The organism is Psychroflexus planctonicus (genome assembly GCF_014640195.1).
Taxonomy (GTDB): Bacteria; Bacteroidota; Bacteroidia; order Flavobacteriales; family Flavobacteriaceae; genus Psychroflexus; species Psychroflexus planctonicus.
The window spans coordinates 1-115,343 of the sequence record NZ_BMGM01000011.1 but is presented as its reverse complement, the minus strand read 5'-3'; the positions used below and the strand labels follow the sequence as shown (position 1 = coordinate 115,343).

93 protein-coding genes, 3 tRNA genes and 1 pseudogene (1 of these 97 running past the window's edge) are annotated in these 115,343 nt (G+C 34.0%); 50 read left to right on the top strand and 47 right to left on the bottom strand.

Annotated elements, in window-relative coordinates; genetic code table 11:
• Both IEV72_RS11970 and IEV72_RS11965 read left to right on the top strand, forming a co-directional pair.
• Nucleotides 1–77, top strand: partial view of a type II toxin-antitoxin system ParD family antitoxin gene (locus IEV72_RS11970; protein ID WP_188459350.1) — the 3' end only. It extends 172 nt beyond the left edge of the window; the window shows 77 of its 249 coding nt (coding positions 173–249); the start codon falls outside the window, past its left edge; it ends in the stop codon at nucleotides 75–77.
• Complete coding sequence (locus IEV72_RS11965) at nucleotides 70–375, top strand: type II toxin-antitoxin system RelE/ParE family toxin (protein ID WP_188459371.1); 306 nt, start codon at nucleotides 70–72, stop codon at nucleotides 373–375. The genes IEV72_RS11970 and IEV72_RS11965 overlap by 8 nt, the downstream gene beginning before the upstream one ends.
• A gap of 150 nt (nucleotides 376–525) precedes the next feature.
• On the opposite strand, the gene clpB is transcribed toward IEV72_RS11965, so the two are convergent.
• Nucleotides 526–3,135, bottom strand: a complete 2,610-nt coding sequence (gene clpB / locus IEV72_RS11960) for an ATP-dependent chaperone ClpB (protein WP_188459349.1) — start codon at nucleotides 3,133–3,135, stop codon at nucleotides 526–528.
• A 157-nt stretch (nucleotides 3,136–3,292) separates the two neighbouring features.
• Between clpB and ytxJ the strand changes: the two genes are divergently transcribed.
• Nucleotides 3,293–3,700, top strand: a complete 408-nt coding sequence (gene ytxJ / locus IEV72_RS11955) for a bacillithiol system redox-active protein YtxJ (RefSeq protein WP_188459348.1) — start codon at nucleotides 3,293–3,295, stop codon at nucleotides 3,698–3,700.
• Nucleotides 3,701–3,768: 68 nt separating this feature from the next.
• Nucleotides 3,769–5,307, top strand: a complete 1,539-nt coding sequence (locus IEV72_RS11950) for a YifB family Mg chelatase-like AAA ATPase (RefSeq protein ID WP_188459347.1) — start codon at nucleotides 3,769–3,771, stop codon at nucleotides 5,305–5,307.
• A 318-nt stretch (nucleotides 5,308–5,625) separates the two neighbouring features.
• Here IEV72_RS11950 and yidC read toward each other — a convergent pair whose 3' ends face one another.
• The 9 genes from yidC to IEV72_RS11905 all read right to left on the bottom strand — a co-directional run bounded on the left by yidC (nucleotide 5,626) and on the right by IEV72_RS11905 (nucleotide 15,493).
• Nucleotides 5,626–7,524, bottom strand: a complete 1,899-nt coding sequence (gene yidC, locus IEV72_RS11945) for a membrane protein insertase YidC (RefSeq protein ID WP_188459346.1) — start codon at nucleotides 7,522–7,524, stop codon at nucleotides 5,626–5,628.
• 117 nt (nucleotides 7,525–7,641) lie between these two features.
• On the bottom strand, nucleotides 7,642–9,255 hold the full coding sequence (pyrG, locus tag IEV72_RS11940; protein WP_188459345.1) for a CTP synthase: 1,614 nt from the start codon (nucleotides 9,253–9,255) through the stop codon (nucleotides 7,642–7,644).
• A 532-nt stretch (nucleotides 9,256–9,787) separates the two neighbouring features.
• Complete coding sequence (locus IEV72_RS11935) at nucleotides 9,788–10,999, bottom strand: RsmB/NOP family class I SAM-dependent RNA methyltransferase (RefSeq protein ID WP_188459344.1); 1,212 nt, start codon at nucleotides 10,997–10,999, stop codon at nucleotides 9,788–9,790.
• Between the two features lie 30 nt (nucleotides 11,000–11,029).
• Nucleotides 11,030–11,566: a hypothetical protein gene (locus IEV72_RS11930; protein ID WP_188459343.1), complete on the bottom strand. Its 537-nt coding sequence runs from the start codon at nucleotides 11,564–11,566 to the stop codon at nucleotides 11,030–11,032.
• A gap of 3 nt (nucleotides 11,567–11,569) precedes the next feature.
• Entirely contained in the window at nucleotides 11,570–12,100 is a 531-nt protein-coding gene (locus IEV72_RS11925; protein ID WP_188459342.1) for a hypothetical protein, read from the bottom strand.
• 30 nt (nucleotides 12,101–12,130) lie between these two features.
• A complete protein-coding gene (locus IEV72_RS11920; protein ID WP_188459341.1) occupies nucleotides 12,131–12,670 on the bottom strand; it encodes an RNA polymerase sigma factor in 540 nt (179 codons plus the stop codon).
• 85 nt (nucleotides 12,671–12,755) lie between these two features.
• Complete coding sequence (locus IEV72_RS11915; protein ID WP_188459340.1) at nucleotides 12,756–13,292, bottom strand: DUF4136 domain-containing protein; 537 nt, start codon at nucleotides 13,290–13,292, stop codon at nucleotides 12,756–12,758.
• Nucleotides 13,293–13,297: 5 nt separating this feature from the next.
• Nucleotides 13,298–15,331: a urocanate hydratase gene (gene hutU / locus IEV72_RS11910; RefSeq protein WP_188459339.1), complete on the bottom strand. Its 2,034-nt coding sequence runs from the start codon at nucleotides 15,329–15,331 to the stop codon at nucleotides 13,298–13,300.
• A complete protein-coding gene (locus IEV72_RS11905) occupies nucleotides 15,332–15,493 on the bottom strand; it encodes a C1orf53 family protein (protein ID WP_188405391.1) in 162 nt (53 codons plus the stop codon).
• 198 nt (nucleotides 15,494–15,691) lie between these two features.
• Here IEV72_RS11905 and guaD point away from each other — a divergent pair, with 198 nt between their 5' ends.
• The 5 genes from guaD to IEV72_RS11880 are packed head-to-tail and all read left to right on the top strand — an operon-like array spanning nucleotide 15,692 to nucleotide 21,601.
• Nucleotides 15,692–17,020, top strand: coding sequence for a guanine deaminase (gene guaD / locus IEV72_RS11900; RefSeq protein ID WP_188459338.1), 1,329 nt, complete (start codon nucleotides 15,692–15,694; stop codon nucleotides 17,018–17,020).
• 3 nt (nucleotides 17,021–17,023) lie between these two features.
• Nucleotides 17,024–17,968, top strand: coding sequence for a 1-aminocyclopropane-1-carboxylate deaminase/D-cysteine desulfhydrase (locus IEV72_RS11895; RefSeq protein ID WP_188459337.1), 945 nt, complete (start codon nucleotides 17,024–17,026; stop codon nucleotides 17,966–17,968).
• Between the two features lie 59 nt (nucleotides 17,969–18,027).
• Nucleotides 18,028–18,861 carry a glucosaminidase domain-containing protein gene (locus IEV72_RS11890; protein WP_188459336.1) on the top strand — a complete coding sequence of 278 codons (834 nt, stop codon included), beginning with the start codon at nucleotides 18,028–18,030 and terminating at the stop codon, nucleotides 18,859–18,861.
• Complete coding sequence (gene hemL, locus IEV72_RS11885; protein ID WP_188459335.1) at nucleotides 18,858–20,147, top strand: glutamate-1-semialdehyde 2,1-aminomutase; 1,290 nt, start codon at nucleotides 18,858–18,860, stop codon at nucleotides 20,145–20,147. The genes IEV72_RS11890 and hemL overlap by 4 nt, the downstream gene beginning before the upstream one ends.
• A gap of 38 nt (nucleotides 20,148–20,185) precedes the next feature.
• Entirely contained in the window at nucleotides 20,186–21,601 is a 1,416-nt protein-coding gene (locus tag IEV72_RS11880) for a T9SS type A sorting domain-containing protein (RefSeq protein WP_188459334.1), read from the top strand.
• Between the two features lie 43 nt (nucleotides 21,602–21,644).
• Here the strand turns inward: IEV72_RS11880 and IEV72_RS11875 are convergent, their stop codons facing one another.
• From IEV72_RS11875 to IEV72_RS11860, 4 genes are all read right to left on the bottom strand, one after another.
• Nucleotides 21,645–22,208, bottom strand: a complete 564-nt coding sequence (locus IEV72_RS11875) for a hypothetical protein (protein ID WP_188459333.1) — start codon at nucleotides 22,206–22,208, stop codon at nucleotides 21,645–21,647.
• A 41-nt stretch (nucleotides 22,209–22,249) separates the two neighbouring features.
• Nucleotides 22,250–22,333 (bottom strand) — tRNA-Leu (locus IEV72_RS11870).
• Nucleotides 22,334–22,396: 63 nt separating this feature from the next.
• Nucleotides 22,397–22,469, bottom strand: a tRNA-Lys gene (locus IEV72_RS11865).
• Between the two features lie 132 nt (nucleotides 22,470–22,601).
• Nucleotides 22,602–22,674: transfer RNA gene (locus IEV72_RS11860), tRNA-Lys, on the bottom strand.
• A gap of 119 nt (nucleotides 22,675–22,793) precedes the next feature.
• On the opposite strand from IEV72_RS11860, the gene IEV72_RS11855 reads away from it, so the two are divergent.
• Together IEV72_RS11855 and IEV72_RS11850 are read left to right on the top strand one after the other, a co-directional pair.
• Nucleotides 22,794–23,327: a shikimate kinase gene (locus IEV72_RS11855; protein WP_188459332.1), complete on the top strand. Its 534-nt coding sequence runs from the start codon at nucleotides 22,794–22,796 to the stop codon at nucleotides 23,325–23,327.
• Nucleotides 23,324–24,031, top strand: coding sequence for a DUF4197 domain-containing protein (locus IEV72_RS11850; protein ID WP_188459331.1), 708 nt, complete (start codon nucleotides 23,324–23,326; stop codon nucleotides 24,029–24,031). Before IEV72_RS11855 ends, IEV72_RS11850 begins: the two co-directional genes overlap by 4 nt.
• On the opposite strand, the gene IEV72_RS11845 is transcribed toward IEV72_RS11850, so the two are convergent.
• Nucleotides 24,028–24,810 (bottom strand): alpha/beta fold hydrolase, encoded by a 783-nt coding sequence (locus IEV72_RS11845; protein WP_188459330.1) that lies wholly within the window; start codon nucleotides 24,808–24,810, stop codon nucleotides 24,028–24,030. The two genes, IEV72_RS11850 and IEV72_RS11845, sit on opposite strands and share 4 nt — an antisense overlap.
• A gap of 196 nt (nucleotides 24,811–25,006) precedes the next feature.
• Here IEV72_RS11845 and IEV72_RS11840 point away from each other — a divergent pair, with 196 nt between their 5' ends.
• The 4 genes from IEV72_RS11840 (at nucleotide 25,007) to IEV72_RS11825 (ending at nucleotide 27,865) form a co-directional block, all read left to right on the top strand.
• Nucleotides 25,007–25,450, top strand: a complete 444-nt coding sequence (locus IEV72_RS11840; protein WP_188459329.1) for a FixH family protein — start codon at nucleotides 25,007–25,009, stop codon at nucleotides 25,448–25,450.
• Nucleotides 25,450–26,151, top strand: a complete 702-nt coding sequence (locus IEV72_RS11835) for a sulfite exporter TauE/SafE family protein (protein ID WP_188459328.1) — start codon at nucleotides 25,450–25,452, stop codon at nucleotides 26,149–26,151. Before IEV72_RS11840 ends, IEV72_RS11835 begins: the two co-directional genes overlap by 1 nt.
• 74 nt (nucleotides 26,152–26,225) lie before the next feature.
• Nucleotides 26,226–27,254 carry a quinone-dependent dihydroorotate dehydrogenase gene (locus IEV72_RS11830; protein WP_188459327.1) on the top strand — a complete coding sequence of 343 codons (1,029 nt, stop codon included), beginning with the start codon at nucleotides 26,226–26,228 and terminating at the stop codon, nucleotides 27,252–27,254.
• The gene (locus IEV72_RS11825) at nucleotides 27,254–27,865 is read left to right on the top strand and encodes a LysE family translocator (RefSeq protein WP_188459326.1); all 612 of its coding nucleotides are present in this window, start codon (nucleotides 27,254–27,256) and stop codon (nucleotides 27,863–27,865) included. Before IEV72_RS11830 ends, IEV72_RS11825 begins: the two co-directional genes overlap by 1 nt.
• A 306-nt stretch (nucleotides 27,866–28,171) precedes the next feature.
• Here IEV72_RS11825 and IEV72_RS11820 read toward each other — a convergent pair whose 3' ends face one another.
• The 3 genes and pseudogenes from IEV72_RS11820 to IEV72_RS13765 form a co-directional block, all read right to left on the bottom strand.
• Nucleotides 28,172–28,468: a type II toxin-antitoxin system RelE/ParE family toxin gene (locus IEV72_RS11820; RefSeq protein WP_188459325.1), complete on the bottom strand. Its 297-nt coding sequence runs from the start codon at nucleotides 28,466–28,468 to the stop codon at nucleotides 28,172–28,174.
• Nucleotides 28,456–28,638, bottom strand: coding sequence for a hypothetical protein (locus IEV72_RS11815; RefSeq protein WP_188459324.1), 183 nt, complete (start codon nucleotides 28,636–28,638; stop codon nucleotides 28,456–28,458). Before IEV72_RS11815 ends, IEV72_RS11820 begins: the two co-directional genes overlap by 13 nt.
• A 133-nt stretch (nucleotides 28,639–28,771) precedes the next feature.
• Nucleotides 28,772–28,897 (bottom strand): annotated as a pseudogene (locus IEV72_RS13765) (PDDEXK nuclease domain-containing protein); the annotation flags it as partial.
• A 483-nt stretch (nucleotides 28,898–29,380) separates the two neighbouring features.
• Between IEV72_RS13765 and IEV72_RS11805 the strand changes: the two are divergent.
• From IEV72_RS11805 to IEV72_RS11795, 3 genes are all read left to right on the top strand, one after another.
• A complete protein-coding gene (locus IEV72_RS11805; RefSeq protein ID WP_188459323.1) occupies nucleotides 29,381–30,244 on the top strand; it encodes a hydroxymethylglutaryl-CoA lyase in 864 nt (287 codons plus the stop codon).
• A gap of 131 nt (nucleotides 30,245–30,375) precedes the next feature.
• On the top strand, nucleotides 30,376–37,467 hold the full coding sequence (locus IEV72_RS11800; protein ID WP_188459322.1) for a PKD-like domain-containing protein: 7,092 nt from the start codon (nucleotides 30,376–30,378) through the stop codon (nucleotides 37,465–37,467).
• A gap of 2 nt (nucleotides 37,468–37,469) precedes the next feature.
• Nucleotides 37,470–38,396, top strand: a complete 927-nt coding sequence (locus IEV72_RS11795; protein ID WP_188459321.1) for a PorP/SprF family type IX secretion system membrane protein — start codon at nucleotides 37,470–37,472, stop codon at nucleotides 38,394–38,396.
• Nucleotides 38,397–38,551: 155 nt separating this feature from the next.
• Here the strand turns inward: IEV72_RS11795 and IEV72_RS11790 are convergent, their stop codons facing one another.
• From IEV72_RS11790 to IEV72_RS11755, 8 genes are all read right to left on the bottom strand, one after another.
• Nucleotides 38,552–42,196: an ABC transporter permease/M1 family aminopeptidase gene (locus tag IEV72_RS11790; protein ID WP_188459320.1), complete on the bottom strand. Its 3,645-nt coding sequence runs from the start codon at nucleotides 42,194–42,196 to the stop codon at nucleotides 38,552–38,554.
• 3 nt (nucleotides 42,197–42,199) lie between these two features.
• Nucleotides 42,200–43,096, bottom strand: a complete 897-nt coding sequence (locus tag IEV72_RS11785) for an ABC transporter ATP-binding protein (protein ID WP_229731905.1) — start codon at nucleotides 43,094–43,096, stop codon at nucleotides 42,200–42,202.
• Between the two features lie 64 nt (nucleotides 43,097–43,160).
• A complete protein-coding gene (locus IEV72_RS11780) occupies nucleotides 43,161–43,772 on the bottom strand; it encodes a Maf family nucleotide pyrophosphatase (RefSeq protein ID WP_308420178.1) in 612 nt (203 codons plus the stop codon).
• Nucleotides 43,660–43,932 carry a DUF5615 family PIN-like protein gene (locus IEV72_RS13760; protein WP_188459318.1) on the bottom strand — a complete coding sequence of 91 codons (273 nt, stop codon included), beginning with the start codon at nucleotides 43,930–43,932 and terminating at the stop codon, nucleotides 43,660–43,662. Before IEV72_RS13760 ends, IEV72_RS11780 begins: the two co-directional genes overlap by 113 nt.
• Nucleotides 43,929–44,156 (bottom strand): DUF433 domain-containing protein, encoded by a 228-nt coding sequence (locus IEV72_RS11770; protein WP_188459317.1) that lies wholly within the window; start codon nucleotides 44,154–44,156, stop codon nucleotides 43,929–43,931. The genes IEV72_RS13760 and IEV72_RS11770 overlap by 4 nt, the downstream gene beginning before the upstream one ends.
• 546 nt (nucleotides 44,157–44,702) lie before the next feature.
• Entirely contained in the window at nucleotides 44,703–45,611 is a 909-nt protein-coding gene (locus IEV72_RS11765; protein ID WP_188459316.1) for a geranylgeranylglycerol-phosphate geranylgeranyltransferase, read from the bottom strand.
• Nucleotides 45,612–45,808: 197 nt separating this feature from the next.
• On the bottom strand, nucleotides 45,809–46,315 hold the full coding sequence (locus IEV72_RS11760; protein ID WP_188459315.1) for a KdsC family phosphatase: 507 nt from the start codon (nucleotides 46,313–46,315) through the stop codon (nucleotides 45,809–45,811).
• Nucleotides 46,299–47,060 carry a Rossmann-like and DUF2520 domain-containing protein gene (locus IEV72_RS11755; RefSeq protein WP_188459314.1) on the bottom strand — a complete coding sequence of 254 codons (762 nt, stop codon included), beginning with the start codon at nucleotides 47,058–47,060 and terminating at the stop codon, nucleotides 46,299–46,301. The genes IEV72_RS11760 and IEV72_RS11755 overlap by 17 nt, the downstream gene beginning before the upstream one ends.
• A gap of 165 nt (nucleotides 47,061–47,225) precedes the next feature.
• Here IEV72_RS11755 and bshC point away from each other — a divergent pair, with 165 nt between their 5' ends.
• The 3 genes from bshC to IEV72_RS11740 all read left to right on the top strand — a co-directional run bounded on the left by bshC (nucleotide 47,226) and on the right by IEV72_RS11740 (nucleotide 50,543).
• Nucleotides 47,226–48,824, top strand: coding sequence for a bacillithiol biosynthesis cysteine-adding enzyme BshC (gene bshC / locus IEV72_RS11750; RefSeq protein WP_188459313.1), 1,599 nt, complete (start codon nucleotides 47,226–47,228; stop codon nucleotides 48,822–48,824).
• A 138-nt stretch (nucleotides 48,825–48,962) separates the two neighbouring features.
• A complete protein-coding gene (locus tag IEV72_RS11745; protein ID WP_188459368.1) occupies nucleotides 48,963–50,351 on the top strand; it encodes a pyridoxal phosphate-dependent decarboxylase family protein in 1,389 nt (462 codons plus the stop codon).
• Nucleotides 50,352–50,543, top strand: coding sequence for a hypothetical protein (locus tag IEV72_RS11740; protein WP_188459312.1), 192 nt, complete (start codon nucleotides 50,352–50,354; stop codon nucleotides 50,541–50,543). It begins immediately after the preceding gene.
• On the opposite strand, the gene IEV72_RS11735 is transcribed toward IEV72_RS11740, so the two are convergent.
• Nucleotides 50,540–51,190: a DUF2911 domain-containing protein gene (locus IEV72_RS11735; RefSeq protein ID WP_188459311.1), complete on the bottom strand. Its 651-nt coding sequence runs from the start codon at nucleotides 51,188–51,190 to the stop codon at nucleotides 50,540–50,542. The two genes, IEV72_RS11740 and IEV72_RS11735, sit on opposite strands and share 4 nt — an antisense overlap.
• A 192-nt stretch (nucleotides 51,191–51,382) precedes the next feature.
• Here IEV72_RS11735 and gyrB point away from each other — a divergent pair, with 192 nt between their 5' ends.
• The 4 genes from gyrB to secDF all read left to right on the top strand — a co-directional run bounded on the left by gyrB (nucleotide 51,383) and on the right by secDF (nucleotide 58,626).
• Nucleotides 51,383–53,326 (top strand): DNA topoisomerase (ATP-hydrolyzing) subunit B, encoded by a 1,944-nt coding sequence (gene gyrB, locus IEV72_RS11730; protein WP_188459310.1) that lies wholly within the window; start codon nucleotides 51,383–51,385, stop codon nucleotides 53,324–53,326.
• A gap of 96 nt (nucleotides 53,327–53,422) precedes the next feature.
• Nucleotides 53,423–54,436 (top strand): DUF6588 family protein, encoded by a 1,014-nt coding sequence (locus IEV72_RS11725; RefSeq protein WP_188459309.1) that lies wholly within the window; start codon nucleotides 53,423–53,425, stop codon nucleotides 54,434–54,436.
• 41 nt (nucleotides 54,437–54,477) lie between these two features.
• Nucleotides 54,478–55,401 (top strand): malate dehydrogenase, encoded by a 924-nt coding sequence (gene mdh / locus IEV72_RS11720; RefSeq protein WP_188459308.1) that lies wholly within the window; start codon nucleotides 54,478–54,480, stop codon nucleotides 55,399–55,401.
• A 177-nt stretch (nucleotides 55,402–55,578) separates the two neighbouring features.
• Nucleotides 55,579–58,626 carry a protein translocase subunit SecDF gene (gene secDF / locus IEV72_RS11715; RefSeq protein WP_188459307.1) on the top strand — a complete coding sequence of 1,016 codons (3,048 nt, stop codon included), beginning with the start codon at nucleotides 55,579–55,581 and terminating at the stop codon, nucleotides 58,624–58,626.
• Between the two features lie 387 nt (nucleotides 58,627–59,013).
• Here the strand turns inward: secDF and IEV72_RS11710 are convergent, their stop codons facing one another.
• The gene (locus IEV72_RS11710; protein WP_188459306.1) at nucleotides 59,014–59,691 is read right to left on the bottom strand and encodes a ZIP family metal transporter; all 678 of its coding nucleotides are present in this window, start codon (nucleotides 59,689–59,691) and stop codon (nucleotides 59,014–59,016) included.
• A 115-nt stretch (nucleotides 59,692–59,806) separates the two neighbouring features.
• On the opposite strand from IEV72_RS11710, the gene IEV72_RS11705 reads away from it, so the two are divergent.
• From IEV72_RS11705 to IEV72_RS11695, 3 genes are all read left to right on the top strand, one after another.
• Nucleotides 59,807–60,955 (top strand): THUMP domain-containing class I SAM-dependent RNA methyltransferase, encoded by a 1,149-nt coding sequence (locus IEV72_RS11705; RefSeq protein ID WP_188459305.1) that lies wholly within the window; start codon nucleotides 59,807–59,809, stop codon nucleotides 60,953–60,955.
• Nucleotides 60,956–61,165: 210 nt separating this feature from the next.
• Complete coding sequence (locus IEV72_RS11700; protein WP_229731902.1) at nucleotides 61,166–64,408, top strand: cytochrome c biogenesis protein; 3,243 nt, start codon at nucleotides 61,166–61,168, stop codon at nucleotides 64,406–64,408.
• Between the two features lie 148 nt (nucleotides 64,409–64,556).
• Nucleotides 64,557–66,998, top strand: coding sequence for a TonB-dependent receptor domain-containing protein (locus IEV72_RS11695; protein WP_229731901.1), 2,442 nt, complete (start codon nucleotides 64,557–64,559; stop codon nucleotides 66,996–66,998).
• A 116-nt stretch (nucleotides 66,999–67,114) separates the two neighbouring features.
• Here IEV72_RS11695 and IEV72_RS11690 read toward each other — a convergent pair whose 3' ends face one another.
• On the bottom strand, nucleotides 67,115–67,285 hold the full coding sequence (locus IEV72_RS11690; RefSeq protein ID WP_188459304.1) for a hypothetical protein: 171 nt from the start codon (nucleotides 67,283–67,285) through the stop codon (nucleotides 67,115–67,117).
• A 159-nt stretch (nucleotides 67,286–67,444) separates the two neighbouring features.
• Here IEV72_RS11690 and fumC point away from each other — a divergent pair, with 159 nt between their 5' ends.
• Nucleotides 67,445–68,839: a class II fumarate hydratase gene (fumC, locus tag IEV72_RS11685; protein ID WP_188459303.1), complete on the top strand. Its 1,395-nt coding sequence runs from the start codon at nucleotides 67,445–67,447 to the stop codon at nucleotides 68,837–68,839.
• Nucleotides 68,840–69,040: 201 nt separating this feature from the next.
• On the opposite strand, the gene IEV72_RS11680 is transcribed toward fumC, so the two are convergent.
• Nucleotides 69,041–69,676, bottom strand: a complete 636-nt coding sequence (locus IEV72_RS11680; RefSeq protein WP_188459302.1) for an SDR family oxidoreductase — start codon at nucleotides 69,674–69,676, stop codon at nucleotides 69,041–69,043.
• 130 nt (nucleotides 69,677–69,806) lie between these two features.
• On the opposite strand from IEV72_RS11680, the gene IEV72_RS11675 reads away from it, so the two are divergent.
• Nucleotides 69,807–70,190 carry a DoxX family protein gene (locus tag IEV72_RS11675; protein WP_229731900.1) on the top strand — a complete coding sequence of 128 codons (384 nt, stop codon included), beginning with the start codon at nucleotides 69,807–69,809 and terminating at the stop codon, nucleotides 70,188–70,190.
• Between the two features lie 3 nt (nucleotides 70,191–70,193).
• On the opposite strand, the gene IEV72_RS11670 is transcribed toward IEV72_RS11675, so the two are convergent.
• Nucleotides 70,194–71,771 carry a SulP family inorganic anion transporter gene (locus IEV72_RS11670; RefSeq protein ID WP_188459301.1) on the bottom strand — a complete coding sequence of 526 codons (1,578 nt, stop codon included), beginning with the start codon at nucleotides 71,769–71,771 and terminating at the stop codon, nucleotides 70,194–70,196.
• Nucleotides 71,772–71,773: 2 nt separating this feature from the next.
• The gene (gene glmM, locus IEV72_RS11665; protein WP_188459300.1) at nucleotides 71,774–73,165 is read right to left on the bottom strand and encodes a phosphoglucosamine mutase; all 1,392 of its coding nucleotides are present in this window, start codon (nucleotides 73,163–73,165) and stop codon (nucleotides 71,774–71,776) included.
• Between the two features lie 89 nt (nucleotides 73,166–73,254).
• On the opposite strand from glmM, the gene IEV72_RS11660 reads away from it, so the two are divergent.
• A complete protein-coding gene (locus IEV72_RS11660; protein WP_188459299.1) occupies nucleotides 73,255–73,845 on the top strand; it encodes an acyl carrier protein phosphodiesterase in 591 nt (196 codons plus the stop codon).
• 51 nt (nucleotides 73,846–73,896) lie between these two features.
• Here the strand turns inward: IEV72_RS11660 and IEV72_RS11655 are convergent, their stop codons facing one another.
• The gene (locus tag IEV72_RS11655) at nucleotides 73,897–74,418 is read right to left on the bottom strand and encodes an OmpH/Skp family outer membrane protein (RefSeq protein WP_188459298.1); all 522 of its coding nucleotides are present in this window, start codon (nucleotides 74,416–74,418) and stop codon (nucleotides 73,897–73,899) included.
• A gap of 126 nt (nucleotides 74,419–74,544) precedes the next feature.
• Nucleotides 74,545–74,997, bottom strand: coding sequence for an SRPBCC family protein (locus IEV72_RS11650; RefSeq protein ID WP_188459297.1), 453 nt, complete (start codon nucleotides 74,995–74,997; stop codon nucleotides 74,545–74,547).
• Nucleotides 74,998–75,137: 140 nt separating this feature from the next.
• Between IEV72_RS11650 and IEV72_RS11645 the strand changes: the two genes are divergently transcribed.
• The 6 genes from IEV72_RS11645 (at nucleotide 75,138) to IEV72_RS11620 (ending at nucleotide 84,152) form a co-directional block, all read left to right on the top strand.
• On the top strand, nucleotides 75,138–77,081 hold the full coding sequence (locus IEV72_RS11645) for a peptidylprolyl isomerase (RefSeq protein ID WP_188459296.1): 1,944 nt from the start codon (nucleotides 75,138–75,140) through the stop codon (nucleotides 77,079–77,081).
• Nucleotides 77,074–77,934 (top strand): peptidyl-prolyl cis-trans isomerase, encoded by an 861-nt coding sequence (locus tag IEV72_RS11640; RefSeq protein WP_188459295.1) that lies wholly within the window; start codon nucleotides 77,074–77,076, stop codon nucleotides 77,932–77,934. The genes IEV72_RS11645 and IEV72_RS11640 overlap by 8 nt, the downstream gene beginning before the upstream one ends.
• Nucleotides 77,879–79,366: a peptidylprolyl isomerase gene (locus IEV72_RS11635; RefSeq protein ID WP_229731899.1), complete on the top strand. Its 1,488-nt coding sequence runs from the start codon at nucleotides 77,879–77,881 to the stop codon at nucleotides 79,364–79,366. The genes IEV72_RS11640 and IEV72_RS11635 overlap by 56 nt, the downstream gene beginning before the upstream one ends.
• 8 nt (nucleotides 79,367–79,374) lie before the next feature.
• Nucleotides 79,375–80,328: an AAA family ATPase gene (locus IEV72_RS11630; RefSeq protein ID WP_188459294.1), complete on the top strand. Its 954-nt coding sequence runs from the start codon at nucleotides 79,375–79,377 to the stop codon at nucleotides 80,326–80,328.
• Nucleotides 80,329–80,355: 27 nt separating this feature from the next.
• Entirely contained in the window at nucleotides 80,356–81,516 is a 1,161-nt protein-coding gene (locus tag IEV72_RS11625; RefSeq protein WP_188459293.1) for a hypothetical protein, read from the top strand.
• A 371-nt stretch (nucleotides 81,517–81,887) separates the two neighbouring features.
• On the top strand, nucleotides 81,888–84,152 hold the full coding sequence (locus tag IEV72_RS11620) for an aconitate hydratase (protein ID WP_188459292.1): 2,265 nt from the start codon (nucleotides 81,888–81,890) through the stop codon (nucleotides 84,150–84,152).
• Nucleotides 84,153–84,217: 65 nt separating this feature from the next.
• On the opposite strand, the gene IEV72_RS11615 is transcribed toward IEV72_RS11620, so the two are convergent.
• Both IEV72_RS11615 and IEV72_RS11610 read right to left on the bottom strand, forming a co-directional pair.
• The gene (locus tag IEV72_RS11615; protein WP_188459291.1) at nucleotides 84,218–84,976 is read right to left on the bottom strand and encodes a TIGR02757 family protein; all 759 of its coding nucleotides are present in this window, start codon (nucleotides 84,974–84,976) and stop codon (nucleotides 84,218–84,220) included.
• Nucleotides 84,966–85,649: an ABC transporter ATP-binding protein gene (locus IEV72_RS11610; RefSeq protein ID WP_188459290.1), complete on the bottom strand. Its 684-nt coding sequence runs from the start codon at nucleotides 85,647–85,649 to the stop codon at nucleotides 84,966–84,968. The genes IEV72_RS11615 and IEV72_RS11610 overlap by 11 nt, the downstream gene beginning before the upstream one ends.
• A 128-nt stretch (nucleotides 85,650–85,777) precedes the next feature.
• Here IEV72_RS11610 and msrA point away from each other — a divergent pair, with 128 nt between their 5' ends.
• The 6 genes from msrA to IEV72_RS11580 all read left to right on the top strand — a co-directional run bounded on the left by msrA (nucleotide 85,778) and on the right by IEV72_RS11580 (nucleotide 91,875).
• Nucleotides 85,778–86,320, top strand: coding sequence for a peptide-methionine (S)-S-oxide reductase MsrA (msrA, locus tag IEV72_RS11605; RefSeq protein ID WP_188459289.1), 543 nt, complete (start codon nucleotides 85,778–85,780; stop codon nucleotides 86,318–86,320).
• Between the two features lies 1 nt (nucleotide 86,321).
• On the top strand, nucleotides 86,322–86,909 hold the full coding sequence (gene folE / locus IEV72_RS11600) for a GTP cyclohydrolase I FolE (protein WP_188459288.1): 588 nt from the start codon (nucleotides 86,322–86,324) through the stop codon (nucleotides 86,907–86,909).
• 105 nt (nucleotides 86,910–87,014) lie between these two features.
• Nucleotides 87,015–87,449 (top strand): DUF2141 domain-containing protein, encoded by a 435-nt coding sequence (locus IEV72_RS11595; RefSeq protein WP_194428403.1) that lies wholly within the window; start codon nucleotides 87,015–87,017, stop codon nucleotides 87,447–87,449.
• A gap of 69 nt (nucleotides 87,450–87,518) precedes the next feature.
• Nucleotides 87,519–89,354: a CocE/NonD family hydrolase gene (locus IEV72_RS11590; RefSeq protein WP_188459286.1), complete on the top strand. Its 1,836-nt coding sequence runs from the start codon at nucleotides 87,519–87,521 to the stop codon at nucleotides 89,352–89,354.
• A 94-nt stretch (nucleotides 89,355–89,448) separates the two neighbouring features.
• A complete protein-coding gene (locus IEV72_RS11585; protein ID WP_188459285.1) occupies nucleotides 89,449–90,597 on the top strand; it encodes a T9SS type A sorting domain-containing protein in 1,149 nt (382 codons plus the stop codon).
• Between the two features lie 102 nt (nucleotides 90,598–90,699).
• Complete coding sequence (locus tag IEV72_RS11580) at nucleotides 90,700–91,875, top strand: T9SS type A sorting domain-containing protein (protein ID WP_188459284.1); 1,176 nt, start codon at nucleotides 90,700–90,702, stop codon at nucleotides 91,873–91,875.
• 78 nt (nucleotides 91,876–91,953) lie between these two features.
• On the opposite strand, the gene IEV72_RS11575 is transcribed toward IEV72_RS11580, so the two are convergent.
• From IEV72_RS11575 to IEV72_RS11565, 3 genes are read right to left on the bottom strand one after another with little or no spacing between them, the layout of a single operon-like run.
• Complete coding sequence (locus IEV72_RS11575) at nucleotides 91,954–92,517, bottom strand: YceI family protein (protein WP_308420177.1); 564 nt, start codon at nucleotides 92,515–92,517, stop codon at nucleotides 91,954–91,956.
• A gap of 40 nt (nucleotides 92,518–92,557) precedes the next feature.
• Entirely contained in the window at nucleotides 92,558–93,196 is a 639-nt protein-coding gene (locus IEV72_RS11570; protein WP_188459282.1) for an NAD(P)H-dependent oxidoreductase, read from the bottom strand.
• 2 nt (nucleotides 93,197–93,198) lie between these two features.
• Nucleotides 93,199–93,651 (bottom strand): MarR family winged helix-turn-helix transcriptional regulator, encoded by a 453-nt coding sequence (locus IEV72_RS11565; protein ID WP_188459281.1) that lies wholly within the window; start codon nucleotides 93,649–93,651, stop codon nucleotides 93,199–93,201.
• A gap of 127 nt (nucleotides 93,652–93,778) precedes the next feature.
• On the opposite strand from IEV72_RS11565, the gene IEV72_RS11560 reads away from it, so the two are divergent.
• Complete coding sequence (locus IEV72_RS11560) at nucleotides 93,779–94,090, top strand: rhodanese-like domain-containing protein (RefSeq protein ID WP_188459280.1); 312 nt, start codon at nucleotides 93,779–93,781, stop codon at nucleotides 94,088–94,090.
• On the top strand, nucleotides 94,071–94,493 hold the full coding sequence (locus IEV72_RS11555) for a rhodanese-like domain-containing protein (protein ID WP_188459279.1): 423 nt from the start codon (nucleotides 94,071–94,073) through the stop codon (nucleotides 94,491–94,493). The genes IEV72_RS11560 and IEV72_RS11555 overlap by 20 nt, the downstream gene beginning before the upstream one ends.
• Before the next feature lie 73 nt (nucleotides 94,494–94,566).
• On the opposite strand, the gene IEV72_RS11550 is transcribed toward IEV72_RS11555, so the two are convergent.
• From IEV72_RS11550 to IEV72_RS11540, 3 genes are all read right to left on the bottom strand, one after another.
• A complete protein-coding gene (locus IEV72_RS11550) occupies nucleotides 94,567–99,693 on the bottom strand; it encodes an FIDD domain-containing protein (protein ID WP_188459278.1) in 5,127 nt (1,708 codons plus the stop codon).
• A 139-nt stretch (nucleotides 99,694–99,832) separates the two neighbouring features.
• Complete coding sequence (locus IEV72_RS11545) at nucleotides 99,833–102,169, bottom strand: T9SS type A sorting domain-containing protein (protein ID WP_188459277.1); 2,337 nt, start codon at nucleotides 102,167–102,169, stop codon at nucleotides 99,833–99,835.
• Nucleotides 102,170–102,351: 182 nt separating this feature from the next.
• A complete protein-coding gene (locus IEV72_RS11540) occupies nucleotides 102,352–103,425 on the bottom strand; it encodes an acyl-CoA reductase (RefSeq protein ID WP_188459276.1) in 1,074 nt (357 codons plus the stop codon).
• Nucleotides 103,426–103,473: 48 nt separating this feature from the next.
• Here IEV72_RS11540 and IEV72_RS11535 point away from each other — a divergent pair, with 48 nt between their 5' ends.
• Nucleotides 103,474–103,824 (top strand): 4Fe-4S dicluster domain-containing protein, encoded by a 351-nt coding sequence (locus tag IEV72_RS11535; protein ID WP_188459275.1) that lies wholly within the window; start codon nucleotides 103,474–103,476, stop codon nucleotides 103,822–103,824.
• 199 nt (nucleotides 103,825–104,023) lie between these two features.
• Here the strand turns inward: IEV72_RS11535 and IEV72_RS11530 are convergent, their stop codons facing one another.
• From IEV72_RS11530 to IEV72_RS11520, 3 genes are all read right to left on the bottom strand, one after another.
• Nucleotides 104,024–104,371: a type II toxin-antitoxin system PemK/MazF family toxin gene (locus tag IEV72_RS11530; protein WP_188459274.1), complete on the bottom strand. Its 348-nt coding sequence runs from the start codon at nucleotides 104,369–104,371 to the stop codon at nucleotides 104,024–104,026.
• Complete coding sequence (locus IEV72_RS11525) at nucleotides 104,361–104,591, bottom strand: hypothetical protein (RefSeq protein ID WP_188459273.1); 231 nt, start codon at nucleotides 104,589–104,591, stop codon at nucleotides 104,361–104,363. Before IEV72_RS11525 ends, IEV72_RS11530 begins: the two co-directional genes overlap by 11 nt.
• Before the next feature lie 138 nt (nucleotides 104,592–104,729).
• Nucleotides 104,730–109,160, bottom strand: a complete 4,431-nt coding sequence (locus IEV72_RS11520) for a translocation/assembly module TamB (RefSeq protein ID WP_188459272.1) — start codon at nucleotides 109,158–109,160, stop codon at nucleotides 104,730–104,732.
• 174 nt (nucleotides 109,161–109,334) lie between these two features.
• Here IEV72_RS11520 and tsaD point away from each other — a divergent pair, with 174 nt between their 5' ends.
• Genes tsaD through IEV72_RS11500 form a run of 4 tightly spaced genes read left to right on the top strand, consistent with a single transcriptional unit; the run spans nucleotide 109,335 to nucleotide 112,365 of the window.
• Nucleotides 109,335–110,357 carry a tRNA (adenosine(37)-N6)-threonylcarbamoyltransferase complex transferase subunit TsaD gene (gene tsaD, locus IEV72_RS11515; protein ID WP_188459271.1) on the top strand — a complete coding sequence of 341 codons (1,023 nt, stop codon included), beginning with the start codon at nucleotides 109,335–109,337 and terminating at the stop codon, nucleotides 110,355–110,357.
• A 25-nt stretch (nucleotides 110,358–110,382) separates the two neighbouring features.
• Nucleotides 110,383–111,006: a peptidylprolyl isomerase gene (locus IEV72_RS11510; protein WP_188459270.1), complete on the top strand. Its 624-nt coding sequence runs from the start codon at nucleotides 110,383–110,385 to the stop codon at nucleotides 111,004–111,006.
• A 2-nt stretch (nucleotides 111,007–111,008) separates the two neighbouring features.
• A complete protein-coding gene (locus IEV72_RS11505; RefSeq protein ID WP_188459269.1) occupies nucleotides 111,009–111,728 on the top strand; it encodes a 16S rRNA (uracil(1498)-N(3))-methyltransferase in 720 nt (239 codons plus the stop codon).
• Nucleotides 111,721–112,365 carry a DUF4159 domain-containing protein gene (locus IEV72_RS11500; protein WP_188459268.1) on the top strand — a complete coding sequence of 215 codons (645 nt, stop codon included), beginning with the start codon at nucleotides 111,721–111,723 and terminating at the stop codon, nucleotides 112,363–112,365. The genes IEV72_RS11505 and IEV72_RS11500 overlap by 8 nt, the downstream gene beginning before the upstream one ends.
• An 82-nt stretch (nucleotides 112,366–112,447) precedes the next feature.
• Here the strand turns inward: IEV72_RS11500 and IEV72_RS11495 are convergent, their stop codons facing one another.
• Complete coding sequence (locus tag IEV72_RS11495) at nucleotides 112,448–112,876, bottom strand: thiol-disulfide oxidoreductase DCC family protein (protein ID WP_188459267.1); 429 nt, start codon at nucleotides 112,874–112,876, stop codon at nucleotides 112,448–112,450.
• Nucleotides 112,876–115,056, bottom strand: coding sequence for an endonuclease MutS2 (locus IEV72_RS11490; RefSeq protein WP_188459266.1), 2,181 nt, complete (start codon nucleotides 115,054–115,056; stop codon nucleotides 112,876–112,878). Before IEV72_RS11490 ends, IEV72_RS11495 begins: the two co-directional genes overlap by 1 nt.
• Between the last annotated feature and the right edge of the window lie 287 nt (nucleotides 115,057–115,343).

Sequence of the window (115,343 nt, the reverse complement as noted above, 5' to 3'; positions counted from 1 at the left end):
AAGATTCAGGATTTGTAGAAAACTTCGATCGTAAAAAACTTTTAAAAGAACTTCACCAAAAACATCTGACTGAATAATGAATACAAAATCAGTCAAGAAGCAAATCGAGATATCGAAAACATTTGGGTTTATACATTTGAAAACTGGTCTCTAGAACAAGCGGACAGATATTTAGACTTAATAATAGATGAAATTGAATATTTGACTAAAAACCCGCATTCTGGAAAAGGTTATAGTCCAATAAGAAAAGGATATTTCCGTACTCAGGTAAAATCACATTTCATTTTCTATAAAATCAATCTTAAAGAAGAACAAATTGAAGTGATAAGAATTTTGCACCAAAAAATGGATATTGAAGCTCAATTGAATGAATAAAATGCCAGTTTACAAACTCTCCATAATAAAATCCTGCCTTCGCCATTTGTGTTAGGCAAGAGACTACGAAAGCTATTAACTTTTAAAAAAAATCGGCTTTACTTGCTATGAAGTAAAGCCGATTTACAAATCAAATTAACTAATCAAAATTTATTTTTTGTCTAAAGCGATTTCATTTTGGTTTCTAAACACCAATTCGCCATCAAATTGATCCAACAAAATAATACTGTCGGAACTCACTTTTTGGGCTAATATTTCTTTCGAAAGCTTGTTCAACACTTCTCGTTGAATCGTACGTTTTACAGGTCTTGCTCCATATTGTGGATCGAATCCCAAGTGGGCTAAATGCGTAATGGCTTCTTCAGTAGCATCTAAGGTAATGCCTTGTTTGCTCAACATGTTTTTTAAGCCTTTCAACTGAATTTTTACAATGGCTTTAATGTCCATTTGATTTAAAGGCGTAAACATCACCACATCGTCAATTCGGTTTAAAAACTCTGGTCGAACGCTTTTCTTCAATAAAGCTAATACTTCACTTTTTGCGGCTTCAGTAGCGGTTTCGGCATCTTGCAAGCTATCGAACTTCTCCTGTATAATATGGCTACCAATATTCGATGTCATTACAATAATGGTATTTTTGAAATCGGCTACACGACCTTTGTTGTCGGTTAGTCTGCCTTCATCCAATACTTGCAACAGAATATTAAACGTATCTGGATGCGCTTTTTCAATTTCGTCTAACAAAACAACAGAATAGGGTCTTCTTCTTACGGATTCCGTAAGTTGTCCGCCTTCGTCGTAACCCACGTATCCCGGAGGTGCACCAACCAATCTGGAAACGGCATGCCGTTCTTGGTATTCGCTCATATCGATTCTAGTCATGGCGCTTTCATCATCGAATAAAAATTCGGCTAAGGCTTTGGCTAATTCAGTTTTACCTACCCCCGTTGTTCCTAAAAACAAGAAGGATCCAGTAGGTTTGTTTTGGTCTTGCAATCCAGCTCGACTTCTACGTACTGCATCGCTAACTGCAATGATGGCTTCATCTTGCCCGACTACACGTTTGTGCAATTGGTCTTCCAGTTTAAGCAGTTTTTCGCGTTCGGTTTGAAGCATTTTGGTTACAGGGATTCCAGTCCATTTGGCTACAACTTCTGCAATGTCTTCATAGTTTACTTCTTCTTTAATCAAGTTGTTTTCGCCTTTTTGAGCATCGACGGTTTCTTGAAATTTGGCTAGCTTTTCTTCTGCTTCTTTAATTTTTCCGTAACGGATTTCCGCTACTTTCCCGTAATCTCCATCGCGTTCGGCACGTTCCGCTTCTAAGCGGTAATTTTCAATATCGGTTTTGGCTTGCTGAATTTGATCTACGACATCTTTTTCATTTTTCCATTTGGCATTCAACTCGTTTCGATCTTCTTTTAAATCGGCTAACTCCGCTCGAAGCGTTTTTAATTTGTCTTCATCTTTTTCGCGTTTAATGGCTTCAATTTCAATTTCCAATTGCATGATTTTTCTGTCCAATACATCTAATTCTTCTGGTTTCGAATTGATTTCCATGCGAAGTTTGGATGCTGCTTCATCCATTAAATCAATGGCTTTATCTGGCAAAAAACGATTGGTAATATAGCGTTGTGAAAGTTCTACCGCACCGATAATGGCATCATCTTTAATGCGTACTTTATGGTGAGTTTCGTACTTTTCTTTTATTCCACGTAAAATGGAAATCGCTGCTTCGGTATCGGGTTCATTCACCATCACTTTTTGAAAGCGACGTTCTAAGGCTTTGTCTTTTTCAAAATATTTTTGAAATTCGTCTAAAGTCGTTGCACCAATTGCACGCAATTCGCCACGAGCCAAAGCTGGTTTTAAAATATTGGCTGCATCCATTGCGCCTTCACCACCGCCAGCACCGACTAAGGTGTGAATTTCATCGATGAACAAAACAATGTCGCCATCGCTAGAAGTCACTTCCTTAATGACAGCTTTTAATCGTTCTTCAAACTCACCTTTGTATTTAGCACCGGCAATTAATGCACCCATGTCTAAAGCATAAATCTTTTTAGATTTTAAGTTTTCAGGAATATCGCCCGCGATAATTCGGTGAGCTAAACCTTCTGCAATGGCGGTTTTTCCCGTACCGGGTTCACCGACCAACATGGGGTTGTTTTTGGTTCTTCTAGATAGGATTTGTAAAATTCTTCTAATTTCTTCATCTCGACCAATCACCGGATCCAACTTTCCTTCTTCCGCCATCTTGTTGAGGTTGTTGGCGTATTTGTCTAAAGAATTGTAGGTTTCTTCCGCGCTTTTGGAAGTGACTTTATCTCCTTTTCGAAGTTCATCAATCGCTGCTTGAAGTCCTTTTTCGGTTGCACCTTGGTCTTTTAAAATCTGAGCAATTTTAGAATTGCTTTTAAAAATAGCCATGATCAAATGTTCGATAGAAACATATTCGTCTTCGCCTTTTTTCGCAATAATGGAAGCTTCATTTAGGGTTTTCCCTGTTTCTCTAGAAAGCATGATGTCTCCACCTTCCACTTTTGAAAAACTGGCTAAGCTTTTGTCCACTATTTGGGTCAACAAACTAGGATTGATGTTCAGCTTTTTCATTAAGAAAGGAGTAACATTTTCATCTACAATTGAAATGGCTTTAAACAAATGTTCGTTTTCAATTTGTTGATGCTTCAATTCTTGAGCAAGTTGCTGCGCTTGTTGAACAGCTTCTTGCGATTTTATGGTATAATTGTTAAAGTTCATTTTCGTAATTTTAATAGAATTAAAGCAATTAATGTGCCTTGATAAAATCATGTCAATTTGACAAATACCCTTGTTAAAATAATGTCAAAATGACATTGTGTGGAAATTCAATATATACCGACATATTCCATAACTTTGAACAAAAAAGAAAAACAAGATGGGATTATTCAAAAATCTATTTTCATCGAATAACGAATCGAAAGAGCAACCACAAAACAAACCGAATTTAGATTGGTATAAATTAACTAAAGTGGAGCAACTTGATAATTTGAAGCAGATTTCTAACGAAAAGTTGGTGGTTATTTTTAAGCATTCTACTCGATGTGGAATCAGCCGTATGGTTTGGAATCAGTTTCAAGCTGGTGCCGATTTTCCAAAAGAGCAAGTTGAATTGTTTTATTTAGACTTATTGTCTTACCGAGATGTTTCAGATGCAATTACACAGGACTTTCAGGTTTTGCATCAGTCGCCACAATTGATCCTTCTTCAACATGAAGAAGTAGTGCATCATGCTTCGCATTCGGCGATTGTACCATCTTCAGTGAATTCATTTTTAAGCACTTAAATAAAATTCCATTTTCAATTTTAAAAAATAGTAGTAAATTAGTTGACTGATAACTAATTATTCATCCTATGCTTGTAAAAATCTACGGAAGTGCTGTTTTTGGGGTTGAAGCGCAAACCATTACCATTGAAGTCAATACTGCCAAAGGAATTGGTTATCATCTGGTTGGACTTCCTGATAAAGCCATACAAGAAAGTAGCTTTCGAATACAAGCTGCTTTAAAAAACACAGGTTATAATTTCCCCGGGAAAAAAATCACCATAAACATGGCGCCAGCCGATTTACGCAAAGAAGGTTCGGCATACGATTTAAGTTTGGCGATTGGTGTGTTGGCTGCTTCTTCACAAATTATTTCTGAAGATTTACATAAATACATCATCATGGGCGAACTTTCACTTGATGGAAGTTTGCAACCCATCAAAGGGGCTTTGCCTATCGCTATAAAAGCCAAAGAAGAAGGTTTTGATGGTTTTATCTTGCCGAAACAAAATGAAAAAGAAGCAGCTATTGTCGATGGTTTGAAGGTGTATGGAGTGGACAATATAGAGCAAGTCATCGATTTTTTTCATGAGGGAAAAGCGCTTGAACAATGCATTGTAGACACCCAACAAACCTTTTATGATTGCTTAAGCAAACCCGAATTTGATTTTGCAGACGTCAAAGGTCAAGAATCTATTAAGCGCTGTATGGAAATTGCTGCAGCTGGTGGACATAACATTATTATGATTGGGCCGCCAGGTTCGGGTAAAACCATGTTGGCTAAACGTTTACCTAGCATCTTGCCACCCATGTCGCTGCAAGAAGCTTTAGAAACTACTAAAATTCATTCTATTGTTGGGCGCATTAAAGACAATCAAGGATTAATTGCAGAACGACCGTTTAGAAGTCCGCACCACACGATCTCGGATGTAGCTTTGGTTGGTGGCGGTAGTTATCCGCAACCCGGTGAAATTTCGCTTTCGCATAATGGCGTGTTATTTTTAGATGAATTACCCGAATTCAAACGAACGGTTTTAGAAGTAATGCGTCAACCTTTAGAAGATCGAGAAGTCACTATTTCTCGAGCACGATTTACCATTACGTATCCATCCAGTTTTATGTTGGTGGCTAGTATGAATCCAAGTCCAGGCGGATATTTTAACGATCCAGATGCGCCCGTAAGTTCTTCACCTGCAGAGATGCAACGTTATTTAAGTAAAATCTCGGGTCCATTGCTCGACCGAATCGATATTCACATTGAAGTAACTCCCGTTCCATTTGATAAATTAAGTGAAGAACGTCGCGGCGAAAGCAGTGTAGACATCAGAAAACGCGTAACGGAAGCTAGAAATATTCAAACCGAACGTTTTTCTAGTTTTGAAAACATTCACTACAACGCCCAAATGGGAGTGAAGCAAATCAGGGAATTTTGTGCATTAGATCAAACTTCCAAAACCTTATTGAAAACCGCTATGGAGCGATTGAATCTTTCTGCTCGTGCGTACGATCGTATTTTAAAAGTGGCAAGAACCATAGCCGATTTAGAAAAACAGGAGCAAATTCAACCAAGCCATATCACGGAAGCTATTCAGTATAGAAGTTTGGATCGAGATGGTTGGTTGGGGTAAGGTTTATGGAGTTTAAAACTCACAGGCTACGCGAAGTTTAGAACTTCGCAATTTATTGTAACTATTTTAAAAGATGCTCATTTTGTATGAAACGAAGTCTCAGACTTCGTTTAGCTAAGAACAGAAAATCACTTTTTCATTTGAAGAGTAACATTCTTCACTTCGCTTTGAATGACAAGTTAAAATAATGCTGTCATTTCGATTTCGATTTTTCAGGAGAGAAATCTCACTTTTAAAATTAACTTGAAGTTGATCTTAGAGCATAAAAAAATAGCCTTGAAATTTTCAAGGCTATTTTTTTATGCATTTAGAAGTTTACTACTTCTGGTTTTTTCGTTTTTGCTCTTCAGCTTGTTCCATGATTTGCTGCATTTTGCGTGCAAACTTGCCTTTTTTCTTAGGCTTTTTCTTGTTCATTTCAATCTTCGCCAAAATCTTGTCTTCATCGATAATTACTTTCTTAATGACTAACATAATACCAATGGTAATTAAGTTAGAAATAAAGTAGTACAACGAAAGTCCACTTGCGTAATTATTGAAGAAAACCAACATGACCAATGGCGAAATATACATGATTACTTTCATGTTTGGCATGCCTGGTTGACTCATTTGTTGCATGTTTTGTCCTGTAGTCATTCGCATGTAAAAGAATATAGCCACCGATGCCAAAATCGGAAATAAACTTACGTGATTTCCGTAAACCCAAGAAATTAATGGAATATAAGCATCCCATTCAAAAATAACATCATAACTCGATAAATCGTCTGCCCATAAAAATCCTTTTTGGCGCAAATCGAATGCACTTGGGAAGAATCTAAACAAGGCGTAGAATACAGGAATTTGCAATAAAGCAGGAATACAACCACTCAATGGACTTACTCCCGTTTTGCTATACAGTTTCATGGTTTCTTGCTGCTTTTTCATTGCATTGTCCTTGTACTTTTTATTCAATTCGTCTATTTCAGGACGCAAGACTTTCATCTTCGCTTGAGACAAATACGATTTATAAGTAATAGGAGAAAGTACTATTCTAACTACTATGGTCATGATGATAATGGCTAAACCGTAACTCGGTAAAACACCACTTAAAAAGCCAAAAAATGGAATAAATAAATACTTATTGATCCATCCAAAAATCCCCCATCCTAGAGGTACAGCAATGTCTAAATCTCGTTCGTACTCTCTAAGAATTTTGATATCAGTTGGGCCGTAGTAAAAATTCATCCCTTTGGTGAATTCTCCTGCTTCTAATTGTAAAGCTAATTCGGCTTTGTAGTTTTTGGTAAAAACGGTGTCTACTTGTTCATCCTGTACCAAATTCTCCGAAATAAACTTTCCACGTTGAAATGGTGAATCGGCTAACAAAATCGAACTAAAAAAGTGCTGTCTAAAAGCAACCCAGTCTACATCTTTTCCTTCTTCTTCAGTCTGTTCACGTTGGTTTGTATAATCATCTTTGTTTCCTTCATATTTAAAGATGATTTCAGAATATTGATTCTCATACGAAATACTTTTAGCTAAACGATAGGCCTTGATTTGCCAATGCAACATAGGTTCTTCAGAAGTATTTAAAACTTGATTTAAACCTTGTGAACGGATGTTGAAATCCATCATGTAGTCATCGGGTTTCAATCGGTATTCAAAAGCCAAATAGTTTTCTTCAGAAGCTTTCAACTTCATTTGCAAAACTTGGTCTTCACCTTCCTGTGAAAGTGAAGGCTCGAAATATAAATCTTTAGTAGCTAGTTTTTTCCCGTCTTTGGTGTGCAAATCGATTGAAAAATTGGCATTTCCATCTTTAATTAAATAAATGGGTTTTCCATCGTAGGTTTCGTATTCTAAAATTTCCGCTTCAATAATTTGTCCACCGCGGTTGCTTACTTTTAAACGTAAAACATCATTGCTAATTTCGGTAACTCCATCTTTATTAGAAGCAGCCATTTCAGCATAAGCGAAAGCACCCAATTGCTGTTGAGCTATCAGTTGCGCAATAGAATCATTTTCTGTGCTGCTTGCTTCTTCAGTAGGAGTAGCTAAATTATTGGTTTGGCTGTTTTGTTGTAAAGTATCGGTTTTATTTTCTTCAACTTGTTCTGTGGTAGTTTGTTCTTGCTCGCTTTCTGGGTCTTGGTTCATGTATAGCATCCAGAATAAAATAATTCCGATTAATACAAAGCCTATTAACGAGTTAACATCAAATTTTTTATTTTCTTCCATTCAGCTCTATTTGCTTCAAAAATGTTTTAAGTCAGTTTGCAAAAGTGGTTAATTTATCTCAATTTTTCTTTAATTCCACTTGAAAATTGCGTTCTATTCCTTTTCAATCAAGACTTTTTAATTAGTGCCTTGCTTTTTCGCTTTGGCAGCACCGATAAACGAAACAAAAAGCGGATGCGGCTCAGCGACTGTACTTTTGTATTCTGGATGGTATTGTACACCAATGAACCACGGGTGATTTGGCAATTCGACAACTTCTACTAAGCCAGTTTCAGGATTTTTACCTACACACATAAATCCTGCTTTTTCTAAATCAGCTACATAGGAATTATTTAATTCATAACGATGTCTGTGGCGTTCACTGATGTTGGTTTTGCCATAGACTTTGGCAATTAGGCTATCTTTTTTTAATTCACATTTCCATGCACCCAGACGCATGGTGCCACCTTTGTTTTCAATATTTTTTTGATCATCCATGATGTCGATCACTGGATTTTTAGTTTTTTCGTCCATTTCTGTAGAATTGGCATCTTGTAAGCCGAGTACATTTCTGGCAAATTCAATTACTGCCATTTGCATGCCTAAACAAATCCCAAAAAAGGGAATCTTGTTTTCACGCGCAAATTTAACCGCCGTAATTTTCCCTTCAATTCCACGTTCTCCAAAACCAGGAGCCACCAAAATTCCATCTAATTCTTTCTCAGCTGCTTTATGGGTTTCAAAATATTCTGAATGCAAACTTTTTACGTTCACCACTACATCGTTCATCGCACCAGCATGGATGAAAGATTCTAAAATCGATTTGTAGGAATCTTGCAATTCTACATATTTTCCTACCAGTCCAATAGTAACTACTTCAGTAGCATTTTTATGTCGTTGTAAAAATTCATTCCATCTACTTAAATCAGGCAAAACTTCTTGAGACAGATTCAGTTTTTGAAGTGTAATTAAATCCAAGCCTTCTTCCATCATTAAATTGGGAACATCGTAAATAGTTGATGCGTCTATAGATTGTATGACTGCTTCGCGTTTCACATTACAAAACAAAGCCAACTTATGGCGTAAGTCTTCACCCAATTCATGTTCCGTACGGCAGACCAAAATATCAGCTGCAATTCCGCTTTCCATCAAGGTTTTTACACTATGTTGAGTAGGTTTGGTTTTCAGTTCTTTTGCCGCAGACAAGTAGGGGACAAGCGTTAAATGAATAACCAAAGAATTGTAATCTCCCAATTCCCATTTCAATTGTCTAACCGCTTCAATGTAAGGAAGCGACTCAATATCACCAACGGTTCCGCCAATTTCGGTAATCACAATATCAAATTCTCCCGTATTTCCTAAAATTTGGATACGTTCTTTAATTTCATTGGTGATGTGTGGTACTACTTGCACGGTTTTTCCTAAGTAATCCCCACGACGTTCTTTGTCGATTACGCTTTGGTAAATTCTACCCGTAGTAACATTGTTGGCTTGCGAAGTATTCACATTTAAAAAACGTTCGTAATGGCCTAAATCTAGATCGGTTTCGGCACCATCTTCCGTAACGTAACATTCGCCGTGTTCGTATGGATTTAAAGTTCCAGGATCTACATTGATGTATGGATCTAATTTTTGAATGGTGGTTTTGTAACCGCGTGCTTGGAGTAATTTTGCTAAAGATGCTGCAATGATTCCTTTCCCGAGAGACGAAGAAACACCGCCAGTTACAAAAATATATTTTGTGTGGGCCATGGGTGTAGGTTTGTTGTCTATACGGGACGCAAAAGTAAGCGTTTCATTTAAAATACACTTCCGTTTTTATAGAAAATAACGACGCTTTTTTGGTTTTTGAAATTAGTGGATTGTTCACTTTAATTTCAAGATTAGCTTTTAAATAGTCTGTTGTTTGCTAGCTTATTAAAGCTAAAAATTGTTTTTGATAGTGCGTAAATTAAAGTATAAGGTTGAATCTTGTTTGCACATGCTTGGATTGCAAATCCAATCCATCGGAATCTCGTGATGTTGAACTCGGATTGCAAATCTGAGTTATCGGTGATTCTTACTAACCTAGCAATTTATTGAAGCCTAAAGTTGAATCTATTTAGCGTGTGCTCGGATTGCAAATCCGAGTTAACTGCCGTATTGCTGTGAACGAGATTATTCTTAAACTTTTACTCGGATTGCAAATCCGATTTATCTGATTATAAAAAAGTCTTAATTCTTTTTTCCAACAGCGACTTGTACTGAGCTTTACCGAAGTAAGCGGTCTCTTATCTTTTCATTATTACTTCTTCAGCAATTTTGCCATATAAAAACCATCGTGTCCTGTTTCGCTAACTAATATTTTTTCTTCCTTAGCCAACTGAAATTGCGTTCCTTCTTCACTTTCAAGAAAGCGCTTCACTTGATCTTGATTTTCCAAGGGTAAGATGGAACAAGTGGCATACACTAAGGTTCCACCTGTTTTCAACATTTTACTGTAATCTTTTAATAAATCTTGCTGTTTGGTGGTGATTTCTTCAATAAAATCAGGTTTCAATTTCCACTTGGCATCAGGATTTCTGCGTAAAACACCAAGTCCTGTACAAGGTGCATCAATTAAAACCGCATCTGCTGAATCGTGCAGCTTTTTGATTACCTTGGTAGAATCAATCAATCGGGTTTCAATGTTGTGTGCGCCTGCTCGTTTGGCTCTTCGCTTTAATTCTCTTAATTTTTGTTGAAAAATGTCCAAGGCAATCAGCTGACCTTTGTTTTCCATGATGGAAGCCAAATGCAAGGTTTTTCCACCAGCGCCAGCACAAGCATCTACAACACGCATTCCTGCTTTGGGAGCCAAATATTTACTTACTTTTTGTGAAGATGCATCTTGCACTTCAAACCAGCCTTTTTCAAAACATTTCGTACTGAAAACATTTGCACGGTTAATGAGCTGTAGTGCATCAGGATGATTTTCTAAAAACAAGGTTTCAATTCCTTCTTTTTCCAATTCAATTTGCAGCTTGGCTTTGTTAGTTTGTAGCGTGTTTACACGTAAAATTACGGGTGCTTGTTCGTTAAGTGCAGCAATTTCTTTTTCCCAAACTTCAGTGCCAAGTTGTTCTTCTCCTAATTGATCTAGCCAATCGGGAATGGATTCTCTGTATTTTCTAATACTGCTTAACTCGTCAAATTTTCCTTTGATACGTCGGGTAGGTGTGTCTTCAAATTGTTTCCAATCTGGAATTTCAATTCCGCGTAAAGTAGCCCAAACGGTAAATAATCTGAATAAATTTGTTCGAGAATAATGTTGATTGATGTCTGCAATCTCGCTGTATAAACGCTTCCATCGCACAATGTCGTAGGTGGTTTCAGCTATAAAACTTCGGTCTCTGGAACCCCAACGCGCATCGCGTTTTAAAGTTTTGGAAATTTCTTTATCGGCATAAGCTCCTTCGTTAAAAATGGAGTCTAAGGTATCTATGACTGCAAATACCAAATTACGGTGTAAACGCATACTTTTGAATTAATTTGCAAAAATACGCAATTACTTTGTAGTAGCTTCTCCTGAACGGTATTGTTTGAGTAGTTTCTTATTGAAGTTGTATTCAGCATGCTTCAGAAGCATGATTTTTTTTGGAGAAATCACGCTTTCCAGCTCGTCTATAAAGCTTATTCGATTAGCTAAACGTTGATTTAAATATTTTTTGTAGCGAAGCAGTAGTTGTTCGGCTTCTTCGTCGCTATAGGTATCCACTTCTCGTAATCCTTTTTTAATGGCATCCCATTCGGTATCACCTAAATCTTTATAAATTTGGTTGTGCTTATTGTAAATAGGCCAAAACTTTTCTGCTTCTTTTGTAGTCAAGTTCAGTTCCTTCGTAAAATAAGCCACCTTTAAAGATTGAATTTTGTCATCACTCAATTCTTTTTGTTCGTTTTCGTTTCCCTTATCTTCTGCCGAATTTTCTTTATCATTTTGTTCTACTGTGTTTTTTTCAGCAGGCGCTTTAACTTGATCTGCTTTAGGATTGCAGCTCCAAAGCAAAAGGCTAATCAAAAATAAATTCAATAGTGTTTTCATTTTTTATTCATCTAATAAATCTAAATCGTCTAATTCATTATCGAAGTATTTTAAAATCACTTCTCGATTGAGTTCGTTGATATTGGTTTCAGCAACGTCAAATTCATTATCCGTATCCAATAAACTTCGCATTTCTGAATAGGGTAAAATGTTGTTCTCTATGTATAATTCTAAATCTTCTTTGCTAATGTTAGAAAAGGTATCTCCCTTTTCTGTTACTCGATGATTCAGGTTTAAAATTCCGTAGCCTGTTATTAAAATTAATAATATAGCTGCAACTTTAGCAATTCTATTATACCATAATTTAATTACTTTTCCTTTTCTGTGGTTAACAGTTTGATCTAAAACCGATTTTTCAAGGGTGCTAAAGTAAGCTTCAGGAACTTCAAAACCGGTGTTTTTTGGTAAGTGCTTTTGAGTAGTTTCTTTTGTTTTTGAAATTTTCTTCAACATACGGGTTTCAAAGATTTCAAAATAAGCTTTAGGGATTACAAACCCTGTGGATTTTTTTGCTATGTCGTTATTCAATTTCATATACTTATGACCTTTTTTTCCGTAAAAGGTTTAATACTTTTTCAAGTAACTTTCAATTTTTTTTACTGCATGATGGTAGTTTGATTTTAATGCTCCAACGCTGGTTTCTAATATTTCTGACATTTCTTTGTACTTCAATTCTTGAAAATATTTCATATTGAAAACCAACTGTTGTTTTTCGGGTAATTTGGCTATAGCTTTTTGCAGCTTCAACTGAATTTCATCTCCTTCAAAATAGACATCACTTTGCAAATTATCGAGAATATAATCTTGAATTTCTTCATTTGAAATTTGAAGCTTTTTGGCTTTTTTGTTCAAAAAAGTAATACTCTCGTTACTGGCAATTCTGTACATCCAAGAATACAACTTGCTTTCGCCTTTAAATTTATGAATATTTCGGTATACTTTTATGAATACATTCTGCAAAACATCGTCTGCATCTTCGTGAATTTTTACAAAGTTTCGGATATGCCAATACAACCGAACCTTGTATTCTTTTACAAGTAAACTGAAGGCTTCATCCTTTTTGTCTGGATTTTGAAGTAATTGAATTAATTCTTCTTCTTGCAATGCAGGTTGATTTTCTACAAAGCTAACCGATTATTGAAAAGGCTAGATGTTTTTGTTTTTTTTTAGAAAATAATGCTTTGTTTTTTTACTTTTTATCAGCTTCAGGAGGGTATTTTTTCAAAATTTCACTTACTATTTCTTTGATGCGTTCTTCCTTTCTTTCCATATCTAAACTTAAAACACCTGTTCCTAAACCTTGCCATACCAATTGGTTATTGTTTCTATCAATAAAATCTATAAATAAAGAGCCTTCAACGCTTCTATTAACTTGAGACATTGGCATTCCCCAACCGTAACCCCAGCCAGGACCCCAGCCCCAACCAAAATTATTTTGGTAAATGTTTATGTTTTCTTGCTCTTCAGTAAAAATGTTGATTAACACATCGGGGTTTTCAGACTTAACCATTCCAATTGCCGTTAATTCTTGATCTATGGCTTTTAGTATTCTACGTTTATCTAAATCTGAGATTTCAACTTTATCAATTCCCGGCTTGTAAAATGCAAAGGTTTTGTAATTTTCAAAATTAGCTTCTTTGTCATAATCTACTGCAACATTAATAGACGAACAGGAAGTAAAAGCAATTAATAATGCTAAAACAGGTAATAATTTAAATATTTTCATTTTGTTTAGTTTTCTAAAAGCGCATCGTCTACTAAATTTGGGAGTGTAACTTTTAAATTAGGTTCCATTTGCATAGCTCTTTTTATGGCAAAAATAGCTTCTTTGTTTCTTGCCCAAGATCGCCTTGCAATTCCGTTATTTACATCCCAGTGCAGCATAGCGTGCAACTTTTGATTTGCATTTTTACTACCATCAAGAAGCATACCAAACCCACCATTGATTACTTCTCCCCAACCAACTCCACCGCCATTGTGAATGCTAACCCAAGTAGCTCCGCGGAATGAATCGCCAATTACATTTTGTATGGCCATGTCTGCTGTAAATTTACTTCCATCGTAAATGTTGGATGTTTCTCTAAATGGCGAATCTGTTCCAGAAACATCGTGGTGATCTCTACCTAAAACCACAGGCCCAATTTCACCTTTTTCAATAGCTTTGTTGAAAGCGGCTGCAATTTTCATTCTACCTTCTGCATCGGCATATAAAATTCGAGCTTGCGATCCAACAACCAATTTATTTTCTTTCGCACCTTTAATCCATTTGATGTTATCCGCCATTTGCTGTTGAACTTCAGCTGGTGCTTCTGCTTTTAATTCTTCAAGAACCTTTGTGGCAATAGCATCGGTTTTAGCTAAATCTTCAGGTTTACCAGAAGCGCAAACCCAACGGAAGGGACCAAAACCATAATCGAAACACATTGGTCCCATGATGTCTTGTACATAGCTTTTGTAAGCAAAATCTGCATTGGGATTGGTGAGTTGTCCAGCATTGATTAAGTTGCCATTCTCATCTTTAAATACCTTTGCTCCAGCTCGGGAAGCTTCTAGTAAAAAGGCATTTCCGTAGTCAAAAAAGTAAGTGCCTTTTTGGGTGTGTTTGTTTACAGAATCTACATGTCTACGTAGGCTTTCTTGAACAACAGCTTTGAATTTTTCAGGTTCTGCCGACATCATTTTGTTAGATTCTTCGTAAGAATACCCAGCTGGATAATAACCACCAGCCCACGGATTGTGTAATGAAGTTTGGTCGCTTCCTAAATCGATATGAATGTTTTCTTCATCAAATTTCTCCCACACATCAATAACGTTTCCATCGTAAGCAATAGAAACCGCTTCTTTGTTGGCTTTGGCTTGTTTAACGCGTGCTGCCAATTCATCTAAATTAGCAATTACTACGTCTACCCAGCCTTGTTCATGTCTAGTTTTTGTAGCTTTTGGATTTACTTCTGCACAAACGGTAACACAACCTGCAATATTTCCAGCTTTGGGCTGAGCGCCACTCATACCGCCTAAACCAGCGGTAACAAACAAACCACCTTCGGGACTTTTATTGATTTTTCTGAATCCGTTTAAAACTGTAATGGTAGTGCCGTGAACAATTCCTTGTGGACCGATGTACATAAAACTTCCCGCTGTCATTTGTCCGAATTGAGAAACTCCCAGCGCATTAAATTTTTCCCAATCGTCAGGTTTAGAATAATTGGGAATCACCATTCCGTTAGTTACCACCACGCGTGGTGCGTTTTTATGCGAAGGAAACAGTCCCATAGGATGTCCAGAATACATGACCAAGGTTTGTTCGTCGGTCATTTCAGATAAATACTGCATGGTAAGTAAATATTGCGCCCAATTTTGAAAAACGCCACCATTTCCACCATAAGTAATCAATTCATGTGGATGTTGCGCAACAGCAGGATCTAAGTTATTTTGAATCATTAACATTAGCGCTTTGGCTTCTTGGCTTTTGCCTGGATACTCTTCAATTGGGCGAGCGTACATTTTGTAATCAGGCATTAAGCGATACATGTAAATTCTACCGTATCTATCCAATTCATCTTTAAATTCAGGAAGTAATTCGGCATGATGTTTTTTATCGAAATAGCGCAAAGCGTTTCGAAGTGCTAATTTTTCTTCATCAGCGCTTAGAATTTTTTTCCGAATAGGAGCGTGATTTACATTCGCATCATATGCTTTTTTCGGTGGTAACTTTGTTGGAATTCCTTGTTGTATTTCTACTTCAAAAGTTGTGGTGTTGTTCATTTATTCTGTTTTTTTATCAAATCCGTATGGGCAATGTCGGCATCCGCTTTTGCAGCAATAACCACGCTTTAAGTGGTATTGTTCAGTAAAACATCGGTAGCCTTCTGGAGTTAAATAATAGTCTCCATCTTCCAACGGAATGTGTTTTTTCTTAAAAGTCATTTCACAAAAATAAGGATTCTTCAATCTTATGTCATCATACTGGCTAAATTTTAGTAATTCTTCATTGAGTATTTTTTAAAATATTATTTTTTCAACCCTGCAAAGTTTCTGAAACCTTGCAGGGATTTTTAATATCATCAAGCATTTGTGTATTTTCGCTTGATGAAACGGATATTTCAACTCATTTTAGTATTCTTTATGTCAACAACCTTCGCTCAAGAAAAACACATACGCGCTTCCTTTTTTCATTTTATGGAAGACCCAAATATAGAATCCGAAGCCTATCAATTTATTGAACACGGAATCTTAACTGTTGAAAACGGAAAAGTAAAATCGCTAACTACTTTTGAAGCTTTTCAAACTTCACATCCTGATGCCACTTTCGAAGATTATTCAGGTAAATTAATTATGCCTGGTTTTGTAGATACGCACATTCATTATCCACAAACCGAAATGATTGCCGCTCATGGCGAAGAGCTTTTAGAATGGTTGAATACGTATACATTTCCAACTGAAATCAAATTTAAGGATAAAAACCATGCCAGTGAAGTAGCCGATTTCTTTTTGAAGCAACTCTTAAAAAATGGAACCACCACCGCATTGGTTTTTGGCACGGTGCATCCCCAGTCGGTTGATGCTTTTTTTGAAAAAGCAAAACAGTTCAACTTACGCATGATTTGCGGGAAAGTAATGATGGACCGCAATGCGCCAGATGAACTTTTAGATACAGCAAAGTCCAGTTATGAAGATTCTAAAAAACTCATTGAAAAATGGCATAAAAAAGAACGTTTGCTGTACGCAGTAACACCCCGTTTTGCCATTACTTCAAGCCCAGAACAACTTCAAGAAGCCGGCAGATTATTAAAGGAATTTCCTGATGTCTATTTGCATACGCATCTATCTGAAAATAAAGCAGAAGTAGAATTTACAAAAGCCTTATTTCCCGAAAGCAATGGCTATTTAGATGTTTATCAACAAGCCAACTTACTACAAAAACGCGCTGTTTTTGCGCATGCTATTCATTTAGAAGAAGACGAATGGGAGCAATTGAAGCAACACGATTGTAGTCTTGCTTTTTGTCCTACATCCAACTTATTTTTAGGTAGCGGATTATTCAATTTGCAAAAAGCAGAAGAATTAAATATTCGCGTAGGCGTAGGAACCGATGTGGGCGCTGGCACGAGTTTTAGTATTTTACAAACCTTAAATGAAGCCTATAAAGTAACTCAATTAAGAAAAGCCTATGCTAAAAATCCTTCAGATATAAAGCCACTATCTGCGTTGAAGTCGTTTTACTTAGCTACCTTGGGTGGTGCAAAAGCGCTTCATTTAGACCATGCAATTGGCAATTTTGAAACAGGTAAAGAAGCGGATTTTATAGTTATAGATTGGAAAGCTACCGATTTATTAAAGCTCAGAATAGAAAACAGTTTTACCTTAGAAGAAAAATTATTCGCCTTACAAATTTTAGGAGACGATCGAGTGATAGAAGAAACCTTTATTATGGGAAATCCTGTAAAATTATAAATCTTGAAAACGGCATCTTTTTTTTCTGAAATACACAAAAGTAGAAATCAGTTGGTTTGTAAAGATGAAGCTAATGGAATAGAACTGTGGTTGAAACGCGAAGATGAAATTCATCCCGTTATCTCCGGAAATAAATTCAGAAAATTAAAATACAGTCTTCTAAAAGCCCAAAAAGAAGGAAAAACCAAGCTGCTCACTTTTGGCGGTGCTTTTTCCAACCATATTGCAGCAACAGCTGAAGCGGCTCGTTTGTGTGGATTAGAGAGCATTGGCATTATTCGCGGAGACGAATTGGCTAAAAATTTCCCTGAAATTTTAAAAGAAAATGCAACTTTAGCATATGCGCATCAAAACGGAATGCAGTTTTATTTTGAAACACGAGAAAATTACCGAAAAAAAGATTCACCCGAACAGTTAGCGAATTACCAAACTATGTTTGGTGAAGTATATGTTATTCCTGAAGGTGGAACCAATGCTTTAGCCATACAAGGCTGTAAAGAAATTATTAATGAAGAAGATGCATCCTTCGATGTAATTTGTTGTTCTTCTGGAACAGGTGGAACGGTAGCTGGACTCATTGAAGCTTCAACTAAGCAGCAACAAGTTTTGGCTTTTTCGGCTTTAAAAGGAGATTTTTTAAATCAGGAAATCAGTAAATGGACAAAAAAGGAAAACTGGAAGTTGAATATCGACTTTCATTTTGGGGGTTATGCTAAAGTTTCCGCAGATTTAATTCGGTTTATCAATTCCTTTTATGCTTCCTATCAAATTCCTTTAGATCCCATTTATACGGGTAAAATGCTTTTTGGAGTGTTTCAACTCATAAAATCGGGTTTTTTTTCAGAAAATACTCGTATTTTAGCAATTCATACAGGTGGACTCCAAGGAGTTGAAAGTATGAATAAAAAATTAGCAAATTCGAATTCTCAACTTATCAAAATCAAGTGAAAATCAACTCAATATTTAAAGTCTTTAAAGCGTGTATAATCGCACTTCTTTTAGTTTCAATGATTATTTCATGTGGTACAAAGAAGAAAGTTTCTAGCCATAGAAATTCTTCAAAAACAACGCAGACTACTTCTAATGAAATTGAAAAAGTAGACCCAAAAACTAAAGACGAAAGTCAAGTAGAAAATCAAACAAAGCAAGAAAAAACACCTAAAACAACAGATGATAAACCCGCCTTTAGCAATCCAGTTGAAGCCTATATCTGGCAATATTCTGGAATTGCTCAAGAAGAAATGCGTTTGTATGGAATTCCAGCGAGCATAACTATTGCGCAGGGAATTTTAGAATCAGGCTCAGGTCAAGGCAATTTAACTACACGTTCTAACAATCATTTTGGTATAAAATGCAATGGATGGGAAGGCGAAAAAGTATATCATGATGATGACGAATTGCAAGAATGTTTCAGAAAATACAAAGATCCTAAATATTCGTTTAGAGACCATTCTTTGTTTTTGTACGAAAGACCGCGATATGCATTTTTGTTCGATTATAAAATAACCGATTACAAAGCTTGGGCAAAAGGACTTAGAAGAGCAGGTTATGCTACCGACAGAAAGTATCCGGATAAGTTAATTAGTTTAATCGAGCGTTTTCATTTACATGAATTAGACGCAGAAGTGGTAAACGGTACGCCGCCACCTAATTTTCCTAAGCCCAAAAACAAAGTAGACACCACAACTAGTGTATATTATGTAAAAGCAGGTGATACCTTATATAAAATTTCAACACAATTTAATTTGACCGTAGATGAGTTAAAACAACTCAATCAATTAGAAAGTGATAATTTAAACATCGGTCAAAAATTATATTTAAAACCCCTTAACAAGAAATGATTTACAAAAGAAGTAGTGCATTATTCAATGAAGCTAAAAAATATATTCCTGGTGGCGTAAACTCACCTGTTCGTGCTTTTAACTCGGTAGGCGGTGATCCTATTTTTGTGAAAAGAGCCAAAGGAGCCTATTTATACGATGAAGACGGAAACCGATTAATCGATTATATTTCATCTTGGGGACCTATGATTTTGGGTCATGCCCACCAACCTGTAATTGAAGCGGTAATCGAAAAAGCCAAAGACGGGACTTCTTTTGGAATTCCTACTGAGTTAGAAACCAAAATAGCAAAATTAGCTGTTGAAATGGTTCCCGGGATAGATAAAATTCGTTTTGTAAATAGCGGGACAGAAGCCTGTATGAGTGCAGTTCGCTTAGCCCGTGGTTACACAGGTAAAGATAAAATCATCAAATTTGCGGGATGTTATCACGGTCATTCCGATTCATTTTTAATCCAAGCGGGTAGTGGAGCGGTAACTTTTGGTGCACCCAACAGTCCGGGCGTAACCAAAGGAACAGCAAAAGATACTTTACTAGCTAATTACAATGATTTAGCTCAAGTTGAAAAAATTATAAAAGCCAACCAAAATGACATTGCCTGTATTATTGTAGAACCCGTTCCTGGAAACATGGGCTGTATCATTCCAAATAAAGGATTTTTAGAAGGTTTACGAAAATTATGCGATGAACATCAAATCTTATTAGTTTTTGACGAAGTGATGACCGGTTTTAGGCTAGCAAAAGGTGGAGTACAAGAACGTTTAGGCGTTTTGGCAGATATAGTGACTTTTGGGAAAGTTGTTGGTGGCGGTTTGCCTGTTGGTGCTTTTGCAGCTCGAAAAGAAATCATGTCGCATCTAGCACCAGAAGGACCAGTTTATCAAGCTGGAACTTTAAGTGGAAATCCTTTAGCCATGGCTGCGGGTTTTGCTATGTTAGATGAATTGAATAAACATCCAGAGATTTTTGAAGAACTCGAGAAAAAATGTGCTTATTTATATAAAGGTTTATCTGAAGTTTTAGAAAAACACGAAATTCCACATACCATTAACCGAATGGGCTCAATGTTATCAGTTCATTTTGAAAAAGAAGCTGTAGTTGATTTTGAAAGTGCTGCTAAAGCGAATAACGAAACCTTTAAAAAATACTTCCATGGCATGTTGAAGCGTGGAGTTTATTTACCACCAAGTGCTTTTGAAAGTTATTTTTTGAATAATGCTTTGAGTTATGAAGATATTGATTTTACGGTTTCAGCTTTAGAAGATTTAGCTCCCGAATTGAAATAATTGTTTTAATAGATTATAGATCAACCTAATTTTTAAAGATGAGAAAAAGTAATTGCATACATATCTTCATGTTGCTTTTTATTCTGCATAGTTTTGGACAAACTACAATACCAGATAATACAACTATAAGTGGAAATTGGACCCTTGAAAATTCGCCTTATATAATTGAAGGCAGAGCTATTGTCTTAAATGGAGAAACTTTAACCATAGAAGAAGGCGTAGAAATTAGATTTAATTCAAGTTCTGCTTCAGCTTCTCCATCTTGGTTTGACTATAATGCTGGAAACGTTGGTGTATTAAGAGTACAAGGTACAATTACAGCAAATGCTTCAGCTTCTAATCCTATATTATTTACGCGTAATGGTTCATCAGGATATTGGGGAAGTGTTCTTATTGATGAAAATGCAAATAACAATTCATCTTTTGAAAATTGTATAATAGAATACGCCAAAGAAACTAGAAATGTACCAGGAATTAATTCGGTTGTTTCTTTCAATGGTGCAATAAGTCTTTTTCAGACAGGTATTACTATTGAATCTAATGAGTTTAGAAATAATTATATCAACGGTTTACTTGTTCGCGATGTAACTACTTCATTTGAAATCCCTAACAATACATTTTTTGATAATGGAACTAATGGATTAGTAATTTTTGATTCTACGCTTAATGCGATCAATAACATATTTTATAACAATTCAATTATTTCTTCTGGGGCAGTATCTGCGATTCGTTCATCTAACTCAAATGTCTATTTGGTTGGAAATTTAATCTACAATAATGATAATTTTGGTGTGTATACCACTAGTGCTGGTAATCATTACATTATAAATAACACCATTGTAGGAAATTCCCAAGGAATAAGAGTTGAAAGTGGTGCCAATACCTATATTTTTAATTCCATTATTCAAAATAATAATTTGAACTTCGCAACCAGTAATCCTGTAGGTGCAATTATTGAAATGCAGAATAGTATTACTGATGATGCTACATTTCCTGATAATGTTAACGATTTAGTTGGAAATATTTTAGGTTCAAATGCTTTATTTTCAGATTTGAACTCTGATGATTTTTCTTTGCAAAACACTTCTCCTTGTATAGATTCAGGAATCCCTGATACTTCCGGCTTAAATATTCCAGATTTAGACATCGTTGGCAACCCCAGAATTGACAACAATATAATTGACATGGGTGCATTTGAATTTCAACAACCACTTAGTGTTAATGAAGTAAACTTACAACAAAGCCTTAGCATTTATCCTAACCCAGCAAGTAACAAGTTGAATATTATTTTAGATGATTTTGATTTTGCACGAATTTATACTCTAAATGGAAGGTTAATTAGCACGCATAAATCAAAAACCATCGATTTAACCGAATTTGAAAAAGGAATTTACCTTTTGAAGATTGTAACTGAAAATGGTAATACAATAGCTCAAAAAATTATTAAAAACTAAAATATAAACTTATCTAGCTCAGAATTGAAATTAAAAATTTCACTTAATCAATTACAGTTGCTTTGGGTTTGCCAGTATAAAATTTTTCGTAAAGTCGATCGTAAAAAATAATTTCCCGTTCTATTCTTTGGTTGTTGAAGCCAAAAATAAGAGCACTTTCGTTTTTACTGATGTCAAATATTAAGTTATCGTCGTTTCCCATAAAAATACGTTTGCCATTGTTCCATTGCAACCAAACTAATGGTGGCACACCCAAAGCTCCCCAAGTTTTATGTAAATAGAAACCACCTTGTTTGTGCTTTCCTTTAATTTGCTTGATGTAAGTTTTCCCTGCATGTTCATAGCTTATTTGCAGTGTTTTTTTGTCGATAAACTCCAATTGAATGAAATTTACTTGCTGAGGTATTTCCATCTCAAAAACTTCATCCAACGGAATTCCTTCAAAACTATATGCACTTTCATATGGATTAATTTCGTAATACCCATTCATTAAATGCAATTGGTCTTTGTATAATGGAACCGCTTGGCTTGGAGTAGGAAGTTTCCCGCAAGAAACTAAGCTAGAGATAATTAAAATGAAAAAAGTAAGAAGTTTTAAGAGTTTCATAAAATTTTAAAACTCAAATATAAACTATTTTGTGAATAAAGTGCCCAGAGCGGGACTTGAACCCGCACGCCCTAATGGACACATGGCCCTCAACCATGCCTGTCTACCAATTCCAGCACCTGGGCATATATTTCCCAGATAAACTGGGGATTTATAACTAAAAACCCCCAATTATTAACGGAGGTTTGTGATCTGGCTGGGGCTCGAACCCAGGACCCTCTCCTTAAAAGGGAGATGCTCTACCAACTGAGCTACCAGATCTTGTAAATAAAAAAAATTGAATAATCAACTTTAGAACATAAATTTGTGATCTGGCTGGGGCTTACTTCGGCTCAACCCAAAGGTTTCGCTCAGCATAGACTTCTCGCCCAACAAAATCAGAACATAAATTTGTGATCTGGCTGGGGCTCGAACCCAGGACCCTCTCCTTAAAAGGGAGATGCTCTACCAACTGAGCTACCAGATCATGAAAAAAGTATCCACTTTTTGCGGGTGCAAATATAGTATGTATTTTCGTATTATCAAGTAAAAAATGCTTTAAATTTGATGCTTTTTATAAGTTGTTTCATATTAAAAATTTAAGCTTTGAAAATTGTTCTATTAGGTTATATGTCGTCAGGAAAATCAAGTGTTGGTAAGGAGTTAGCCAAGCATCTTCAAATTCAATTTGTTGACTTAGATCATTACATTGAAACTAAATTACAGATGAACATTTCCGAAATATTTCAGCAGAAAGGAGAAATCTTTTTTCGAAAAATAGAAAATGAATGCTTAAAAGAAGTTTTAGATAATTCAGAACATGAAAATCTTGTTCTCGCTCTTGGTGGAGGAACTCCATGTTATTACAATAATATGGAATTGATTAATCAACAAGAGAATACAACATCATTTTACTTGAAACAAAATATACAAACTCTTTTAGAAAGATTATGGGAAGAGAAAGAAAGCCGACCGCTTATTTCGCATTATCAAGATTTATTTGGTTTAGAAGAATTCATTAGAAAACATCTATTTGAACGTCAGTTTTTTTATTTACAAGCAAAACATATTGTAGAGGTTTCAAATCTAAATATGACACAAATTATAGAAACTATTAATCTTAAAATGAATAACAAATGAAAAGAATTATTTTATGTATGTGTATAATTTTTGCCAGTTCTTGTGCAGAATTACAACAGATTGCTGATGAAGCAATGCAAGATCAAACCCTTACTAATGCTGATATTTCTTCTGGACTAAAGCAAGCTTTGCGTCAAGGAGTTCAAGACCGTGTGAGTGATTTGGCCAATGAAAATGGCTTTTTGAATAATGATTTGGTAAAAATCACTCTTCCCGACGAACTTAAAAGATTAGATAATACATTACGAAATGTTGGGTTGGGAAATTTAGCAGACGAAGGAATTAAAATGCTGAATCGTGCAGCTGAGGATGCAGTTTCAGAAGCAACTCCCATATTTTTAAATGCCATTCGAGATTTAAGCATTACCGATGCAAGAGATATTTTATTGGGTAAGGATGTGGCTGCAACAAATTATCTAAAAACACAAACGCAAAATGAATTGTACCAACGCTTTCAACCTATAATTGAAAATAGCTTTGCTAAAGTAGGAGCAGACCAAGTTTGGACTAATATGATTAACCGCTATAATCAAATTCCATTAACACAAAATGTAAATCCAGATTTAACCGATTATGTTACACAAGAAGCACTAAAAGGTGTTTTTGTAATGCTAGAAATTGAAGAAAAACAAATAAGAGAAAGCATCGGCATGCGAAAAACAGATCTCATGCGAAAAGTATTTGCTTTACAAGACAGAAATTAAGCAATCGATTTGATAAATTGAATGCTCAAATTATTAAAGTCGTTTGGGCGTTCTACATTTACCACGTGTCCACAATTTTGGATAATTTGTAAAGTCGCTTTGGTATGATCTTCTACAATTTTTTTAATAGAAGGCAAAAACAAATGATCTTGTTCCCCCATAACATACAACGAAGGAATATTTATATCTTTTTGTCTAAAAAGCTTCAATAAGGGTTTGATTTCTGAAGTTAACTTAAACCATTTTATAAATTCTTTCTGGTAGAGTTTTTTAGCTTCATTTACAAATAACAAGCGTGACTTTTTATGGTTTTTGCGCGGCATAATGATGAAGGCAAATAACTTATACAGTAACATATACGGTATAACCGATTTAAAAATATTACCTACACGCATTAAAAAACGGGAACGGATATTCATTTTCATGATGGCGCCGCCCATGACCATACTTTCTACCCGTTCAGGATATTTTTCAGCTAAATTTCGAATTAAAATAGTACCTAACGAAATGCCTACAAAATGAGATTTCTCAATCTTTTCTACATTCAAAACTTCTAAAATATCATTCGTGATAATATCAAAAGTATAATCTTCTTTAAAGCTATCCGCTAATTTGGGCTTGGAGTTTCCGTGTCCTCGAAGGTCTAATAGCAATACATTAAATTCCTTTTTATAAGCACGAATTTGCTTAAACCAAATACTCGAACTCCCGCCAGCACCGTGGACAAAAGTTACCCATGTTTGGGAAGATGAATGAATGTAAGTTTGGTAACTAAGCAATTTTAATTTTTTACAATATTCAAACAATTTTTCTGAATCGCATCTCTTTTTAACCAATTATTTGTAATCAAATGTATTTTAATAAGTTGAATGTTAGTAGATTAATTTTACATAAAACAGATGCATTTAACTGATTTTCATCATAGTTTGAATTTCATTTGAAAGTTATTTTTGTACAAAACTAAAATATTTTGCAATGAAATTAAATTGGGGTGCTTCTATTGTTTTGGCCATAGGTTGTTTTATTGGCTTTATTATGTTTTTTGTGGTACAGATGCTATCTTCTAGCAATAATCAGGATTTGGTTACTGAAAATTATTACCATAAAGAATTATTGGTACAAGATGAAATTGATAAAGTAAACAATAGTGCCGATTTGGTCGGTGATTTTCATCTTGAAAAAACAAAAGAAGGTTTGTTAATTCACTTTCCAACTTCTATTGAAGCCGATAAAGTTGAAGGAGAAGTTTTGATGTACAGACCATCAGATAAACAAAAAGATTTTCGTTTCCCAATTCAGTTGAAAAATCATCAGTTGTTAATTCCTGCTCAATTTTTGGAACAAGGTAGGTGGAACGTGATGGTAGATTTTAAAATTGATGAAAAAGCCTTTGCTTATAAAAAAGAAATGACTTGGTGATGTTGTGGTCTGCTTTTATATTGGGTTTGCTAGGAAGTCTGCATTGCGTTGGCATGTGTGGACCAATTGCATTTATGCTACCCGTTGGTAAGAGCAATTCTCTACAAAAATTTACTCAAGTTAGCTTATACCATATTGGTAGATTAATGGCTTATGCTTCAATCGGTTTAGTATTTGGAATAATTGGTCACAGTTTTGCTACTTTTGGTGTGCAGCAGCAACTTTCAATTGGCATTGGTATAGTTATGATTTTGTTGGTGGTTTTACCACAAAAACAATTACAGCGTTTCAAAATTACACAACCCATTTACCGCTTCATTGGTAAAGTAAAAACCGAATTGGGTCTAGCTTTCAAAAAAGATTCTTATTTCAATTTTTTTCAGCTTGGATTTTTAAACGGACTTTTGCCTTGTGGCTTAGTCTATATGGCGGTATTTGCTTCGGTTGCCACAGCCAATTTAACCAATAGCATGTTTTATATGTTGCTTTTTGGACTCGGAACGGTACCAATGATGACGGGCGTAATTTACTTTAAAGGTTTTATTCAAAAAGCTACCCAATTCAATTTTAGAAAAGTAATTCCGTATGCGGTGGTCATTATAGGAATTCTCTTCATTTTACGTGGCATGGGTTTAGGAATTCCGTATGTTTCTCCAAAACCTGCTGTTGAAGAAGTTTCTTCTTCAATGGAATGTCATTAAATTTTTCTGAAATTCTTCTCGTTTATCATTTTACATCTTTTTAGATGACTTATTTTTGTTGAAACTTTTTCTGTATGTACAAAACACTTTTACGCCCCTTACTTTTTAAATTTGATCCAGAAAAAGTACATCATTTCAGTTTTTCTAGTTTACAAAAAGCTTCAAGATTACCTGGCTACAAAAGTTTTGCAAAAGCTAATTTTCAATTAGAAAATCTTAAATTAGAACGAGAAGTTTTTGGGTTGAAATTTAAAAATCCAGTTGGTTTAGCAGCGGGTTTCGACAAAGATGCAAAACTCTATAAAGAACTTTCTCAATTGGGTTTTGGTTTTATTGAAATTGGCACACTTACCCCAAAACCACAAGAAGGAAACCCAAAAAAGAGACTTTTTCGCTTAAAAGAAGACCAAGCCATTATTAACCGAATGGGTTTCAATAACCAAGGTGTTGATGAAGCTGTAAAGCGTTTGCAATCTAATCCGGGTGTATTAATTGGCGGAAATATTGGTAAAAATAAAATCACCCCCAACGAAAATGCTTTTGATGATTACCGAATTTGTTTTGAAAAGTTGTTTCCAGTGGTCGACTATTTTGTAGTGAATGTAAGTTCTCCTAACACTCCAAATTTACGAGACTTACAAGAGAAAGAACCCTTGACCCATCTGCTTTTAAAATTACAAGAACTCAATTCCAGCAAACCCAAACCCAAACCCAAACCCATTTTGTTGAAAATTGCCCCCGATTTAACCAATTCGCAATTAGATGATATTATTGAAATTGTAGAACAAACTAAAATCGCTGGAGTAATTGCCACCAATACTACAATTGATAGGCAAGGATTACAATCTGAACACAAAGAAGAAATGGGCGGCTTAAGTGGAAAACCCTTAACAAAAAGAGCAACCCAAGTTATTGCGTATTTGCACCAAAAAGGAAAAGCCAAGTTTCCTATTATTGGTGTAGGTGGAATTTTTACTCCAGAAGATGCTATCGAAAAATTGAAAGCTGGCGCAAGTTTAATTCAGTTGTATACTGGTTTCGTGTACGAAGGTCCAAGCTTGATCAAAAAAATAAACCAGGCTATTCTTAAAGAAATGGATTAATGCCAGCTGAAATCATTTCATTTTTAATTGCGTCTATTGCGTTAACCATTTCACCTGGACCTGACATTATTTATGTGTTGGTACAAAGTATGTCGACAAACAAAAAAGATGGTATTGCTGTTAGTTTAGGTTTGGTAAGCGGAATTATTATTCATACAAGTTTGGTTGCTTTTGGCGTTTCGGCTATTATTAAAGCTTCAGAAAATCTTTTTTTCATCATAAAAGTTGCAGGTGCAGCCTATTTACTTTTCTTAGCTTATAAAGTGTGGAAGTCTAATGAAAACTTGGACTTCTCAGGAAAATCGAATGTAAGTGGGTTCAAGAAAATGTTTTCACGCGGATTTTTAATGAATGTGCTCAATCCCAAAGTAACTATTTTCTTTTTAGCTTTCTTTCCAAGTTTCATTTGGAGTCCAGATGAAAACCTGATTTATCAATTTTATATATTGGGCTTTTTATTTATGCTACAAGCCATCTTGATTTTTGGGATTGTTGCTTTTCTAGCTGAAAAAATAACTCGTTTCTTAAACAAAAATAAGCAGACGCAATTGTTCTTTAAATATTTACAGATAATTGTTTTTCTAGGAATTGCGATTTTGATTTTTGTGTAACTTTAATAAATACAAAGACAGGAAGTGCGCAAGCTTAATTAATTTGAGTTCAAAACATTAACCTTCTTTTAATTTGCTACATTATTTGCATGTATCTTTTTACTGAACAAAGAAAAAAAGAAAGATTTCAATATCACCATTTTATTCTTTTTAACAATTAATTTTTACTTTGCTAATCTGAAGGCCGGCAAAGGCAGGCTAAACTTTTACTTTTATAAAATTACACTCCCGAAGCTTCGGGATCGTTTCAACAATATATTCGCCATTTTTGTTATGTGCTGTTACCTTGCGTATTTTTCGGCTTTGTTATATTTTTCGTTTTCGTAAATCTCGTGAGGAATGATGAACAGTCAAAATATCAACTCGGTTTTCATTCACAACTCGGTATATTATTCGATAGTTTCCTTCAAAAATTTCTCTAATGTTTTCATCTTGAATTTCAGTAACCATACGACCAGAGTAACTCTGAGATTTCAATATATCAGTTCGACTTCGGATTTTTAAAAATTGTCGTTTCGCATAAAGTTTAGAGTCTTTAGAAATATAATCAGCAATATCTTTTAAGTCATTTTTTGCTTGAAAAGTCCAGTTTATTCGAACCATTTATCAATCTCTTTGTCAAATTCACTTTCGCTTAAGACTTCACCATTTTCAGATTGGATTTTTCCGTTCTCAATTTTTTCCACTAAAATTAGTCTTTCAATTAAATCGTCAATCGAAAATTGTTCTGGAAAACTATCAATTTGTTCTTTCAATTTCGCTTTTGTTATCATAGTGAAATTTTTTTCTAAAGATACGAAAGATTTTATTTCAACGGAAATTTCGTTTTATATGCGAAGGTAACTTTCTCTCAACAGTATTGAGAGTTTTGAAAAACCCCTATACTTTTCGTGTATTTCATTTTTTTCAAATATTCTTGTCGGAAAAACCTTTTATTTTAGGCTCATTTTGTAGAATATATTTTGCTAATTCAGGTACAATCGAGTCTCCCCATTCAGATTGTTCATTTTTTTTACTGATATATTCTCCAACATTCCAATTGAGTTAAATCAATTCAGTGTAAACTAATTTTATAGCATTTGCTCTAGATTTTTTAATTTATACAACAATATTGTTCAGTCAGACAGGTTCGAGTCTTAGTAAATTTTGTAATTTCATTTAATAGGAAGTGATAATTAAAACAAATTTTTTCATTTAAACTATGCATCAGCTTCTTCCCTTCCATTAAGGGAAGGGTAAGGGATGGGTGCAAACTAAAACATAAAAACACCCTTTGCCTTTCGGCATTTCCCTTTAGGGAAAAATTTTAATCAATCTTATTCACTAAAGATAAAACCAGTAAAGCTTTTTGAAAGCGAATTTCAAATATTACTGCTAACTTGATTTTATCTTTTCTATTGTCTGTACAAAGCCTAATCAAATCATAGAAAGATTTGGAGTGACAGTCGTCAATTTTATATAATTTAAAATTATCCGCTTTCTTTTGCGAAAATGATAAAATTGTATATTTGAAGCATGGAGAAAGTAAAAATAATTGAATGTCCTAGAGATGCTATGCAAGGCATCAAAACCTTTATACCAACAGATGAAAAGCTGAAATACATCCAAGCTTTGTTGAATTGTGGTTTTGAAACTTTAGATTTTGGCAGTTTTGTTTCTCCTAAAGCCATTCCGCAGATGCAAGATACTGCTCGTGTTTTAGATCAATTGGATTTATCAAGAACACAAACTAAACTATTAGCTATTGTAGCTAATTTACGCGGGGCAGAAGATGCCTGCCAGTTTACTGAAATTGATTATTTGGGTTATCCATTTTCTATTTCAGAAAATTTCCAGATGCGAAACACGCATAAAACCATAGCGGAATCTATTGAAGTTTTGTCCGATATTTTAAATATAGCTAACAAACACAATAAAAAAGTAGTGGCTTACCTTTCCATGGGGTTTGGAAATCCGTATGGAGATCCTTGGAATGTAGAGATTGTTTCAGAATGGACAGAAAAATTAGCCAACATGGGCGTAGAAATTTTGTCTTTGTCTGATACCGTAGGAACTTCAGATTCAGAAACCATTTCCTATTTATTTGAAAATTTAATTCCAGCTTATCCAAAAATTGAGTTCGGTGCACATTTACACACCACGCCAGATAAATGGCACGAAAAAGTGCATGCTGCTTACCAAAGCGGTTGCCGTAGATTCGATGGAGCTATTCAAGGTTTTGGTGGTTGCCCAATGGCAAAAGATAAATTAACAGGAAACATGCCAACGGAAAGATTGATTTCTTATTTTAATGAACACAAAGCAGAAGCCCAAGTAAAAATGGGAAGTTTCGAAGCTGCTTACAATCAGGCAAGCAGATTGTTTTCTAAATATGCATAGCATTAAACATTGAAAAATATGATTTTAAGCAGTTTATAGGATGAAAAAATTATGAAAACTTTAATCATGTAGAATAAATTGTACATTTGTAGAATTAATACGACGAGTTGTTTTGTCGGATTCTATAAAAAATGAAAACAAAATTATTCTATTCTTTCCTGTTTTTTGGAGTTTATCTATTTGGGTTTGCTATCGAAAATATGCCAAAAGTTGATTTTTCTGCTTTCGCTATTTTAGAAGTAGAATTCACAACCAATCCAACTACATCAAATACAGATGTAGTAACTACTTGCATTGGGCAAACCATTACTTTTACAGATGCTTCACAAAACTTAGGAGATAATCCTGATTATATATGGTCATTTGAAGGCGGTTCAATTGCTCAGGCTTCAACTGAGGGTCCACATGAAATTCAGTACAATTCAGAGGGAACATTTTCAGCAAGTTTGACATTGAATGGAACGACCAAAAGCATCACCGTTGAAGTTTTGCCTGCACCCAATTCACCTTCATTAGAAATCGATAATTCATCATCTTCAGGTTATTCTTCAGAAGTAGATAGCGGTCAAATTCAGTTTTTACGTTGTGGAAGTTTCAATTTTGCAAATTTCAATTTTATAGATCCTAATCAAGATACTTATCCAGAAGGAACCACTTTTGACATTAATTGGGGAGACGGAAGTCCTGAAGCTACTTCATTAGAAAGCCATATCTATAATCCAGGTATTTACACCTTAACTTATAGTATAATTTATCCTAGTGGTTGTTCAGCAAGTACTGATTTTTCAATTTATGTTGGAAACGAGCCACCTACCATTACCATTTTTAATTCAGGTTCTATTTCTTGTAAACCCAATGAATATGATTTTACCGTTGCAGCTTCAAATGATTTGCCTGGAACTATCTATGAAATTAATATCAACGATGGGTCTGAGCCTATTATTTTAAATGGCTTGCCTACCAATCCGTTTACATTAACTCATGTGTTCGAAGATACTTCTTGTGGAGCAACGTCTGTTGTAAACAATACAACCTATTACGATGCTTTTTCAATTCAAGTTACGGCGTACAATCCGTGTTCAACGCAAGGTTCGTTTACTTCTGTTGGACCTGTTCGCGTTTCAGAAAGCACCGAACCTGATTTTACAATGAGCAATACAACAGCTTGTGTAAATAATGAAATTAGCTTACAAGATATCACCAATCCTGGAGCTAGCGCAACCCAAGGCGGCTGCTCTACAGATTATGGTGTGTATTGGGAAGTGAACCCGTTAACGGGTTTTACAGTTACCGAAGGAAGCTTAGGAAGCAACAACGGTTTTACTGGAGATACTTACGACTGGAACGAATGGACTAACGGAGATGGAAATGTAAACATTAATTTTAACGAACCTGGAACTTATGAAGTTACCTTATTTACTGGGAATAATTGTGGTGAAGAAAGCATCATTAAAAGCATTTGTGTGGCGCCAGAGATTAAAGCGGAATTTGAACTTGATGAAAACGAAGCCTGTTTTTCGGACATTTTTATAGTTGAAAATACATCGAGTTTACCAGGCTGTAATCAAGATAATTTATACCAATGGAACATTACGGCCAATCTTAATGAATGTTCTGACGAATTACCAAGCAACGCAGCTTGGAATTTTGTAAATGGAACAAATCAAAATTCAGAAAATCCAGAGATTGAATTTGCTGAACCTGGATTATACACTTTAGAGTTGGTTTTGAATACCAACGAGCAAGATGCAGCTTGCAAAACGGATTCTTTTTCGCAAGAAATACAGATTAAGGATACCCCAGAAGCAGTTTTAGAAAACCAAAGCGTTTGTATTGACCAAGATGTTCAACTTTCGGCTTTGGTTTCCAACTGCTTTGCAGACCAAGAGCCAACTTACAACTGGGATTTTTCTGATTTACCAACCAACATTTCTAATTCTACTGAAGCTGAACCGATTCTAAATTTTAATCAGCAGGGTGTTTTTCAATATACTTTAGAAGTAGAAAACGAATGTGGAATTGCAACTTATACTGGAGAAATTACCGTTTTAACAGAAACCGAAGCAGAAATTATTGCTCCCGAAGAAGTGTGTGCCAATGGAGCTATTTCTTTAGAAGGTATTATTTCGGGCGCTACCACAACAGGTGTTTGGACGGTAAATGTGGAAGGTGGAAGCTTTGAAGAAAACCCAAATGTACTTCAACAAACTTATCTTCCTGCTGAAGATTTTGTAGGAAACATCGAATTTACACTCACATCTACTTCTGATGAAGAAATTTGTGATGAAGTCAGCCAAACTTTTGTGGTGGAAGTTCAACCACAAGCAGAAATTGCAATTGAAGCAGCCGAAGCTGTTTGTTTAAATGAAAGTATTGAACTTACCGCAATTCTTGGTGGTTCAGCTACCGAAGTAACTTGGACAAGCAACCTAAACGGAAGTTTCTCGGATGCTAATGCTGTTCAAACTACATTTAATTTACCAACTGATTTTTCTGGAGAAGTAGAAATTTTTGCAACAACCAATAATCCAGACGGTGCTTGTGAAGCGGTTGAAACAAGTGTTTTAATCAACGTATTGCCTACTCCTGAAATGCAAACTCTGTCTGATTTGGTGGTTTGTAACACAGAAGTAATTAACGAAATAGAATTTACAGGAACCAATGCTGATTTTGCAACTGATTTTACATGGGAATTTACAGACGAAATTGGTTTAGGTCAATTAACGGGAACTGGAAATATCCCTAGTTTTTCTGCTCAAAACTTAACAGAAGATTCATTTACAACGCAAGTAAGTGTTACACCACTTTTAAATATAAATGGTATTATTTGCGAAGGCGAAGCAGAAACCTTCAACATTACCATTCATCCTGCGCCCTTGGTGAATGATATTTCATTGAGCTTTTGTGAAATAGCTGACATTGATTTTTCACCAGAAGATTATACCGATAATTATATTCCTGACGGAACAACTTATACATGGAGTTTGCCTACAGGTAACGAAAATGCTGCGGTTAGCGGCGCAAGCGCTTCAATTGATGAACAAAGCAATTTTACGCAAAACCTTATGCAAGTAAGTAATGAAGATACCTATTTGGTATATGAAGTTACTCCGCATTTAGGAAGTTGCGAAGGAGCAACTTTTCAAGTAGAAGTTTATTTTCCTGCCAAACCAGAAATTCAAAATGCCAATTTTGAAGTGTGTAGCGGAGAAGAATTGACCACTAATTTTTCTGATTTTTCATCTAATTTAGTTCCCGAAGCAACTGAATTTACATGGACAGTAAATTCAACTAATTCAGCTACTGGAGCGACTAACCAAAATGAACTTTCAGTTAATTTTCAACAAACTTTATTTAATGAAACTACCGAAAATCAAGTTGTTAATTATACAGTAACACCACAACATGCAGATTGTGTAGGCGAAGCTTTTGATGTTGCTGTTTTGGTAAAACCCAATCCTAGCATAGTAGATTATTCCTTCGAAGTATGTAGCGAAGAAACTATTGTTTTTCCTACTGAAAGTCAATTGAATGATTTTCCTGAAAACACCCAATTTACTTGGGAAGTTGTACAGAATCAAAACATCAACGGAGCCAATCCAAGTTCAACTGAAGCTGCTTCAATCGAGCAAACTTTAAGTTCCAATAGCCTAGTTTCAGAAGAAGTAATTTATCAAGTTACACCTTGGTATGATGCTTGCCAAGGACAAACTTTTGAAGTTTCAATACTGGTAAATCCGTTACCGAATGTACAAGATTTTGAACTAAGTGTTTGTACAGGCGGAAGCTTTTCACTTTCGGTAGACGATTATTTTGCTGGTGAAGTTCCATCGAACACGCAATTTACCTGGGAACTGCCAACTGGGGAAAATTCAGCTGCAATTCAGGGTGCAACTGCTCAGCAAACACCAACAAACACTATTTTTCAAGAGTTAACCAACACTTCGGGTGAGAACACAAGTTTAGTCTATACCATTACACCAGAAACTGAAGATTGCGTTGGAGAAAGTTTTGAACTGACCGTTAACATTGAAAATTCTGGAGAAATTGCTCAGCAACCCACAAGCTTTCAACAAATTTGTGTTGACGGACAAGCTGCTGTTTTAGAAGTAGAATTGGAAATTACTTCTTCAAGCACCACTTACCAATGGTATAGCAATACCGAAGCTTCATCAAATGGCGCACAAGCAATTGATGGGGCAACAACTTCTAGTTTTGATCCAGGAAGTTTTACGACAGAAGGAAATTATTTCTACTATGTGCAAATTAGTCCACAAGGAAATGAATGCGGAGATGTAGTTAGTGAATTTTCTGAAATTGAAGTAGTAAGCAAACCGAGTATCGAGATAGTTTCAACAGAAACCGAATTTGATTATTGCCAATATTCAGAAGTTTCAACTTTAACAGCAAATGCTTCAGGTGGAATAGGAGAAGTTGAATTTCAATGGTGGGTAAGTTCAACTGAAAATTTCAGTGATGCAACGCTAATTAGCAATGCGAACCAAGATGAATTTTCACCTTCAACCGAAGAAATTGGAAGTTTCTATTATTTTGTTGAAGTGCTTCAAAATAACTCAGGTTGTAATGCAATAAGTGAAGCAGTTCATGTGGAAGTTTTTGCTCAACCTGAAATTCAACAACAACCCGAATCGATTGTAGCTTGTTTAAATGATGATTCACAAGAACTTTCTGTAGGTGTAGATTATTCGACAGGAAATCCAAGTTTTCAATGGTTTGCTAGTGAAAATACTGATTTTACAAATGCAAATCCAATTGCTGGAGCTAATCAAATTACTTTTTTACCCGATACCAGTGAAGTTGGCGAAATCTATTATTTTGTTGAAGTGAGTTTTGATAATGCTTCTTGTAACACCTTAATTTCGGAACCTGCTTTAGTAGAAACTATTGTTGCACCAGATTTAGAAGAACTTCCAGATGTTGAAATTTGTGTTGGAGATCTATTTGAAGTGATGCAGTTTTCAAACTTAGATGAAAATATGTTAACTCAATTCAGCTGGACAAACTCCAATCCAAATATTGGTTTGGCAGGAAGCGGAACCAATTCAATTCCTAATTTTATTGCAGAAAACAACTCGACTGAAACACAAGTTGCTGAAATTACTCTAACGGCTACATCGCAATACCAAGGTCAGTCTTGTGGAATTTCTACACAAACTTTTAATATTTCAGTGAGTGCTCCCATACAAGCAAATACTACATTTTCAGATTTCAACGGAGTACACACACGCTGTGAAACTACTAATGATGCATACATTATTTTAAATCCATCAGGTGGTTTTGCAAACGATGAATCTGCCTACGATTACGCATGGACAGGACCGGATAATTTTAGTTCTTCACAAAAAGAAATCTATAATTTAAACACTGGTTTGTACTTTGTTGAAATTACCGACCAAAATGGCTGTTCTGCTTTATTTGAGTATGAAATTATTGCTCCAGAAGCGCTAAGTATTGAAGAAGAACTAAAAATGAATGTTTTATGTCATGCTGACTTTTCAGGTTTAATTGATGTTAATGTGAATGGTGGTACTGGCAATTACACCTATTACTGGGAAAAAAACGGAGCTGTATTTTCAACTCAAGAAGATATTTCCAACTTGGAAGCAGCGACTTACCAATTAACTGTTTTTGATGAAAACCTTTGTTTTGCTAGCCAAACTTTCGAAATCACTCAGCCAGAAGCTTTAGAAATTGAATTACTAAATAGTGGAGGAGCTACCTGTTTTGGTGAAGAAGATTCTGGTTTTATAAATATTGCTGTTTCTGGTGGAGTTCCTATGCAATCTACTAGCACTAATGCAGACTACATTTATCAATGGACCAGTGCGGATGGTTTTGAAAGCAATGAAGCTAATTTAGAAAATTTATCACCGGGTATCTATACTTTAGAAGTAACCGACCAAGTTGGATGTTCTGCTACTTTAGAAGTAGAAATTGAAGAACCTGAAGAATTGGTTATCAATTACGAAGTAACTAGAGAATCATGTGCAAATGCAGGCGATGCGAGTATTGATCTGAATATCAATGGTGGAGTTGCACCATATACCATCAATTGGGAAAATGGACAACATTCAGGCAGAATTATAGATTTAATTGCAGGAATTTATACAGTTCAAGTAGTAGATGCTAATGGCTGTGAACGTGAAATTGATATTGAAGTTTTACCTCCAGCAAGTTATACTGCAGAATTAACGGCAACAAATTTAAGTTGCTTTGAATCTAATGATGGAATAATTGATTTAGACATCGTGGCTGATGGAGATTTTGATGAAAGTCAGCTTCAATTTACCTGGTCTGGACCTGATGGTTTTGAAAGTACCACACCAAACATTACCGACCTAGCAGCAGGATTTTACGAAGTTGAAATTGCCACATCCGATGCTTGTGTGCAGACTTATAGTGTAGAAGTTGAACAGCCTTCACCGCTAGAAGTTACTTACCATGTAGAAAATGCATCTTGTAATGGCGCTGAAGATGGAGAATTAATTATACATGTTGAAGGTGGAACGCCACCATATTTTTCAAACGTCGGCGAATTTGAAGAAAGCTTTACGCTTGAAGCTCCACAAATAGGAACTCATCAAATAGAGGTTATGGATGCCAATGCATGTGAAATAATTATAGAAGCAGAAGTAACTGATGAGGTTCTTTTTGAAATTCCTGCACCAGTAGGTGAAGCATTTCAGGAGTTTTGTATTGAAGATGAACCAATGCTTGGCGATATTAGAGCAAGTGGTTTAGAAATTATATGGTTTGCCGATTATACATTAACCGAAGAACTTTCACCATTAGAAAGCTTGCAACAAGGTGAAACTTATTACGGAATTAATTACAACTCAGAATACGGTTGCGAGAGCACAGGAATTCTTGAAGTACGAGTAGAAATACTCGATGGAAATTTAGAAGTAAGAAACTTAATTACGGTAAACGGTAACGAATTAAATACCCGAATGAAAATTGAAAACATTAAGCGTTTTCCTGAAAACAAAGTAAGTGTTTTTAATCGCTATGGGAAATTGGTTTGGGAAGCAGACCATTATGATAATGAAAATATAGTTTTCAAAGGAAAATCGAATGCAAAAGGAACGATTAACAAAAATAAAGCACTTCCAACAGGAACTTATTTTTATGTGCTTCAATTTACTTCACCTTGTGGTTTTAAAACCAAAAAAGGATTTGTACAAATAGATAACAATTCTTAGTCATGAAAAGCTTACAAAACTTCGTTTTGAGCGGGATACTTATTCTTTCCTGCTTCATTGGCCATGCGCAATCCGATCCGAAATTGACGAATTATATTTTTACACCCCTAACTTTTAATCCAGCTTACGCAGGCAGTTTTGAAGGTTATAGTGCTTCAGCATTATATACTTCGCAATGGGTTGGTTTTGATGGCGCACCAGAAACACTATACTTGAGTGCGCACAGCAAAATAGGTGATTCTAATGTGGGTTTAGGATTAGATATAGTTAGCGATAAAGTGGGCGCCACCAAAGAAAATAGAGCACTTGGTAATTTTGCCTATCATTTACGATTGAATAGAACTTGGCGTTTATCTTCTGGAATTAAAGTGGGTTATGCCAATTACGCTATAGATTATCGGCAACTTTCTATTGAAAATCCACAAGAGTTTAATCCAAGTTTGGGAGATGTAAGTAACCACAGTTTTGTTTTTGGAGCAGGATTTTATTTACATACTGAAGATTTTTTTGTTGGACTTTCTGTACCTAATTTTTTAACAACACAATACGTAGACGAATTTAGAAATACCTTAGCTAGTAGCACACCAAATTTATTTGGGAACATCGGTTTTCAATTCGAGTTAGATCGTGATGTAGTTTTACAACCAACGGCTTTAGTTCGTGTAATTGAAGGCGCACCAATTAGTACCTTGTATTCGCTTAATTTTCATTGGGAAGAAAAATTTTATGCCAATGTAAATTTTGAATACGATGTTTCCGTTGGAGGATTTGTAGGCTTTAGAATAAGCGATCAATTTATGGCGGGTTATGCATACGATGCAACTATGGGTAAATATTCTCGATTTAATGGCGGTATTCATTCTTTGGTGCTCACACTTAGAGCTAAAGAACGCTATCGCCGTGGTAGATGTGGTTGTTATACATATTAAAACTAAAAAACCCTGCAAGGACTTTAAAATTCTTGCAGGGTTTTTGGTGAAGTAACAAAGTTGAAAATTTAGTTTATTCGGATTTCAAATCCGAATAAACCGAATAAACCGAATAATCATATACCAATTTCAAATCCGAATAACCCCTTCAATTATTACAAACTTCTTCGGTTATCATTTGAGTTTCGATCGATTAACTTGTTCAGCGGATCGATGCCTACTCTTGTGGGTTTTTGATCTACTTCAATTTCAAAAGCATTATTGATTTCTTCAATTTTATGCTTCTTCAAATAAATCAGTTTTTCTTCTTTTTTACCATCAATTTCTTCTTCCGTATAAATTCCTACATCAATATAATCAGCTAAAAACAAAGATTCTACTTTTTCATCATTAATTTCTTCAACTAAAGTAGGACCATAGGTTTCATCAAAAATAGAATTTCCTTTTTCGTCGCTGCGGTATTTCGCCACTTGTGCGGTAAACTTAACCTTGTAATTATCATTTTCTAACTTTTCAGTTTCCGCTTTAATTATTTTGTTGTCGTATAACGTAATGCTTTCAAATAAATCAGTAATTAAATACTGTAAGGAATCAGGCGTATGTTCACTAATGTGTTCCTTAAATTCAATTGCCGTTGTGTAAGGTGGTTCTTGAAAAGCCACTTTATCTATGTACGAGCTCAAAGCGGCATTAAAGTTCTTTTCACCTAAATAATCGCTCATGGCATACATGATCATAGAACCTTTATTGTAATGAATATACTGTTGATTTTCATTTAAAATAAGCGGTAATTCCATTTGACTTTCAAATTTTCTTCCGCTTAAATATTTGTCTAAAGCATCTTTTAAGAAGCGTCTCATTTTTTCAGCACCAAACGTGTTTTCCAATACTTTTAATGAACTGTATTCAGACAAACTTTCCGACATAAGGGTTGCTCCACGAACATTTGCACCAATTACTTGATGCGCCCACCATTGGTGTGCTACTTCGTGAGCAGTTACGCTAAACGGATAATCTACGCCTTCGTCTTCATCATTTACATCGGCAATAAATCCAATGGATTCAGAAAAAGGAACGGTGTTGGCAAATGCTTGTGCAAAAGTTCCAAAAACACTTGGGAATTCAATAATTCTTAGTTGTCTAAATTGGTATGGACTAAAGTTTTCTCCATAGTAAGCCAAGCCTTCTTTTGCTCCTTTTAGCATTCGGTCTAAGTTGTAATCGTGACCTTTATGATAAAAAATCTGTAATTTAATTCCTTTGAAATCTTCTTCAACTACTTCATATTCAGCAGACATGAAGTTGTAGAAATTCAAAATCTTATCGTCCATTTTGTAATGAAAATACCTTCTTCCATCTGCTTCCCATTCTTTTTGTAAATAACCAGGTGCAATGGCAATTTGGTTTGGCGAAGTACTCACGGTAGTTTCAAAATCAATCCAATCGGCATCACTCGATATGTAGGTGTTTTTCAAATTGTCAGGATCCAAAGGCGATTTCATTCGGTCTTTTGGTGGTAAGTTGTATTTTTCACGCACCACATTGTTTTTCAATTCTGCATTTTCATTGTAGCCAATACTCGGAAAAACACTGTTGTTCATAAACGTTCCATTGGTTATTACAGGCGAATTGTTTCGTAACCATGTATTGGGTTCATTTTTCATATTGAAATTAAATGCTACCGTATCTCCGGGTTGTAAAGCTTCATCTAATTGAATAATATGATAATTGTAAGTGGTGTCTTTCAAGACTACTTGATGCTTTCTATTGAAGCTGTATTCCGTTGGTCTATCGTTGAGGTTCAAATGAATAGAATCGATTACTTGATCTGTTTTATTCACTAAGTTGAAATGTCCTTCAACTTCAAAATCGCGAGTTTCAGGAAACAAATCTAAATTGATTTTAGAAGCTACAATTCGTGGTTGAGCTATTCCTGCAAATTTGCCATAGGTTTTTTCATACTCAACGCTTCGTAACTCTCTTTCTTTTCCTGAAAGGCGTTCATTTTGAATATTATTTACATAATAAATGTAACTTCCGATACTTAAAAATCCGATCAAACTTAAATATAAAACGGCTTGATTTACTACAGTGAAACGTTTTCCTGCTTGACTAAATCGTTCTTTTATTGAAGCGTAAATTCCGCGTCTAAAAAACAATAAAGCCAGTACATACAAAGCAATTCCAAATAATCCCCAGTAGAGTTTGTACATAAAGTAGCGCGTTAGGCCGCTTCCGTAGCCATTCATATCTGAATAACTCACTCCACTAATTTCATTAAAATTGAAAATAGCTTGTTCTACTCCAAAGCTAGAAAAGAATCCTAAGAATATGGTAAGCGCTATTAAGCTTACAAATCCTACAATATAATTTTTAATCAAGCTGTGGAAAAAGAAAGCTAAAAAAGTATAAATAATCCAATTCCAGATATTTACTACATAAAAATCGAATAAATAAAGATCGATTTCAAAATCATAAAAGCCTTTACTGGCTTGAAAACTTACTCCTATGATAATAAGTATAGCATACAGTATAAATATCATAAAAATGATTGCTAGAAACTTTGCCAATTGCATTACCCAACTCGAAATCGGCGTGGCATCAAGCAGTTGATCCATATAACTCATTCTGCCACGGTGAAGCAACATGCCGGAAAACAAGAAAATAAGAATCATTAAAAAGAGAGAAAGTCCACCTTTAGCTAAAAAAATTACATTTCTAGTAACAGGCAAAGTGTCTGTTCCTTGGATTGGCATACCGACTTCTAAAACCATCCAGGTAATTAGTATTGCAACTACAGCAATCGAAATAAAAGCCCAGTTTTTTAGGATGTATTTCAATTCTATAAACGTATGTTTCCAAGCCGTTTTTAATTGACTAATAAAAGAAAAATCAACTTGAAAAGATGGCATTGGTATTCGGTTGGTCACTCCAAAATTTTGTTTGGTTACTCGGTTTCCTTTCTTTTTAAAGAAGTTGAAGCTAACCGGTTGTTGATGAAACTTAAATAAACCAAATATGAAAGCGAAAATTACCGAGCTGATTCCTAGCCACAATAAGCGGTTGTATAAAACATAATCTTTAAACGGAATTAGCTTAGAATTTTCTTCCGCAACCGTCCAATACTCGGTTTCTAGACTTACTGCCGACATTCCTGTTGGGTCTAATAAAGCGGCAATGTTTTTAGTGTCTAAATCTTGCATATACGAGTTTGCCAAACTTTGAATAACAATTAAAATCACCACCGTGATGAATCCCACAAAAATGTTTCTTGAAAAAGTTACTACACCAAAAACAATGGCTCCAAAAAACAATAAATTAGGAATTACAATCAGTAAGAAAGGTTGGAAATAGTTTAAAAATTGAAATTCCAGTAGCAATTCTTGATTTGCACCTGGTAGCTGCGTTCCAATCCACAAACCAAGCATACAAAAAACAATAACCACCAAAACCATGATAAAGCTACTCACAAACTTCCCAAATAAGTAAGCAAATTTGGTAAATGGATAGGCGAAAAGCACTTGGTACATTTCGTATTTGTAGTCTTTATAAATGGAACTTCCTACAATAGAAGGCAGTAAAAAATAAACCAATAAGGCCATAGCTGCCAGCAATCCGCTGATTCCTATTGCTGAATTAATTTTACTAATTCCAGTTACGGTAACGGTAGAATCGTCAAAAACACCTATCGCAGAAGCCATAATAAACATGGAAATGACTGCCATAATGATGGCATAAGTATACAATAATGGACTCTTGAGCCAATATTTTAATTCGAAAAAAACAATTTTACTAAACATAGCTTATGCATTTATAGTTTGGTGTTCATCTTCTTTTAAATGCACAAAATACACATCTGCCAAATCGGCTTCAGCTTGTTTAAAATTAGCATCAGGTAGTTGTTCAGCAAAAACCCGAACGTTTAAGGTATTATCTTGGTTGTAATTACTAGAAATTACATTGTATTGTTTGGCTAATTCTTCTTCGCCTGCGCGATCGGTTATGGTAGTCCAAATTTTACCTTGAATACTTTCTACCGCTTCTTTAGGCGACATTTTACTTAAGATTTTACCACCGTTTAAAATCGCCATGTCTGTACACAACTCTTTTACATCGTCTACAATATGTGTAGATAAAATAACAATATGGTTGGTTCCAATTTCACGAAGAACATTTAAGAAGCGATGTCTTTCAGCTGGGTCTAATCCTGCCGTTGGTTCATCTACAATAATTAATTTTGGATCATTCAATAACAATTGAGCAATACCAAAACGTTGCTTCATTCCACCCGAATAACCGGCAACATGTTTGTTTTTTACTTCGGTAAGATTGGTTACTTCTAAGGCGTAAGCCACAATTTCTTGTCGTTCTTTTTTGTTGGTAATTCCTTTTAATTCAGCAAAATAATTTAACAAAGCTTCTGCCGACATTTTTGGATACACTCCAAATTGTTGTGGTAAATATCCCAGTACTTTTCGCAAACGCATTTTTTCTTCCAAAACATTGATATCGCCTAAATGAATCTCACCCGAATCTGGCTTTTGTAAAGTAGCGATAGTTCGCATTAAAGTTGACTTCCCAGCTCCGTTTGGTCCCAAAAGGCCAAACATTCCAGCGTTGATTTCAATAGAAATATCATCTAAGGCTTTTACACCATTAGCGTAAGTTTTTGATAGGTTTTTAAGTTGTAACTGAATCATTTTCGCATATTTAAGTTAACAAATAAGTATGCAAAATTTATTTTTTGTTACATTTTATCAAAAATTACTTTTCTGTTATTTCTAATAACGCATCATAAAGCAAATGAACCGGTAAACCCATTACCGTATAAAAAGAACCTTGAATAGAGGTAATTCCAATTTTTCCAATCCATTCTTGAATTCCGTATGCGCCTGCTTTGTCGAAGGGCTTAAATTGGTCTACGTAAAATTCAATTTCTTCTAATGTGAGTTCTCGAAAACTTACATCTACTTCATCGCTTTTTATGATTTGCTTTTCTTTTGAAGTTAAGGCTACGGAAGAAATAACCTGATGTGTGGTGCCTGATAAACTTTGGAGCATTTGCATAGCTTCCGCTTTGTTTTGGGGTTTATTCAAAGCTCGGTTGTTATGCCAAACAATCGTGTCTCCTGTAATGAGCACTTCGTTGTCTTTTAATTTTCTGAACCCATCGGCTTTCAATTTTACTAAATAATTAGTGATTTCTTCTTTTTGAAGCGAACTCGAAAAAGCTTCATCAACGGGCATTAATTCAACTGTAAAATCAAGTCGTAATTCTTTTAATAAAGATTTTCTTCTTGGCGAGCCAGAGCCTAAAATGATTTGGAAATGAGCTAGTTTTTCTTGTAGCATGGGGAAGGTCTTTTTTGAATTCATTTTTATTCGTGAAAACAGAATTGAGTTTTGAAAATTCCCAAATCTCTTTATGTGTAGCATTGATGAGATTTTCTTTTTTTACTGTAGTAGAATCCTTAAATTTTTCAGGCAGTAATTTTAAAATTCGATGTGAGATATTTTGGTCGAACAAAAGTCTCATACTGCACTATGATATGTTTTATTTTCTCTATCGGCGGCAAAGCTCAATGCTGCATAAATATCATTTTCAGTTAATTCATCGAAATCTTGTAAAATTTCTTGAATTGTCATTCCTGAGGCTAGCCAGTTCAAAATATCATTTACAGTAATACGCAAACCACGTATACAGGGTTTTCCACTGCGTTTACCTGGTTCTATCGTAATAATCTCTTTATAATTTACCATTATGCAAATTCTTTAAGTAAATATACAATTTTTTGTTTGATGTGATTTGTAACTTGATGTTGAATCCAATTTTTGAGTTTGATAGCAATTATATTTTTTAAACGAATTAAAATGTAAAGTTTGTGTATTGTCGGTTTTTAGATTTCAGGGCGCTGCCCCTCAATTGTTGGTATCTTTGATATCTTATCAAGATTTGTGGGCGCTGCCCCCAAAATCTCATTTATATTTCATTGAATTTCCACCGATTTTTTTTTAACTTCAAATACATCACAAAAAATTGAAATTATGGAGATTTTTTATGAAACGAAATAATTCAAAAAAACAGTAGTAAACATTTCGTTGTGCTTTCAAGTTTTCATAGCACAAATAGGGGCTTTAGCCCGTTAATCTTCATAACATTAATGCAACCGATACAATTCAAGGGGCGTAGCCCTGACATAATATTTTTGGTCATAGTCGGTTTTTAGATTTGTGTGCGATGCTCCCATAATTTCATTTCTGATTCATGATAATTTTCACCGAATAGTTTTTTTAAACAGGTGAAATTTAAACCCACCCATAAAACCCCAAACTAATCAAACCCAAAAACATCCAGATTTTAAACAGCATACTCAATTTTGAAAAATCCTTTTTGTGTTTTGCTTTTCCTGTTTTAACAAAAATGATGATCCCGCTAGAGACTAAGGCTAAAAAAATGTAAAGCATAGGAATGAGTTGACCTGCAAAAAAACGAAAGTATGCGTAAACAAGTCCAATAAGGCAAATAAAAACCAGAATTTGAATGAATTGCTGAGTTCGTTTTTTTCCCATAAGGATTGCAAAAGTCTGATGATTTGTAGCAAAATCGCCAACTACGTCTTCTGCATCTTTGGCTAATTCTCTAGCAAAATTGATAACTGCTGCAAATAAAATATAACTCAAAAGCAATTGAAAAACAGGATCTTGCAAGTGAAAAGTCTTTTCATCTACGCCTAAAACCCATGGCAAGAGAAGACTCAAACCCACCACTAAACTCACAAGAATGTTTCCAACTAAAAAGCTACCTTTCAAGTATTTTGAATACATGAAAAGTGAAATGAAAACAAAGCCATAAATAACTAGTGCCAGATAATTATTTGAGTTGAAGGAAAGCCAAAACCCCAAAATCAATCCTATTGTAGATAGAACTGCGTAAGAAATTAGACACCTCCTTTTACCTAGATGTTTGTAGTTATTGTAGTGTTTCGATTTGTTGATTAAATCTGTTTGTTGATCGAAATATGCATTGATTAAATTTCCACCCGCTGCTATAAAGCAAACACTACTGATTAAGCTAATCAGTTTCCAAGTTTCAAATTCAAAAGAAGGAATAAAAGCAGGTAGGAAAACCAATACCATTAAAACTTGTACCAGCGCCAACATGATTAAGTTGGGCAACCGAATTAAATTCACAAAAGCCAGTATTCGAGTTTGCACAAGTTAATAAAATTTTAGTTTTGTTTGTTTTGCTAATAAACGATAATGTTAATTTAAAAACATTATAATATTCATCTAAACATGAAACTTTCTATATATTCTTCCCTTGCTTGTGCTGAGTTAAATCGAAGTAAGGGAGGAATAAGGTGGGTGTAAAATTCCATAATCAGCAATTTTTTTGTAAAATCTACTTTATATTATATCGCCCATTTACCTTGTGTTTTTAAAACTTGCTCAATTAAATCTCGTACACAGCCTTTACCACCATCTTTGTGAGAAATGTATTTGGCTATTTTCTTTACTTCAGGAACTGCATTTTGTGGACAAGTAGGCAGCAGTACTTCTTTCATAGGATATACATCTGGAATATCATCTCCCATATAAGCTACTTCATCTCTAGAAATTTCATAAACATCTAGGTATTCATCTAAAATTTCTACTTTATCATGAGCTCCTAAATATACATCGGTTATGCCAAGGGTTTTTAATCGTTCGCGAACACCTTCGTTGGTTCCTCCAGAAATAATACAAACGTTGAAGCCACGGCTTAGCGCGTATTTCATAGCAAAACCATCTTTTACATTCATACTTCTTAATAATGTTCCTTGGTCAGAAATCAATAATTTTCCGTTGGTTAAAACGCCGTCTACATCAAAAATGAAGCACTTAATTTGTTCTAATAATTCTTTATAATTGGTTTCCATGTTTTTTTGCTATCGAATTTGAAAGTTGTTGGTAAATATCTGTATAGTTCGTTTTCTTCAATTGGTCTAAATGTCTGTTTATGGTTTTTTGGTCTTGGCGCAAAGCCGGACCAGTTTGAGCTTCAACCGGATTCAAACTTTTTATTTTGTTTGCTGTTTCTTCAATTAAAGCTTCTAATATTTCGAAAGGAATTTGATGCGATTTGCAAATTTCTTCACCTATGGCGTATAAATGATTCACAAAATTACACACAAAAACTGCACTTAAATGCAACTCTTGTCGTTGTGCTGTAGAAATGGAATACACTTTTGGTGAAATGCTTTTTGCCATTTTTTCAATTACCGCATAAGTTTCTTCATTTTCAGCTTCCAAACAAAAAGGAATCACTTTATAATTCAAGCTTTTATTTTTAGTGAAGGTTTGCAGCGGATAAAATACAGCATCGTTTTGATGCGTATTTAATAAATGCAAGCTTCCTGATGTATGTGCAACTATTTTGTTGGTAAACGGAATTTGTTTCACCACTTTTTCAATGGCATCATCTTTCACGGCAATAATGTACACATCGGCTTCTTGTAGCAAGTTGAAATCTGTTGTAAAGGCTACATTAATTTCTTTTTGCAGATTGGCTTCAACTTCACTTCGGTTATAAATTTGAAGCAATTCAATTTCATCAGCTGCTTTACAGGATTTTGCTATGTGAAAACCCACATTTCCGAAACCAATTAATACTGTTTTTATCATTTTAAGTCTGCTTCAAATGAGCCGTAAAAGTAAGCATTCCCAAATAAATGCCTCTCGATTTTGAAAAACTATATTTCTGCTTTGGAATATTGAATTGCTTTCACATTTAACTAAAATTTAAAAACACTTGCAGGCATCCCAAGTATATTTGCCAAAATTCGCCGCATGTCCGACTGTATTTCGTATCAACAAACTCAATATTTCTCAGATTTAATTACAGATTATATTGAAAAGAATCCTAAAGTTGAAGCTTTTTATAATCGCTTTCCAGCGCTTTCTTCTTTCGAAGTACAAATGACCGAAAAACGGGCTAGTTTTACTTCTAAAAACCGACAGACTTTAGTAGATGTTTTGTTGAAGCAATATACAAGCATTGCAGCTTCAGAAGCCAGTATAAACAACATCAAATCTTTGTTAGATGTAGATACGTTTACCGTTACTACAGGACACCAATTAAATTTATTTACAGGACCAATTTATTTTATTTACAAAATAGTTTCTACCATTAAACTTTGTCATCAATTGCAGTTGCAATATCCCGATAAAAAGTTTGTTCCTGTGTATTGGATGGCTTCAGAAGACCACGATTTTGATGAAATTAGCTTTTTTCATTTTCAACAAAAAAAATACAAAGCTCAGCATCAAAAACAAGGAAAAGTAGGAACGCATCCTACTGAAAATTTAGACGAATTATTTGCTGAATTAGACCAAGAATTAGGATTAGGAGAACAAGCTAACTTTTTAAGAAAACTCTTTCAAAAAGCCTATTTATATCATGATACCTATGCTGAAGCGACTCGGTATTTGGTGAATCAGTTGTTTCAAGAATATGGGTTGGTAATTTTGGATGCAGATGAAAAAGAATTGAAACGCTTGTTTATTCCGCAATTAAAAAACGAATTGCTTCATCAATCTGTGCATCAACATACTTCGGAGACCATCAAAAAACTACAGGCTGAAAATTATACAATTCAAGTAAATCCACGTGAAATAAATCTATTTTACATTCGTGATGAAGTACGTGAACGCATCATTTATAAAGATGAAACCTATTTTGTAAATGAAACAGAATGGCAATTTACCAAAGACGAATTAATTAAGGAATTGGAAAATTTCCCCGAACGATTTTCTCCCAATGTAATGACGCGTCCCTTGTATCAAGAAACTATTTTGCCCAATTTGTGTTACATCGGTGGTGGTGGAGAATTGGCGTATTGGTTTCAATTGAAGTCTTATTTTCAAGCTGAAAATATTCCATTTCCTATTTTGTTGTTGCGAAATTCAGCTTTGATGTATACCAAAAAACAGGCTAAGAAAATCAAGAATTTAGATTTGCAATTAAGTGATTTCTTTTTAGCTCATCACGAACTAGCTACAAAAGTAACCCACCAAATCAGTGATATTGAAATCGATTTTTCAGCTCAGAAAAAATACCTGCAAACGCAATTTGAAGAATTGCATCAGCTAGCCAGTTTAACCGATGCTAGTTTTAAAGGTGCAGTTGCTGCTCAAGAACACAAACAAATTAAAGGACTAACGCATTTAGAAAAACGATTGCTAAAAGCACAAAAAAGAAAATTAAAAGATTATTTACAAAGGGTAGAAGAACTTCAAATTTCTTTATTTCCCTCGCATTTGCTGCAAGAACGGTTTATCAATTTTAGTGAAATTTATTTGCTCTTGGGTAAAAATTTTATTCCGCGTTTACTTTCAGAATTCGATCCCTTGGCATTGGAATTTAATTTAATTCAAATTGAAAAGTAAGCTAGGCTTTTAAAGTTTCTAGATTATTTACCTTTGCCAACTAAATTTTTGATGAACTCGGTTTTGTGAACAAGCAAGCCGTTCAACTATTAAACAAAGGATTTTAGGCAATTTATGGCAGAGAATAAAAAGAACCAAATGAAGAGTATGCATTCCATAGATATCGATACGGTTGAAATGACTTTAGATATCATGAAATATGCTATTAATAGAATATCCAATACCAACCCAGAATTGGCTGCTCCTAAAAAGGAAGCAGATTTATTGAAATTGGTAGGCGAAACCATTACCAAAGATGGAATTGGGGGAGAAAAAGCCTTTAGCATTTTTCGAGATATTTTAGCAAAAGCAGCCGTTCCTGTAGATCATCCACGTCATTTGGCATTTGTACCTGCTGCGCCCACCCGCGCAGCTATTTTATTCGATTTAGTTACATCTGCATCAAGTATCCACGGCGCTTATTGGATGACTGGCGCTGGCGGAATTTTTTGTGAAAATAGAGCTATGGAATGGTTGGTTTCTTTAACAGGATTGCCAGAGAAAGCTTTTGGTGTTTTTACTTCTGGCGGAACTGCGGCTAACTTAAGTGCCATTGTTGCCGCTCGCGAAGCTTGGAGAGCCAAAAATGAAGAAAACAACGCTTTTAAAGGTTTGTTGATTACTTCGCATGGTGCGCACTCTTCGGTAAAATCGATGGCACAAGTTATCGATGCCGATTTAATTTTAGTGGAAGACGACCAAGAAGATAAATTAACAGGAAAAGCGCTTCAAAAAACCATTAATAATTTAAGTGAAGTTGATCGAAAACGTTTGTTTGCAATTGTAGCTACAGGTGGAACAACCAATGCTGGAATTATAGACGATTTAAGTGGAATTGCAAGCGTTTGTAAAAAAGAAGATTTGTGGTTTCACGTAGATGCAGCTTATGGTGGTGGCGCCTTGGCAGCACCTTCGGTAAGGCATTTATTCAATGGAATTGAAGAAGCAGATAGCATTACCATCGATCCGCACAAATGGATGTTCTCTCCTTACGATTGTGGCGCTGTTATTTATCGAAATATGCAATTAGCGGCCAACGCACACTCGCAAAAAGGAGCTTATTTAGATATTTTTAAAGATGATGGCGCTCAAGGTTTCAATCCAGCCGACTATCAAATTCAATTAACGAGAAGATTAAGAGGAATGCCACTTTGGTTTTCACTTGCCATGCACGGAACAGAAACCTATACCAAAGCCATTGAACGCGGTTTGACATTAGCTCAAAATGCTGCTCAACAAATACAAGATTTAGAACACGTAGAATTGGTTAGAGAACCCGGTTTATCCTGTGTTTTATATAGAAGAAAAGGCTGGGAAGCGAAAGATTATGTAGATTGGACTTATCAGAATCACCAGTCTGGTTTTGCCTTGGTTACTCCGACAAAATGGACCACTAATGGCGAAGCTGAAACCATTGCCAGATTTTGCTTCATCAATCCTGATACTACCGAAGAAGATATTGCTGATATTCTAAAAACAATGGAGTAAATGAAATGGAAGGATTTGACAAGTGCAGGTTTCTTCGCATTTTGTTTTTATCATTTTCTAAGTTTACAACAAAATGAGTTATTTCATTTAGTAGCAAATCCTGTTTTTTGGATCAAGGCAAGTATATCCATAGCATTGGGAATCATTTTTGTGTTTTCGTTTCAAAAATTCAAAAAGAAGAAAGACGGCTAAAACAGCCCAAAAAACCATTTGCATTTTTTGGTTTTTTCTTCTTTTTCAACTTCATCCTTTTTAGCAGGAGTTTTTTCGATTTCATTTTCATCTGGAAATAAACTTTCATCAGGTTCAATTTTGAATCGTAAAAAAGTATCGTCCCAGCCCATTAAAATATAAGCACCATCTGTTGCTGGTCGAGTGCTAATTGAAAATTGTTCGACTATGGTTGCGGTTTCTTGAGCTGGCAAGACAAAGCGCAATACATCTGCATCTTCTTGGTAATTGTAAGCACCCCAATCTTGGTGGTTTTTATTAATAATAATGGTCCATTCATCTTTTTCAGGAATACTAAACAAGGCATAAGTTCCTTTTTTTACAGGCTTTCCGTTTACTGAGCAGTGTTCATAAAAACGTATTTCTGTGGTTTCGTTTGCACCTGTTCGCCAAACTTCTCCGTAAGGTACAAGTTCGCCAAAAATTGTTCTCTCGCGTTTAAAAGGTCGACTATAAATTATTCTTACCAAGGGAGAATTATCTTCATTTCTAGCCATGACTGCATCCATTGGACTTTTATCTAAGTCTGAAAAGTTTTGAGAATAAGAAGTAATCAAACTTCCGATAAAGAAGATGAAGAATGCAAAAAGCGAGAGTTTATTTTTCATATAAGTTGAGGTTTTTCCTTTCAACTCCAAAAATTCAAAAAACGTATATTTTAGACGCCAATTTTAACGAAAATTAATTCACTAACAATTGTTAATAAATTCTCTGGTTTATACTGCTATTTTATTATTCAAAATGCGGCATAAGTAAATGCTTTGGTTATATTTGTGGGTTGTTAAAAAATCACGATTTATATGAGTGAAGAGAATAAAATTGAAAAAAGCTATTCAGCAGATAGCATCCAAGCTTTAGAAGGTATTGAACACGTAAGAATGCGACCATCCATGTATATTGGTGATGTTGGCGTTCGTGGTTTACACCATTTAGTATATGAAGTGGTAGATAACTCTATTGATGAAGCTATGGCAGGTTACTGCGATACCATTCGTGTTACCATTACGGAAAAAGGAAGCATTAGAGTAGAAGACAATGGTCGTGGTATTCCTATAGATATGCACAAAAAAGAAGGCGTTTCTGCTTTGCAAGTAGTAATGACTAAAATTGGTGCAGGAGGTAAATTCGATAAAGATTCTTATAAAGTGTCTGGTGGTTTACACGGTGTTGGGGTTTCAGTTGTAAATGCGCTTTCTTCAGATTTGAAAGCTACAGTGTATAAGAATAACCAAATTTGGGAACAAGAATATAAAATAGGTAAAGCTTTATACCCAGTGAAACCTGTTGGTGAAACTAAATTAGAAGGAACGGTAATTGAATTTATGCCCGATACAGATATTTTTCAAGAAACCATTCGTTTTAATTATGACACTTTAGCTTCAAGAATGCGTGAATTGGCATACTTGAATAAAGGAATTACCATTACTATAGAAGATCAGCGTCAAAAAGATGAAGAAGGAAACTTTTTCTTTGAAGAATTTCATTCTGAAGAAGGTTTAAAAGAATTTATTCGCTTCATGGATTCTAATCGTGAACCAATCATTGGCGGTGTGATTGCTATGGAAGGAGAAAAAAATGATATTCCTGTTGAAGTAGCCATGATATACAATAATTCGTATGCAGAAAACCTTCATTCTTATGTAAATAATATCAATACTCACGAAGGTGGAACACATTTGTCTGGCTTTAGACGTGGCTTAACTTCAACTTTAAAGAAGTATGCAGACGCATCTGGAATGTTAGATAAATTAAAGTTTGAAATTGCTGGAGACGACTTTAGAGAAGGTTTAACAGCGATTGTTTCAGTAAAAGTTCAACATCCCCAATTTGAGGGGCAGACCAAAACCAAATTAGGAAATCGTGAAGTAACTTCTGCGGTTTCTCAGGCGGTTTCAGAAATGTTGGAGATTTACTTAGAAGAAAATCCAAACGATGCTAAAATTATTGTTCAAAAAGTAATATTAGCTGCACAAGCAAGACACGCTGCTAAAAAAGCCCGCGAAATGGTACAACGTAAAACCGTAATGAGCGGTGGAGGTTTACCAGGAAAATTATCAGATTGTTCTGATCAAGATCCAGAAAATTGCGAAGTGTTTTTAGTTGAGGGAGATTCGGCAGGTGGAACAGCCAAACAAGGTCGTGACCGAAATTTCCAAGCTATCTTACCTTTAAGAGGTAAAATTTTGAATGTAGAGAAAGCCATGACGCATAAGGTTTTTGAAAATGAAGAAATTAGAAACATTTACACTGCTTTAGGCGTTACCATTGGTACAGAAGAAGATACAAAAGCCTTGAACTTATCCAAATTACGCTACCATAAGATTGTAATTATGTGTGATGCCGATGTGGATGGAAGCCATATTGCTACTTTAATTCTTACGTTCTTCTTTAGGTATATGAAAGAATTAATTGAAGCTGGACACATTTATATTGCAACTCCACCTTTATATTTAATAAAGAAAGGAAGTAAAAAGCGATATGCTTGGTCTGAAAAGGAACGAAGTGAAATTCAAAATGAATACAAAACCAATGTGAGCGTTCAGCGTTACAAAGGTCTTGGTGAAATGAATGCAGAACAACTTTGGGATACAACTATGAACCCAGATAATAGAATTCTAAGAAAAGTGACCATTGATAATTTAGGTGAAGCTGATCGAATTTTCTCTATGTTAATGGGAGACGAAGTTCCTCCAAGAAGAGAATTTATCGAGAAAAATGCTGTTTACGCTAATATTGATGCATAAATTTTTAACCCTTCGCAATGAAGGGTTTTTCATTTTTATCAATTAAATGCGGTATTTTTAGTAATTTTGGTATCAATTAATCAATTTTTGAATATTATGAAGTCAAGGTTTATTGTAGTTTTTTTAATTTTCTCATCGTTTTCTTCATTTGCACAGATTGATATTAATCGAGTTCTAGCTGCAGGAGCAGAAGATACACAGCTTTTTGCTGAAAATTATTTTGGACCAGGATTAGATGCTGTGGCTTATTCCTTAACAAATGCATGGTTTACTTCTGCGAAATCTAAGAATTTAGGGCAATTTGAAATTTCCTTTATCGGGAATGCTTCATTTGTAACTGATAGTCAAAATAGCTTTCAATTAGATACGGAAGATTATAATTTTTTAGAATTCCAAAGCGGACCTTCTATTCAAAATGTTGCTAATGTTTTAGGAGAAAATGATCCAAGTATAACTGCATTAGCTGTTTTTGAAGATGAAAACGGTAATCAGGAAAGTGTAGCTTTTACGCTACCACAAGGCTTAGCCAATAATGGTTTGGATTATGTTCCAACAGCTTATCCACAATTAAGCATAGGTTTTCTAGCAGGATTTGAGTTCAAATTTAGATATCTTCCTGAAATAAATACAGATGATGGAGCTGTTAAATTTTATGGTGTTGGTGTGCAAAACGAAATTACAGATTGGGTGCCCGTTCTAAATAAGTTACCTATACACATTGGTGTTGCTGCTAATTTCACTCAATTTACAGGCGATATTAAATTAGGCGAAACACCTATAGTAGATACAAGCAACGGATTTTTACAAAGTGAATTTAAAGCTTGGTCATACAGCGCAATTGTTTCAACAAAATTACCCGTTATCAATTTTTATGGAGGTATAAGTTATATTAGTGCTGAATCTGAATTTGGATTGAAAGGTGATTTTAGTATAAATGAAGGTCCAGAGTCTGGCGAAAGTATTCGCGATCCTTTTACAACATCATCAACAATTAGTGGTATGCGCGGCACATTAGGAGCAAAACTTACTTTAGCCTTTTTTAGAATTAACGTAGATTATAGCATACAAGAATACAATACACTTTCCGCTGGCATAAGCTTCGGAATTTAAAAACACAGAACCTTAATTAATAACCTTAAAGATAAATAAAAATGAAAGTAACCGTAGTAGGAGCAGGAGCAGTAGGAGCTAGTTGTGCAGAATATATTGCTATTAAAAACTTTGCTTCAGAAGTTGTATTAGTAGATATTAAAGAAGGCTTTGCTGAAGGTAAAGCAATGGATTTAATGCAAACGGCAACTTTAAATGGATTTGACACAAAAATAACCGGACGTACTAACGACTATACTGCTACTGCAAATTCAGATGTAGCTGTAATTACAAGCGGAATTCCACGTAAACCGGGTATGACTCGCGAAGAATTAATAGGAATTAACGCTGGTATTGTTAAAGATGTTGCTGGAAAAATAATTGAGCATTCTCCTGATGTAATTTTAATTGTAGTAAGTAACCCGATGGATACCATGACCTATTTAGCACATAAAGAATTAGGTTTACCTAAAAATCGTATTATAGGAATGGGTGGAGCTTTAGATAGCGCAAGATTCAAATATAGATTAAGTGAAGCTTTAGCTTGTCCAGCTTCAGATGTAGACGGAATGGTAATTGGTGGTCACAGCGACACGGGAATGGTTCCACTGACTAGCTTAGCTACCAGAAACTCGGTTCGTGTTAGTGAATTTTTATCTGAAGAACGCTTACAACAAGTGTCTGAAGATACTAAAGTTGGAGGAGCAACATTAACTAAATTATTAGGAACTTCTGCATGGTATGCACCAGGAGCAGCAGTTTCTTCATTAGTACAATCCATTGCTTGCGATCAGAAAAAAATGTTCCCATGTTCTACTTATTTAGAAGGCGAATACGGATTATCTGATTTATGTATCGGTGTTCCTGTGATTTTAGGCAAGGACGGAATTGAAGAAATTGTAGAGTTAAACTTAACTGATGCAGAAAAAAATAAACTTCACGAAAGTGCTGAAGCTGTAAAGAAAACCAATGCTTTGCTAGAATAAAGCAGATTAAAATATACTAAATTTAAGGCAGCAAATGTGTACTATATTTGCTGCCTTTCTTACATTTTTAGGCTGTTAAAATATCTTTAAAGAAAGTATTGTCATTTCTTTTTCGAAAGCCTATATTTGTCCGTTTTTTAAAATAATTTCAAAAGAATATCAACTAACAGTAAAAGAATGCACAATAAAGGATTAATTAAAATTTTTGCAATCATTTTTGGCTTGGTATGTATTTACCAATTGTCATTTACCTTCATTGCAAGCTCTGTTGAAAGTCAAGCTGAAGAATTTGCAGCACAACAAATAAGCGAAGATCAGGAAGATTATCCAAAACTTCGCGAAAATGCTGCCAAAGCCTACTTAGATTCTGTTGCAAGTGAGCCTTATTTTGCTGGCATAACTTACGAATCTGCTAAAGAAAAGGAACTAAACAAAGGTCTTGACTTAAAAGGTGGAATTAACGTTATTCTTCAAATTTCAGTTCGCGATTTATTAATTGGTTTAGCCGCTAATTCTGAAGACGAAAATTTTATTGCCGCTTTAGATTCAGCTTCAGAGTTACAGAATAACTCACCTAAAACATACCTGGAACTTTTCTTTGAAGAGTTTGATAAAAAGGAAGGAGCCAAATTAGCTTCTCCAAATGTATTCGCAAACAAATCACTTAGTGAAGACATCAATTTTGACATGACGAATGATCAAGTTCGTCCTATTATTCGTAGAAAAATTGACGAGAGCATCACTTCTGCTTTTGAAGTCTTACGTGAACGTATCGATAAATTTGGTGTAACTCAACCAAATATTCAACGTTTAGGCGATACAGGAAGAATTTTAGTAGAATTACCTGGTGCTAAAGAAATTGCTCGTGTGCAAAATTTATTACAAAGCACAGCTCAGTTAGAATTCTGGGAAGTATATAAAGCAGAAAAATTTAATCAGTTTATTATTGAAGCAGATCAAGCTCTAGCACAATCTTTAGAAAGAGAATCTACTTCGGAAGAAGATGAAGATGAAAATGTTGAAGATGCTGCTGCTGCTCAAGGTGAAGATGAAAACCAAGATGAAGAAGATATAGATGAATTACTTGCATCTGATGATGACGTTGATGATGAAGACGATTTTTCAAAATCAAATCCATTAATAAGTTTAATACAAGGTGGAGGTGATCCACAAGGTCCAGTTATTGCTTATTTCGGAATTAAAGATACGGCTACTGTAAATGATTACTTATCTCGTCCGGAAGTAAAATCTAAATTAGGACAAGAATTACGTTATGCAAAGTTTGTATGGGGTAAACCTGCCAAAGATAGCGAAGTAATTGAATTATTTGCTTTAAAGTCAAACCGCAAAGATGAACCAAATTTAAGTGGATCTGTAATTGTAGATGCTCAACAAAGTTATGACCAAGTTGGTCGTGTTGCTGTAAACATGCAAATGGACAGAAAAGGTGCAAGAATATGGGAGCAAATGACTACAAAAGCTGCTGAAACTAGAACGCAAATTGCAATTGTTTTAGATGATATTGTATATTCTGCTCCTGGAGTTAGTAATCCAATTAAAGGTGGAAATTCAGAAATTACTGGAGAATTTAGCATTTTAGAAGCTCAAGATTTAGCTAATGTACTGCGAGCAGGTAAACTTCCAGCAAAAGCAGATATTGTACAAAGTGAAATTGTAGGTCCATCACTAGGGCAAGAAGCAATAGATTCCGGAATAAACTCATTTATAATTGCTTTGCTTTTTGTATTGGTTTGGATGATATTTTACTACGGAAAAGCCGGTGTTTATGCAGATATCGCACTTGCAGTTAACATTCTCTTTATTTTTGGAGTATTAGCCGGACTAGGTGCAGTTTTAACTTTACCTGGTATTGCCGGTATAGTCTTAACCATTGGTATGTCTGTTGATGCAAACGTTCTTATATTTGAACGTATTCGAGAAGAATTACAAAAAGGCAAAGACCAAGCTCTAGCAATTAAGGACGGATTTAGCAATGCCTTATCATCTATCTTAGATGCAAATATAACTACAGGTTTAACAGGTTTAATCTTATTGATATTTGGAACTGGACCGGTAAAAGGTTTTGCAACAACTTTATTAATAGGTATTTTAACATCATTATTTACAGCAATTTTCATTACTCGTTTATTTATTGATGGTTATGCAAAGAATGGTAAACCACTACAGTTTGCAACAGCTGCAACCAAGAATTTCTTGGCTAACATTCAAATTAACTTCTTAGGAAAAAGAAAAATTGCTTATGTTATTTCGGGTATACTGATTATATTGAGTATTTTCTCTTTAACAACTAACAAGTTAAATCTAGGTGTTGATTTTGTTGGTGGTAGAACCTATACCGTACGATTTGACCAAGCTGTGAACGCAGTTGAATTAGAAAGTCAAGTTAATGAAGCTTTGGGTAGTGCTGAAGTAAAAACTTATGGTGCATCCAATCAAGTTCGAGTTACTACCAATTATAAAGTAGATGATGAAAGCAGTTCAGTTGAATCTGAAATACAAGAAGCTTTATTTACTAGTTTCCAATCTTATTTACCAAAAGGCTTCACTTACGAAGACTTTAAAGTGGGAGGCGATAATGAAGATTATGGTGTAATGTCTTCTATGAAAGTAGGACCTACTATTGCAGATGATATTAAACGCGCTTCTTTCTATGCAATTTTTGGATCCTTAATAGCTGTTTTCTTATATATTTTACTGAGATTTAGAAGATGGCAATTTAGTTTAGGAGCTGTTGCAGCCGTTTCTCACGATGTACTTATTGTATTAGGAATATTCTCTGCAACATATAGCTTTATGCCATTTAGTATGGAAATTAACCAAGCCTTTATTGCAGCCATACTAACGGTTATTGGTTATTCATTAAACGATACGGTGGTAGTTTTCGATAGAATTCGTGAATTCTTTAACGAACATCCAAAATGGCATTTAAGTAAAATTGTAAATTACGGAGTTAGTGGCACTTTAAGTAGAACTTTAAATACGTCCTTAACTACATTAATCGTGTTATTAGCCATCTTCATTTTTGGAGGAGACAGTATTCGTGGTTTCATGTTTGCATTAATTATTGGTGTAGTTGTGGGCACTTACTCATCTGTATTTATTGCAACTCCAGTAATGTACGACACAGCCGCTAAAAAAGGAATTGATTTAAGCGATAAGAATCAAAAAGAAATAGACGAAGAAACCGAATCATCTATAGCTTAAGCTTATCAATTTTAGTTATATATTTAAAGAAGCCGTTTTATTTTAAAACGGCTTCTTTATTTACAAGAGTATCGATTTTTGTCTTAGCATTTTTTCAAAATAGTTCCTATCGTTTTCTGCTTGGTTGAGTATTGTTCAAAAACAAGGACTGCTGAATAAGATTAAGTTGTAACCAATATGTAACAGCATTAATTTAAATTTAATGTCGTAAATAGATTAATATCTATATTGCTAGCGTGTACGTTTACCGAAGTTTGATGTATTTTAATAAACCATGAATACAACAATCTAGGCTTAGTGATACCTAAAACAAAAGAAGTAGTACAATTAAAAGTTCAGTTTTTCACCCTTAAATCAACTTGCACTTGTACTTAGACTTGTTTGAATTTAATGACCGTGACCTAGAAAATAGGCTACTACAATTCCGATAAGGATAACTATAAATTTAGAAGCATTAAAACTATGGTTCTTGGATGATTCAAATAAAATGGTGGTAGAAATATGTAAGAAAATACCAATAACAATTGCATCAATATAAACGCTAAATTCGTTTAAAAAAGAAGTATACATTCCTATAAAACTCCCTAAAGGCGTCATTAAACCAAAAAACACAAGAAATCCTGCAATTTGCAGAGGCTTCATTTTGGTTTTAAACAAAAAACTACAAATTATTATTGCAACTGGAATTTTATGAATTACCACTGCCAATAATAAAGAATTGGTGTGGCTAATAGGAAAACCTTCAAATAAGGCGTGAATACTTAAACTGATAAACAACACCCAAGGAAAGTGCGAATCTGTTTTATGGCTATGTAAATGACCGTGTTCAGCTCCACCTGATAGAAATTCCAATACCAATTGCAGCACAATTCCTGCCATGATAAATATTCCTATAGAAGCTTCCGTATTTCGGTATACATGCGGAATAAATTCTAAAACGGTAATAGATAGTAAAAAAGCACCACTAAAAGCCAAAAGTAAATTAATGGCGCTGGCTTTATATTTTATAAAATAGGCAATTCCAAATCCAGCAAGGACGGCAAGAATAGGTAAGATTATAGTCATTTATAAAACTGTAAGTTGGTTTTAATTTAGAAATTAGCCCACAAACTTGTTTTGCTAATCTATAACAGCAAAGTGCAAAATTAATGTATTTTTGACGTCTAAATGTGATTATCTGATGGGAAATAATTTTAAAATGCTGGCGCGAACATTATTCGGCTTAGAAGACGTCCTAGAAAAGGAACTTCAAAAGTTGGGAGCGATGGACATCAAAAAAGGAAATAGACACGTACAATTTGTGGGCGACTTAGGTTTTCTTTACAAAGCCAACTTATCCTTAAGTACAGCCATCAATATTTTAAAACCCATTAAGCAATTTAAAATTGAAACTGTAGACGATTTGTACCATCAAATCTACGATTATCCATGGGAGAAGACCATCGATGAAAATCAAAGTATAGTTATTCATTCATCCGTTTTTTCAACCTTGTTTAATAATACGCAGTTTGCTGTTTTTAAAACTAAGGACGCTATTGTAGACCGCATGCGAAACAAAACCGGAAATCGTCCAGATGTAGATACTAAAACAGCAGACATACATGTACATATTCATATTGATCGAAATTTCTGTTCGCTTTCTTTAGATTCTTCTGGCGACCCACTTTTTAAGCGTGGTTATCGAAAAGACACCAATATTGCTCCTATAAATGAAGTTTTAGCAGCAGGAATGTTGAAGCTTTCAGGTTGGGATGGAAAAACCAATTTCATAGACCCGATGTGCGGTAGTGGTACAATTCTAATTGAAGCCGCTATGATGGCTTGTAACATTCCACCCAATTTGAACCGAAACGAGTTTGCCTTTATGAAATGGAAGGACTGGGATAAAGATTTATACAATACCATAATCGATTCGGTTGTGAAAAAAATACGCGACTTTTCTTATAAAATTATTGGTTATGATAAAGCGCCTTCTGCCGTGATGAAAGCCATAGACAATGTGGCTAATGCAGATTTAAGTGAATTTGTTGATGTAGAAATAAAGAACTTTTTTAATTCTGAAAAAGAACTTCAAGGTCCTTTACATATGGTTTTTAATCCACCTTACGGCGAAAGACTTGAAATTAACATTCCTGAATTTTATAGCAAAATAGGAGATACGTTGAAGCAAAACTACCACGGTACTCAAGCATGGATGATTGTTGCCAATATGGAAGCTATAAAAAATGTAGGATTAAAGCCTTCACGAAAAATTAAACTCTTCAATGGTCCTATTGAAACTCGCTTGGTAAAATACGATATTTACGAAGGAAGCAAACGCAGAGATTAAAGTATGCTTAAAACAAGTTTTTTTCAATTCTATTTAAAATATAACAAACTTTTTCTTACAAAAAAGCGAACTCTATTTCATAGAAACATTTTAATCTAAGCACATCAATACATTTACCATTTACTTAACTTTCATTGAATTGATATTGGCTGTTTTGGCAAGCTTTTTCCTTGATTATTCAGTATCTTTGCAGCTTAAATTATTATTTTGATGATTCAGCAAAAAATCAAAGATATATTGTTTTCAACGCGCTTAATGGCTGCCCTTTTTGTTATTTACGCAGTAGCCATGGCCATTGGTACTTTTGTAGAAAATTCCTATTCAACAACAACTGCAAAATATTTCATTTACGATGCCTGGTGGTTTGAAGTAATCATGGTTTTTTTTGTCATCAACTTTGTTGGAAATATTTTCCGGTATAAATTATTGTCTAAAAAGAAACTTACAACTTTATTGTTGCATTTATCTTTCATCTTAATATTAGCTGGTGCATGGATTACACGTTATATTGGTTACGAAGGAGTAATGCCAATTCGGGAAGGTGAAGTAGCCAACACCATGTTAACCCAAGAGACTTATTTATCAACTTATATTGATGGTGAAGTAGATGATCAACTACTTAGAAAAAAAGAAGCTTTTCCGCTTATACTGGCTCCAAAACTAAACAACAATAAACGTATTGAAACTGATTTTGATGAAACTCCGGTACATTTTCAAATTGTAGATTATTTTGAAGGAGCTCAGGAACAATTAGTAGCTACAGAAGATGGTGAAAATTACCTAAAAATGGTAGAAACCGGTTCAACAGGTCAACGTCAAGATCGTTACTTGCGTGAAGGCGAAGTTGCTAACATTAGTAATATGTTGTTTGCTTTCAACAAATATACAGAAGGTGCCGTAAATATTTCAGGAACAAATTCTGTAGGATTAACCATTCAATCTCCCTTTGATGGTGAATACATGCATATGGCAGACCAACAAAAGGGAGATTTAGTTGCCGATTCTATTCAAGAACTTCAACTTCGCTCTTTGTATAATATCGGTGGGATGCAAGTGGTTTTTCCAGATGAAGTTGTACGCGGAGAATACAGTGTTGCAGAAGCTGAAAAGAAACGCGATAATATGCCTGATGGAGTTATTTTAGAAGTAACGGCTAATGGAGAAAAGAAAAAAGTTGGTTTACTAGGCGGTAGCGGCTTTTTAGAAGACATGAAAAAAATTGAAGTCGGTGGATTTGATATTTATCTACGCTATGGAAGCAAAGAATACGAATTGCCATTTGCATTAAAATTAAACGATTTCATTGCTGAAAAACATCCCGGAACAGAAGACCGAGCCAACCCAAGTTATGCATCTTTTATGAGTAAAGTTGAAGTTGTAGACGGTAGCAATTCTTATCCGTACGATATTTATATGAATCATGTCTTAGACCATAAAGGATACCGCTTTTTTCAAGCTTCTTTTGATGCTGACGAAGGCGGAACCATACTTAGCGTAAACCATGATTGGTGGGGAACTTGGGTAACTTACATCGGTTACTTTTTATTGTATCTTGGGTTAATGGCAATTTTGTTTGATCCACATTCGCGTTTTGGTGTATTGCGTAAAAAATTAGATGCTGTTAAAGCTAAAAAAACAAAATTAGCAAGCTTGGTAATTCTGTTTTTTGGTTTGCAGATGCAAGCTCAAAATGTTGAAGAAAAAGTTGAGCAACAAGACTTACCAGAACAAACTTCTCAGGCTGTAAATCAAGCTCCACAAATTGATAAAGCATCCTTAGATTCTATAATTAAAGCTAAAGCAGTAAGTAAAAGTCATGCTAAACGTTTTGGAGAGTTAATTATTCAAGATGCAGATGGTAGGATGAAACCTGTAAACACCTATTCTTCAGAATTGCTCAGAAAATTGAGTAAGAAAGATGAATATGCTGGATTAACCAGCGATCAGGCTTTTATTTCCATGATTGAAAATCCTATGCGTTGGTTTCCTGCGCCTATTATTTATTTAAAGCCAAAAAATGATAGTTTACACAATCTTTTAGGAATTGACCGTGGTAAAAAATACGTTTCAATTACCGATTTTTTTGATGAAAACAACGAATACAAACTTGCTCCTTTTCTTCGAGATGCTTATTCTGCAGCAGTCCCAAATCAATTTCAAAAAGATTTTATTGAAGCAGACCAACGAGTTAATTTATTGTATGATGCATTACAAGGAAACGTTTTGCGTGTTTTCCCTATTCCAAATCATCCTGGCGATCGTTGGGTTTCTATTCCAGAAATAAGAGAAACAGAAGACGAAGTTTTCTTTGTGGGTCCAGACTCAACCATAGTACATAAAGTCTTTCCGTTGTACATGAGTACACTTCAAAATGCCATTAAAACGGATGATTATTCGCAACCAAACGAGTTACTTACCATTTTAGACGGCTTTCAAAAAAAGCATGGTTCCAAAGTTATTCCATCAGAAAAAAAGGTAAAAGCTGAAATCCTTTACAATGAAATCGATATTTTTAATGCACTTTTTCAGGCTTATTTATACGTTGGTTTATTGATGGTGATTTTTGTAATCATTCAAATATTCAAAGAATCTAAGTTCAATACTATTGTTATTTCCATTTCAAAAGTAGCTTTTGTAGTTCTGCTTTTGCTCCATACTTTAGGTTTAGCTGCTCGTTGGTATATTTCTGGTCATGCACCCTGGAGTGATGCTTACGAAAGTATGATTTATGTAGCATGGGCAACTGCTGCTATGGGATTAGCTTTTGGAAGAAAAAGTGATTTAACCATGGGCGCAACCGCTTTTGTCACCGCCATTATTCTAATGGTGGCACATTGGAATTGGATGGATCCGTCTATTTCAAACTTACAACCTGTATTAGATTCATATTGGCTGATGATTCATGTTGCGGTTATTGTTGGAAGTTATGGACCTTTTGCATTAGGAACTATTATAGGAATAGTAGCATTAATTTTAATGATATTTACCAATAAAAACAACTTCAAGAAAATGAAGTTAAACATCCAAGAACTCTCTTACATTAATGAACTTGCTTTAACCGTTGGTTTAGTTATGCTAACTATTGGAAACTTTCTTGGCGGTCAATGGGCAAACGAAAGCTGGGGAAGATATTGGGGCTGGGATCCAAAAGAAACCTGGGCCTTAATTAGTATTTTTGTGTATGCTTTTGTTATTCATATGCGTTTGGTTCCTGGAATGCGCGGTTTTTGGGCATTTAATTGGGCATCTGTTATTGCCTTTGGATCTATTTTAATGACGTATTTTGGGGTTAATTTTTACTTGACAGGTTTGCATTCTTATGCAAGCGGTGACCAAATTATCAGTTATAAATTTATTTTCGGTAGTTTACTGGTTTGGTTAATACTCGGCTATTTTTCAAGAAAAAAATATAAAAAGTTTTATGCTAAACCTAAGCCTAAAATAGCTAAGTAATACGCATTCAACTTGATAAATCATCTAATTAAGATGCTTTTATAATTTCCTTCTTATTGTTAACGCAACATTAACTACATCCCATTAAACGCAATCTTTTTATGATAGTCAAAAGGTTGTGAAATTTAATTCCATCAAAAACAAAATTGTGAAATATATAACTGTACTATTTTTATGCCTATTTACGAGCTTAAGTTTTGCTCAAAATTACCAAGTTAAAGGAACTGTATTAGACGATCAAGGAGTGCCACTCGAAATGGCTTCCGTTAAAGTTATACCGGTGAATAATCCCGATGATGTTTCAGGTGGTGTTACCGACTTTGATGGGAATTTTTCAATTGATGTAGATGAAGGGACTTACAATATTAAAGTTGAATTTATTTCATTTGAAACTAAGAATATAAAGAATAAGGAAATTTCATCTGATTTAGACCTTGGTAAAATTAGACTGAAATTTGCTCAAGAAGAACTAGATGAAGTTAATGTGCTTTATGAAACTACACAAGTTGACGTTCGTCTTGATAAAAAGATTTACAACGTAGGAAAAGATTTAACTACAGAAGGCGGAACGGTAAGTGAAGCTTTAGCGAATGTACCTTCCGTGACAGTAGATGTAGATGGCGCCATTAGCTTACGCGGAAATTCAAATGTTCGTATTTTAATCAATGGTAAACCTTCTTCGGTTGCAGGTTTTGGAGATCAAGACGTTTTTCAACAATTGCCAGCAGACGCTATTGAATCTGTAGAAGTAATTACGAGTCCATCCGCTCGGTATGATGCAGAAGGTTCGGGTGGTATCATCAACATTATTCTGAAAAGAGAAAAAACACTGGGAATTAATGGTTCATTTCGGGGAACAATTGGTGATCCTAGAAATACTGGAGCTTATACCAATGTTAATCTACGTACCGATAAATTTAATATTTTTAATAATTTGGGTTATACCGACAGAAAAGGACCAGGGAATGCATTTTTTGATAACCGATACACTACTGGTCAAAATTTTGATAGAATTATAGAAGATCGGGAATATGATAGAAGCGGGAAAAATTTCAATATGAATACTGGTATTGAATATTTCTTTGATGAAAGTTCATCTTTAACCGGTAGTTTTTTTATGCGTTTAGGAGACGATTTAGACCGAACTAGAAACAGAACAACACGTTTTGTTGAAGATGTTGAGAATAGTACTACGCTTAGAACAGAAGAAGAAGATGAAGACGACAAGCGTTTTCAATATTCTTTAAATTATGAAAAGCGATTTGATCCAGATAACCGTGACCACAAATTAACTGCAGATTTTCAATATTCTAAAAAAGATGAAACTAAAGACAATCGGATTTTTGAAGATATTATAAATCCTACACCAGATTTTGTTGCACGACAAAATGTATTTGAAGCGGAAGATGAAGATAGTTTTTTATTTCAAGCCGATTACGTTTTACCCATGGGCGATGCTCAATTTGAAGCAGGTTTTAGAGGAGATTATTCAGATACATCTCAAGACTTTCTGGTACAAAGAAAGCTTACAGAAAATGCAAACTTTACACGCAACGATTCCCTTTCAAGTAATTTTAATTTTCAGCAAAATATAACTGCTGTTTACACACAATACGGAAATAAACTAGGAGATAGTTTTTCTTATTTATTAGGGCTTCGTTTTGAACAAACCCAATTAAAAGGTAAAACAACTCCTGTTAATGAAGATGTTTTTACACAAAACTTTGACTTTGATAAGACCTTTAACGGTTTGTTTCCAACGGTAAATTTAATCTACGAAATTGGAGAAGAAGAGAACATTTCTTTAGGTTACAACCGAAGAATTAACCGTCCAAGAAGCTGGTATCTAAACCCTTTTCCTTCGCAATCCAGTAGAACCAATATTTTTCAAGGAAATCCTGATTTAGATCCTGCATTTGCAAATGCTTTTGATTTGGGGTATTTGAAAAGATGGGAAAAAATTACTTTAACCAGTTCTGTATATTACCAAAGAGAAACTGAATCTTTTGAGCGAGTACAAAGAGATACAGGTCAAGATACAGAAGAAGATGGAATAGATATTATAGAAAATATTCCTATTAATCTATCAACCGAAGAACGTTATGGTGCAGAGTTAGGAATACTTTATAATCCTACAAAATGGCTAAGAACCAATTTGAGTTTCAACTATTTTAGGTTCGAAAGTGAAGGTGCTTTTGAAGGTCAAGAATACGGAGCAACCAACGAAAGTTATTTTGGTAGATTTAGTGCCAATGTAATTTTACCTTGGGAAATACAATGGCAGACCAATGCCTTTTATCGTGGACCTAGAGAAAACGCACAAACCAAAACAGATCCAATTGCTTCATTAGATTTAGCCTTTAGTAAAGATATTTTGAATGATAATGCAACGGTTTCATTAAATGTAAGAGACGTGTTTAACTCTAGAGTGAGAGATCAATTTACAGTTACACCAAACTTTTCTTCAGATAGTGAATTTCAGTGGAGAGAAAGACAAGTAACACTAACCTTTGTATACCGTTTTAATCAACCTAAAGAAAAAAGAAGAGGTTCTGGCGGTGGTGATTACGATGATGGAGGAGGATTTTAAACTTTGATGAGAAATACCCTAATAAAAAAAACCTAGATGAAAATCTAGGTTTTTTTGTATGAAGTAATGAACTTAATTAATTCAAGCTCATTGTTGTATATTATTTTAGAATCAGTTTACTCTTCTTCTTTTTTCTTTTTAGCTTCTTTCATTTCTTTTAATCTTTCAATTAAAGCACCGCCAATCCAATAAGGAATAATAGCCGTTAAAAAAATAAGCAACCAGAAACCAATGGTTAAAATGGTTAAAAATGCAAGAAAACCTAAGTATTGATTAATATCGAACATGTTCTTTGTTTTTTATAATTGCAAATATAACTATAAGTCTCAAATATTTCAATTTAAATGAAACCGAATTTATCAACATCTTTTTCTTAAATAATAGGAAGATGCTACTTTATAGCTACCGTAATTTGTTAAATTTGTATAGCTTAAAAATTTAAAAATATGGATTACAGAATAGAAAAAGATACCATTGGTGAAGTTAAAGTGCCAGCAGATAAACTTTGGGGAGCACAAACTGAACGCTCCAGAAATAACTTTAAAATTGGACCAGCAGCTTCAATGCCTTTTGAAATTATTGAAGGTTTTGCTTATTTAAAAAAAGCTGCTGCCTACACCAATGCAGAATTAGGTGTTTTACCAGAAGCCAAAAGAGATTTAATAGCCAAGGTTTGCGATGAAATATTAGCCGGACAACACAACGATCAATTTCCGCTTGTAATATGGCAAACCGGTTCGGGAACGCAAAGCAACATGAATGTAAATGAAGTGGTAGCTAACCGAGCACATCAAATTGAAGGCAATAAATTAGGCGAAGGAACACGAAGTATTTCTCCAAATGACGATGTAAACAAGTCGCAATCTTCAAACGACACTTTTCCAACAGGAATGCACATTGCAGCCTATAGAAAGATAGTTGAAGTTACCATTCCAGGAATTCAACAATTGCGCGATACACTACACCAAAAAGCAGAAGCTTTTAAAAATGTGGTTAAAATTGGAAGAACGCATTTTATGGACGCGACACCTTTAACTATAGGCCAAGAATTTAGTGGCTATGTTTCGCAGTTAGACCACGGAATAAAAGCACTTAAAAACACACTACCACATTTACAAGAATTGGCTTTAGGTGGAACAGCTGTTGGAACTGGTCTAAACACACCAGATGGGTATGCAGAAAAAGTGGCTGAATATATTGCTAAATTTACTGGAATGCCATTTGTTTCCGCTGAAAATAAATTTGAAGCATTGGCAGCACATGATGCTTTTGTTGAAACCCATGGAGCCTTAAAACAACTTGCGGTTTCTTTGAATAAAATTGCAAACGATATTAGAATGTTGTCTTCAGGACCAAGAAGTGGAATAGGAGAAATCATTATTCCAGCAAATGAACCAGGTTCTTCTATCATGCCAGGAAAAGTAAATCCAACGCAATGTGAAGCATTAACTATGGTTTGCGCACAAGTAATGGGTAACGATGTGGCTATTTCGGTTGGCGGAATGCAAGGTCAGTTTGAGCTCAATGTATTTAAGCCTGTAATGGCAGCTAATTTGTTATCTTCTGCTCAACTTTTGGGCGATGCTTGCGTTTCTTTTGATGAAAATTGCGCACAAGGAATTGAACCAAATCAAGAACGAATAGATGAATTATTAAAAAATTCATTAATGTTAGTAACTGCCTTAAATACCAAAATCGGATACTACAAGGCAGCTGAAATAGCCAATGCTGCTCACCAAAACGGAACTACTTTAAAAGAAGAAGCAGTACGATTGGGACATACCACAGAGGCAGAATTTGACGAATGGGTTAAGCCCGAAGAAATGACGGGTAGAAAATAAGTAATTAAACTTTCTGCTAATTTTGAAAGTATAAAAAAAGCATCGGTGAATTTTCACCGATGCTTTTTTACTTTACATAGAATTCCTAACTTTTCATATTTTTGATGTAAACCTATTATTCATATCAAATCATGCAGGTATTCAATTTTTCTTCAATGAGTTAAATAGAATGAATTTTTAATTATCTATTTCTATTGTAAATTAATATGTTTCTAAAACTTCATCAACATCTTTATCGCCTGATACAAAAGCCATTGTTTTGTTTTTGCATATTTTATCAGTTAAAGATTTTACTAAAACATAAGCTACATCTTTTCTGCTAATTTTCCCCGCAGATAAGGATTCTGCTATTTGAATTTTGTGCTTTGGCTCATCATCAGTAAGCATTCCTGGTTGTAGGATGCTATAATCTAAATCTTTGCTTTTTAGATAATCGTCTGCAGCTTTTTTGGCTTTTAAGTATACTTCTAAACCTTCTACTTTTTCTGGTTGATCTGTTCCCATGCTACTTAGCATGACAAATTTTTTCAAATTGTGTTTTACGGAATAATCGACTGCTTTTTTCGCGCCATCTCGATCTACGGCTAATGTTTTATCGTCTCCAGTTGACCCGCCTGAACCTGCAGCAAAAACAACTTTATCAATGTTTTTAAAAGCATGTTCAAAATCTTCTTCTAAATCTCCAATTACAAATTTAATGTGGTCGTTATCAAAATTTTGTTTTTGATGCTCTTTTCTAATCATAGCAGAAACTTGGTAACGATCTATGTTTTTTAAAAGTTCGACAATATGTTGTCCTGTTTTTCCATTTGCGCCTATTATTAGTATTTTTTCCATAAAAGTCTTTTTTGAAAGGTACTTACTTATAAATCTATTTGAAATTATAAATCTTTAAAATATCATTAAAATATTCATCAAAACCTTAAATAACCTTTATCACTACTTATATTTGGAAGAAAACAACATTATGGATTTTGAAAATATTGATTACATTCAGTTAGCTGCTCAATTAATTGTTGCAGTTACTTTATTAAATGTTTGGCTCTTACGTTTTAATAAATCTACACAATGGCGTGGTGGAAACGCATCCAGTATGAAAGAAGAATTTAAAGCTTACGGATTACCCAACTTTATGATGTACCTAGTTGGTGGCTTAAAAGTTTTATTTGGATTAGGATTAATAGTTGGTATAGCTTATCCGGTTACAATAAATATCTCGGCTATTGGAATTGTTGTCTTAATGCTAGGAGCTATTGGTATGCATATAAAAGTAAAAGATGCTCCTAAAAAGTCTTTTCCTGCATTTACAATGTTGGTAATTTCTTTGCTAATTTTAGTTCTAAATAACTAAAGCTTATTTGGTGATACTAGCTAATATTTTTCTTGCGTTGCTAGCTTCATTGTAAATTTTTCCGTTGAACGAAATTTTTACTTCAACATTATTGTGTGTTGTATTTTCAGCAAAATCTTCAATAATATCCATGATATCCATATCAACAAAAACAGTTTTGTCAAATTTTAATTCAACTATGCTATTTTCTTCAATTTTAGACAATTCTCTTAATAGCGCTCCTTTATTGAAAAAAGTCACTTCTTCAGCCATATTAATTACTGTTTTGTGCACTTTGTCTTTGTTTTCAGACTCTTCTTTATGCAAGAAATGTGAATTTTTATAGCTTTTATATAAAACAAATAAAAGACCAATTCCGAGTCCCATACCGATTCCTTTTAATAAATCGAAAACTACTATTCCGAGTACCGTTACAAAAAATGGCACGTATTGATACATACCTTGTTTAACTATAGTCTTGATTGAAGAAGGCTTCGTTAATTTGAAACCAACAACCAATAAAATTGCAGCCAATACAGATAGCGGTATTAAATTCAATAATTTAGGTAATGCAATAATGGAAATTAACAGTAAAAAACCATGTAGAATTCCAGATAACTTTGTTTTATTGTTCGATTGAATGTTGGCAGAACTTCTAACAATTACTTGTGTTATTGGTAATCCGCCAATAAAACCAGAAATTATATTTCCTGTTCCTTGTGCAACAAGTTCTCTATTGGTTGGTGTTACTCTTTTTTCTGGGTCTAATTTATCAGTAGCTTCAACACTTAGCAAAGTTTCTAAACTAGCCACAACAGCAATGGTAAAGGCAATTACCCAGATTTCTAAAGATCCTAAAATACTAAAATCGGGAAAGGTAAATTGACTGATAAATTCAGAAAAGTTAGAAGCAACCGGTACTTCTACTAAATTTTGGTCTGAAATACTTAAAACACTTGTTTGAGGGACTAAAAGTTTGTAAATAATTCCTAAAAAAACAACCACCAATGAACCAGGAAATACCTTGAAGATTTTAGATTTTTTCTCAAGCACTTTTTCCCAAAAAATGATAATCAATAAACTTACCAAGGTTATTAAAATTGCTCCAATTGAAATATTATTCAAAATTTGGCTGTACTCTCTAACAACTGAAGTTGAGTTGGCTTCTGTAAAAATCAAGTAATCAAACTCTTCATTTATACCAAATACAATAGGCAACTGCTTAATGATTATAATAATACCAATACCAGCTAACATTCCTTTAATAACAGAGTTAGGGAAAAAGTACCCAATTACACCGGCTTTTAATACGCCTAAAATAATTTGAAAAACCCCTGCAATAACTACTGCTGCAAGAAAATATTCAAATTTTCCTAAACTTGCTATTGCACTAAGTACAATAACGGCTAATCCGGCTGCAGGTCCGCTAACACCTACTTGAGATTTACTAATTATTCCGACAACTATACCGCCTACTATTCCGGATATTAAACCGGAAAAAAGTGGAGCTCCACTTGCTAGGGCAATTCCTAAACATAAAGGCAGTGCTACAAAGAATACAACTATACTTGCTGGAATATCTCTCTTGAGGTGTTTAAACATATTTATTTTTTAATTAGGTTTTTTATTTGTGTAATAATATTTTTAGCTAATTCGTTGGCTTCATCCTGAGATTTTGCTTCAGTATATACTCGAATTATAGGTTCAGTATTAGATTTGCGAAGATGTACCCAGTTTTCTGGAAAATCTATTTTTACTCCATCAATCGTACTTACATCTTCATTTGCATATTGCTTTGCCATCTCTTCTAAAATTGAATCTACATTAATTTGTGGGGTAAGTTCAATTTTCTCTTTAGCCATAAAGTAGGACGGATAGGTTGCGCGTAAAGCAGATACGTTCATGTTTTTTTCAGCTAAATGAGATAAAAATAATGCAACTCCAATTAAGCTGTCTCTACCATAATGTAGTTTAGGATCTATAATGCCACCGTTTCCTTCACCGCCAATAACGGCTTTTACTTTTTTCATTTTGGCTACTACATTTACTTCGCCAACTGCACTTGCATAATATGTGCCACCATGTTTTTCTGTAACATCTCTCAAAGCTCGTGAAGATGAAAGATTGCTTACCGTATTTCCTTTTTCCTTACTTAATACGTAATCGGCAACCGCTACTAAGGTGTATTCTTCACCAAACATTTTCCCGTTTTCGTCCATAAACGCTAAACGGTCTACGTCAGGATCTACAGTAATACCTAAATCTGCTTGATGTTTTTGTACTTCTTTAGATAATTCGGTTAGGTGTTTTGCTAAAGGTTCTGGGTTGTGTGGGAAAATTCCGTTGGGTTCGCAATAAAGCTTAACTACTTCTATGCCTAAGGCTTCTAGAAGTGGAGGAATACTAATTCCTCCTGTTGAATTAACGCCATCAAAAACAACTTTAAATTTTGCCTTTTTTACTTTGTTTACATTTACCAAAGGATGTGCTAAAACTTTTTCGATATGAAAATCGATATAAGCTGAATTGGTCATTACCTTTCCTAAATAATCTACTTCAGCAAAATTGAAATCTTCTTTTTCTGCAGTTCTTAAAATTTCAGCACCTTGTTCTGCATTTAAAAATTCGCCTTTTTGGTTTAATAGCTTAAGGGCGTTCCATTGTTTTGGGTTGTGGCTTGCAGTTAATATTATACCACCTTGCGCTTCTTCATTTGGAACCGCCATTTCTACAGTTGGAGTAGTAGAAAGACCCAAATCTATTATGTTTATTCCCATTCCAACTAAAGTGTTAGACACTAAGTTTTGAATCATTTCACCAGAAATGCGAGCATCTCTACCTAATACTACACTTAATGATTTGGTTTTGGGATGTTCTTTTTGAAGCCAAGTTCCGTAAGCAGCAGCAAATTTAACAGCATCTAGTGGAGTAAGGTTTTCTCCAGGAACGCCGCCTATAGTTCCGCGGATTCCTGAAATAGATTTTATTAAAGTCATAGTTAATTAATTTATGGGCTAATATAAGGTTTCTTATAATTTATAGAAATAGTATACCAATCGGTTTTATTAAATTAGCTTTGTAAAGCATGAATTATCTAGCTCACATCTATCTTTCTGGAGATAATAAAATGATTAAAATTGGCAATTTCATAGGCGATTTTGTCAAGGGCGATCCTACTTCTAAGTTTGATCAAGATATTGTTTATGGTATTTATTTGCACCGAAAGATTGATAGATTTACCGATACAAATGCTGTTGTAAGAAAATGTAGAAGTCTGTTTTTTGATGAATTTAGTCATTATAGCGGGGTGATTACGGATGTGCTTTTTGATTACTTTTTAGCTAAAAATTGGGCAAAATATAGTTCTGTGCCATTGAGCAAATTTGTAGAAGATTTTTATAATTTGTTAGACTTACATATGGAAAAACTTCCGCTTGCCGTACAACGTATGTATCCACATATGGTAAGTGGAAATTGGCTTGTTAATTATCAAAAAATAGAAGGCATAGAACAAATTTTATTTCAGATGAATAAGCGAACTTCAAACAAACCAGAATTACAAAATAGCATTGCTACATTACGGGAAAATCATGATGTGTTAGAAAATTATTTTTTCATTTTCTTTAATGAATTACAAGTATATGTTGAGCAACTTCAAAGTAAACGCCAGGTATAAAAAAGGCTGTTTTAATTAAAACAGCCTTTTTTATAATTTTTAAATGTGCATCTATTCTTCTTCCGGTTCAAGGATGGAAGTATCTAAACCTAAAATTTTCATTGCTTTTTCAGTAACATCATATTCTGGAGAAATATAAATTAAATTGCTACCTTCATTAAAAATTTGAGTAAAATTTTCATCTTCAACAATTACTTCTATTGCATTTCCAATTTTAGTATACAAAGGTCTGAGTAACTCTTCTTGCTTTGCTCGCATTTTTTGCTGTGAGCTTTCTTGCATAGTTTGTATGTCTTCTTCTAAATCAGCAAGCTCATTTTGTTTAAACTTTTTGATCACGTCGTTCATTTCATCTTCATTATCAGTAAACTCAGCAACAAGTTTCTGATATTCTGCATACTTGTCTCTCATTTTTTGGTCTAATTCTGTTCCGTATTTTTTCATCTCGGTTTCTACGCCTTCTAATTCTGGCATTTGAGATAAAATTACGTCGGTATTAATTGTTCCTACTTTAGATTGAGAAAAACCTATTGAAAAGGTAAAAAGTAAAACAGCTAAAAGTATATTCTTCATTGTAAAAAATTTTTTGCAAATAAAAAGATTTTATGTGGTAATGAGAAACATTTCACAAAAATAAAATAAACAGCTTTAAATTGCTCGCTTATTAGTTATTACGCAAGTTAATTATACAAACTTCAATTAAGTATTTCTTTGGCTTATTCCATTTTCGGCAAAAGCCTTAAAATCCTTCATTACTAATTCAGAGCGTTTTTTAAAGATAGTAGGTAAAAGCTTGCTAATTACAATCATAAAGCCACTAAAATTAAATTCACTTTCGCATTTCCAGTAGGTTTGATGGGCATGTACAGCTTCAAAGTAATTTTTTTGAGAACTTGTAAATCCTTTTCCCGAATAGTTTCCGTGCCAATAATTTGGTAAGTCTTTGTCTGTAATTGTTTCAAACATACTTATTTTTTGTCCTTCTAGCTTAATTTTTAATTTTCGTTTCGCTCCAATTTCTCCGCTTTTTCCTTTTAATAATTTGGTTTCTTGTAAACCGCGTTGCCAATCTGGAAGCCTGGTAGTATCTTCAAATAGTGCAATTACATCTTCTCTTGGTAAATCTATATAGATTTCTGTAGTGTACTTCATTTTTAAAGGCTTATCAATCTTTAAGCAAAGTAAGTGCAATTAATAGGCAACGCATTAATTTAGAAGCTTTTTTATAAAAACTTAAACATTGTGTACGTGCTGAATTTTCTTACTTTTGTGCGATTAAAATTTTAGATTTAATGAAAACATTTTATACTTTAATTGCCATGGTTTTTGGTTTTGTGGTTACTGCCCAGAACAATGGAGAAGATGGAATTCTATTAAAAGTGAATAATCGCGAAGTAAACGCAAGTGATTTTGTAAATGTGTACACCAAGAACGCAAACATAATTGCAGATGAAGATAAAATGAGTGTTGATGAATATTTTGAGTTATTCAAAACCTATCAATTAAAACTAGAGGCTGCATTTGAACTTGATTTAGATAAAGATCCCGCTTTTTTAAAAGAATACCAGAAATATTATAAACAATTAGCAGACAATTACATTGCTAATGGCGAAGTAACCGAAACAATGGTAAAAGAAACTTATCAGCGTTTCGAAAACGAAGTGAAAGCAAGTCATATTCTTATTTCTACTAAGCCTAATGCTACTTCAGAACAAATTGAAGCTGCTCAAAAAAAAGCAAAAGAGCTTAAAACAGAATTAGAAAATGGAGCCGATTTTGGAGAGCTAGCAAAAAAACATTCAGACGATCCTTCTGCTAAAGTTAATGGTGGAAACATAGGCTGGTTTAGAGCTTTTAAAATGGTTTATCCTTTTGAAGATGCTGTGTATAACTTAAATGTAAATGAAATTTCTGAGCCTGTTAAAACACAATTTGGTTTTCACATCATTAAAAAAACTGGAGAAAGAAAATCTATCGGTAAGATAAAAATTGCACACATCATGGTGCGTGCACAACAAAAAGATACTACACAAACCCCACAAAGCAGAATTAAAGATATTTATGAAAAAGTTTTAGCTGGTGAGAATTTTCAAGATTTAGCCAAACAGTTTAGCCAAGACGATAACACGGCAGAAAATGGTGGTGTGATGCCCGCTTTTGAATTAGGAGATATCAATTCTCCAATTTTTGAAGAAGAAGCCTTTTCTTTAACCGAAGATGGACAGGTTTCAGCACCTTTTAAAACTCGATTTGGTTGGCACATTATTAAACGTTTAGGAACCGAAGATTTAGAATCTTACGAAGAAAAGAAAAATTTTTTAACTAAAAAAATCAAAACTAGCGAGCGCTCAAAAATGCTCAACAACCGTATTCAAGAAAAAATTGAAAACCAGTACAATGTTTCTCGTAATCAAGACGCTGTGGCTGATTTAGTGGATGTAATTAATGATGATATTTTTAAAAGTCAATGGGAAATTGAAGACGAAACAAGTATTCCAGATGAAGTTTTTTTACAAATAGACTCAACTAGCTTCACTTTAAAAGACCTTGCTAACTATATTGAAAAGCAACAACGCGCAGCTAAAAGTAAAGCTTCAAAAAAAGCCATTGTAGAAGAGTTAGCAGATAAATTCGTTTATGGAAATTTAGTCGAGCATCATAAAAAATACCTACCCGAACTAGATCCGGAGTTTGCAGCATCTATAAACGAGTATAAAAATGGCTTGCTACTTTATGAAGTAATGGAACGAGAAATATGGAATCCAGCAAAAGAAGACAGTATTGCATTAAAAGAATTTTACAATCAAAATGCTTCAAAATATAAAACCGAAGAAGCCATTGAAGTTGAGATAGCTAGTTTTAGCAAAAAAAGAGCTGCTAAAAAGTTTTTAAAATTAGTGAAAAGCGAATCTGATTTTTCTACTAAAGCAAATGCTTCAACAGATGCTATATTTCAAGAAAAAGAAGTAAAAAAGACCACATCACCAGCTATCAGTGAAGATTTGGAGTTGCTTAACGGCATTTCAAAAATATACAAGCACAACGGCCGTTTTCTAATTTATAATATTCACGAAATTAAACCAGTTCGGCAGCTTGAATACAGCGAAGTAAAAGGAAGAGTAATTTCAGATTATCAAAATCAATTAGAAAAAGAGTGGGTTGAAAACCTAAAAGCTAAATTCAATTTAGTTGTAAATGAAGATGAATTGGCAAAAGTGAAAAAGGAATTTGAATAGAAAAAGCGTACATATTTTCTTGATTTTAGGTTCATTTTTTTTAATGAGTTGCTCGTATTTTCAAAAATCAGACAATCGGAAACCTTTAGCTAAAGCAGGAAATGCCTATTTATATGAAGAAGATTTACCTAATTTTTCAACAGAAATTAATTCTAAAGAAGATAGCATTGCAAGCGTTAAACGTTTTGTTGAAAAATGGGCGCTTAAGAATTTATTACTAGATAAAGCAAAATTCAATTTAACAAAAGAAAAACAAGAAGAGTTTAATGAAATGGCCGAGCAATATAGAGTTCAGCTTTATATTAATGCATACAAAGATGCGCTCATCGAAAAAAACTTAAATTACACTACTTCAGAAGAAGATATTCTTGCTTATTATGAAGAGAAAAAACAAAATTTTAAATTGAAAGAAAAATTGCTAAAACTTCGATACTTAGTGATGAAAACAGATTTAAAAGATGTTGATAAAATAAAATCTAGATTTAATAGTTTTACAATTGAAGACCAAGAATACTTGCGAGCCAAAAGCTTGGAGTTTAAACTGCATATGCTAAACGATTCTGTTTGGGTTCGTTTTGAAGATGTACAAAGACAATTGCCTAGTATTCAAGAAGAATTTAGTAAGAAAATAGATAACGAAATACAAAAAACACTAAGCTTTCAAGATTCAATTTTTACTTATTTTATTCATGTAAACGAAATTTTGTCGCCTAACGAAGTACCACCTATTTCTTATTTAAAACCAACTATAGAACAAATTTTAGAAAACAAAAGAAAATTAGAATTAAATAAACAACTTGAAAAAGATATTATTGATGATGCAATTCAAAACAATGACTTTAAAACCTTTTAATTACATCGGTTTTGTACTGTTCTTTTTATTTACACTTCCTGGATTTGCTCAGGTAATTGTAGACGAAAAGGACAACTTGATTAAAGAACAAGACTCGGTTAAAGAAACACCTTTAAAAGTAGAAGCCAAAGACAACAAAGTAAGATTAAAAATTGATGGAGTAGCGGCTGTTGTAGGTAAATATCTGATTATAGATAGCGATATCCAAAAGCTTCAGCTAGATGCAAAACAACAAGATATTCCTGAATCTGAAACGACAAGCTGTAAAATGCTAGAACGTATTATGGATAGCAAACTATTTGCTCATCACGCTATTCAGGATAGTTTAATTGTTTCAGAAGAAATGATTATGTCTAGAACAGAGCAGCAAATAGCTGGTTTAATTGAGCAAGTTGGAACTGAAGAACGTATTCTTGAATTTTACGGAAAAGAAGATATTGATGAAGTTAAAAACGAATTGTACGAGCAAAATTTACAACGTTCTTTAGCTGAAGAAATGCAAGGAAGTATTGTTGACGGAGTGGAAGTAACCCCAGAAGAAACCCGCAACTTTTTTGAATCGATTCCAGAAGACGAAAAACCTTATTTTGGTGATGAAGTTGAAGTAGCGCAAATTGTAATTGAACCTCAAGTAGGAGAAGAACAAATTGAAGCGGTAAAAGCAAGATTAAACGAATTTAGACGAGAAGTTTTAGAAGAAGGAAAAGCCTTTGCCACTCGAGCTGTTTTGTATTCTGAAGATGAAGGATCAAAAAAAACAGGTGGTAAATACACTTTAACCAGAAAAGACCAGTTTGTAAAAGAATTTAAAGATGCCGCATTTAGTTTAAATGAAGGAGAAATAAGTAAGCCTTTTAAAACAGAATTTGGATACCATATTTTGTTAGTAGAAAAAATAAGAGGTCAACAAGTAGACGTACGCCACATTTTGCTTTACCCAGAAGTAACTAAAGAAGCAGTAGATGAAGCAAAAGAGAAAGCTGAAAAAATTAAAGAAGCCATAGAAAATGGAGATGTAGAATTTGCAGAAGCAGCAAGAGAATTTTCTAACGAAAAAGAAACGCGACAAAACGGCGGACAATTAATCAACTCGGCTACTGGAGATAAACGTTTTGAGTTGGCCAAAATGGATACAGAATTGTACTCAAGAATTTACAATCTTGATGAAGGAGAAATCTCCCGCGTTATTAAAGATGAAGATCGATCAGGTAAAAGAAGTTTTAAAATTCTAACGGTAACTAAAAAAATTGAAGAACATCAGGCGGATTTTACAAAAGATTATCCACGGATTAAAGAGTTAGCCCTAAAACAAAAACAATTAAAAGAAATTGAACGCTGGAAAAGCATAAAGGTGAAAGATACCTATGTGAAAATCAACGCTGAATATAAAGAATGTGAATTCGCTAAAAAATGGCTTGAAAATCTACAATAAAATAACTTATGAAAGACGTTGCCCTAATAGATGAACTTGTACAAAAAAACAAAGCGCTTAAAGCTGAAATTGCGAAAGTAATTGTAGGCCAGGAAGCTGTAATAGACCAAGTTTTAAATTCTATTTTTTCTGGCGGACATGCCTTGTTAATAGGTGTGCCAGGTTTAGCAAAAACACTTTTGGTAAATACCATTTCTAAAACTTTAGGCTTAGATTTCAAGCGTATTCAGTTTACGCCAGATTTAATGCCTAGCGATATAGTTGGTTCAGAAATTCTAGACGAGCAACGAAATTTTAAATTTTTAAAAGGACCTGTTTTTTCAAATATTGTTTTAGCAGACGAAATTAATAGAACTCCACCCAAAACTCAAGCTGCCTTATTAGAAGCTATGCAGGAAAAAGCGGTTACAGTTGGTGGTAAAAATTATCCTTTACAAAAACCTTATTTTGTTTTAGCAACTCAAAACCCAATTGAACAAGAAGGAACTTATCCATTGCCTGAAGCACAATTAGACCGTTTTATGTTTGCCGTAAAACTAACCTATCCAAGTTTTCAGGAAGAAGTAGATGTAGTTAAAGCAACTACTCAAGATATTACATATCAAATCAACCCATTATTTACAGGCCAAGATATTTTAAATTATCAGCAGCTTATAAGGCGTATTCCTGTTGCAGATAACGTAATTGAATATGCTGTAAGTTTAGTAGCTAAAACTCGCCCTAATGAAGCTTCAGCAACAGATTTAGTTAAAGAATTTGTAGATTGGGGAGCGGGTCCTAGAGCTTCACAGAATTTAATTATTGGTGCTAAAACACATGCAGCTCTCAACGGAAAATATTCACCAGATATTGAAGATGTAAAAGCAGTTGCTACTGGAATTCTAAGACACCGCATACTCAAAAACTATAAAGCTGAAGCTGAAGGATTAAGCATCGAAGAGATTATTAGTAAACTGCTTTAATTTTTGTATATTTATGAAAAGTAAATTATGAAATATTTAAAATTACTTCTAATATTAGTAATATTGTTAAGTATATCCTGTTCCGACGATGAAAATAATCTAATAAATTTAGATAACTCTTTCGAAATTAATGTGCAAAATATTGGAGCTACATCTGCAGATATAATTTGGGAATTAAACGAAGAGAATATGTTAGATGATACTTATTTTTCATTGTATGTAAACGAAAGTTTAGTCGATGACCAAATTTCAATTAAAGAATATTACTTAGAAAACTTATCTCCTTCTACTGAATACAATATAAGGCTAGAATTCAAAAATATAAACAACAATTTAGTATCAATATCAGATTCATTTACAACACAAAGTAATGGGAAATTTTTATTGACGAAATACTTTTTTGGAGATACGATGATAAACCTAAAATATAATGAAAATGAAAATTTAACTGAAAAACTGTTAGAAACAAATCATTATCATGGGACAGGTTACGTTTATTATTACAATTCGAATGGTAATTTAAGAACAGTTATGAACGCTAGTGGTTACTACGGTTCTGCGCAAATATCTTATTCACCAAATGGACTATTTGATAATATTATCTGGAGGAATGGATTCGATGTTTACTATAAATATGGGTATGATAACTTCACATCAAATTCATACACATTAACAAATAAACATATTAATGAATTTCTAGGTGAAGAGATTTTACAATTTGAAAAAAATGTCGAATATACTTTAGATTATGAAGGTAGGTTGACTAGTACTATTTATACAAATGTAAATACACAAGAAACTAATTCCATATATTTTGATTATTCAGAATCTGGTAACCTTATAGAAATTAGTTATGACGACAATATTTTGAATATTGAATATGATCAAAAAAACAATTTTCACACATACAATCCTTTTCTAGCAGAAAATGCTAATGTTTCTCATTTAGTTGATGTTGGTGGTTTATTGTATTTAGATGAGCCTTTACGTGAAATCTTAAAATTTTTGCCAAATTTGAAATATATTAATAAAAATAATCCTGTTAAATATACTTTAAACGGTACCGAAACCAAGACTTTTGAATATGATTATAACGATATGAATTATCCTACCAGCATTATTGTTAAAGAAGGTGATGAAATTTTATTAAATATTGGTTTAGAATACATTCCAAGCCAACTCAATTAATAAAGTTTGGTTTAATATTACTTAAAGATTTCAAATCAACTTTAAAATTTTGAAGCTAAAGTGATTATAGTAATTTTTTTAGAATTTAAATTGCAATCTCAAAAACCTTACAGAATTAAATTTTCTTGTTATCAATACAAATTATATAAAACCACTCTAAATTACACTTCTTTTTATTTTTAATACGATAGCTTGTCTCTGTAAAATGTCAATTTCGTAAAATATATAATTTAGAATGATGATTCATCAAAATCTTTAAAGAAATAAAGTCTCTTATTTATTAATTTTTAGTTTTTATGATAAATTTAGAGATACTTTAAAAATGCTAGCAATTTTGTATTTTTGTGGTCACTTACAAAAAAATAAATTATATGGCATTTGATATTGATATGATCAAGAAGGTGTACCAACAAATGGACGAGCGTGTAAAAAAAGCACGCGAAGCAGTTGGAACACCATTAACCCTTTCAGAGAAAATTTTATATTCACATTTATGGGATGGAGATCCATCTAAAAAATTAGAACGTGGTAAGGATTACGTGAACTTTGCACCAGATCGTATCGCTTGTCAAGATGCTACTGCTCAAATGGCTCTTTTGCAATTTATGCAAGCTGGTAAAGAACAAGTAGCGGTTCCTACAACTGTTCATTGCGATCACCTTATTCAAGCTAAACAAGGAGCAAAAAAAGATTTAGAACGTGCCAACGAAACTTCTAACGAAGTATTTGATTTTTTAGAGTCAGTTTCCAATAAATATGGAATTGGTTTTTGGCGACCAGGAGCAGGAATTATTCACCAAGTAGTTTTAGAAAATTATGCATTTCCGGGTGGAATGATGATTGGAACAGACTCACATACTGTTAATGCTGGTGGTTTAGGAATGGTTGCAGTTGGAGTAGGAGGAGCAGACGCCGTTGACGTTATGGCAGGAATGCCTTGGGAATTAAAATTTCCAAAACTTATCGGTGTAAAACTTACTGGAAACCCACAAGGTTGGACGGCAGCAAAAGATGTTATTCTTAAAGTGGCGCAAATCTTAACGGTGAAAGGTGGAACCGGTTGTATTGTAGAATATTTTGGTGAAGGCGCTAAAAATTTATCTTGTACAGGAAAAGGAACCATTTGTAATATGGGAGCCGAAATTGGAGCAACCACTTCTACTTTTGGTTATGATGATTCTATGGAACGCTTTTTAAGAGCCACAGATCGTAATGATATTGCAGATGAAGCCAATAAAATTAGAGAACACTTAACTGGAGATCAAGAAGTTTATGATAATCCAGAAAAATACTTTGATCAAGTAATTGAGATAGATCTTTCAACTTTACGTCCACATTTAAACGGACCTTTTACGCCAGACTTGGCAACTCCAGTTGGAGAATTAGGAGAAAAAGCCAAGAAAAACGATTGGCCTATTAAAGTTGATTGGGGTTTAATTGGTTCTTGTACCAATTCTTCTTACGAAGATTTAACCCGAGCAGCTTCTATTGCACAACAAGCGGTAGATAAAAAATTGAAACCAAAATCAGACTTCGGAATCAATCCAGGTTCAGAGCAAATTCGCTTTACAGCAGAACGCGACGGATTATTAAAGGTATTTGAAGATCTTGGTGCAACTATATTTACCAATGCTTGTGGACCGTGTATTGGTCAGTGGGATAGAAGTGACCGTAAAGGAGATGAAAAAAACACCATTGTTCATTCCTTTAACCGAAACTTTTCAAAACGTGCTGATGGAAACCCGAATACACACGCATTTGTGGGTTCACCAGAAATGGTTGCTGCTATTGCAATTTCAGGTCGTCTTGATTTTGACCCAATGAATGATACATTGATCAATGAAGACGGAGAAGAAGTAAAATTAGAAGCTCCAAAAGGAATTGAACTTCCACCATTGGGATTTGATGTAGAAGAAAATGGTTACGTAAAACCAGAAGAAGACGGAAGCCACGTACAAGTAAAAGTTGCCGAAGATTCTAACCGACTTCAATTACTTGAACCTTTTGATCCTTGGGATGGTGAGAATTTAATCGGTGCTAAACTATTGATTAAAGCACACGGAAAATGTACAACAGACCATATTTCTATGGCTGGACCTTGGTTGAAATACCGCGGTCATTTAGATAATATTTCTGATAACTGTTTGATTGGTGCAGTAAACGCTTTTAATAAACAAACCAATTTTGTAAAAAGTCAAATTACAGGTGAGTACGATGCGGTACCTAAAACACAACGTCAATACAAAGCAGAAGGCATTCCAACGGTTGTGGTAGGAGATCACAATTACGGTGAAGGTTCTTCTCGTGAGCATGCTGCTATGGAACCAAGACATCTTGGTGTTCGTGTAGTACTAGTGAAATCTTTTGCTAGAATTCACGAAACTAACTTGAAAAAGCAAGGAATGTTAGGTATCACTTTTCAAAATGAAGACGATTACGATTTGATTCAAGAAGATGATACATTCAACTTTATAGATTTGAAGGATTTTGCTGAAGACAAGCCTTTAACTATTGAAGTTGTTCACGCTGATGGAACAAAAGATACCATTAAAGCTAACCACACCTACAACGAAACACAAATTGGTTGGTATAAAGAAGGTTCAGCTTTAAATATGATTAAAAAAATGAACAAGTAAAATTGTTTTATTTTTAAAGATACAAACCGTTGTTTTTTAAGCAGCGGTTTTTTTATGCAGTAGATTTAAAAATCTTCGAAAGCATTTAAGCCAAATAGAGCAAAATCATATTTCACAGGATCAATTGGGTCTAATTTTCTAAGTTTTTTATCCAATTCTAAAACGGCTTTTGCATCGTTTTGTTTTCGATTTAAAAGCTTCAATTCTCTTGCAATTTTACCTGAATGTACATCTAACGGACAAGAAAGTTTTGCAGGTGAAAGCTTTTCCCAAATTCCAAAGTCAACTCCGTTATGGTCTTTTCTTACCATCCAACGTAAAAACATATTAATGCGTTTACATGCAGAATTTTTCAACGGATTACTAATGTGTTTTTCGGTTCTTGTTTCATGAGGAAGTTCAAAAAACAATTGCTTCAATTTATAAATAGCTGGCATTAAAAATTGTTCATCTTGATGCCTTTCAAAAACAGCTTCTAAACCTCCGTGATTTTGGTAGATATGTTGAAGCGCTTGAAAAAAATAATGTAAATCTGTTGAGTTAAATGTGCGGTGAACAAATTCATATTTAGGCGATTTCAACTTATAATTCATTACAAAATCAAAGGGAGAATTTCCCATGATGGAAAGTAGTTTTTCGCCGTTATTGATAATGCTTTTTCGATTTCCCCAAGCAATAGTAGCGATTAAAAAACCTGAAATTTCAATGTCTTCTTTTAAAGCAAATTTTCTAGGCATTTGTATGGGGTCAGTGCCTATAAATTTAGGTTGGTTGTAAATTTCAGCTTTGCTATCTAGAAAAGTTTTTAATTCCTTAAGATTCAATCTTTTGATTGTGTTTTATTATTTTTCCATCCAACATTTCTAATTTTCGATCAGCCATGTTCGCCAAATCATCATTATGCGTAACAATTACAAAAGTCTGACCAAATTGATCGCGTAAATCAAAAAATAGTTTGTGTAAATGTTCAGCAGAAGCAGAATCTAAATTGCCACTGGGCTCATCTGCAAAAATCACCGAAGGCTCATTAATTAAAGCCCTTGCAACTGCCACACGCTGTTGTTCTCCACCGCTTAACTGGTTGGGCTTATGGTTTTCTCTGCCTGATAAACCTAAAAATGAAAGTAATTCTTTAGCTCTTTTTTCGACTTCTTGTTTGGGTGTTTTTTTGATGAAAGCTGGAATACAACAATTTTCAAGAGCCGTAAATTCCGGTAATAACTGATGAAATTGAAAAATAAATCCAATATGTTCATTTCTAAATGAAGCCAGTTGCTTAGCATTCAATTTAGTTACATGAATGGAATTTATTTCGATAGTTGGATTTGGTTGCTCATCCGCCTTTTCCAAGGTTCCTAATATTTGTAATAAAGTGGTTTTTCCAGCTCCCGAAGCTCCTACAATCGAAACAATTTCACCTTTCTGTATATGTAAATCTACATTATCTAGAACTTGTAGGTCTTTGTAATGCTTATTAATTTGCTGAGCTTTTATCATAAGTAAGCTAATTTAGATTTCGCTAAGGTATAAAATCAATTCCTTTTTTCTGCTGCTAATTATACGTTAAATGAATATTATTTGTTTAATTAATACATAGTTTTGTTCAACAAATATCAAAAATAAATATGGCTTTATCTGAGGCAATTTTAGCAAACGGCTGTTTTTGGTGTACAGAAGCAGTTTTTTTACAATTACAAGGCGTAAAAGAAGTTCATTCAGGCTTTACTGGCGGAACTATTAAAAATCCACCATATAGAGAAGTAGTCATGGGCCGAACAGGTCACGCTGAAGCCATACAGATTTTTTTTGATGAAGATGTAATTTCATACGAACAAATTTTATACGTTTTTTTTGCAACGCATGATCCCACCACGTTAAATAAACAAGGTTACGATGTAGGCACTCAATACAGAAGCGCTATCTTTTATAAAAATGATACGCAAAAACAAATTGCTGAAAACGTAATAACTTCTATAGAAAGTGAAAATGTATATCATAATCCAATTGTTACCGAAGTAACTCCAGCTTCTCCTTTTTATAAAGCAGAAGAAGAACATCAAGATTTTTACCAGCGCAATACTGAATTTAGGTATTGTCAATTAATCATCGAACCTAAATTATCAACTTTACGAAAAAAATTTCAACACTTATTAATTAAAAATAGTTAAGATGTCTTACAAGATACTTGAAGAATACACCCAAGAATATACAGAAGAGATAAAAGATAGTTATTTATCTATTTTACATTCAGTTGGAGAAAACCCAGAACGGGCTGGTATTGTTAAAACACCAGAACGCGCAGCGAAAGCCATGCAATTTTTAACTCAGGGATACGAGATGAATCCGAAAGAAATTTTGCTTTCTGCAATGTTTCCTGAAGAGTATGACGATATGGTTATTGTAAAAGACATCGAGTTGTATTCGCTTTGCGAGCATCACATGCTACCATTCTTCGGAAAAGCACATATTGCTTACATACCAAACGGTCATATTGTTGGATTGAGTAAACTGCCACGAATTGTAGATGTATTTGCCAGACGTTTGCAAGTTCAAGAGCGATTAACGCATGACATTCTAGAATGCATCAATACCACTTTAGAACCAAAAGGAGTGGCTGTGGTAATTGAAGCACACCACATGTGTATGATGATGCGGGGTGTTCAAAAACAAAACTCCGCTACCACTACATCTGGCTTTCGTGGCGAATTTCAGAAAAGTGAAACCAGAAATGAATTTTTAAGGTTAATCGGTAAGTAAATTTCGATTATTTTCAATTCATCTTTTCTATTCAACAGTTCATCCTTTTTTACTATTTAGCACTTAGGCTTTACGTTACTTTCGTTTCATAACTTAAAAAACAGTATGATGAAAACAATGTTATGTATTGCCTTTTTTATGGCTTTTAATTTAGTTCAAAACCCAGTTTCTACCAAAAACACGGGTGAAATGAAATTACAGTTGAGCAATGTGAATGTAAATAACAAAGGAGTGATTTACATTGCTATTTACAACAAAAAACAAGATTTTATGACGCGTAACTTTTTCAAATCTACTAAGGTAGAAGTAGGAGAAGATTCCAGTATTGAACTTGTTTTTGATGCTATTCCTTACAGATTTTATGCTGTTACCGCCTACCACGACATCAATGCTAACCAGCAAATGGACTTCAATGAAAATGGAATGCCAATAGAAGATTACGCCATGTCTGGAACTCCAAATCAAATGGGACCACCCAATTGGGAACAAGTAAAATTTGAATTTAAAGATGAAACGCAAGTTATTAACCTAAATTTCTAGTTAAATACATCTTAACAGAAAACCTACAAATTGCTTTTTACTATTTTAGTCGAAATTTAATTTTTAAAGATGAATAAAATAGGATTATTAATTGCATTTGTAGGTTTTTTCTTATATGCAAATGCACAAGAAAACTTCGTTGTTTCAGAACATTATAACAAACAAGAAGTGCAGATTGAAATGCGTGACGGTATTAAATTACACACCACGATTTACTCTCCAAAAGATAAAACCAAAGCATATCCAATTTTACTTCAAAGAACGCCTTACAGCAGTCGTCCGTATGGTGAAAATCAATTTAGAAGAAACATCGGGCCAAGCCAAACTTTAATGAAAGAAGGTAATATTATTGTTTATCAAGATGTACGTGGTCGCTGGATGAGTGAAGGTGTTTACGACAATATGCGCGCCTACATTCCCAATAAAAAGAAAAAACAAACCGATGAAGCTTCAGATACTTTCGATACTATAGATTGGTTAGTAAAAAATGTAAACAATAATAATGGTAAAGTAGGAACTTGGGGAATTTCTTACCCAGGACATTACGCAGCCATGTCGGTTTTATCAGATCATCCTGCTCTCAAAGCCGCTTCACCACAAGCTCCAATTGGCGATTTTTATTTTGACGATTTTCATCACAATGGCGCTTACTTATTGAGTTATTGGATAGCTACATCAGTTTTTGGTTATATGAAAGATGAACCCACAGCTTCATCTTGGTACAACATTCCAGATATCGGCACAAAAGATCCCTATCAATTTTTTATGGATATTGGTCCATTGAGTAATTTAGATGAATACTATAAGGAAGACAATGTGTTTTGGCAACAACTGAAAGAACACCCAGATTATGATGAATTTTGGCAAAAACGCGGATTAATTCAACATATGAAAAACGTAAAACCAGCTGTGATGACGGTAGGTGGTTTATTTGATGCTGAAGATTTATATGGTCCATTTGAAATTTATAAAAGCTTAGAAAAAAACAGCGAGAACTTCAATATGATGGTTTTTGGTCCTTGGAGTCATGGAGATTGGGCCAGATTGAGTAAAAGTCAATCGGTAGGGAATATTTATTTTGGCGATGACCTTTCGCAGTATTATCAAGAAGAAGTGGAAGCCAAATTTTTCAATCATTTCCTAAAAGATGAAGGTGAAATGGATTTGCCAGAAGCACTTGTTTTTGATACCGGTTCTAACTCTTGGGATGAATATGAAAATTGGCCGCCGGCCAAAGCAGAAGAAGTTACTTTTTATTTAGGTGAAAATCAAAATTTAAGCAAAACAGCTTCAACAGAAACCTACCAAGAATTTGTGAGTGATATTACTAAACCGGTTCCATTTACAGAAGACATTAAAGTCACTTTTACGCCAAGAAAGTACATGACAGACGATCAGCGTTTTGCGGCTCGCAGACCAGATGTAATGGTGTATGAAACGGAAGTTTTAGAAGAAGACATGAAATTGTCTGGTGAAATTTTAGCTTCATTACAAGTAGCTACCACAGGAACCGATGCCGATTGGATTGTAAAAGTAATTGATGTGCACCCACACGATGCAGAAGATACAGAAAGCATGCAAGACCATTTGAGCATGAGCAATTACCACATGATGGTAAGAAGTGAAGTAATACGTGGCAAATACCGAAATACTTTTGATAAACCAGAAGCCTTTCAACCGAATACCAAAACGCAAGTAGATTTAACTTTGCAAGACATTAACCATACCTTCAAAAAAGGACATAAATTACAAATTCAAGTACAAAGCACTTGGTTTCCGTATGTAGATAGAAACCCGCAAACCTTTGTTGAAAATATTTTTGAAGCCAAAGAAGAAGACTACAAAACACAGACACATCGGGTGTATAACGACTCATTTATCCAATTTCAGGTGTTAAATGAATAAGCGAAAACGTTTTCGTATTGATAACTTTTTGAATAAATAGTAATTTAAGAATCATATTATCAATAATTTTAGGCAAACTTAAAAATATATTATGATGAAAAAATTACTACTTATTTTATTATGTTTCACTTTTGGCTTTACACAAGCTCAGGAAATAGGCATTGTGGGTCCAGCGGCCGATGGTTGGCCAAGTGACGAAAACCCAACAGATATCATGTTGACTAACAATGGTGATGGAACTTACAGTATAGATGCGTTAACGCTTTCTACTGGTCCAGCTAAATTTAGAGAAGACCAAGCTTGGGATGTTAGTTATGGTGGAGACAATTTTCCTTCTGGATCGATTACAGGTGGAGATATTCCAGTGCAAGCTGGAGTTTACGACATTGTTCTGGATTTGAATAACGATACTTATACATTTACAGATGTAGGTACATTTGAAGAAATTTCTGTTACGGGAAGTGCTTTAAGTGAAGCTATCGACCTTTCTACTGCTGATGGCGAAAATTATGAAGCTTCTGTAAATCAGTTTGTAGATGGAACAGTTACTTTTGAAAGTTCAAATGGAGATGTCTATGGAAGCGACGATTTTCCTTCTGGTACATTGGTATTGAACGGAAATCCTATAGCTGTTACAGCAGGTTACTATGAAGTTGAATTCAATTTAACCACTCTAGATTTTTCATTTAACATTCCAGATGTTGGTTTAGTTGGGCCTGGTGTTTCAGAATGGCCTGGAGACAACCCAACACCAGATGTGTTAATGACTTCTACAGATGGGAATATTTACACACTAAGCTCTCAAGAATTTTTTGATGACGAAGTAAAATTCAGACAAAATCAAAGTTGGAATACCAACTGGGGTGGTACTGGTTTTCCATCGGGTGACTTAGTTTTTAATGGTTCTGATAATATTAATGCAGAAGCCGGAATTTACGATGTTACTTTTGATCGTGAAAATTCAAGTTATATGTTTGTAACTTTATCTACAGTTAATGCAGAATTTAATGCATTGAAAGTATATCCAAATCCTTCAAAAGGAAACTGGAACATACAAACTGGAAACGCCGATGTAAAAACGCTTTCTGTATTTACAATTTCTGGTAAATTAATCAAAGAAATGAATGTAAGCCAGCAAAACGAAATTGAAATTAATACGGCTAACTTGGGTTCAGGAATGTATATGATTAAGCTATTAACCAATTCAGGAAATACCAAAACCCTTAAATTGATTAAACAATAGCATTAAATAAAACTTGTTGAAAAAAGCTGTCTTCTGGACAGCTTTTTTTATTAAATTCAATTTAAAAATTAATGCTTAACTTTAAATTCTAAATTAATTGTTATGCAAAAATTTTATGTATCCTTACTAATTTTGTTTAGTTTTTTAGCTTCTCACTCTCAAGATATGTTCATAGCAGGTTCGGCAATTCCATCTTGGTGGACTAATCCAGATCCAATACCAAATATAAGCCTAATTGATAATGGCGATGGAACCTATTATAAATTAGGGCTTGAATTATTAGATGGGAATCTTCGATTTTATGAAGAGCAAGATATAGATATAAATTATGGTGGAACGGCCTTTCCAAGTGGAGAACTTGCTGAATCTGATATTATAATTGAAGAAGGATTTTATGACTTGTATGTAGACATGAATACCAATACTTACTATTTCGAATCTTATCCGCAAGTTTCATTTAATACCTTTAATACCAGCAATCCTATAGGTTTTAAACTGAATACTACAGATTACGAAGTTTTTAATTATCCCGTAACGCAATTTTATGATGCTTTGGGTTGGTTTTCAGTAAATATTCATCCATATATAATGGAAAATGATATTTATGGCGGTGATATCTTTCCAAGTGGAAATTTGATTTTTAATACTCAACCTGTGGAAGTTGAATCAGGTTTTTATGAAGTTACCTTTGATCATGAAAACTTGACATTTTCTTTTGATATTCCTGAAATTAGTATTGTGGGTTCAGCTTTAAATGAAACTTCTACCGATGAAAATTCAACTCCTGAAATTGCAATGTCTTCTTCAAACGGAGCAATTTATATGCTAAGTAGTATTGAACTTCAACCTGGAGAATTGAAATTTAGACAAAACCAAAGTTGGGAAACCAATTGGGGTGGAAGCACATTTCCTACGGGAGATTTAGACTTAGATTCAGCAGATTATATTGTTGTTGATGAAGCAGGTTTTTACGATGTTACTTTCGATCGTGAAAATTCTTCCTATATGTTTGTGACTTTGTCTACAGAAAATATTGAATTTAGTGATTTAAAAGTATATCCAAATCCTTCAAAAGGAAACTGGAACATACAAACTGGAAACGCTGATGTAAAAACGCTTTCTGTATTTACAATTTCTGGTAAATTAATCAAAGAAATGAATGTAAGTCAGCAAAACGAAATTGAAATTAATACGGCTAATTTGGGTTCAGGAATGTATATGCTTAAGATATTAACCAATTCAGGAAATACCAAAACCCTAAAATTGATTAAGCAGTAAGTGAGCTATTTTTAAGTATAAAAAAAAGCCATCCTGATTATACAATCAGGATGGCTTTTTTATTTTAAATCTACTAAATTAGTAGTTTAAGTTTACCATTAAGGTAAATTCATCGTAGATGGTTTTGTCTCCTAAGTTGTCAAAAAAGCTTCCAGAACCATACTTGATATCGTATTTAGTTCTATCAATTTTAACGGTAGTAGTTGCTTTTCCATCTTTCATATCCAAATCGAATGCAATAGGATTTGACTTGCCTTTAATGGTCAAGGTTCCTGAAACACCATAAGTATTTCCTTTCTTGGCTACCGTGTTAATTACAAACTTTGAAGTTTTGTATTTATCTACACCAAAGAAATCATCAGAATTTAAATGTCCTTCTAATTTTGCTTTGTTGTCACCTTCTAAGTCAGTTACATTTATTGTAGTCATATCTACTACAAATTCTCCACCAACTAATTCTTTTCCATCCATCAGGAAGAAACCTTCTTTCATATCGATAGTTCCGTCGTGTGAGCCGGTTAATTTTTCACCTTCCCATTTCACTTGGCTATCTTTAATATTTACTTTCTCTTGTGCTTGTACGTTAGAAAATCCAAGTACTGCGATAACTGCTGTGGCAACTAAGCCTTTTAATCCATTCATGTTCATAAGTGTTTAATTTAATTATTATTGTTATTTGTGTTTATATTCTGGTAAATAATTCTTCTTTAGATTTTCTTACTTTGTCCGCATGCTGTAAACCGTCATCTTTATGTCGGAAACCTACAGTTGCAATTACAGCTGTTGCTCTGTTTTTTTGGTTAAGACCTAAAATATCGTCAAACTGACTTGGGTCAAATCCTTCCATAGGGCAAACATCTATTTGGTAATGCGCTGCAGCCGATAATAAATTTCCCAATGCAATATAAGCTTGCTTCTTTGCCCATTCTGTTTTATTTTCATCAGATTGGCTTATAACTGCATTCATGATTATATCTTTCATGCCGCTTAAATCTTCTTTTTTCATATTTCTTGTTTCCACAATATTATCGATATAATCATTTAAATATGCTTCATCTATTTTGGTGATGGCTGTAAAAACAAGTAAATAAGATGCATCCAAAATTTGTGGTTGCTGAAAAGCTGCAGGATGTAATTTTTTTCTGGTTTCTTCATCTTTAATTACATACACTTCGTATGGTTGTAAACCGTAAGAAGATGCAGAAAGACGAATTGCTTCTAAAAGTTTCTCTAAATCTTTTTCAGCTAATTCTTTATTGGTATCAAATTTCTTAGTGGCGTATCTCCACTTTAGCTGGTCTAAATAATCTACATTTGTCATAGTTATGCTCTTAATTGGGTTAATAAATTGCTTAAATTTTCGAGTTCTTCTTTATTCATAGATTGTGTAATCTCAATTTCTCTATCTTCAACAGAAAGATTTACTTTATCTAAAAAAGAAATACCGTTTTGCGTAATGTATATTTCAACTTTGCGTTTATTGGTTTCGCAAATTTGTTTTTCTACTAAGCCTTTTTTAATCAGCTTATCCACGAGTCTTGTGGTATTACTATTTTTGGCGATCATTCTTTCTTGTATAGTAGAAAGGTTTGTGGCTTTGCCTTCACGCCCTTTTAAAATTCTTAAAACATTAAATTGTTGTGTTGAAATGTCAAAGGGTTTTAATACAGAATTCATTTCATCTGTAATCCAGTTACTTGTATAAATTGTATTTATTAATGCACGTTTATACAAGGGTAATTTTTTTTTAGTCTGTATTTGTTCTTCGATTTTCATTACAACTATTGTAGGTACAAATGTATACTATTGTATATACAACAATCATATTGTTATGTTAATTTTCTTCTTATGAAAACATTAAGTAATTGTAGTATAATTTAGTATTTTTGTAAAAAATATGTACATGAAAAACTTAGATAATAAGGAGTGGAAACAAGGTTTTGAAAGTAATTCTAATTCAGAAATTATTGATGTTAGAACTCCTAGCGAATTTGCAGAAGGTTATATTCCAAATGCAAAGCTCATAAACATACAAAACCCAAGTGAATTTACTTCTAGTGTAGAACAACTTGATAAAGACAAATCTTACTACATTTATTGCCGTTCAGGAAGGCGTAGTGAAATGGCTTGTCAGGTAATGGAAAACATGGGTTTTAAAGATGTAAATAATTTAGCAACTGGCATAATAGAGTGGGATGGAAGTATTGAAAAGTAAAGTATATTTAGTTCTCTTATTTTGTTTGACTGTTTTTATTACATCTTGTAATTTAGGTAATCAGCAAGTAGAAGTAATAACATCTGATGAAATGGAAATGCTTTTGCTTTCCGATAGTGTTCAGCTAATAGATGTACGCTCTTTTGAAGACTTTCAAGATAAGCATTTAAAAGGCGCACAAAGTATTGTTTTTGATGCTGACTTTGAAGAAAATATATTAAAGCTTGATAAATCTAAACCTGTTGCCGTGTATTGCAGAACGGGGAGAAGAAGTAAAGAATGTAGCCAAGTTTTAAAAGAACAAGGTTTTTCTAAAATTTACGAATTAGAAGGCGGGCTTGAAAAATGGGAACACGACGATTTGTTGATTTTAAAATCTGATGAGGTGAACCTTGAAATGTAATCACTCATATTGATTTAATAAAAAACTCGTTAGAACAATATCTAACGAGTTTTTTTATACTGGCCTATTCCATTTATTTTTTTATTACTTTTTGAATGTCTATTTGGTTTCCATTGCTAATCTCAACAAAGTAGATGCCTGCTGCGTATTCTGAAAAATCCAATTGTATGTGATTTTGCGATCTATTGTAATTTTGTTTTGAGACAAGTTGCCCATTCATATTGAAAACTTTTAGGCTTTCAATAGGTGTTACAGCAGAATAATCTATATGTAAAATTGAACGAACAGGATTGGGATACAACTGAATTTGCTGGCTGAAATCATCTACACCAATTCCTTCACAACTTTCGTTATTTGGGTCAATACTCAAAGTTGCATTTACAGTTATCGGACATTCGCCATTATCTAAAGCAATATAAATACTGGTTAAAGGAGAATTTGCAAAATATTCTACTGGATTTGCAATCTGGTTTACTTGGTTATCAGCATCTTCTTGAGTTTCATAATAAGCAATTGTAAAATCAGCTGGATTGGCATTTTCAAACAAAATAGCTTCAAAACTAGTTAAATCGAATGTTGCTGTACCTGTAGCATCTTCATCACAATCTAATAAGGGTTCGTCAGGAAGTGTGATGTCTGGAAGTGTATTTACAAAAATATCGAAACTTGTAAATCGCTCACAAGTATCTAGTTCTGTTCCATTTTCAACGCGAACGTAAATGCTTTGTGAAAAAGCTTGACTATTGGTATACGGACTTGTAATGGCATTTGTAGCATTTTGTGCATCACTCAAACTTTCATGAAAACTGATGTTTACATCAGATAAATTCAAATTATTAATCTCAGGGATTAGTACGTTAAAGTCAAAATTATCGTAAAAGCCGCTGTTATTGGTATTATCGCAAACTGAAATATCATCTATTGTTAGATTTACATCTGCTAACTCTTGACTTACAACTTGAAAACTAGAAGTAGCAAAGCAGCTTGCATCATTGTTATTTTCTATTCTAACCCAGATTTCTTGATTGGTAACATTAGGCTGAAATCCAGTTGGATTTGCTATTTGAGAAATATTGTCGTCAGCATCGGTTTCACTTAAATGAAAACTTATAGTGTAATCTGCACTAGAATTGATGCCTAAAATGGAAGGAATTTGTTGTGTTAAATCAAAAATAGGAAATTGAGCAACTTCTTCTTCTTCACATTGTACCAAATTATCTAAATCTTCGGCTATTTCTACGTTATTTAAGCTAATAGTAAATTGGCCCACTTGAAAACAACCACCATTTTCTTCATTATTCTCTAAACGAATAAAAATAGTCTGATCATCTATTCCATCAGGCAATTGATAGGCTGTTAAATTAGAATCTATGGAATTAATTCCATCTTCAGCATCAACTTGATTGGTATAATAACTAGCTTCTATAATATTGGGGTCGGGTGTATTTACTGTATTTACATTATTTATTGTCAAATCGAAAATTTGGGTATAACTGAAATCACCACACTGGCTTAGATTTTCTAGATTGTTCAACTCTGGAGAAACAAATTCACCAACTTGAAAACTTGCAGTTTCATAGCAGTTTACATCGTTTACATTACTAATTCGGACAACAACATCTTCGGTTAATTCACCTGCATTAAGCATATAACTTGAAGGGTCTGGAATACTATTCGTATTGTTATCTGCATCATTTTGGTTAGTAAAGTAGGTAATTACATAATCTGTTTCATTTTGATTTTCGCCTAGAATGAATTCATTTTGAGCGGTTAAATCATATACAGGAATTGCCAAAGTATCGTCTGGACAAAAAAGTAAATCATCTAATTCATTAGCAACTTCAACATTATTAATTTTTAAGTTGAAACTGCTAACAGCTGAGCAATTTCCATTTTCTTGATTGTTTTCTAAACGAAGGTAAATAGTTTGTTCATCTAATCCGATAGGCATTTGATACGAAGTTAAATCTGAACTTATTGCGTTTGAATCATTGATAGCATCAACAAAACTAGTATGATAACTAGCTTCAACAATGTTAGGGTCTGGAGTGTTAACCGTATTCTCATTGTTAGTAGTTAAATCGAAAGTTTGGGTGTTGCTAAAATCTCCACACACACTTAAATCTTGAATTGAAGATATTTGTGGTATAATGTATCTGCCAATTTCAAAACTTGTAGTTTCATAACAGTTTACATCATCATTATTGCTAATTCTTACAAAAATATCTTGTGAACTTACTCCACTAGGCAAGGGGTAGCCTGAAGGATTTGAAATGGCATTTACGTTGTTATCTGCATCACTTTGGCTTGTAAAGTAATTAATTGTATAATTTTCTATAACTTGATTTGCTCCTAGAATACTATTATTTTGTGCGGTTAAGATATAGATAGGTGAAGCAATACTACTACAGAAAAATATGTCATTAATTTCATTAGCAATCTCAACATTATTGATGCTTAAATTAAAGCTTTCAACTGTAAAGCAATTTCCGTTTGCATCGTTATTGGCAAGTCTTACAAAGATGTCTTGAGAATCTATTCCGTTTGGTAATTGATAAGTTGCAAGATTATTAGTTATTGGGTTTTGTCCTGCAATGGCATCGGCTTCATTATTGTAAAAACTCAATAAAGTGATACTAGGATCTGGAGTATTTACTGATGTTGGTGTAATGATAGTTAAATCGAAACTTTGACTTCCAGAGAAATCTCCACAAGTACTCAAATCTGTTAATTGATTGATTTCTGGCTGTAAATAAATTTCAGTTTCTAAAGAAGTTACATCAAAACAACTTTCATCGAATGTGCTTGAAAGTCTAACCCAAATTGTTTCTGTAGCTCCACTGCTTTCGTATGCATTTGGGTTTTCAATTTCATTTGTGTTGTTTAAGGCATCGGTTTCGGTTGTAAAATAACTTACATTAAAACCAGTAGCGCTATTTTCTTGGTAAATGGTTGTTTCTGCTTGCGTTAAATCAAATACGCCTACGTTAGAATTATTGATAGCACAACCATTTAAATCAGGAATTGCAAAATCTAGGTTAGGTTCAGAAATACCAATTTCAAAACTAGAAGTAACAAAGCTTTGTGCATTGCCTGTTAGTGCTTCTTCTACACGAATCCAAATGGTGATATTTTCATTTTGTAATTCACTTGCATTTAAGGAGAAATTTTCAGGATTAGCAATAGCGTTTGTGCCAGCGTTGGCATCAGCTTCCGATAGGAAATAATCTACATTAAAGTTAGCTGGATTTTGACTCCCTAAAACAAATGCATCATTTGTTCTTAAGTTAATGTCAAATTCATTTACAGGAGGTTGACAGATTAATAAATCTTGTATATCTTCTATATTATCTGGGTCAGGCACAGGAATAAATTCCACATAAATAGAATCGCTGCTATTGCAATTGGCTAAAGTGGAATCTTCTTCACTAATAATGAAAATTTCGTAATTTCCAGTTTCTGTTATGTCTAAAGTTAATTCGGTTTCTCCATCAATTAACTCACCATCTTTGTACCATTCTATTGTAAAATTACAAGCACCACCTAAGCTGCCTTCGAAAGCTTCAGCACTAAATACATCGCCTTCAAATAAGGGTTCTGTATCGGTAAAGAAAATATCGTCTCCTAAATTTGCTCCTAAGTTAAAACTTCCACCTTCTAAAAATACGTAAGAATCGAAAGCGCTATCGCCATAATCGGCTACCATAATTTTCATAGTGTATACTTCACAAGGAATTACATTTGCAGTAGCTGTAAGTACTTGGGTTTCTCCTCCTAAAATATGGTAGGGTGGATTGTTCTGGTTGTATAAACTAGAAACAGCAAACTCTCCTAGGCTACCAGTAGGACAATTTGGATTCGGGTGAATGTTGGTAGGAGTAGTAGGGATTAAGCCATTACCACTACCGTTATCTATAGTAGCTATGTTGAGTCCACCTAAATCTAAATTTATAGCAGGTGTGTTGGGGTTTGCATCGTTATTATAAAGATTGCTGTCATTAATTCCGGGTCCACTTAAAATAAAAGCAAAGGTATCCGCGAAATTACAAACGAAACTGTTTGTCCCTCCATATTCATTTGAAGCAAAAATGTAATTAAAGCTAATTTCATCTTCGTAAGAACTGAATTCAAATTCAATTACTGTTGCATTGTTACTAGTTCCTACATTAGGGTCTCCTGTTGCAATTGTTGCTAATTCATCTTCTCCTGGCCAACCTTGTCCTGAATTTCCAGCTTGAGTTGTTACACCTTCAATATTACCAGAACCAATTACAATTCCATTTTCGAAAGGAAAATCACTACAATTCTTTGAAAAGTACCCAATACTTTGACTATTTGAATCATAAATATTTAAGTTGTTAGGTGAATTAATATTATCTACAATAGCACAATCTCCCGAAATAAATACATCTGAAACCAATTCGTCTAAAGTATATTCATCATCTACTTCATTGATGTTTAAAACATCGTTTCTAATCTCAAACTCAAAATCGATGCTTTCTTGGCAACCTTGCAAATCGGTAACGGTTAAGCTAGCATCAATTTCATCTACATCAGCAAAAGAAAGTTGTACGGTTTCTCCACTATAATCATCTCCATCAATTTCCCATTCAAAATTCAATTCGCTTGTAGGTGAATTATTTGAAGTTAAAGCTGAACCCGTAAATGTTAGTAACTCGTTTGCTCTGTAAAAGGGAACATCATCTGAAACTTCACAAGTTGTATTTCCATCGATGTCAACTTCTGGAAAAATTTGTTGGCAGGGATCTCCACATACAAACTGAGCTCCAAAACCAATATTGATAATACTAGGAATAAAAACTGTAGTAAATTTGATGGTGATACACCCACTTGGATTAGATGCAATATAAGTAGGGTTGGGCGGCATAGCATCGCTTACATATTCAAATACCAAAGGTGAGTTGGTGCTGTCGCCATTGTAAATCTCTAAGGTGCTGAAAGTGGTATTTAAACTAAAGCTAATGAACTCTAAGGTAATCACTTCATTCGGATCGTCAGGGCAAATAGTTAGCGTTTTTTCTTGATTGCTTAAGTTGCCATCGTTGTTGTTTAGGGCTAAAGTAGCATTACAAGTGTTTAATTGGTCAGTATCATTAAAGTCTGATGTCCAGTTAAAATTTTGCCCATAATTGCTAGAAACTGTTAAGAAAACAATAAGGATAAAGTATATTTTTTTCATGGTAAATAATTTGTCGCCTAATTTACAAGATTTTAGTTTTATAAGAGCGCTAAATCTTTAATAAAATTTAGCGTTTACATTTTTTAAATTTTAAGGAATGCAGATTGGTAATGAACAACTCATCATTTTTGAGTTAGCATTAAATTTTAATTACTTTTTTGACTGCTTTTTCAATACCATTGTCAATTTCTACAAAGAAAATACCTGTAGCAAAATCTGAGAAGTTTAATGCTAAGTAGTTTTGAAGTCTATTATATTTCTGCTGAAAAATAAGCTGACCGTTGATGTTATAAATCTTTAGGCTTTCAATTGGTGTTAAAGATGAATAGTCTATTTTTAAAATGGATGTTACAGGGTTTGGATAGAATTTTACTTGTTGGCTAAAGCTTTCCGTGCCAATGCCTTCACAAGAAACATCATTTGGATTAACATTAACTTCCACACTCAAAGTTGTTGAACAATCACCATTATCTACAAGAATAAAAATAGGAGTTATACCTGTTATAGCAGCATAATCTTGTGGGTTACCTATTGGGTTTTCTTGCGTATTTGCATCTTCTAGAGTTTCATAATAAGTTGTTGAAAAATCACTTGGATTTAAATTCTGATAAATGACATCTTCAAAGCTAGTTAAATCAAAAGTCGCTGTTCCTGTAGCATCTTCATCACAATCTAAGAGTGGTTCGATAGGAATTGTAATTTCAGGAAAGTTATTTATAATTTCAAAACTTGAAATAGAATAGCAAGACTGAGATAAATTGTTTTCAGCTCGTATAAAAATTGTTTCAGATTGATTTTGTGGTTGGTAAGCGGAAGGATTTGCAATTGAATTTAATCCATTAAAAGCATCTGTTTCTGTTGCATAAAAAGCAATAGATAATTGGCTTTCATTTATTCCTTCGACTGTAAAATCAGCTTGATTTAAATTTACTTCCAGGTTATTTGAATCTTCTTCACAAAGCACTAGGTTTTCAATGCTAGACTGAAAAGAAGGAGTTTCGAAATAATTTACAACTATTGTTCCTTCAACAAAAGAACCTGTAATGGGATTGCTAGCAGTAAGTTTAAAAGTTCCACCTGGACTTTGTACAGTGATGCTTAAATCATTTTCATCGGGGATAATTTCAAATGCTTGAGTAGTTTCATTAAAAATTTCCCAAGTATAATTTACTTGGTTATCAACAACATTAGCAGGTATAGAAGGAATGATGGTATATTCATCTCCATTGCACAAACTTATTTCTTCATTTAAAATAGGACAGCTTGAAAGTCCAGCGTTTTCTCCACCGGCATTGGTTTGTTGAAAACTGATAAAGCCAGGGTTTGTATTAAAGTTAGTGATTAAAACAATATAAAAGTCACCTTGAACCGTATTGGGTATGATCATGGTTTCTGTAGCTGAAACAGAATAACTACAATCTATTTCATTAGCTGAAGTTAGATTGTCACAATTTCCTGCTGGAGTATCAAATGGTCCCCAAACAATAAAATCAACATCTAAATTTGTGCCTGAAAAGTCTGCATTTGTATTTTGTTGTAAAAGAAATTCAAAGTCACCTGCTTGGTCTACCTGAAAATAAAACCAAGCAGGATAAGGTTCTATACCTAAACAGCCATAATCTGGACCAGGTTCTGCTGATGTAGCACCACCAGGTGTTTCATTGTTTATATTCGGAAAGAAAAACAATTCTCCACCAGCACAAAAGGGCTGTGCATCAGCGCAGGAATCACTGGTTCTTGAAATTACTTCTACATTAGCTAAATCTGTATTTAATGTTTCACAACCAAATTGATCTATAACTGTAACTTGTACATTGTATTCTGAAATTTCTGTGTAAACGTGTTGCACAAAAGGTATATTTGTTGTTGTAGTCTCTTCATCACCAAAATCCCATTCATAGGTATAGCTTTCATTGTCTAATTCTTCGTGGTCAATTTCAAAAGTTACTGGAATATAATTTCCAACTTCGTAAAAGCCTGAAGTGGTATTAAAATAAGAAGGTTCTAAATTCACTAATGAAGAAGGTATATCACATATTTCACGGCAACCAACATCAAAAGCTATTTCAGAATTAATCACAGAAGGAATAAAGGTTGATGAAATAGCAACTGTAATACAGCCTGTAGGGTTTGTTTCAGGATCAGAAGCAGTTACTAAAGAAACAGAACCATCGTAAGGAATTTCATTTGCGGTTATATCATCTCCATCATAAATAATAAAATCTAGAAACGCTTCTGGAGCTGTAAAAGTGGTAAAATCCAGTGTACTTACCAAGTTGTCATTATCTGGACAAATGGTAAAGACAATATTTTTATTACTTAAACCATTGTTTTCATTATTAATAAAATAAGAATCATCACAGGAAGAAACAGTAGCAAACTCATTTTCGTTTACAATGTCATTGATGTTGATTTGTGAAGTAGCTTGAAAATAGGAAAGAAAAAATAAAATGAGGAGTGGATAAAAGTTTTTCATGGTTTATATTTTGGCAAGCAAAATACATATTTATTAGAAAAATTTAAACTATCGATGTTAATAATTTTAAGATTTATAACTTGATATTATAGTTTATTTAAGTTTTACAAATTTTCAATTTGAAGTTGAAAATCAAGGTCTTTCAATTGTATATACCAATAAGCTAAGACACTACAATGAAGTTAATTCAATTTCAATAAAAAATCTAAAGTGTCAATTCCATCGGCATAATCCCATACTTCTGGATGTTGAGATTGACCAAAAGCCGTATCAATTTGAGATGAAAATTCAGGATTTCCTACTACGCATTGCAGATTTTCTTTTTGTTTGCTAATCTCATTTTCTAATTCCGATTTCGAATTGTAAAATTCGTAAAACAAGCAACCAATAGGAGAGGACAAGCCTTGGTCTTCTTTTAAAATTAAAAATCCATTATCGAATAATTTTACGCTGCTCATTAAATAAACCGCTTTGTTATAATCGTAATTATTGGTGTATTTATCATGTTGTAGCAAAGCTTTTTTATGAAATAAACCTTCAAAAAAAGAAGTAAAATCATATCCTTTGGGTACCATTAATTTTGAAACGCTTCGGCAACCCAAACCAAAGTACCTAAATATATCTTCGGCTAAGTTGGCAAAATCTGCGGAGGTTTCTTTACCGGTTAAAATCGCAATACTATTTCGGTTTTTACGAATAATGTGTGGTTTATTTCTAAAATAATATTCAAAATAGCGAGCGGTATTATTGCTTCCAGTAGCAATTACGGCATCAAAATTTTTCAATTGGTCCTTGGTGAGTTCTATTCGATTAGCAAAAGATTGGTCTTCCCTCATCAAGAATTTTACAACCCAATGAATAAGTAATTTGTCTTTTGATGAATACTTGGCAACAACATGGTTTCCTGATAGCAACACACTAATTACATCATGTAATCCTACCAAAGGAATGTTACCTGCCAAGACCAAACCAATCCGTTTAGCTATTTTTTCTTTAAAAGTGTATTGATCTAGCCAAAAATGAAGATTTTTTTCAGTTAAGGCTTCGCTCCAAGACTGTAAGCAAAAAAGAATTTCATCTTCAGTAAACCAAGAATTATGGTGCTTTGCGAGCTGAATATGTTGTTGCAATTCCTGATGTAAATCATCTTTAAAATCGGGAATTTGAGCTCTGTTTTGTTGAAGAAATTCATTTAACGAATTACCTAATTGCACTAACGAATTTATTGTGCTTTGCACCTTATCTGGCTTTGCCATAACTTATTTTCTGCGTATTTTTGAACAAAATTACTTAAAAAAAGAAAGATGGCTATCAAGATAACAGATGAATGTATTAATTGCGGTGCGTGTGAGCCAGAGTGCCCGAACACAGCAATTTACGAAGGTGCAGACGATTGGCGATATGCAGATGGAACAGATTTAGAAGGAAATATTGTATTGCCTAACGGAAAAGAAGTGAATGCTGAAGAAGCGCAAGAGCCTATAGATGATGAAGTTTACTACATTGTAGCAGATAAATGTACAGAATGTATGGGTTTTCATGAAGAACCACAATGTGCAGCGGTTTGCCCTGTAGATTGTTGTGTTCCAGATGAAGAACACGAAGAAACGGAAGAAGAATTACTCGGTAAGCAATCTTTTATGCATAAAGAATAGGATTTCATTTAGAGTACCGTTTAAAAAAAAATAGTATTAAAAGTGCGATGATATTAGAAGTACGAATATCAAAGTATAAATAACTTTTTACTCAGCTTTGCGAAGTTTGCAACTTCGCGCTTTCAGTTAAAAAATATTATTTAATGATCGAGTTGCATGTGTGATTTGAATCCAGTATTGCTCTTCTACCAGCAAAAATTTAATCTAAGTCCATAACAATTTTGATATTTTCCTTGATTAACTTAATGCTGTCTTTTGGTAAAGCTCCAATTTTTGTTGTTAGCCTATTGTTATCAATTGAACGTATTTGATCAACCATTACATCACAATCTTCATATAAGTTGGCCGTTCCTTTTTTTAAATGCACTCTTAATATTTCTGATTCTTTCTTAATATTTGTAGTAATTGGGCATATAATTGTAGAAGGATGCGGTACTTGATTAAGCAAATTGGTCTGAACTACTAAAACAAGTCTTTTTTTCCCTGGCTCAGTTCCTATTCGTGGGTTTAAATCAGCAATCCAAATTTCAAATTGTTTAATCTGCATGGTCTATTTTTTCAAATTCCTGTAAAACTGACATCGAATTCTCTCGAACCAAAGCCGATTCTTTTTTTAATTTTTCTTCAAGTATTTGTTTGCGTTGGAATTTATTATAGAATTCAATTGCCTCGTTAATATACCTATTGCGTGGTTTTTTTAAGCTACTAAGTATCTTTTCAGTATCTCCAAAAATTGATTCGTCTATTTTTAATGATATTGATTTCATAATCTTATTTGTATATCACAAATATATATCTTTTTAGTATATGCTAAAGTGAAATTTAATACAATTTTAAAGTTGAATGTAGTAACTTTTTTTGATTTCACGTTTTAGATTAGCATCTAAAATTTTAGCGTTTTATATTTAATTCCCGTTATTCGGTAATTCAATATAATCTGGTAAAACTGATTTTTTCTTTTCTTTTTCTTCTGTGCTTTCTTTTTCAGTTTCAGGTTGCCGAATGGCTTCTTTATTAATGATTTTATATAACAAATCCCGAAAATTTTGAAAATCTACATTATATGAAACACCTATTCCTTGGGTGTAAGCTAGTTCTTCTCCTATAAACTGAATATCGCTTTCCCGATTAAACGCATTTGCTCGTAATGAGCCAGATTCATTTAGCAGCAGATTAATTTCTACATCTCCAAAAACAAAGCTTTCGGTAGTTCCACCAACGGGAACACCAAAACGACCGTTGATTAGCACTCGATCGCTTATTTGTGTTTGAAAACTCATTCCAACGCGATCGCCAGTTTGGTTTTGGTCGGGAGTTCGTTGAGCTTGAGTATAATCTAAACCAACTTTAAATTTTCCTTCTTCATCAGAAAATATTTTATCTATTAAGCCGGAAGCGCCTTCTACTAAATTTCCTGTAATAGCGCCTTGTCCACCAATTCCGTCTATATTATAAAATGTACCTTGCGCCACTAAAGAAATGGCTTGCAATTCTGTATTTTCTCTTCCTTGAATACGGTAATCTAACTCAGATTTTACAATGGAAGATAAATTGGGATAGTTGATATCAAAATTTATATCAGGCTGAATTAATTCTCCGTTTAAACTGATGGTCACTTCAACGGGAATATCTCTATTAATACTCGGATTTTCCAGGATCATGGCAGGATTGGCTTGCGTTCTGTACACGGCTTCAACATTCATGTTGGCTTGCAGCGGATCGCCATCCCAAGTTAATGTTCCGCCAGGCACCACATTAAATTTCTTGTTAACCAAACCGGCGTATTTAAAATCGTAAATACCTTCAATGGCTTCAAAATCTCCAAACATATTGAATTTGCCATTGGTGTCAATTTCTATAAGTAAGTTTCCGGTACCGCGACCTCGCAAAGTACTTCCACTTTCTTTGTCAATTACAATTTCAACTTCAGCATCTTCCGTAATGTCAAGGTCAAAATTTAAGCTCAATCCTTTCACTTCTCTTAACTCAAGACTTTTTCCTTCCGCTTTTGCAAGTTTATCTGCTTCGGTTAAAAAATAAATAAATGAAGCATCGGTTAGAAATTCAGAATCGTCTAACGGAATTCTAAAAAGTGTATTTTTATTGGTTCGAGCATCTACATTAATCACTAAATCATCAATGGGTCCAACAATTTCAGCATTTCCAGTAATAAAAGCTGTTCCATAATATAATTTTCCTTCTTCAAATGGAGTGTCTAAAGCTATAAAATTGGTGCCACCAACGTTTAAGTCTAGCTCCCAATCGCTAAAATTATTATGTGCAATTAATCCGTCTAACCTGCCTTCAGACTGATATTTTGTGTCTTCTAATTCAACCCCTGTAAATACAAAAGCATTTTTAAGCACATTTATTTCGGTCTGACCCAACAAGTCAAAATCGATATTTAGATATGGAATTTGTAAGCCACCGTTTTCTAAAAATAAAGTTCCTTCTAGCGCGGGTTTTGTTAAGTTTTCTGTTACTGAAACGCTGCCGCTTAAATCACCTCGCATTTGGTTAATAACATCGCCACCTAAAGGAGAAAACATGCTAACATCTAAATTATTTGCGGTAATGTCTGCATCAATTTTTTGTTGACTTCCAGATTTAAAAATTCGGCCTTTACTAACTAAGAGCGTGTCGTTGTTATTTTTTAAACTTGCATTTATGTTGAAGTTTTCTAAGTTTTTATCTCCATCTGCAAAAAGCGATAAAACCCCTAATTTTTGTTGATTTACTTCAAAATCTGTAATGCTAAAATCTACATTTGGCGTGTAATCTCCTTGGTCTTGAAACAAACTAGCTATACCATTCATTTCGCCTTTTAATGCTAGACTATCTATACTGGGCGTAATGGTTTCTAGCTTTACTTTATTAAAATTCAAAGAAACGTCTTTGTAAGTTGAATCTCGAACAACGCCGTTTAACTTCACAAATGTGTTTTGATGATGAGCAACTATAGAATCAAATTCGAAATTTTGAAAGTTTTCTCCAATAACCAAACGATTGTTTTGGGTATCTTCATTTTTAATTTCCCAATCGTAATTTTTAATTGAAAATTGAGAATTCTGAAAACCAAAAATCAATTCGTCTGCATCGGTTGAAGTTTGATAAATCTTTAAATCGTAATTGTCACGATTATTTTTACCACCTTTTAAATTTGCACGGACAAAAAGCGTATCGTTTTTAGATTGATTTATAATTTCTAATTCTGAAGCTTCATAAAACGAAGTTTTAATTTTATCTACGTTTACCAAGGTATTAATCAGTGGGTCTTTGTTATCTATTTGAAGATTTATTTTCTTGAAAACATTTCCGTAAGCTTCAATTTCTGGCGAAACAAAGTTTAAACGAAAATAATTATCGTTAGCTACAATGCTTCCTTCAAGACTGGTCCCGGCATCAAATCTAATTTCAGGAAAAATGGCTTCTACAATTTTACTGTAAATGTCAAATTCAAAATCTACATAGGCAAATTGACCCAGGGATTCCGGATTTTTCCTGTAGTATAAATTTTGAAAGGCATTGACTGTAATCTTCGGCAATTCAGTTAATTCAAAAATACCCGATAATTTACCTTTGATTACATCAGGAGAGTTTACATCAATATATCTAATTTCATCTTCAAATCTAGAAGTGAGTTGAAGGTCTTCAAACTCTAAGGTTTCATTTTCATTTTTATAAATAAAGTTATTTAAATCTATGTTTCCTTTTAAGTCGTTTATATCTTTTCCGCGCATATCCATCTTTACATTTCCAGCAATTTCAGAAATGCTATCGCGTTTGTAAAGATTGATTTTTTTCAGGTTAATGTAATTTATTTTAGCTTCAAAATTATACAAGCTTTCTTCTTCGCTTAAATCTACCAAGCCCGAAAAATTCAAGTCCATATTGGGATCTTTAATTTTAAAATTCCCATTAAATTTAGGCTCTTTTAGTATTCCGTCTATTTCAATGTTTTTGTATTCGTAGTCATTAATTCCTAAACTCGTTATTTTTCCTTGCAGTTCAGTGTCTAAAAATTTTCGTTTAAAGCCTTTACCATCTACGTTTAAATTAAAACTAACTTTTCCATATTTTTCTTCTAAAAGCAACTTGTTAAGTTGAATTTCATTAAAACTCAAATCTCCAACATAACGTACATTTTTTTGGTCGTTTAAATTTTTGAAATTTAGTTTTACAACCGCATTTCCAATACTGGTTTGAGCGCTAAAGTCTGACTTTAAATTTACACCATCAATTAAAGTGTAACCTTGTATTTTCAATTCGCCAAAACGGCTTAATTCTTCTGGAATAGTATTGCCTAAAACTCTTGGAAGTAAATTAGCCAAATCTGAATAATCAGTCTGTAACTCGCCGAAATTTCCTTCTAAAATGAAGTCTTTTTCATCATCCATGATGTTTTTGAAATTCAACTTTTGAGCGATAATTTTTGAATTTCGCATCCCTTTCAAATTGATGTTTTCCAAATCAAAATTATTCATTACTCCAGTTAGATGACCAGTAAAGCTAAGTTGTTCACCGTATCCAAACTCGCTGTAAAATTTGGCTAAATCTGAAGTTGAAAGGTCTGCATATTTAAATTTTGCGTCTAATTGTACTTTGTTATTAAAGTCTGAAAAATCGCCCCGATTGTAATTCATTACAATATCTCCTTGCACTTTAGATAAATCTGTAGCTAAATTTAATTGGTCTAAGTGAATTTGAGTTGGGGAATATTGAAACTTAGTTTGCAAATCTTCAATTAAAAAATTTCTACCTGTAAGACCACTTAATTTTCTAATTTCTACACCAATATTGCTGCCTTTAATCTTGAAATTTTCAGCATTGAGTAACATATTTTTAATACTAAACAAATTTGAATTTGCTCGGGTTTCGTCAATTATGCTTACATGTGACTCTGTAGCCAATAAAAAATTGGCTTTCAGTTGAAATTCTTTTCTATTTAGCGAATCTTTAGGTTGGTCTGGATCTTTAAACTGATTGATAAAATGAATAAAACTATCTTCTTCTTCTCCTTTGTAGCGAACCAAATTGAAACGTAGTTTGTTAATTTTTGTGTTGCTTAATTGAACAGAATTGTCCCAAAATGATGCTAGACTAATCAAGGAAGTCGAAAACTTATCCATATAGATTAACGTGTCCTGATGATGATCTTCTACATACACACGCTTCAATTCAATATCGCCATTAAGTTGTATTTTTAAGGCTTCAACCGCAATATTGGTGTTGTATTCTTTATTGATGTCTTCTGTAACTTTTTGAGCCGCATAGCTTTGTACTCTTGGTATGGTAAAAATAATTACCACCAAAAGTAAAAGTAAAATAATGGCCAAGGCAATTCTGCCTAGTATGCGGAAAAACTTTTTAATTTTTATACTATTTTGTTAGTGTTCATCAAGGTTTTTCAAATATATGGCTTTTTAAAAACAAGCCTTTAAAAAAATTTCTATTCTGCTACAAATTTAGTTAGCTTTGCGTGACTAATTTCAACAAAAGGAACAAAAGAAATGCCAAATCCATCCGATGTCTATATTCTAGGAATAGAATCTTCTTGCGATGATACTTCGGCAGCTGTTCTAAATATAAGGAAACCTTTGAGCAATGTAATTGCCACACAAAAAATTCATGAAGAATATGGTGGTGTTGTTCCAGAACTAGCTTCTCGGGCGCATCAAAAAAACATTGTTCCAGTTGTTCATCAGGCTTTAGAAAAAGCAGGAATTCAAGCTTCAGATTTATCTGCAATTGCGTATACAAAAGGTCCAGGTTTAATGGGTTCTTTATTAGTTGGCGCATCTTTTGCTAAATCTTTAGCAATGGCTTTAAATATACCTTTGTTGGAAGTGAACCACATGCAAGCGCATATTTTAGCTCATTTTATTGAAGATGAAGCCCAAAAAAGGCCTCCTTTTCCGTTTTTAGGAATTACCATTAGTGGTGGACATACCCAAATTGTAAAAGTAAATGCTGCTTTTGATATGGAAGTGATTGGAGAAACTTTGGACGATGCTGTTGGAGAAGCATTTGATAAGTGTGGTAAAATGATGCAACTAGATTATCCAGCTGGACCAATTATAGACCGTTTAGCAGCTAAAGGAAATCCTAAGGCTTTCACTTTTTCTAAACCAAAAGTAAAGGATCTAAATTTTTCTTTTAGCGGTTTAAAAACTGCTGTTCTGTATTTTTTGCAGCGTGAAAAACAAAAAAATCCCAATTTTGTATCCGAAAATATAGAAGACATTTGTGCTTCACTACAATACACCATTGTAGATATTTTAATGACTAAAATAAAAAAAGCTATTCAACAAACGGGGATTACTCACGTAGCAATTGGTGGAGGTGTTTCTGCTAATTCAGCCATTAGAAATGCCTTGCTTGAAGCCGAAAAACAGGGAACTTTAATCGCTTATATTCCAAAATTTGAATATTGCACAGATAATGCTGCAATGATTGCCATTGTTGGCTATTATAAATATATAGAACAAGATTTTAAGAACACAAAACTAGCACAAGCTCGATTTAAAATTTAAAAATTATCACACATTAACCAAAAAGATGAAAAAACTATTACTTATCACTTTAGTACTTTTACAAGTAAACACATTTGCACAAAACAGACTATTTAACCAAAATTATAATGAGTTTACTGGTTTTGGTTTAAGCGAGCAAGAATTAAAAGAACAGGAGTCTGAAGGAGAATTAGTTGTTTTTAATGAAGCAAAACACGAAACAAGACTTGCCCTTACTTTGTTCGATAAGAAAGTTGGAAAAAAACACAAAGAAAAAGGAAGCACGGGAACCAAAATTTACGAAGTATTAGCAGATCGTGAAGTAAAACATTACCGCATTAATTATATTTTTTTAGATGGAGATAAAATGTCTAAAAAAGCAGTTGATAGACTGCGAAAGAAAATACAAGGAATGTTAGATAAAGGCATTCAATTTGAATCGCTTGCTAGACAGTATTCTATGGACAGAAATTCGTATAATGGCGGTGATTCAGGTTGGTTTAAACAAGAACAAACCGTTCCTGTTTTTTTCGAAGAAATCAACAACCCCAAGCTTTTAGCAAATGAAGTTTATCAAATAGATTTAGCTGAAGCCAATTGGTATTATCTAGTTCAAAAAACATTTACTCCCACTAAAATTCGCGAGATCTTGGTAAAAATTTCAGATTAACTATGCAATTATTTTTCCATTCAGACTTGTCTAAAAATCAACAACAAGCAGATTTTTCAAAAATTGAAAGTCAGCATATTGTAAAGGTTTTGCGAAAACAAGTTGGAGATGAAATTGAAGTTACCAACGGACAAGGAGATTGGTTTTTGTGTAAAATTACAATGGCGCAAACCAAACGCTGCCAAATTGAAGTCTTAGCACATAAATACTATCCTAAAAATCATCAATATTACTTGCACATGCTTGTAGCTCCTACCAAAAGCAACGATAGATTTGAATGGTTTTTGGAAAAAGCTACTGAAATTGGAGTAGATGAAATAACGCCAATTTTAACTGAAAATTCCGAACGAAAACACATCAAAATTGAACGCTACCAAAAAATAATTTTGAGTGCTATGAAACAATCTTTACAGTTTCATTTACCTAAATTGAATGATCTAACAGCTTTTGAAAACATACTTTCTATCGAAGCGGACCAAAAATGGATTGCACACTGTTATGAAGATGAAAACCGAACAGAACTATTTAGATCTGTTAATCCAAAACAGAATTATTTACTTTGTATTGGTCCAGAAGGCGATTTTAGTTTAGATGAAGTTAAATTGGCTTTGCAACATAACTTTGAAGCTGTATCTTTAGGCAAAAATAGATTGCGAACCGAAACCGCGGCTATTTCTGCTTGCCATTCTATAGCTATAAAAAACTCTAATTTAGATGCGTAAAATTTTCTGTTCAATTGCTTTTTTATTCGTGCTATCTTCAGGACTTGCACAAGAAATTGCCTTACTCAAATATCAAGGTGGCGGCGATTGGTACAGTAATCCTACAGCTTTGCCTAATTTAATTGAATTTAGCAATCAACAAATTAACACTTCAATTGAAGCTCAACCTGTTACCGTTGAAACTTCAAGTCCAGAGTTGTTTAATTATGCTTTTGTACACATGACTGGGCACGGAAATGTTTATTTTTCTGAAGAAGATGTAGAAAATTTAAGAACGTATTTACTGAGTGGCGGATTTTTACACGCAGACGATAACTACGGAATGGCGCCGTACTTTAAAGAAGCCATTAAAACGGTTTTTCCAGAGAAAGAATGGGTAGAGTTAAGTGCAAATCATCCTATTTTTAACCAAGCTTTTTCATTTCCAAAAGGCTTACCTAAAATTCATGAGCACGACGCTCTACCACCACAAGCTTTTGGGATTTTTGATGAAGATAGATTAATTGTTTTGTTTACTTACGAAAGTGATTTGGGCAACGGTTGGGAAGATCCAGAAGTGCATAACGATCCGGAAGAAGTTCGTTTAAAAGCGCTTCAAATGGGTGCCAATATTTTAAATTACGTATTTACTAGATAGAAATTGTAAGTAAACTTACTTTTTTAAAATGTAATCCTAAACGCTTACAAATTGATTTATCTTTTCTCAGATAACTTCTAATTTAAGTATCCAAAAACCGTGATTTTTCTTCTGGGCTTGGCATGGGGCAGGTTTCCATTTTTCCAAACCAACTGTAGCGGTTACGGGCTACAAAATCATAAAACCAATTTCTAAAGCTTTCCGGTAAGTAGGAGAAAATGCCTAAAATTGGCCACAAACCAGTTAGTTTTTTAGCGATTTCCAAAGCTGCAGTAGATTTGATGTAATACGCATTTCCAGGATCGATTAAGATAATGGAATCTACTTTTTCAGTGTCAATGTCACGTTCTTTGGTCATTTGCTGACCTAATTCGCTTTGCAAAGAGGCGAAATAAAACAAATCATATTTATCTCGTTTTAAGATAAACCTAACCGAATCATTACAAAAGTGACAAACTCCATCAAATAAGATGAGCATTTTTCCTTCGGGTAATAGCTTTTCTTTTTCCATTATTTTGCTCTTTTCACCAATTCCAGCTGATCTTCAGAAACGCTGGTGGTAAACACACCGTAATTCACCACTACTTTATTTTTTTCAAACTTATCAATTGTACCAACGGCTTTCCCGTCAATCATTCTAACGCTGTCGTTCAACTTGAGTTGGTGCTTTGGTTTTAGTAGTTCTTTCTTTTCTTCCTCAGCTTGTTTTTCCTTTTCTACTTTCTTTTTCTCTCGGATTTTCTCCACTTTTTTAGAAAGTTCTTGCTTTACCCGATGTTCTTCTCGTTTTTTACGTTGCTGCTCTTTTTTTGATTCTTGAATTCGTTTGGAATTTTCTTTTTCAATTACCTTTAAAAAATCGCCGATGAGTTGCTTTTTATTTTTGGAGTTGAAATACTTTTCACTCATGGAATTGATTTTCTCACCCAAGCTAATCATGCGTTGATTGGAATCATACAACTCTTGGTATTTTTCTAATTTATCTTGAATCTTCGCATTGATTTCATCGTATTTTTCTTGCTCTAAAGCGGCTTCTTGTTTTTGGTTTTTTAGTTCATTATTGGTTTTTGCCAATTTTGAACGTTCCATTTGCAACTTGGCAATGCTTTTGTCAAATCGAATTTTCCCACGTTCAACTTTCTTTTTCGAACGGTTGATCAAACTATACGGAATTCCATTTTTTTGCGCTACTTCAAAAGTAAACGAGCTTCCTGCTTCACCGAGTTTCAACTTGAAAATTGGTTCCAAAGAATGCGCATCAAATAGCATGTTGGCATTCACGATTTCTTTGTTTTCATTCGCCATCATTTTCAAGTTGGCATAATGCGTGGTAATGATTCCGTAGGATTGCTTTTCGTAAAAAACTTCTAAAAAAGTTTCCGCTAAAGCTCCGCCCAATTCAGGATCGGTTCCTGTTCCAAATTCATCGATTAAAAATAAGGTATTTTCGTCGCATTTCTTTAAGAAATTCCGCATATTTTTCAAGCGATAACTGTACGTACTTAAATGATTTTCAATACTTTGATTGTCGCCAATGTCTGTAAGTATCTTATCGAAAAAACAAAGTCTGCTGTATTCATGTACAGGAATCAACATGCCCGAATGCAGCATCAATTGAATGAGTCCAACGGTTTTTAGGGTAATGCTTTTCCCACCCGCATTCGGTCCAGAAATCACAATGATTTGATTGTCCTTATCCAATCGAATGTCTTGCGGATAGGTTTTTGCCTTTTTCTTTTGGTTGTCAATCAGCAACAATGGATGAAAGGCGTCTTTTAAGTGAAGCTCTTTTTCTTTATTCAGTTTAGGTAAAATTCCGTTGTACAATCTAGCATATTCCACTTTAGCAGAAATCAAATCGATTTCACTCAACAACTTTTGGTAATCGTCCAAAACTGTTATAAAAGGTCGCATGTCATCGGTTAAAGCCAATAATATGCGTTGAATTTCTTCCTGTTCTTCATACTGAAGATTATTGAATTCGGTATCGTAATGTTGGGTTTCTTCTGGTTGCATGTACACAATGCTTCCCGTTTTTGAATTCCCTAAAACACGGCCTTTTACTTTGCGTCGGTGCATTGCTGAAACCGCCAATACTCGAACATTTTCTACCACGCTTTCGCGGATATCATCCAAATAGCCAAAACTACTGTATCTGCCAAGTGCGCTAGCAAAACTGCTGCCGATTTTGCTTTTTACAACATTCAGATTTTTTCGGATTTGTTGAAGCAGGGGAGAAGCATCGTCTTTAATTTCGCCAAAGCGATTTACCACTTCTTCAATGCGTTGATGAATAAACAAGCTGTGTTCGATACTGGAAGAAGTTTGGTACAAACGCGGATAAACTTCCTTGTATTTTTCAAAATGAAGTTGAAGCGTGGTTGCGGTAATCGAAAGTTCTTTGAGTTTTCTGAAACCATTCAGCTCCAAACGGGAATTTTCGATTTGCAACAAACTCAATTCTTTATCAATTCGGTCGAAACCATGATTGGGAATCCGAACTTCTTGAAAAGCAGAAGATTTGTATTCTTGGGTTTGCAAAAGTGAAAAATACGAACGCTTATGCGATTTTTTGGGAACTAAATTCAACGCCTTTTCCTTTCCTTTTTCGGTGATGCAAAATTCAGCTAACTGATTGAGGAGCGCAGGAAATTCAAGGTCTTGTAAGGTTTTTTCACTAATGTCTATCATTCAATTTCAAATATTATACAAACTTACTCAAATTGAAGGATTCGCATACTTAACTAAATAGCAAAAAAGACATAAAAAATAGTTGCTGAACTTATCTTTGATTAAAATTTTTCCTTAGGAAGGAAATGCTGAAAGGCAAAGGGTGTTGTTTTATATTTAATACCCATCTCTGGTCTTCCCTTAAAAGGGAAGAAGCCGTTTTGAGTTTGAACTAAAATTATGGTTTTAATTATAATTTTTCATAAAGTACACGACAAAAATTGATATTCGTCAAATCAGTTCTGCCC

Excerpts from the sequence above, each read along its gene's own strand:
- IEV72_RS11490 (WP_188459266.1), bottom strand. The coding sequence starts at position 115,056 with ATGATAGACATTAGTGAAAAAACCTTACAAGACCTTGAATTTCCTGCG.
- IEV72_RS11760 (WP_188459315.1), bottom strand. The coding sequence starts at position 46,315 with ATGGAAACCAATTATAAAGAATTATTAGAACAAATTAAGTGCTTCATT.
- IEV72_RS11690 (WP_188459304.1), bottom strand. The coding sequence starts at position 67,285 with ATGTTCGATATTAATCAATACTTAGGTTTTCTTGCATTTTTAACCATT.
- secDF (WP_188459307.1), top strand. The coding sequence starts at position 55,579 with ATGCACAATAAAGGATTAATTAAAATTTTTGCAATCATTTTTGGCTTG.
- IEV72_RS11735 (WP_188459311.1), bottom strand. The coding sequence starts at position 51,190 with ATGAAAAATAAACTCTCGCTTTTTGCATTCTTCATCTTCTTTATCGGA.
- IEV72_RS11755 (WP_188459314.1), bottom strand. The coding sequence starts at position 47,060 with ATGATAAAAACAGTATTAATTGGTTTCGGAAATGTGGGTTTTCACATA.
- IEV72_RS11570 (WP_188459282.1), bottom strand. The coding sequence starts at position 93,196 with ATGACAAATGTAGATTATTTAGACCAGCTAAAGTGGAGATACGCCACT.
- IEV72_RS11675 (WP_229731900.1), top strand. The coding sequence starts at position 69,807 with ATGGATTTTGAAAATATTGATTACATTCAGTTAGCTGCTCAATTAATT.
- IEV72_RS11725 (WP_188459309.1), top strand. The coding sequence starts at position 53,423 with ATGAAGTCAAGGTTTATTGTAGTTTTTTTAATTTTCTCATCGTTTTCT.
- IEV72_RS11610 (WP_188459290.1), bottom strand. The coding sequence starts at position 85,649 with ATGATAAAAGCTCAGCAAATTAATAAGCATTACAAAGACCTACAAGTT.
- folE (WP_188459288.1), top strand. The coding sequence starts at position 86,322 with ATGTCTTACAAGATACTTGAAGAATACACCCAAGAATATACAGAAGAG.
- IEV72_RS11590 (WP_188459286.1), top strand. The coding sequence starts at position 87,519 with ATGAATAAAATAGGATTATTAATTGCATTTGTAGGTTTTTTCTTATAT.
- IEV72_RS11645 (WP_188459296.1), top strand. The coding sequence starts at position 75,138 with ATGAAAACATTTTATACTTTAATTGCCATGGTTTTTGGTTTTGTGGTT.
- IEV72_RS11745 (WP_188459368.1), top strand. The coding sequence starts at position 48,963 with ATGAAGAGTATGCATTCCATAGATATCGATACGGTTGAAATGACTTTA.
- hemL (WP_188459335.1), top strand. The coding sequence starts at position 18,858 with ATGATTTACAAAAGAAGTAGTGCATTATTCAATGAAGCTAAAAAATAT.
- IEV72_RS11880 (WP_188459334.1), top strand. The coding sequence starts at position 20,186 with ATGAGAAAAAGTAATTGCATACATATCTTCATGTTGCTTTTTATTCTG.
- IEV72_RS11510 (WP_188459270.1), top strand. The coding sequence starts at position 110,383 with ATGAAAAAACTATTACTTATCACTTTAGTACTTTTACAAGTAAACACA.
- IEV72_RS11705 (WP_188459305.1), top strand. The coding sequence starts at position 59,807 with ATGGGAAATAATTTTAAAATGCTGGCGCGAACATTATTCGGCTTAGAA.
- IEV72_RS11540 (WP_188459276.1), bottom strand. The coding sequence starts at position 103,425 with ATGGCAAAGCCAGATAAGGTGCAAAGCACAATAAATTCGTTAGTGCAA.
- pyrG (WP_188459345.1), bottom strand. The coding sequence starts at position 9,255 with ATGGCCCACACAAAATATATTTTTGTAACTGGCGGTGTTTCTTCGTCT.
- IEV72_RS11660 (WP_188459299.1), top strand. The coding sequence starts at position 73,255 with ATGAATTATCTAGCTCACATCTATCTTTCTGGAGATAATAAAATGATT.
- IEV72_RS11915 (WP_188459340.1), bottom strand. The coding sequence starts at position 13,292 with ATGAAAATATTTAAATTATTACCTGTTTTAGCATTATTAATTGCTTTT.
- IEV72_RS11560 (WP_188459280.1), top strand. The coding sequence starts at position 93,779 with ATGAAAAACTTAGATAATAAGGAGTGGAAACAAGGTTTTGAAAGTAAT.
- IEV72_RS11890 (WP_188459336.1), top strand. The coding sequence starts at position 18,028 with ATGATTATTTCATGTGGTACAAAGAAGAAAGTTTCTAGCCATAGAAAT.
- ytxJ (WP_188459348.1), top strand. The coding sequence starts at position 3,293 with ATGGGATTATTCAAAAATCTATTTTCATCGAATAACGAATCGAAAGAG.
- IEV72_RS11500 (WP_188459268.1), top strand. The coding sequence starts at position 111,721 with ATGCGTAAAATTTTCTGTTCAATTGCTTTTTTATTCGTGCTATCTTCA.
- IEV72_RS11875 (WP_188459333.1), bottom strand. The coding sequence starts at position 22,208 with ATGAAACTCTTAAAACTTCTTACTTTTTTCATTTTAATTATCTCTAGC.
- IEV72_RS11495 (WP_188459267.1), bottom strand. The coding sequence starts at position 112,876 with ATGGAAAAAGAAAAGCTATTACCCGAAGGAAAAATGCTCATCTTATTT.
- IEV72_RS11825 (WP_188459326.1), top strand. The coding sequence starts at position 27,254 with ATGCCAGCTGAAATCATTTCATTTTTAATTGCGTCTATTGCGTTAACC.
- IEV72_RS11710 (WP_188459306.1), bottom strand. The coding sequence starts at position 59,691 with ATGACTATAATCTTACCTATTCTTGCCGTCCTTGCTGGATTTGGAATT.
- IEV72_RS11700 (WP_229731902.1), top strand. The coding sequence starts at position 61,166 with ATGATTCAGCAAAAAATCAAAGATATATTGTTTTCAACGCGCTTAATG.
- IEV72_RS11525 (WP_188459273.1), bottom strand. The coding sequence starts at position 104,591 with ATGAAATCAATATCATTAAAAATAGACGAATCAATTTTTGGAGATACT.
- yidC (WP_188459346.1), bottom strand. The coding sequence starts at position 7,524 with ATGGAAGAAAATAAAAAATTTGATGTTAACTCGTTAATAGGCTTTGTA.
- IEV72_RS13760 (WP_188459318.1), bottom strand. The coding sequence starts at position 43,932 with ATGAGACTTTTGTTCGACCAAAATATCTCACATCGAATTTTAAAATTA.
- gyrB (WP_188459310.1), top strand. The coding sequence starts at position 51,383 with ATGAGTGAAGAGAATAAAATTGAAAAAAGCTATTCAGCAGATAGCATC.
- IEV72_RS11840 (WP_188459329.1), top strand. The coding sequence starts at position 25,007 with ATGAAATTAAATTGGGGTGCTTCTATTGTTTTGGCCATAGGTTGTTTT.
- IEV72_RS11530 (WP_188459274.1), bottom strand. The coding sequence starts at position 104,371 with ATGCAGATTAAACAATTTGAAATTTGGATTGCTGATTTAAACCCACGA.
- IEV72_RS11740 (WP_188459312.1), top strand. The coding sequence starts at position 50,352 with ATGAAATGGAAGGATTTGACAAGTGCAGGTTTCTTCGCATTTTGTTTT.
- IEV72_RS11935 (WP_188459344.1), bottom strand. The coding sequence starts at position 10,999 with ATGCGTTTACACCGTAATTTGGTATTTGCAGTCATAGATACCTTAGAC.
- IEV72_RS11780 (WP_308420178.1), bottom strand. The coding sequence starts at position 43,772 with ATGAATTCAAAAAAGACCTTCCCCATGCTACAAGAAAAACTAGCTCAT.
- IEV72_RS11505 (WP_188459269.1), top strand. The coding sequence starts at position 111,009 with ATGCAATTATTTTTCCATTCAGACTTGTCTAAAAATCAACAACAAGCA.
- IEV72_RS11790 (WP_188459320.1), bottom strand. The coding sequence starts at position 42,196 with ATGTTTAGTAAAATTGTTTTTTTCGAATTAAAATATTGGCTCAAGAGT.
- IEV72_RS11620 (WP_188459292.1), top strand. The coding sequence starts at position 81,888 with ATGGCATTTGATATTGATATGATCAAGAAGGTGTACCAACAAATGGAC.
- IEV72_RS11575 (WP_308420177.1), bottom strand. The coding sequence starts at position 92,517 with ATGAATGGATTAAAAGGCTTAGTTGCCACAGCAGTTATCGCAGTACTT.
- IEV72_RS11800 (WP_188459322.1), top strand. The coding sequence starts at position 30,376 with ATGAAAACAAAATTATTCTATTCTTTCCTGTTTTTTGGAGTTTATCTA.
- IEV72_RS11655 (WP_188459298.1), bottom strand. The coding sequence starts at position 74,418 with ATGAAGAATATACTTTTAGCTGTTTTACTTTTTACCTTTTCAATAGGT.
- bshC (WP_188459313.1), top strand. The coding sequence starts at position 47,226 with ATGTCCGACTGTATTTCGTATCAACAAACTCAATATTTCTCAGATTTA.
- IEV72_RS11815 (WP_188459324.1), bottom strand. The coding sequence starts at position 28,638 with ATGATAACAAAAGCGAAATTGAAAGAACAAATTGATAGTTTTCCAGAA.
- tsaD (WP_188459271.1), top strand. The coding sequence starts at position 109,335 with ATGCCAAATCCATCCGATGTCTATATTCTAGGAATAGAATCTTCTTGC.
- IEV72_RS11820 (WP_188459325.1), bottom strand. The coding sequence starts at position 28,468 with ATGGTTCGAATAAACTGGACTTTTCAAGCAAAAAATGACTTAAAAGAT.
- IEV72_RS11785 (WP_229731905.1), bottom strand. The coding sequence starts at position 43,096 with ATGATTCAGTTACAACTTAAAAACCTATCAAAAACTTACGCTAATGGT.
- IEV72_RS11770 (WP_188459317.1), bottom strand. The coding sequence starts at position 44,156 with ATGGTAAATTATAAAGAGATTATTACGATAGAACCAGGTAAACGCAGT.
- clpB (WP_188459349.1), bottom strand. The coding sequence starts at position 3,135 with ATGAACTTTAACAATTATACCATAAAATCGCAAGAAGCTGTTCAACAA.
- IEV72_RS11580 (WP_188459284.1), top strand. The coding sequence starts at position 90,700 with ATGCAAAAATTTTATGTATCCTTACTAATTTTGTTTAGTTTTTTAGCT.
- IEV72_RS11795 (WP_188459321.1), top strand. The coding sequence starts at position 37,470 with ATGAAAAGCTTACAAAACTTCGTTTTGAGCGGGATACTTATTCTTTCC.
- IEV72_RS11630 (WP_188459294.1), top strand. The coding sequence starts at position 79,375 with ATGAAAGACGTTGCCCTAATAGATGAACTTGTACAAAAAAACAAAGCG.
- IEV72_RS11680 (WP_188459302.1), bottom strand. The coding sequence starts at position 69,676 with ATGGAAAAAATACTAATAATAGGCGCAAATGGAAAAACAGGACAACAT.
- IEV72_RS11950 (WP_188459347.1), top strand. The coding sequence starts at position 3,769 with ATGCTTGTAAAAATCTACGGAAGTGCTGTTTTTGGGGTTGAAGCGCAA.
- glmM (WP_188459300.1), bottom strand. The coding sequence starts at position 73,165 with ATGACTTTAATAAAATCTATTTCAGGAATCCGCGGAACTATAGGCGGC.
- IEV72_RS11830 (WP_188459327.1), top strand. The coding sequence starts at position 26,226 with ATGTACAAAACACTTTTACGCCCCTTACTTTTTAAATTTGATCCAGAA.
- fumC (WP_188459303.1), top strand. The coding sequence starts at position 67,445 with ATGGATTACAGAATAGAAAAAGATACCATTGGTGAAGTTAAAGTGCCA.
- IEV72_RS11550 (WP_188459278.1), bottom strand. The coding sequence starts at position 99,693 with ATGAAAAAAATATACTTTATCCTTATTGTTTTCTTAACAGTTTCTAGC.
- IEV72_RS11565 (WP_188459281.1), bottom strand. The coding sequence starts at position 93,651 with ATGAAAATCGAAGAACAAATACAGACTAAAAAAAAATTACCCTTGTAT.
- IEV72_RS11650 (WP_188459297.1), bottom strand. The coding sequence starts at position 74,997 with ATGAAGTACACTACAGAAATCTATATAGATTTACCAAGAGAAGATGTA.
- IEV72_RS11595 (WP_194428403.1), top strand. The coding sequence starts at position 87,015 with ATGATGAAAACAATGTTATGTATTGCCTTTTTTATGGCTTTTAATTTA.
- mdh (WP_188459308.1), top strand. The coding sequence starts at position 54,478 with ATGAAAGTAACCGTAGTAGGAGCAGGAGCAGTAGGAGCTAGTTGTGCA.
- IEV72_RS11545 (WP_188459277.1), bottom strand. The coding sequence starts at position 102,169 with ATGAAAAACTTTTATCCACTCCTCATTTTATTTTTTCTTTCCTATTTT.
- IEV72_RS11670 (WP_188459301.1), bottom strand. The coding sequence starts at position 71,771 with ATGTTTAAACACCTCAAGAGAGATATTCCAGCAAGTATAGTTGTATTC.
- msrA (WP_188459289.1), top strand. The coding sequence starts at position 85,778 with ATGGCTTTATCTGAGGCAATTTTAGCAAACGGCTGTTTTTGGTGTACA.
- guaD (WP_188459338.1), top strand. The coding sequence starts at position 15,692 with ATGTCAACAACCTTCGCTCAAGAAAAACACATACGCGCTTCCTTTTTT.
- IEV72_RS11905 (WP_188405391.1), bottom strand. The coding sequence starts at position 15,493 with ATGACTTTTAAGAAAAAACACATTCCGTTGGAAGATGGAGACTATTAT.
- IEV72_RS11835 (WP_188459328.1), top strand. The coding sequence starts at position 25,450 with ATGTTGTGGTCTGCTTTTATATTGGGTTTGCTAGGAAGTCTGCATTGC.
- IEV72_RS11585 (WP_188459285.1), top strand. The coding sequence starts at position 89,449 with ATGAAAAAATTACTACTTATTTTATTATGTTTCACTTTTGGCTTTACA.
- IEV72_RS11555 (WP_188459279.1), top strand. The coding sequence starts at position 94,071 with ATGGAAGTATTGAAAAGTAAAGTATATTTAGTTCTCTTATTTTGTTTG.
- IEV72_RS11850 (WP_188459331.1), top strand. The coding sequence starts at position 23,324 with ATGAAAAGAATTATTTTATGTATGTGTATAATTTTTGCCAGTTCTTGT.
- IEV72_RS11930 (WP_188459343.1), bottom strand. The coding sequence starts at position 11,566 with ATGAAAACACTATTGAATTTATTTTTGATTAGCCTTTTGCTTTGGAGC.
- IEV72_RS11925 (WP_188459342.1), bottom strand. The coding sequence starts at position 12,100 with ATGAAATTGAATAACGACATAGCAAAAAAATCCACAGGGTTTGTAATC.
- IEV72_RS11625 (WP_188459293.1), top strand. The coding sequence starts at position 80,356 with ATGAAATATTTAAAATTACTTCTAATATTAGTAATATTGTTAAGTATA.
- hutU (WP_188459339.1), bottom strand. The coding sequence starts at position 15,331 with ATGAACAACACCACAACTTTTGAAGTAGAAATACAACAAGGAATTCCA.
- IEV72_RS11805 (WP_188459323.1), top strand. The coding sequence starts at position 29,381 with ATGGAGAAAGTAAAAATAATTGAATGTCCTAGAGATGCTATGCAAGGC.
- IEV72_RS11535 (WP_188459275.1), top strand. The coding sequence starts at position 103,474 with ATGGCTATCAAGATAACAGATGAATGTATTAATTGCGGTGCGTGTGAG.